This is a genomic window from Candidatus Palauibacter sp., from assembly GCF_965213655.1.
Classification (GTDB): domain Bacteria; phylum Gemmatimonadota; class Gemmatimonadetes; order Palauibacterales; family Palauibacteraceae; genus Palauibacter.
The window spans coordinates 3,258,484-3,372,566 of the sequence record NZ_CBDBZT010000003.1; the positions used below are offsets into that span (position 1 = coordinate 3,258,484).

Genomic DNA, 114,083 nt, shown 5'->3' on the forward strand with positions numbered 1-114,083 from the left:
TGTGCTCGGGGGCGTCCTTCTGGGCGTCACCTTCTGACGGGACCCTGCCGCGATTCTGTCTCGCCGCCAGCGGCCGGGGTAGCTTCCGCGCCATGAGCGAATCGAGTCCTGGCGGCCCCGAGCGGCGGGCCCGAGAACTGCGCAGGGCGCTGCGGCACCATTCGTATCTCTACTACGTCCGCAATCAGCCCGAGATCTCCGACGAGCGGTTCGACGAACTGTTCCGGGAACTGAAGGCCCTGGAAGAGTCGCACCCGGAACTCGTCACCCCTGACTCCCCGACGCAGCGCGTGGGGGCGGAGCCGCTCGACGCCTTTGAGACGATCGAGCACACCGCATCCATGCTCAGCCTGGATTCATCCGCAGATGTGGAGCCGCTCGAGCGGTTCGACGAACGGATGCGCAAGGCGCTGGGCGAAGACATCGCATACGTCGTCGAGCCGAAGCTCGACGGCGCCTCGATCGAACTCGTGTACGAAGACGGCCGTCTCTCGCGGGCCGTGACGCGCGGGGACGGGGTCCGCGGCGAGGGAGTGACCGAGAACGTCCGCACGATCCATTCGGTACCCCTCCGGCTGCGAGGCGCGGATCGCGAAGTGCCGGCGCTCCTGGCGCTGCGGGCCGAGGTCATCATGAGGGTGGGTGACTTCGAGGCGCTGAACGCCCGGCTACTCGAGCGCGACCGCGCCCCGTTTGCGAACCCCCGCAACGCGGCGGCCGGATCGCTGCGGCAGCTCGACCCGCGCATCACCGCCGCTCGGCCACTCGACATTTACGTATTCGACATCCTCGCCATCGACGGGCGGCCGCCGCCCACCCAGCGTGCGACGCTCGAGGCGCTGCGCGAATGGGGACTTCCGGTCAACGAGCGGTGTCGGCCAGCGGCCAGCGTCGAGGAGATCCTCGCCTTCCATGGGGAGATCGAGGCGGGCCGCGACGACCTCGAGTACGAGATCGATGGCATCGTGATCAAGCTCGACGACATCGCCGCCCGGGATGAAGTCGGCGAGACCTCGCACCACCCGCGCTGGGCGTTCGCCTTCAAGTTCCCGCCCCGCAAGGAAGTGACCCGCCTCCTCCACATCTTCCCCAGCGTGGGACGGACCGGCGTCGTGACGCCCATCGCCTTCATGCGCCCGGTGGAACTGGGCGGCGTGACGGTAAGCCGGGCGAATCTGCACAACCGGGAGGAGGTCGCGCGCAAGGACATCCGCGAGGGCGACCGGGTGCGGGTGCAGCGGGCGGGGGACGTGATCCCGCAGGTGCTGGAGCGCATCGAGGAGCCGGGCCGCGAGCGCGCGGAACCGTGGGTCATGCCCGGCGAATGCCCCTCGTGCGGGACCGCCCTGGAGCCGCGCGGCCCCTACACCTTCTGCCCCAACCTGTTCGCCTGTCCGGCTCAGCTGGCGGGTCGAATCCAGCATCTGGGCTCCCGCCACGCCCTCGACATCGAGGGACTGGGGGAGGAGACCGCGAACCTCCTCGTCCGGCGGAACGTCATCGCCCACGTTCCCGAGCTGTTCGAGCTCGAGCCAGCGACGCTGGTGGAGTTGGAGGGTTTCGCCGAAAAGTCCGCCAACAACCTTGTCGAGGCGATCGCGGCCGCCCGACGCACGGAACTCGCACGCTTCATCTACGGTCTCGGGATCCCGGAGGTCGGGACGACGGTGGCGAGGGAAATCGCAGCGCACTTCCTGTCCTTCGAGGCGTTCCGGTCCGCGGACGACGAGACGCTCCAGACCGTGGACGGGATCGGCCCAAGGATGGCGGAGCAGATCACCACCTTCCTGGCCCGGCCGGAGGTGTCGGCGGTCGTCGACGAACTGCGAGGGTTCATCGAGCCCGTGCCGCCGCCGCGGGCGGGAGACGCCCTGGCCGGACTTCGGATCGTACTCACCGGGGGCCTCGAATCGATGAGCCGCTCCGAAGCCGGAAAGAAGCTCGAAGCCCAGGGCGCGAAGGTCACATCATCCGTGAGCAAGCAAACGAGCTACGTCGTGGCAGGAGAGAACCCGGGTCGCAAGCTGGAACGGGCGCAGACGCTCGGCGTCGAGATTCTCGACGAAGCGGGTCTCCTCGCACTCCTGAGCGGCGGACCCGACGCGCTCCCCGCACCCGATGAGACGCCCGCTCCCGACGCGGCCGCCGACGCTCCCGAGGCCGAAGCGTCCGCCGATGCTTCCGAGAGCGACGCAATCTGATGGAGAACATCGAGATCGTCCGCGTCCTGGACGAGGTGGCCGATCTGCTGGAGATCCAGCAGGCGAACCCCTTCCGCGTCCGCGCCTACCGCAACGCGGTGCGCACGATCAACGCGCACGCGACACCATTACGGAAGCTGGTCGAACAGGGCGCCGACCTTACGGAGCTGCCGTCGATAGGGAAGGGGATGGCGGACAACATCCGGGAACTCGTCGAGAGCGGGCGCCTCGCGATGCTCGAGGAGATGGCGGCCGAGATTCCTCCCGGACTCGTCGAGTTGATGCGCCTTCCGGGCGTCGGCCCCAAGAAGGCGCGCAAGCTGTGGGACGAGTTGGGCGTCGAGTCGATCGAGGATCTGGAGGAGGTCGCGAGCGAAGGGCGCGTGGCCGAACTGCCCGGCTTCGGAATCAAGACGCAGGACCGGATCCTCCGCGGTATCCGCAACTACCGGACGAACACAGCCCGCTTCCGCCTCGGGGAGGTCGACGAGCTCCTGCCGCCGCTAATCGAGCACCTGCAGTTGACACCCGGCATCACCCGGCTGGAGGTCGCGGGGAGCTACCGCCGCCGTAAGGAGACGGTCGGCGACATCGATGTACTGGTCCTGGCCGATGACACGCGGGCCGCCTCCGACGCCCTCGTCGGGTTCTCCGGCGTCGATAGCGTAATAGGGGCCGGCGGGACGAAGACATCGGTGCGCCTCCGGAGTGGGTTGCAGGTCGACCTGCGGGTCGTACCGGCGGAGAGCTGGGGCGCCGCACTCGTCTATTTCACGGGCTCGAAGGAGCACAACATCCGGCTCCGCCGGCGTGCCCTCGAGCGGAAGCTGCGCGTGTCGGAGTACGGCGTGTTCCGGATTCCCGACGACTCGCTCGGCGACCGTCTCGGCGAGCGCGGCATCGCCTCGGAGGGCGCCATGGTCGCCGGCGCCAGCGAGGAGGAGGTCTACCGGGCCCTGGATCTGGCCTGGATTCCGCCGGAATTGCGCGCGGACCGCGGAGAGTTCTCCGCCTCTGATGCGGGCGCTCTCCCGGATCTCGTCGAGCGCTCGGACCTGCGCGGTGACGTCCACATGCACAGCACCTGGTCCGATGGCCGGGTCTCCCTGGAAGAGATGGTCGAGGCGTGCGCGTCGCGCGGCTACGAGTACATGGCGATCACCGATCACTCGAAGGCGCTCGCGATGGTCGAGGGGCTGGACGCGGCCAAGCTTCGACGGCAGTGGGCCGAGATCGTCGAAGTGCAGGCCGCGCACCCCGAGATCCGGATCCTGCGCGGGATGGAGGTCGATATCCTGCGAGACGGGACGCTGGACCTCGAGGACGAGATGCTGGATCAGCTCGATGTCGTGGTCATCTCGATCCACTCCTTCTTCGGCTTGGATCGGGCGCAGCAGACGGAGCGCGTCTTGAAGGCGCTGGCTCACCCCCGTTCCATGATCTTCGGTCACCCCACGGGAAGAATCATCAACCGGCGGGGCCCGATCGACGTGGACATCGACGACATTCTCCACGCCTGCGCAGAATTCGGCGTCGCGGTCGAGGTCAACTCCCACCCCAACCGCCTGGATCTGAAGGACAGCCACCTCCGACGCGCTCGCGAACTGGGCGTGCCCGTCGTGGTTACGACCGACGCGCACCGCCCCGACGATCTGGATCTGGCGCGCTACGGCATCGAGCAGGCGCGCCGTGCCTGGCTCACCCCGGACCAGATCCTCAATACGCGTGGCGCGGACGAGTTCCTCGCAGCCCTCGGGGGAAGCCGGTGACTTGAGCCTCCGTTGAGACCCGGTCCCGATATTGCCGTCGAAGAAGGCCGACAGGGGGGACCCCAGGGTACGGAGGATCGGACACATGACGGTTGAATGCGGACACCCGCCGCTCTCGCGGGATCACCACATACCGCTCCGGAGACAGCTTGCGGCCGATCTCGAGGCCGGGATTCGGGATGGACAAGTCCGCCCCGGGGCGCCTCTCCCATCGTCCAGGGACATGGCCCGCCGGCTCGGCGTCGATCGGGGGACGGTGGGGGCCGCGCTCGCCAGACTGCGCCGGAGGAACCTCATCGAACTCGGGAAGGGACAGCGCCCCCGCGTATCGATGCGCCCGCGCTCCCTCCTGGCAGCGCCCACTGCGGAGATGGTGCCGCGGGCCGCGGCGCTGGATCTGCTGAGGCGCGCGCATGCCGGGGGAATCTCTCGGTGGCAACTGCTCAACGAACTCGAGCGGATCGTCGACGGGGCGCGGCGCCCGGATCCGCGCACTGCGACCCTGTGCGAACCCCGCGTCGGGCTGCGGGCCGTGCTCGCCGCGGAACTTGCCGAAGCCTGCGGAATCGTCGTTCACGCCGTCGACTCCGCGCGCCACATCCCGGAGAACTTCCCGGTCGTCGTGCGGCGCGAGTTGCTGTCACGGATGCGCCGATCCGGGACGATCGAGTGCGTTCCGATATCGCTCGCCGGGGGAACGCGCGAACGGGAACTGGTCCGACAGCGAATGCGCCGCGGGTTCGTCGTACTTCTCTCCCGAAGCGAGACCGTGCGCGTCTTCGCCGCGGAACTCGCCGCCCGGGACTTCGCTCGCGGTATCAACTTCAAGGCCCTCGACCCGCGCCTCGACCCGCAGGCCACACGCAGAGCCGCGGCTGCCGCGACGATCATCTTTCATGACCGACTGGTCCCGATATCCCGGCACACCTCCGGAAGGGCTCCGGCCGTGCCGATTACACTGCTGCCGCCCAAGGAGATCGAACGGCTCCGTACCTATCTCCTGGAGACGGACCGGCACGCCTGCGCCCGCTCCGGATCCGCATCCTACCGGGTGCCACGCAGGGGGCGGCCGTAGCCCATGCAGGAATGCGCCCCTAGGTTACCGAAGATTCTGCTGGTTCCACCCCGCACGGAGTTGTCGGGATCGTGAACAACAAACGGATCTGGCTGATCGTTGGAGGACTGCTCGTAGTCGATGCTCTGACCGGGGTCCCTGGCTTTCCCGCCATAGTGACAAAGACGCGAACCCTCTATCCGCCGGACTATTCCGAGAGTGGGCCCTACGTGACGACGACGTTCTGTCGCGGTGTACCATTCACCTGGAAATCGTGCGAGGCACGAATCAGGATCTTGTCCGAAGCCTCCGACCCCGCGTAGCGACCGTGTCTCCGGCCAACTTCGATCCCGGCGTGATTCTGAGGGCGCTCCGCTTCCGGGCCCAACTCGCAGGGTATCGACTCGAGCGCGGCCACTACATGGATCGGCCCGACGATCGAGCAGATCGCTGGTACCTCGTCCCCGCGGCCGACGAGAACGCCCCCCGCTCCGGATCCGGCCACCCGACGATTGCGAAAGCAATGGAAGCGCTGGACCAGCTCCCCGACCTTAGCGGATCCCCCATCCCCGACGAATAGGCGGTTCCGCCGCCATCCTCACGGAACTCACCCCGTTTGCGGGCCGACGCTTGAAGCCGCGCCCCCCCTCAAGTATTTTCGACGGCCCATTCATTGGGACGTTGGCCCGTGGTGGAATTGGCAACACGTCTGGCTCTGGACCAGAAGATTCCAGGTTCGAGTCCTGGCGGGCCAATCAGCACAGCAGCACCTGCGGAGGGGTGGCCGAGTGGCTTAAGGCGGCGCCCTGCTAAGGCGTTGACTCGAAAGAGTCTCGTGGGTTCGAATCCCACCCCCTCCGCTTATCATTATCGTATAACATCATATATCACAACTGATTACGCATTAGGTTGCCGTTACGTGTCCCACAACACGTCCCCCTGCTTGGGCTAGAAGATCCGGGACGCCAATGTCGTGCGCGGGACCCGCAGGACGCGTCAAACGTTGCCGATCCGCGACACCGATGCGTGCAGGTGGCGAGCCGTGCTCGGTGGCGATCCACGCCCCCCTCGCGGGGGGCGACGCGGCACAGGGCGCGATGTCCGGCCCGGACAAGACGTTGCGATCCACGCCCCCCTCGCGGGGGGCGACCCGCAGTGGATTTACTCCACACCCGAGGTCATTGCGTTGCGATCCACGCCCCCCTCGCGGGGGGCGACCGAAGCACCGGGGCGTGTTCTTCGGGAGGGTTGTTGCGATCCACGCCCCCCTCGCGGGGGGCGACGCGACGGTCAGGCTGGATCGTTGCACGGGCATCGGAGTTGCGATCCACGCCCCCCTCGCGGGGGGCGACCGAGATGGTCGATATCCAGATCGCCCGCGTCGGTGTTGCGATCCACGCCCCCCTCGCGGGGGGCGACGCGACCACCGCCCGCAAGGGCCGGTTCCATCGTGTTGCGATCCACGCCCCCCTCGCGGGGGGCGACCACGACGATCACAAGGAGATCCTCATCCAGATGGTTGCGATCCACGCCCCCCTCGCGGGGGGCGACGCCGGGTGCGGGGCTGACCCCGCACACCCGGCAGCGTTGCGATCCACGCCCCCCTCGCGGGGGGCGACCCTGGTAGGTGTAACGTGTTGGAGTGACGCTCGATAGAGGGCGAAGTTCGCGAACCCCATAGTCGGCCCACTTGGCGAATCGGCCGATCAAGCCAGCCGGACCCACAAACCGCTACAGTCTGCCTTCAGCGGTGAGTGCGCGAAACTCCTAGGGCGAGCATGAGAGCTCCAAGTTCGCGTGGGCCAAACGGTCACGTGATGAGCGGGTCCTCGAAGTCGATGGTGGGGTTGACACCATGGTGCTCCACTCGACCACGCCAACGACTCCCGAGCATGTAGAAACGAAGACTGTCCTCCGAAGGGTCGATGAGATCGAGGAGATCGAGGCGGAGGCGCGTCCACTGCTCCCAGGTGACCTGACACTCAAAGACCGAGTTCTGGACGCGCTGGCCGAAGTCCAGACATTTCCTGGCCACCTGCCGGAGGCGACGCCGCCCCTTACGGCTGGTGGTGGACACGTCGTAGGTCACAAGAACCACCAAGGGTCATCTCGCCAGGAAGGGAGGGTATCCGTCCAGATCCCCGCGCAGGTGACGCGCCAGGAGCCGGGCTTGAAGATGGGGGAGGAGTCCAACCGTCGTCTGCTCCCTAAGGAAAGGATGGGTAAGGGTCTCTTGCTTCCTCTTCTGGTAGGTCACGATGAGCGCTTTCCGCGCGGCTTCCTTCATATGCACAGCTCCTCCTGGGCGCGCACGGAAGTCCCCGCCAGACACCTGTCTTCGATTGATGACCGTCAGCACCGCCCGGTCTGCGAGCGGTGCCCGGAACTCCTCCATGAGGTCGAGAGCCAAGCTCGCCCGTCCGGGTCGATCAGCGTGAAGGAAGCCAATCTGGGGATCAAGCCCCACGCCCTCGCAGGCCGAACGCAAGTCGTGACGTAGAATCCCATATGCGAACGAAAGCAGCGCGTTGGCCCGGTCCCGCGGCGGGCGCCGCGATCGACCTTGAAACTCGAACTCTCGGCCGCTCCGCGTGACTAGACGGTCGAATGCGCGAAAGTAAGCGCGCCCGGCCTCCCCCTCCATTCCCCGAAGTTCGTCCAAGTCTGTAGCATGCTCCACCTTCCGCAGGATGCGCCCCAGCACGTCGGCGGCTTCACCAAGTTGCCCTTGAGGATCCCCGTGGTCACGGGCTCCGCGACGGATGACCGTTCGGCTGTTTGCGACCTTGCCGACCACGAAGCGTGCGGCGATGGCGAGCCGGGCGGCCGGGTCCAGCGAGAGCCGGTGCTGATCCCGCCGTAGAAGCACGTTGCCGGTGGCGGGTCCCTCGAATCGCCCGATGATCCGGCCCGAGGGCGAAAATAGCGAGACCGTGAGCCCCTTCTCCCCGCAGAGACGAAGCAGCGGAGTGCTGACGTAGCTCCTCCCGATGCACACGAGCCCGTCTAGCGTTAAAGCAGGGACTTGGAGCACCTTCTTCCCCTGCCGTTTCACGACGATGCTCTCGCCCTCCTTCGACAGGTAGGAATCGTCCGTGGTGACGAACAGCGTGTTGAGATGGCGCTTCATGGCCGCCGAGGCGTGAGTCGACGGCTGCCGGGGCTCGACCGCGGACAGGGTGGAGAGTCACAAGGATGCGGGGCGAAGCGAGCAGCCGCAAACCGACTGTGCGGCAATCTGCCCTTGATCGAACGGGGTCGCGAGACCGGCCGCCTGCAGCGCCTGAATCGCCGACTCACGGCCCGATCAAGTAGCCGAACCTGACGTCCGAAGCCCCCCGCCTCATGATGAAATCGTTCCCCTTTCCGCGTTGCTGGACTCCTTCGCGATGGGGCTACGTCACTCCCGGAGCAATTCTCACGACGCTTCGTCCCGGCTCCTGCGCTTCCGCGCGGCCGGACGGCAGCTTCGCCAAGGATCGCCTCAAATAGGCCTTAGTGTCGGACGGCGCTCTCGGAAGACAGACCGAGATCAACGAGCATGCGTCGCACTTGCGGGGCTGATATTCGGCAGCAGGCGGAGCAGCTCTCGAGAGGAGAGAATGAAGTCTTGCCGAAGCCGTCTCGGTCGTGCGGCGGAGCTCGTCATTGAAGACCACCTCGCTCCGGCGTCTCTTCGCCCCATAGAAAAGACCGCCGCTGGACACGCACACTTCGAACATCTCCTCTAGACATAGTGCCTGCGCGCAGAGCTGTACCTCGTCTGCGCGATGCCGCTTCGGGCGGCCGCGCTTGTACTCGACCGGGGCTGGCGCCCAACGCCCTTCCCGCCCGTCAAGAGCAACACCCGATCCTCGCCCGACCCGCCGAAACTCAACCACATCGGCTCGTCCCGACAACCCCAGCCTCGTCGAGCGTACCGGAAGGCCTCGCACGAACACCAGATCCCGCCGCATCTCGTCCTGCCCCGAGTCAGCCCTCTGATGTAGGCGAGTTCCCTCCACGGTGAGCCGATTGTCCGCCCAGACCTGCTCCTGATGGATGAGGGCACACTGTCTCTCGCAGAACAAGAGGTGCTGGAGGGCGCTTAGTGGAATGAGCTCGTCGTCCGTGTACACGTCACCCCATAACCCGCCGCAACGTCACGCCCTGTGGCAGATCGTCCTCGTCCAAACGGACATCGAAGTCCGAGAAGCTCCTCGGCGCTTCGACTGCGCGCGCGACCCTCACCCGATCAAACAGAGTGTGGGCCGGCGCCGAACCGAGCTCGCTCTCGTGCTCGAATACGTAGAGGCCCCTCGTGCTCATCATCCCGCGCGCGGCCGATCGGTCGTGTTCGAACATCTCGGCGAGGGCGCGGAACAGGAGGCTCTGATCCTCACCGGAGAATCCGGTGTCCCGAGCCAGCGCCGCGGAGATGAAGCCGTGGGCCCGATAGAGCCCATACGGCACCGTGCTTTTCCGGCCCATGGTCCTCTCCTTAGCGAGATCGCGCTCGTTCGTCACTGCCATGCGAGTGATGGAGTGATCGAAGGAAACGATCGGACCGACGCTCCGGCCGAATGTGAGCTGAACGGGGCCTCGGACCTGACCGGCGTTCACACCGGTGCTCATGACGGCCCCGAACGTTCGAATGTCGAAGTAGTTGCCGCACATGTGGCGGCGAACCTTCTCCACATCGTCGCCGGAAGACTTCTCTGGATCCAGATTCAGCGCCTTGTAGGCCTCCTGATGCCTGCGATTGAGAACGGCCTTTTCCTTGATGTAGATGGCGTTCGGTGGCTCGCCCCCTTTCGCCAGCTCCACGAAGTTGCGGACCTTCCTCTTTAGGCATACGTCGGTGACAATCCCCTCGCCGGTCTCGGCATCGATCCGGGGAAGATTTCCGGCATCGGGGTCGCCATTGGGATTCCCGTCCATCACATCGAAGAGGAGGACGAAGTCGGAGCGCTTGGAAACGGAATCAGGCATGGGAAATCTCCTCGGCCTCGCTGGATTTGGTGAAGAAGGACTGGCGTTGATGGTAGTAGCCGAGCGCGAACCGGCCTTGGTCGGGCAACGACAGGACGGTCGGGAAGCTCTCGAAGCCATCGAGAATGGAGCCCAGAAGTCGCTCGAAGTTCACCACGGCCCCTCGGTTCTCGATCTTGGCCATGTGGTGGTTCTTGAGCTTCATGACCGTGGGGAAGATCGCTGTGGGCGTAGTGGACGCGGCGCTGTAATACCGCTCGCGGATCCCTGACTGGATCCCGGGATTGGCCCGGTCCTGAACGCGCTCCAGGACGGCGAACAGGCGTCCTAGGCGATAGCCGACGTTGTCGTTTCCTTCGTCGAGAGCCACGCTGACCTCCGGATCGTTGGCGGAATGGCGGGCCACCCGGATCAGGCAACCTTTGATGACGGCGGCGCGATCCGGGCTCACGTCCTGCTCGGCCCGGGCCCTTTGCACGGCGGAACTTAGTAGATGCCGCGGATATGGCTGCTCGGTGAGGATGGCATCAAGGACGGCCCCAGCCAAGTTCGCGGCGACGTTCTTCTCCTTGCCCAGAACCGCCGTGGCGCGGAGAAGCGCAGCCACCGAGGGGTATCGAGCAGCCCAGGGCGGCCGAATCACATCCACGTCCTGGAAGTGCTGGAGGACGGCTGCGGCGAAGCCCTCCACGGTGGTGGGCCGCCAGAAGCGGATGGCCAGACGCGCGGCGTTCGGAGCCAGGCCGAGGACGTAGAAACGCTCCCCACTGCCCGTGCCGGGCGGCGCTCCCTGTTTCGAGGCGGCGTACACAGCCTTCAGCCGATCCACACCCCGATCCGGATCGTCCAGGATCTCCTGATCGTCGCCGAAGAGGGCGCCCGCCAAGTTCCGGATCTTGTTTCCCTCCTCTGCCCAGAATACGACGGAGGTGCCACTGACGTGGGCGTTGGTGGGGCTGTCGCGATGAAGGAGCAGGTTGAGGGCGGTCGTATAGGCGAACGCCGCCGCCTCCGAGACGGGAGCGTTGGCGCCCTGTTCTCGGCCGTGGGTCTGGAACGCGCTGAGATTGAAGGAAACGATGTTGGCCCCCGACGACTGGGCTCCCCAGACGCCCTTGATCGCCGGATGGAGGGCGGCGATGGGCCCCTCGTCACCTGTGACCAAGCACTGGGCGAGCGCGGCGTCGTCCGAAGCGACTGACGCCCGGATACCATCCACCACCTCGGGCCGTTCGCAGATGAGGCGGGTGTCCACGGCGAGGCGGAAGCCAACATACGCTCCGGTGGTGGATTCCACTTCGGGCCATGTCGGGTGAGTCCAAACGACCTCTCGATCACCTGCGTGGAGGAAAACCAGCAGGGCCCGCAGCCCGATGTCTTCAGGGGCTGGACCGAAGACTTCCGCGATCTTCTCACGGAACGCCCGATGCTGTTTCTGCACGCGCTCCGCCTTCTTCCTCTCCGCGACGAATCCCAGCGCGTAGTCGGGCTTGTCCCAGAGAAGGTTGGCGCGGATCGCGCTCGTGCGTTTCTCCGCCTCGGGCACCAGGAATCTCCTCCCCCTCCTTTTCCCTGCCCCCGCGTCCCGCGTGTCCTCGATGTTAAGAAACTCGCCCTCCTTAGAGAGAACGATGACGAAAGGGATCTCCCGGTGCTCGAACCCCCACTCGGGGGTGCCGTCGGGGTCCGCCGCCCGCTTCCGCTCGTAGTAGTCGGCCAGCGCCTGGAGGATCAACGGCGCACCTCCGGCGAACCCGGGGGGGGAACCTCGACCCTGCCGTCCCGGAGCTCGGCCCTGAAGAACCGATCACCGGGCGGAGTGGTCGAATAATCGAAGTCGTAGAACATCCATCCCAGATCCCTCGCCTCTGAGATGCCCTCGCACTGCTCGGGTACCGGCCCGAAGTGAGCGGCGAACTCCCGCGTGCCAAGGTACGGACGACGGTAGCACTGACCCTTTGCTACACGCCGCCGGAACATGTCCAGGAATTTCCCCTCGTTGTCGGCCATTCCCGCCCGCTCGGTGATAAGGAACTGAGCGTGGATGACGTAGGCCACGTCGCGGAGCACCAGCGCCGCGCGCTGCTGGCGGTCGTCCTCCACGGTGATGCCGTCGGCTAGCGTCCCCTGCCTCATGGCTTGCTTCGCGAGCGTCCAAGAGCCCTGACTTCCCACCTCGTTTCGCCGGATCGTGGCCCATCGAATCGGTTTCAAGACCTCGATGGTGTGCACGCGCCACTCGATGGCGGGCTTCCACAGGATGGACTCCAGGATGCCCCGGGCCGCAGACGGCGTCGGCACATCGTAGGAAACCCGTTCGACCTTCATCTCCGGTCGAGTGAAACACGCGTACTCGCCCCACACGTGCACCGAGATTCCGTAGCCGCTCCCCCTGTCCAGGGCGTTCATCCTATCAGATCCTCCGGGTCTCGTGCCGTTTCCAAGTTGACGGTGAGGCCGAGCACGTCGTCGTACAACGACGTGTCGCGCTGAACGTAGAGTCGGTCGTGAATCTCCTCGACCGCGCCTGCCACCTCAAGAGGAAGGAGATGGCGGCGGCTTACGCCGACCACCGCTCGTTGCAGGCGTCGGAAGACGCCCCGCCCTCCTCCGCCGTGCTCCAGGTCGCGGAGCGCCGATTCCACCTGGGGATCTCCGTCAGGGCCCGGCCAGCGCACTACGATGCTGCCGCGATCCCGGTCGTCGATGAGGCGGAATCTTGACGCCGCCGTGCGGAAGGCGTAGTCCAGCCGTTCGCTTCGGCCGTCGTGATCCAGGAGCCGGCGGATTTCCTCCTTGTCGAGCCGGTCCCCGCGAAGCCAGTACAGGTGCCGAAAGAACCGATCGAAGGAGCTCGGCGCCAAGGGGTCCAGCTCACCTTCCGCGAACAGCGATCGTGTCACGTCGGCGGCCTGCCGCAGTATCCCTGGCGGCGGCGAGGTCGGAGGAACGAAGACGTACACCTCACCGCGATCTTTTCGCCCCTCCCGGTTACAGCGGCCGGCGGCCTGCGCGACGGAGTCGAGGCCGGCCAGCGCCCGGAAGACCACGGGAAAGTCAAGGTCCACGCCGGCCTCGACGAGTTGGGTGCTGACTACCCGAACGTCTTCGCCCCGACCGAGCCGCTCCTTGACGTCACGAATCACGCCAGAGCGATGAGCCCCGCACATCAGAGCCGAGAGGTGGACGGCTGTCGCATCCTCTCTCCGAACACGCAGGAAGAGCTCGCGGGCGTCTTCCCGACGGTTCACCACGCAGAGGGCGGACGGCTCCGCAAGCATGCGCTCGGCCACCTCATCCCATCCCTTCGGTTCGTCCAGCCTTCTCGGAATCCGGACGCGCACGCGCCGCAGGCACTCGTGGAGCGAGTCGGGGTCCGGGACGATCTCCCTTACGCCTCGCAGTTTCTTGCCGCCCGCGTCCGTTGCCGACCAGCTGGGCCGCGTCGCCGTCATCAAGAGCACCGTCACGCCGAAATCATCCACCAGGAACTGGAGGACATCCAAGATGGGATGGAGGAAGTCTGCATTGAGGAGCTGAACCTCGTCGAGCACCACGACACTGTCCACAAGGTTGTGGAGCTTACGGGCCCGACTCGTGCGGGCCGCGAACAGCGACTCGAAGAACTGTACGTTGGTGGTCACGATGATCGGCGCGTCCCAGTTCTCCGCAGCCAGTCGCCCCCGAACGGTCTCCCTGTCTGGATCGAGGTTCGAGTGGTGCTCGAGGACCACGGTCCAAGGCTCCCCCTCCCCGAGGGCCTCCCGGAAGACATCGACCGTCTGCTCTAGGATGCTCGTGTACGGAATCACGTAGATGATCCGGCTCTTCCCATGGTGGAGGGCGTGGCGGAGGGCGAATGCCATGGACGAGAGGGTCTTTCCGCCACCGGTGGGAACGGTCAGGGAGAACAACCCGGGCTCGCGACCCGCCGCATCGCGACACCACGTCAGTATCTTCCCTCTGAGCCGGTTCACCTCGGTGTCATCGCGCACCTTCGTCACCATGAAGCCCTCGAAGGCCTGAGCGATACGCCCGAGGTCCTTCCATCCAGAGCGCGCCCCCGCCCGCTCCGGGTCCATGAACGCCTCCGTGTCGAGGAAGTCGGCGTCTACGAGAGCCGAGAAGAGGAGGCGGACCCAGAGAGAGAGAGACTTGCGGCAGGGAGGCCCACCCCGCGGTGTATCCCCGGCGAGAAAGGCAAGGGCGGCAGGAACCGCGGTAGTCGCCTTGAGGAGTTCGCCACGCTCCCGTAGCCTCACCTCCAGGGCCCCGGCACCGCCATCCGCCTGGCTCCAGTCAGGGAGCCCCGCGTGGTGGCCCGCGATGACATAGGCGAGCAGCTGCCCGATGGCAGCGCCACGGTCACCATTCTTCCCCAAGTGCGACGCCGCGTGTAGCGCCCCTACCGAGGAGTGATCCACACGGCCCGGAACCGAGTCCTCTAAGTGGGCCTCTAAGTGGGCCTCGGCGTTGAAGCCGCTCTCGCGACGGATGTAAGACTGGAAGGTGGGCTGGAACTTCCCCAGATCGTGCCAAAGTCCGGCAAGCCGCCCCCAGTCCTGCGCGCCGAACTTGTCGGCAAAGTCCCCGGCACGCCTCTCGACGGAACGCAGGTGTTCATCGAGCCCGTGGAGTCGGAATCGTCCGTGGCCGATGTCCTGGACATGGGCCAACGGCGCGGAGGCCGGGCACCCCAGTGTTCCAGACTCCTCGAAGACATCCACTTGCCACCACCTCCCGTCGCACAAAGCCTAGCTTGAGTCCTACGGAACCGCCCATCCACCCACTTCGGGATTCCGCCCGTACACGCTATCCGCTCCACGCACCCGACGCGGCCCGACACGCTATCGGAGCTCCCAACCATCGAGGCCTCCACCACACGCCCGCCCGCCCGCACATATCGCCAAGCCCGCCACGAGATCGCCCGTAGCGACTCCGGCCCGGCCCTCGATTGCCTCCACGATCTGCTCACGCAAAGCGGAAGCTCGGCCCGCTGGGTGTTGTCGCCGCCACCTTCCACCGTTCGCGATTTCGCCCGCCGAGCCGCGGAGGCCCGCCGCCATTCGAAAGACTGAGCCTCGAGTATCCCATCCGGCGTTTACTCGACGCCCAAGTAGCGGCCGTTGCCATCCGTCCGGTCCTGCAAGACGCACGCCCACTCGGCGCACACGTAGTTGGCCGGCGGCGGCGAACGTTCCCGCGTCGTACCCGATGCCCATCCGCAGCGCCGGACGAACAAGCCCACCGGAACGTCCGCACTGGACGCGAGCGCCGATCCGGTGGGCCGATCCCGCCAGATCGGCGCAACGGTAGTTCTCCCCCATCCCGTAGAGCAACAACCAGCGCCGCGATCCGCCCGTTGATGCCGACCTAGCTTCGATCACGACCGACTGTCGCTCAGCGTCGGCGCCCGCGATCAATGCCGTCCGTGTCGAGCAGCTTGCGGTCCCGCTTCGACTCCGAGCGCAATTCCAATACCGCCGATCCCAGATCCCGTCCCCGGGGACTGAGCTTGTACAGAGTGGTTCTGCCCTGGCCTATTGGCCGGGCCAGTCCCGCGTCGACGAGACTCTGGATCGCTCGCCTCGCCCTCCTGACCCGGCATCCGAGCAACCGCCGAACGGCGACCGGACCGAACGGCGAGCCGTCAGCAAACTCGACCAGCATCCGCTTGGCGTCATTCGTCACGAGCGTCCACGCGAGCCCGGATTGGAGCGCCCGGGCGTCGGCCCCGCCTCTCCCCGGCGAGCCGCTCGGCCTCGTCCGCCGCCCCGGCGATCGTGCGGAAACCCGGTCCCGACCGGTCGGCGCCCGTCGAGACTTTCCGGGAAGCGAGCACCACGTACCACCGGTCCGCGCGATCGTCCTCTCCGTCCATGTAATGACCGCGCTCGAGCCGATACCCGGCCATCTCGGCGCGGAACCGGTGCGCCCGCAGAATGACGCCCTTATCGAACTCGCTCATCGAGCTATGCGCCCTTTCCCGGTCTGCCAGGAGTGCATGGCCACCAGCTTCATGAGCGGATACTGCGGTCCACCAGACTCAACCATCTCACGCTGTAACTCTTTCAGTGTCGACCGGTTTTCGGCGGAAAATTCTAGGACCCGCTGGACGAAGCTCTTATCAAGGCTGCCGTAGGTGTTCCCCTCGTGCTTGAACCCTTTCTCGAAATACCTGTCGCGCGCCGGGAGGCAGCCTACCGTTCCCAGCAGGACCTTCGTGACCACCAGGCCCATCTCTTTCTGCTGCTTCTTCACCATGAGTTCTCTGTAGGTGGCCTCAACCGTTCTTGACCAAGTCCATGATCATCCCCACGAGTTCGATGTCTTCCCTGCGGATGCCGAGATCAGGTTGCCAGAGGTCCGAGAACTGAGTCGACGTCAGGACGCGGATGACCGGCTTATGGACTTCATGCGTATGCTCCCGGAGAAAAGGGCCCCGATACATGCCCCAACTGGCGAGGTAACAGCCCAAGTGGAGGGCGGCGGCGTCTACCACCTCGGTGTCTTGTTGGTCTGCCAGGTCCTCGCGGTGCCGTCGGAAGAACCCGTAGCAATGGTCCCATGAGCGGCCTCGGGCAGTCGGAGGAACACACTGCTCGCGGTAGTACCGCCAGATGGTATCGTCCATTGTTGCCTGGCTCATTGACCGCCGCGCGATGGTGTCTTGGTTATCCGGCCGCCCGGCGCTCCAAGCGGGGGACGAGGTCCTGGGGCACCGCCTCCAATCTGGAATGGGGAGCACCAGACGGCCAGCCGGCTGCGGTGCTGATGGCGGCGAGGTCCATGGAGCGGTGTGGAGCAAGCTCGACCGCGCGAAGCGCGTCTGGAGGATTCCGGCGAGCCGGATGAAGACCGCGCGGCAGCTCGGAAACGGCGGCCCGCTCGTGTTCCTTCGTCTGCGCAGAAAAAGCCGGTCGGGAGCGCGGCGATCGTGGGCCTGCTCAGGGGGCTGAAGACCGGGCTGTGCTGCACAACTCTCGGTCGAGCTTCCGCGACAGGGTCGCCGACGAAACTGACCATCTCCGCGAGGCGGAGGACGCGGCGCCGGCACAGAGTTCCGCAACCGGATCGGGGCCGCGTACAGGCGCACCGACTTGGCTCGAGCGCCGGCGCCGGCTCAGGCGCGACTGCACCGTATGCGTCGTTAGCGAGCGTCGCGAGTTGGAGGCTGCACTAGGCCGCTGGGGCGCTGGCTCCTGACCGTTACTGGTCGTAAGCCAGCACACGCGGTGTTGAACACTGCGGCTGGCGAGGGGTGGCTCCGCCCCCCTTCGATCCCCCCAAGAAACGCGCTTCGCCGGCGTGGGCTTGGCGCTCGCGTGACCGCCCCGATGAGCGTATCCGCGCATCGTCAGGATCGCCGCGTGGGATGCGTCAACCCGTCGGCGGCTCCGGGAGGTTGTCTTGTCGCTCCAACCGCCGCAGCCGCTTCACCACCACCGATGACCCGTGGGCCCTGCTCCGTGACGCGCTCATCGACACGGGGCCGGGAGTCTACCGGACATCTTGCGGCAATCGCCTCACGGTGATGACCGGGACATCAAACTCGTCCGTGCCGAGGAAAGCTGCCAGACCGTCGGGACCAAAGGCGTCCGGCATTTCGCGCCTCCCGGCGGGGAAGGTTCCGACGTAGCGCCCGTCCGGTGCGAGCACGTCGATGGGACCCGGATCGCTTGCACCCGGCTCCGTGCTCCGCTCGATCCACAGGCTTCCGTCCCACGTGACGCGCACGGCGGCTATCACAGGCACGTCGGCGTGGAACTGCATGTTATCAAGAGCCTCCCGCCGTGTAGACTGAATGCGGCTGATCATCTCCGAGACCTGCGGCGGCGGATCGCCACCGCTCAGGGAGGTAAACGTCCGCTTGCTCTCCCTTTCGAGCCGCCGTTGCCGCTCCGCCCGCTTCAACTCCTCCGTCGCCGGCAGCGGTCGTATTGGTCGGCGTAGGATGCGCGAGACCGCCCCGGAGGCATCGGTGAGCTTGACTGCGTAAGCAGTAGAATCGGAAAACGCGATCCCGCCCGTTGGCAGCGCGTCGAACAGCACCTCCGGTTCAAATCCCCATTCCGCGTCGGCGAGCGCGGCGAGCACAGTCTCGAAACCCGCACCGTCCGGGAACTCGGTCGTAGCTCGTGGAGCCCAAGCTTCGAACAGCAACCGGTCCTCGACCTCCTCCGAGGACATGTCAATACGGAGGATCGAGCGTTCGTCCCGGCCCAACACCGTCCGAGACCCCGTCCGCTCCGATCGAAGACCCGCACGGATTCCGAAGCCGAATCCTGGACCCGACTCCCGCACCGTGCGTTCGTACCCGCCACCGGGACTGAAGATGTGGTATCCTCTCATCATGTCGCCAACCAACGCTCCTCCGTCCTCCCATACGACCAGCTGCGACGCCGTCTGAAACTCGCCCGGACCCTGGCCCGCGCGCCCGAAGTCTCCGACATGGCGTCCGGAAGCATCCACGACAACGACCCGCCCTCCGCCCCCCGCGCCCGCCCCGTCCAGCAAGTACAGGTTCCCCACACCGTCGAAGCCGACGCCTTGGATGGAGGAGAATTCCTCCCATCGGGCCACCGCGTCCGCAGAGCCGACGCGGTACACCGACTCGAACTCCGCCGGGAGCGGAATATCCTCGGCAGGCAGATCGACAACCTCTTGGGCACGGATGCCTGTAGCTCCCAAAACGGCGACGAGCGCTCCGACCGTTGCCATTCCACCGATAACCAATGGTCCGAGTCTCCGATGCATCTTGGCCACGCCTCCACATGGATCAGGTCCCGTCAAGCCCTACAGGGGCCACTGACTATGAAAGTCGTAGATGCATGGGCGCAAGCGATCCCGGCGGCCCGAATCCGGGGAGGGTGACCGTGCGCGGGGCGTCGGGGGTTCCAAGGGGGCCGAGCACCCCCTTGGCCAGAGCCGCGATGTTCAACGTCGCGTCGGCTGGCTTGCTTGCTTGCTTGCTTGACTACCTAACGGTGTTCGAGCCGGCGGGAACGCCGTCCCAAGGCCTACAACGCAGCGGCCTCGAAGGGCTTTGTCAGTTCCGGATGCGCCGCAACGTTGGTCCACTCGAATGCTGAGGCAACTCGAAGGCTCGAATGCCGACTCAACACGCGGCGAGACCTCGACCGGTTCGCCAGTTCTCGGATTGCCGCACGTTCCCCTGCGGTGTCGCACCTTGAAGGTGCCCGAAACCCCAGGTCCCGATGTGGTCGCCACACCAGCGTTTCGCTCACGGCGTCGAGGATATGTGACGCAGCAAGTCTCCAACGAGACTTGGTCGGCCTAACGGGGCCTCGCGCTTGGACCGGCGGGTGACCGCTATCGGCGCGGAAAGAGTGGTTTTGGGGTGATCCACGGCAACCCAGTACCAACTGTCAATGGCGGCCGAAAATGTGACACACCCGGCCGGAGTTGACGAGCCTCGGGGGGTGTATCGGCCCCATCTTGCGGCGTACGCGGTCGCATCTCGGGATTGACGTGAGTCAACGGCAATTCAGAGCGTTTTGAATTGGTCGGCAGGGCGCAAACGCTAACGAAACTTGTCCCTCGTCGCCGGAGGCGATGGCAAGACCGTCTTGACGGCGGGTTCGGTATGGTCGAATCTGGCTTCGGAAGTGAACTGCTCGGGTCTAGCGAGATGCCGACTCGCGATCGTTACGAGAGAGGCTTCTTCACCGTCGACTGTGGGCCAAGGAATTGGAGGGGAACGTGGGAAAGTACATGTTGCGGACAAGCTACACGCCGTCCGGCTTGAAAGGTCTGATTGCCGAGGGAGGCACTGGGAGGCGTGAGGCCTTGCGCCAAACCGTGGAGAGCATCGGTGGCACGCTGGAGGGGTTTTACTACGCTCTCGGCGACGACGACCTCTACTTGATCGCCGACCTTCCGGACGAGACAGCAGCCCTGTCATTATCGCTGAACATCGCGGCAGCCGGGGCCCTTACGGTCGCCGTGACTGTTCTGGTCGACCCGGAGACCGTTGACGAGGCGGTCGCGCGGGGCGTCGCGTATCGCCCACCGGGAGCTTGATGGGCTCATCCCCTCTTCTGGGGGTCTGGGCAGACCATATTTTGACTCAGTGAGGGTCCGGCTTCCGGGGCTGATCCAGGTTCCGGAAATGTGTGGAAAGAGCGTTGTGATCGAAGATTCGGCATCGAGGTTCCGTTGTAGCTGAGATAGGTTTCGCCGCGACCTGTGCGACTTGCATCCGCGACCGGGTTACCGGGTGATGGGTCATTTTGGAGTAGCTCTTGGGTTGCCTTGGTCGGGGCGTAGGCGGCCCTTTTCGCGTTATTTCGCTTCGGTGCCCGTCAGGACCGGTCGGGGACGGGGATGCCGTAGCGCTCCAGGGTCTGCCGCACCGTCGGGCGGCCGAGGCGGACGCGGTCATCGTCGAGCAGGTAGGAGAACAGGTAGCCCGCGCCCAGCATCAGGATCCCGATCAGGAAACAGTACATGACCGCCCGGTCGGGGTAGCTGTCCTTCAGGTATCCGACGTACAGCGGGCCGCAGATGCCGGCTGCCGCCCACGCAGTCAGGATCGCGCCGTAGACCTTCGACATGTTCCTGGGACCGTACACCTCGAGGATGAACGACGGCATGGTCGCGAACCCGCCGCCGAAGCAGAGCAGCACGTAGCACACGAGCGCCGAGAACACCCACGGGTTGGACTCGGTCATCAGGACGCCGAACACGACCATCTGGCTCGCGAGCAGCATCCGGAACACCGCCACGCGCCCCACGCGGTCGGAGAGCCACGCCCACAGGATCCGTCCCAGCCCGTTGCACACGGAACTTGCCGCGATGAGCGTCGCTCCGTACTCCGCAAGCACCGCTGGTTCGACGCTCGGATCGGCCAGCCCCCACACCTCCTGGAGGAGTTCGGACTGGAAGCTGATGACCGAGATGCCCGCGGCGATGTTGAAGAAGAAGACGATCCAGATGATGACGAACTGGCTGGATTTCAGGTACGGGGCCACCTGTGCGGGCTGCTTCCACGGCGCGACCTGGGCGGCGGGGGGGTCGTCGATGACCAGGCTGCTCGGGATCAGGATGCAGGCGAAGACGATCCCCAGCCACAGGAAGGTCTGCGCAAGGTCCCCCTCCGTCTGCACGACGAGCAGGGGCGCGAGACCCTTGCTCAGGAGGAGCGCGCCGATGCCGAAGCCCATCACGACGATGCCCGTGACCAGTCCCTTCCGGTCCGGGAACCACTTCGCGGCCGTGGTGACGGGCGTCACGTACCCCAGTCCGATGCCCATCCCGCCGATGAACCCGTAGCCGAGGTAGAAGAGCAGGATCGAATCCAGCCGCAACGCGACGCTCGCCACGACGTAGCCACCGGCGAACAGGGTGCTTCCGATGAGGGCGAGACGCCGGGGCCCCACCTTGGGCAGCAGCTGGCCGGCCCAGGCCGCGGCCGTTCCGAGGGAGAAGATCGCGATGCAGAAGGCCAGCGATCCCTCGGTGAACGTCCAGCCGGCCTGCCGGACAAGAATCGTCTGAAAGAAACTCCAGGCGTACACCGTGCCGAAGCAGACCTGCAGGACGGTGCAGAAGAAGGCGATCGCGACTCGGGGCGCCTTCCAGCCCTCTGTGGATGAGGCCACGTCAGTCCGCTCCCGGCGCCGTCTCGCCCTTCACGGCGTGCAGCATGAGGCGGGCCATCTCCCCGATCTCGTCATCGCGCGCCAGCACCTTCGCATCGGTCGCCGCGGCTTCGTCGCGGCGCGCCAGCGTCACCACGTAGGAGAGCAGATCCTCCAGCGGCGTGACGGCGAGCCTCACGAACCAGATCGAGCCCAGGATGCCGACGATGAGAATGATGCAGATGAGGTATATCTGCTGCCCGGTGGCCCGCTGGATCTTCAGCCGCACGAGGTCCAGGTCCATCCCCACATGCACCGTGCCGGCCTGGCCAGCCAGGATCGGGCTCCCGACCTCGACGAAATCGCCCATCCCCGGCAGGCTGCGCTCGATCGGCTCGGTGGCGTGCGGGTCGCCCTCGCGGATCACGTCCGGGACGCCCGGCACGAACGTGTGGGTCAGGATCTCGCCGGTGTCGCTCGTGATGTAGATGTACCGGATGCTCTGGATCTCGACGAACTGGTCGATGAGCGACTGCAGCGTCGCGAGGTTGCGGTTGAGGAGGATGTCGACGCTGGAGTCGGCGATGTTCTTGGCGATGTTCGCGCTGTTGCTCTCGTACTCCTCCGACAGCTGGCTGGAGACCGTGCGGATCGAAAGGGCGGAGGTGGAGAAGACGATCGCCCCGAAGAGGACGAAAATGCCGAAGCGCGTCCTCCGAAAGAGCTTCTTGATCCGGATCTCGTTTGATTCCGGCTGGTTCACGAGGCCCCGTCGCTCGTCGCGTTCAGGCCGAACTTGGCTTCCCAGTCGTTGAGGGTGACGAAGCGGCCGTCCTCCACGACGGTGTGGTAGACGCTCTGGAGGCCCTGTCGTCGATCGGGCCCGAACGAGACCATTTCGCCGATCCCCAGATCATAGTTCCGCACCGAGAACACCGCGTCGTTCAGCTTGCCGCGCTCCGGTGTGCCGTCAATCCGACGCAGGATTTCCGTCAGCAGCTTCGCATCCAGGTATCCCTCGAGGCTCGTGAAGCTGTACGGGAACGGGTCGTACGGTTCCACCACCAGCTCTTCCGGCACCTGTGGATCGTAGCGGTCCATCAGGTCCCGGTACTCGGGCACGGACGGAATCGTCGTGTCCTCGTAACTGGGCACGACCTGCGAGTTCACGAGCCACGGCGTGTAATGGGCCGGGTCGTCGCGGCTGGCCTCCACGAGAAGGGAGAGCAGGTTCTCGCTCCCCACGAAGGAGAGGTTCGCGATGGGCACGTGCAGACCCAGATCCATCGCGTCGCGGGCGAAGGCGGCGCAGGCGGCGTACGCGCCCACGCAGATGACCGCATCGGGCTCGGCCTCCTGCAGGATCTCGACCTGCGGCCGCATGATGCTCGTGAACTGCGTGCCTCGCCTGTAGGTGGCCTCGCCTGCAATCGTCTCCCCGTGCCGTGCCAGCGCCGCCCTCACGCCGGCCCAGCCGCTGCGCCCGTAGGCGTCGGCCTGGTAAAAGACGGCGATGCGCCGCCGCCCGATGCGGACGAAGTTGTCGACGAGACCGGCCGTCTCCTGGCCATAGGAGGCGCGCAGGTTGAACGCGAACTCCCCGTACGGCGCTTCCCGCTGCGGCTGGGCGCCCGTGAACGGAAAGAAGATGTACATCTGCTGGTCCTGGAACTTCTTCAGCAGCGGCAGGACGCGGGTGACGGTCGGCGTGCCGACGTAGCCGAACAGCAGAAAGACTTCGTCCTCCAGCATCAGCTTGAGCGTGTTCTCCACGCACGGATCGGGCTGATAACCGTCGTCGTAGAGCTTGAGGGTGATTCGCCGCCCGTTGACGCCGCCCTGTTCGTTCACTTGGCCGAAGCAGGCCATGGCGCCGCGGTAGAGTTCGGTGCCCAGTCCTCGCGAGGGCCCGGAGAAGGCCGCGGACACGCCAAGGAGGATCTCGTCGTCAGGCTGCGCGCGGCTCCTTCCGCTCCAGCGCAGGCCGGGAGCGAGCGGTCGGGAGGGGGCGCCGAGAGAGGCGTTGAGCGATGCCGCGAAGGGCGCGCCGAGCAGACCGGCGAGACCGGCGCGGATCGCGGAGCGGCGCGTCAGGAGCCCGCCGGACGGAGGGCCCTCAGAGTCCGGGGATCGAGAAGAAGACCGCACACCACGAACTCCCCCGGTTAGGTCGATTTGATTGAGGCTGTCGCTTACGCCCGACATGCCTAGACCTCCGTTTCGATCATCGACCGATCCGACCAATAGTCGAAGTCTATCACAAGCAGACATAGATTCAAAGCACGGCGGCACCGGTCTGCCGAACTTGACCGGCGATCAGAAGAAGGCGAACGCTTGGACTTTCAGGGACCAGTCGGAATGATCGCCGGACGTGTAGAAATCCACGTTGGTGGAGATCCCGTTCCGGCCCACGAAGTAGACCATCACGCCCGGGGTCACGACCGTACCCGTGACCTTGTCGGGATCTTCGGCACCCGAGTCGACCCAGCTAACCCGGACCATCGGCTCGACCGCCGCGAAGTGTGACTCGGGCGCCAAGGGGAAATACCAGAAAGCCATGAGCTGAAGGGCCGAGAACTTCGCGTCGTCGTCCAGCTTCCAATTGCGGCCCTGCAGGGCGTTGACCATGAGATGGGGACCGTCGAGCCAGGTCCCGATCTCCACCTCGGCCCCGTAGGCCGGCACGCCCATCGTCTCGCCATGCGAATCCAGCGTCTCGTCCAGGGCCAAGTAGGCCGACACTCGGCTGCCGGCGGCCGGGAACACCGAGAAGCGACCGGAGGCGGACTTGCCGCGGTTCACGTCCCTGTAGCCGATTCCCTCACCGTTGGTGAGTGTGAACCGGTATCCGAAACGCTCCCCGAAGCGACCCTGCGCGAGGATGCCCGGCTCGTAGTTGTCCAGCCCCAATGCGCCGGTCAGACGACCAAAGGAGCACACGCTGCCCACACCGGGGCAGTGATCGACGCCGGTGACCCGAGCGTCGCGCTCGATGATCGGGAGCCAAGCGTTCGGCACGAGCCAGAACTCCGAAATCCCCTTCTTGAACTGGCCCAGCTGTACCTGCAGCGCTTCGCTCGCCGTAAGTTCGAGGTAGGCCTCTAGCACCGTCGACCCGTCGATATCGTACTGCGCGCGTGCCGCCACCAGATCGTTCAGCCGCCCGTCCATCGTCACCCACGCACGGCGGATGAAGAACGATGAGGGCGTGTCGTCGACGCTCGATGCCTCGAACTGAGCTTGGATCCTGGCGCCGATGGTGACGCTGGACCCGCCGCGTGCCCCAATTTCCTGTGCGTTCAGGGGCCCGGCGATCACAAGTGCCAGTCCCAAGCCGACTACGGCTGCCACTCCGCTGAAAGGTATGCTCATGTGGATCTGCCCTCTCGAAGAAGGTCCCGGGCGGCCCGGTCACGGTCGAAGATAGCTGCCTCTGGCCAGACCGCCAGCGCCGTTCTCTTGCGCAGTACCAAAGGGGGATCCCGAAGACCGACAGTTTGGAGAGGCGAAGCCCGAACCTCCGAAGCGTGGGGACCACAAGCGCGAGCCGGTGCCTATCGCAGTCAGCTTCCCAGCCACAGAAAGGGTTGGGCCAGATGGGGACCGAATTGTGCTTCCTTATGCTCCATGTCGAGAGCAGGGTCCAACCAGATGTAGACCTCAATCGGGGGACGGAAGAGCCTGCACCTCTGTTCGATTTGAGCGTCGGTCTCGCGACGGGACGCCTTTGATCGTTGCCAAGAACGCTGTTTCGTACCCCCCTTGTCCGTACCTGTCCGGTTTGCGTTCAGGCAGGGTCCGCTCCTGCGGGCCTGGCAAGGTAGCGAGCCCACTGCTCCATCACCTCCCGCCGCCGCGCGAAAAGGGTTCCTCGGGCGTATGCGGCCTCCACCTTGTCACGTACGACGTGGGCCAAGGCCGCCTCGGCAACCTCCCTGGCCACGCCGGTGTCGCCGCACCAGACTCTGAACGACGTGCGGAACCCATGGGGCACGGCGGCAACGCCGTTCTCCCTGAGCAGCTTCGAGAGCGTGCTGGCCGAGAGTGCCCGATTGGTCGGAGAGGGGAAGACCAGTCCATCGCCGCCTGCGTGACGGCGAGCCTCGCAGAGGACCTCGATCGCCCTCGGAGTCAGCGGCACCCTGTGTGTACGCCCGGACTTCATGCGGTCGCCCGGGACCGTCCAAGTCTCCGTCCCGACGTCCATTTCCTGCCACATGGCGTGGCGGACCTCGCCCGACCGCGCCGCCGTCAGAACCAGAAACTCGAAGGCGAGCTTGGTCGCCGGCCATGCCCGCGAAGCGCGGATCGCCTCCAGCGCCGCGCCCACCTCCCCGTGGGGAAGTGCCCGGAAGTGCCGACGGCCCTTCCCGTGCCGGGGGAGGGCCGAACCGATGGCGTCACCGGCCGGGTTGCTCTCCCGGTAGCCTTGGGCCACCGCCCACTTCATGATCGCGCCGATTCGCTGGCGCACTCTCCGCGCGGTCTCCGGCTTGCTCGACCAGATCGGGAGCAGGATCTCCATCACGTCCGCCGTCGTGATCTCGTCGACCCCCTTCGCGCCCAGCCGCGGCATCGCGTAGTCGCGAAGACTCGCCCGCCACTGACCCTCGCTTCTCCCGCCGGGACGCCAAGACGCACGGTGGATGGCGATCACCGTCTCGGCTGCTTCCTTGAACTTCGGCGAGGCCTCTCTGGCCAGCCTCGGATCCTCGCCGGACCGGGCCGACTTGCGGTACTCGAAAGCCTTCTGGCGGGCCTCGGCGAGCGTCACATAAGGGTATCCGCCCAAGCCCATATCCACCCGCTTTCCGCCAACGGTGCCGCGCCAGATCCATTGCTTGCTCCCGGAGGGAAGCACCCGTAGGATGAGGCCGTGCTGGTCCCCGTATTTGTCTGGACCGGTCTTGCCGCTGTGACCGACGTTGCGGACGAACAGGCCGGTGAGTCCGGTCGCTGGTTTCGGTGTCTTCGAGGTCATTGCTCTTGGTTACCGTCTCATCTGTTGTCCCACGGTACGTCCCACAGCGTGTTCAAGAATACCCGGAACATCACGGGATGTCAAGGGACGGCATGGCGGATGTAACATTTTTGGGGAAAGGGATTTAGGACACGTTACGGGATCAGCATGGACTGCACGGGAATGGCGGGGAGGCGGACACCCCCTCCGCCTGGAAGTAGGAGAGTGTGGGGCGAAACTCCGGTTGAGGCGTGACTCGAAAGAGTCTCGTGGGTTCGAACCGAGCGACCGAAGGGAGCGAGCTCGGCGAGCTGCGGAGCGGTGAAGCCAACCGAGCGACCAACGGAAGCGAGCTCGGCGAACCCTGCGAAGCAGGGAGAGCCCATTCCCACCCCCTCCGCCTGCAGCAGAACCTCCGGCACACCCGGAGGCGTTTTTTTGGACGGGTGGCCGAGCGGACTAAGGCGCACGCCTGGAGAGCGTGTGGGCAGCAACCCTGCCTCGTGGGTTCGAATCCCACCCCGTCCGTCCAGGCAGTTCCACGAGGCAGGGCCGAAACGCCTGCCCTCGTGGGTTCGAACCGAGCGACCAGCGGGAGCGAGCTCGGGGAGCGTAGCGACCCAATCCCACCCCGTCCGTCGCTTTCAAAAGTTTGACATCAGGAACCCTCGCGGAGCACCTTCCCCGGCCCCGCATGCTGGGTGCTGAGCGTCTGCCGGACCCCTGTATGCGGCACCTGGAGAGGTGGCAGAACGGCAATGCACCGGTCTCGAAAACCGGCGCCCTCACGGGCTTGGGGGTTCGAATCCCCCCCTCTCCGCTTAGAAGGGGTTCGAACCGAGCGAGCGAAGCGAGCGAGCTCGGCGAGTCCCGCGCAGCGGGAGGAAGCCAATCCCCCCCTCTCCGCTTAGAAGGGGTTCGAACCGAGCGAGCGAAGCGAGCGAGCTCGGCGAGTCCCGCGCAGCGGGAGGAAGCCAATCCCCCCCCTCTCCGCTTGGAAGGGGTTCGAACCGAGCGAGCGAAGCGAGCGAGCTCGGCGAGTCCCGCGCAGCGGGAGGAAGCCAATCCCCCCCTCTCCGTTACGCAGGCTGGTACGGAGCCGGATCCCGTGCGTCCGCCGCAGCGAATCCTGCGAGTCTCAGGCGACAGGAGTCACACTCGGCACAGGCAGCGCCCGACTCATCGGGATCGTAGCAACTCCGTGTCAGCCCGTAATCGACGCCCAGCGCGAGTCCGCGCTGGATGATCTCCCCCTTGGTAAGATCGATCAGAGGTGCATGGATCCGGAACGGCCGACTCCCTTCCACTCCCGCCCTGGTACCGAGGCCGGCGAGTCTCTCGAAGGCAGCAAGAAACTCGGGTCGGCAGTCCGGATATCCGCTGTAATCGACTGCATTGACGCCGATGAAGATGTTGCGGGCGTCGAGAACTTCGGCCCAGGCGAGAGCCAGCGACAGGAAGATGGTGTTTCTTGCAGGGACGTACGTCACGGGAATCTCCTCCGGATCCCCAGCTGCGACTGCGCCCTTGGGTACCTCCAGGTCTCCCGTGAGCGCCGAGCCCCCGAACGTGCGCAGATCGATTTCGGTGATGACGTGCCGGGCCACTCCCATGGCTTCGGCCACGTGGCGGGCGGCCTCCACCTCGAGTTCATGTCTTAGTCCGTAGCGCAGGGTCAGCGCATGGACCTGATACCCCTGCTCAAGCGCGATCGCCAGGGTGGTCGCCGAGTCCAGTCCACCGCTCAACAGGACTACCGCTCTGCGGCCCATCGAATACCTCCAAACGGGGTGCACATAAGGCGTTTCCGGGGCACGTCGGCGGCCACTTGTAACATGATTTCGCACGCCACTGCAACGCATGGTAGCGCGGGGCCGTTTCCATCGAGGGGCCTGCGTCAAGAGTCGTCCTCGACGGAGGATAGGGATTCGTGCCAACAAAGAGTGCCGCTTCGAGTCGCGATCCGGGACAGAGCGCCCTGCTCACGGATCTCTATCAGCTCACCATGCTGAAGGCGTACTGGGAGCACGGAATGCACGAGACGGCCGTGTTCGAGTTCTTCGTCCGCCGGCTGCCCCCGAATCGCAGTTTCCTGCTGGCGGCCGGCCTGGCTCACGCCCTCGACTACCTGGAACGCCTGCGCTTCGAGCCCGAGGCACTCGCATGGCTCGGCGGCCAGTCCGCCTTCCCCCCCGCCTTCGTCGACTGGCTCGCCGACCTGCGCTTCACCGGGGATGTGGACGCCATGCCCGAGGGCAGCGTTTTTTTCCCCGATGAGCCCGTCCTGCGGGTTACCGCGCCGCTCCCGCAGGCGCAACTCGTCGAATCGCGCCTCATCTCGCTGCTCAATTTCTCGTCTCTCATCGCCTCGAGGGCGGTCCGCTTCACGCTCGCGGCCCCCAAAGCCCAACTCGTGGACTTCGGCCTGCGGCGAGCACACGGTTCCGAAGCGGGCCTGCTCGCCGCCCGAGCCGCATTTATCGCCGGCTTCGACGGCACCGCGACCGTCCTGGCGGGTCAGCGCTGGGGCATCCCCACCTTCGGGACCATGGCCCATTCGTTCATTCAGTCTCACGACAGCGAAGCCGATGCCTTCGTTCGCTTCGCCCGCGCCCATCCCGACAACGTGGTGCTGCTCATCGACACCTACGACACGGAGGCGGGAGCGGCGAAGGTCGTCGAGATCGCGCCCGGCCTCCGCGCCGAAGGCATCGAGATCACGGCGGTGCGGCTGGATTCCGGAGATCTCGCGACCCACGCACGGCGAGTACGCCGGATTCTGGATGAAGGCGGCTGCCCGGGCGTCCGCATCTTCGCCAGCAGTTCCCTCGACGAGTACGAAGTGGCTCGGCTGGCCGACGCGCCGATCGATGGGTTCGGCGTGGGGGCCGCTCTCACCGTCTCCTCGGACGCGCCGACGCTCGACAGTGTCTACAAGCTCCAGGAGTACGATGGCCGTCCGCGCCGCAAGCGCTCGGAGGGGAAAGCGACGTGGCCCGGCCGCAAGCAGGTCTTCCGGACATGCACCGATGGTCGGCTCGCGAGCGATGTCCTGGGACTCGAAGACGAAGGACTGACTGGAGAAGCTCTCCTGGAGCCGGTGATGCGTGTCGGAGCACGACTGCGGCCGGATCCTGCACTGGAGGAGATTCGGGACCGGGTCCGCAGCTCGTTGGCGATCCTCCCGGACGGATTGAGGGCGCTCGCGTCGGCCCGCGCTCCCTTCCGGGTCGAGCCATCGCCTGGCGTCCGGGCGCTGTCCCGACAGGTCGACGGGAAGTCCGCAGGATGCGGAGTCGACAGCGACTTCCGAACGTCCGGCGTTACGCGGTAGCTTTGGGCATGACTAACGAAACTCCTCTCAACCGTCATCGTCTGTCCCCCCTGTGGCGGCGTCTTGCGCTCGGCCTCTTCCTGATAGGCTGTGGCGGCACCGCGGCGGAACTGCTCCTGCTCGAGCATTTCGAGGACCCGTGGCAATGGACGCCGATTGCGCTCCTGGGAGTGGGTCTGGCGGGCGGTTTCGTCCTGGCGATCCATGCCACGCCTGGCGCCTGCCGGGTGTTCCGTTTCCTGATGTGGCTCTTCATGCTGGCAGGCGTTCTCGGCATGTACCTGCATCTGAAGTCGAATGTCGAGTTCGAGAGGGAGATGAACGCCGCGGTGGGCGGGTTCGATCTGGTCGCCAAGGTACTCATGGGTGCCATGCCGGCGCTGGCGCCCGGTCACATGGCCCTGCTCGGCCTGCTCGGCTTCCTCGTTCTCCTGCGCCATCCCGCTCTCGCGAGGGGCGAATCTTCGGAAAAGGAATGAATGGAATGGAATGGCGACTCAGAATCGGTGTCGTGGGCGGTCTCGCCGTCCTTTTGCTATCCGTGCCTCCCACTCGGGCTCAGGTGGGGGAGAACGTAGACGGCCTCGTGAACCCGAACCTCGCGACGGAGGAGCAACTTGCGGCGGTCCCGGGCCTGGACGCGGATGCGGTCGCGGCCCTCATGGAAGCGCGGCCCTTTCTGCGCATGGCCGACCTGCACGCCATGGTGGCCGAGCACGTCGACGCGGACGGCCACGAGGCCGTGTACCGCGCCATGTTCGTCCCCATCGATCTCAACGACGTAACGGACGAGGAGATCCTGCTCATCCCCGGCGTCGGGAATCGCATGCTGCACGAGTTCGAGGAATACCGACCTTACGTCGCCCTCGCGCAGTTCCAGCGGGAGATCGGAAAGTACGTGGACGATGACGAACTCGCGCGGCTCGCGCAGTACGTGTACGTGCGGATCGACCTCAATTCGGCGACCGAGGAGGCGATACTCAGCATCCCGGGCGTCGGGGCCCGCATGCAGCATGAGTTCGAAGAATACCGTCCTTATGCGTCGATGGCGCAGTTCCGGCGCGAGATCGGCAAATACGTGGACGAGGATGAGGTGGAGCGTCTCGCCCGCTACGTGGAGATCCGCTGACGAGACAGCGCGCCCGAAGGTCGCCCCCCCCCTTTTTGGGCGGGGATCTTCTTGCCCCCGAAGGGGTTCCAGCGCTTGAACGGGCGACCTTTCGGCGATAGGATTCCCCTGCATTAGTCTCTGAAGTCGTCGTCCGGCAGAGGTGATGCGGGGTCCCCCAACCGGCATGTACCGGGGTGGAGGGGTGGAAGCGCGACTGGCCATGGTGGCATGGTCGGCGCGCCATGGGGAAGCGGAAAACGGGCATGGCGGGTTCGGAAACTGGCCCCTCTCGGGGCGGGTTGACGGCGGGACATACCATTCTATCCGCGGATTGCGCGGACTACGCAGTCGAAGCCAGGCGCAGGACGGACACGTCGCCAGGCCGCGCGCTTCGCATCTCTTCTCAAGTCGCTGCAATTCTTCTGGCGTTCGCGAGTCTTGCCGCGGGCACTGCCCCCACTGCCGCGGCGCAGGAAGCGCCCCAGCGAGCGGATGCGAGCGGCTTCAATCCCGACGGCACCCCTTCGGTCCTCACCAACGCGAATCCCGAGACTGCCCGGCGCGCGGAACTGGCCCCCGCCGTGCGCGGCAACACGCTGGAACGGAATCCTCCCCCGACGGGGCATCTGATTGTCGGCGGCTATGGCACCAGATCCTGGACCGACTCCCTCCGCGTGAACGCGTCGCTCAACGTCAGCACCGACAGCATCCGGGACGCCGACGGACTCGATCACGTGGAGTGGGAATACCAGTGGATTCGGGTGACCACGGGCGGTGGCGAGACCAACATCGCCGAGGCGACTCGAAGCTGGTACTACGTATCGGAGAGCGATCTCGGCCACCGCCTGAAGGTACGGGTCACCTTCCAGGACGATGAGGGGAACTGGGAGCGGATCGATAGCGAACTCTCAGCGATCGTGGACGTGATGACGACGGAGGAGCACGCCCTCATCTCGCTGGAGGCCGACAAGGACACGGTGGAGGTTGGCCAGTGGGTCAACTTCACGATCCGGCGGCGCGGCGAGATGCAACAGCAGATCCGGGGCGACATCAACGTCCAGGGCCTCCGGTCGGACATCGAGGACTGGTATCTGTACGCCTACGTCTTCCGTGGGCAGGCGACCCGGAACTGGAATCTGCAGGTGGAAGCGGAACCCGGTGGCGTCCACACGCCGGGCCGGACGATCACGGCCCTGCTGCGTGGCGTATTCGAGGACTTCGCGCTCGTAGACACGACGGCCGTGACGGTCGTCGTGGTGCCGGCGGGCACCCGTAACCGCGGCGACGTGGGCCCGCCGGACGCGCAGAGCGCCACGGTCGATGCCTCGACCCTTGTCATCTGGTACGACGAGACGCTGGGCTCCGGCTCGAACCCTCCGGCGAGCGCCTACAGCGTCAGTATCAACAGCGGAAGCGGCATGAACCCGACCGCCGTCGAAGTAGCCGGACGCACGGTGACGCTGACGCTGGGCACACCCGCGGCGTACGGCGACCAGGTGACCGTGAGCTACACGGCGCCCAATACCGGCGCGGTGCAGGACGAGGCGCAGAACGATGCGGGCGACCTCACGAACTACCCGGTGACGAACAACACCGCGGCGCCGACCCCGACCATAGATGCGCCCGCGACGCTCAGTCTCAACGAGGATGTCGGCACATACAGCTTCAGCGTCTCGCTCTCCCGGTCGATCAACCAGAGCGTGACCGTCGGCGTCGCCGCTCAAGCAGGTACAGCGACTGCCAGCGACGACTTCCAGGTTTCTTCGGGTACGCTGACGATACCCGCCGGCCAGACTTCCTCCGATACGCACACGATCACGATCGACGACGACGACATCGACGAGGGGAGCGAGACCTTCAGCCTCGTCTTGAGCAGCCCATCGTCGGGCGCCACGCTCGGCAACAGCACGACGACGGTGACAATCACCGACGATGATACCCGAGGCCTCTTCCCCAGTCCGAGGTCGGTCACGGTCCCGGAGGACGGAACGGAGACCTACACGGTGGTGCTTGAGTCGGAGCCGACATCAACGGTGACGGTGACGGCATCACGGTCGGGGGATGCCGACATCACCGTGGCCCGCGGGGCATCGCTGGAGTTCACCACGGGCAACTGGTACGTCCCGCAAACAGTGGAACTGAGTGCGGCTGCGGACGCGGACAGCGTCGATGGGACCGCGACGATCACGCACACGGCCTCCGGCGGCGACTACGGTAGTAACAACGTCAGCGCGACCGTGGCGGCGACGGAGGGTGATACCAGCGACGACGGCGAGAACAACAACAACAACAACAACACGGGGCACTCGGTCTCGACAGGCGTGACCCTGAGCTTGGGCCCCTCCGGGGTCGGCGAATCGGAAGGCCAGCGGACAGTGACCGTAACAGGCCGACTCAACGGGGACGCCATGGAGTCGGCGAAAACGATCTCCGTGAGCGTGGGCGCCGGCGGCGACGGCGCCGTTTCGGGAACGGACTATACGACATCGGGCGGCTTCAGCTTCGAGATTCCGGGTGGACAGACGGAGGGAAGCGGGACGTTCACGATCACCGCGACCGACGATGATGTCGACGAGGGGAACGAGACCATCACCGTGTCGGGGGTGGTATCCGGGCTGGATGTCACCCCGGCCACGCTGAGGATCGTCGACGACGATACCCGCGGCCTCTTCCCGAGCCCCGGGTCGGTCACCGTGCCGGAGGAAGGAACGCAGTCGTACACGCTGGTGCTGGAGTCGGAGCCCACGGCCGCGGTCACGGTGAAGGTGTGATGTGATTCATAAACCGCTGTCGTACAAACACTTACAGAGTCAGCTATCAAGCGGTTACCTCATTTTGTCCCTCTTCTCGGACGGGAATCCAATCGACCCCATCGGAGGTCCGTGGACCCCGTGACGATGAGTCCCGCAGATCCCGCAGACCGCCGATTGTGGACCACGAGCCGGGACGGCCGACCCCGTTGGGCTACGTTCCTGGGCGTCCCCATGCGCCTTATCGTCGGGCGGGCTGCCGTTCGAGTCGCCACACGTCAACGTGGTCCAAGTCCATTTCGTCTGTGCGGATTGTCGCGAGATGATCTCCCCGGAAAACGGGGACGGTTCGCTCCTTGTACGGGACGGCGGGAACGCTGCCGAGCAGCCTGCCTTCGGGATCGAAGAACTCCCAGCGGTTGCCGGCGGTGCGGATGACCTCGACCCACAACTTGCCGTCGGGGGACACGAAGATCTCGTTGATGAACGACTTCCGGTCTGGTCGGCTGTAGTTCCGGGGGTTGCAGGAACCGTCCGGCCACCGCTCCATGGCTTCATCGAACTCTGCACTTCCGGCCGCCCATTCCTCGTCCGAGATGGGTTCCGGCGGCAGTGTACGCTCGATTACCCGCAGGGTGTCGCTCTCGCCCTGCGTGAGGGCAATCCGGTAGAAATAGCCCCAAGCCGAATACGCGAATCCACCGGAGGCCGGGTGCTGCAAGAGTTTTGCCGCAGTCGTGTTTGGATAGACGCCGATCCGCCCGTCCCAAGTGCAGAGAATCGGCTCGACCTGCCCAGGAAGAGCGCTTGGAACAGACAGGAAGGAAACGGTGTCGCCTGTGTCGCCGCTGCTGTCGAGGCCCACCCACTGCGCGCCGTCATCAGGATCGAACGCGAAGCGGAAGACCTCGTTCTCACCGACGGGGAAGAACCGAATGAATGCAGCCGAACCGGTCAGGCCTCCCGAGGTCCTTCTTTGCCCGAGCCACTCGCCGTCAACGGAAAACTCGCCGATGCGCCCCTGGCCGGGATCGAAGGTCACGAGCCGGTCCCCGGCCCACGCCAAGGAATAGAGGCTCCTGAACTCACCCGGCCCTTGGCCCTCCCGACCAAAGGTGCGCACATGCGCCCCGTCGAAACCGAAGACGCGGACTTCGAGGTTGGTGTTGTCGGCAACGAATACGGTCTGGCCGGGACCCAGGGCGACGGAGCTGACCGAACCGAACTCGTCGGGAGTCACCTGTTCCGTCAGCGATTTGGGTCCGATCGAGACGACCGGGGCAAGTCGCCATCCGGGTGGCGTGCCGGTGTTGGCGACGTGGACGACGCTGCCCAGAGTATCGAAGGTGGTGGAGAGATCGCTCCGGCCGGGAGTGGAGTTCCCCTGATCGCAGGCCGCTGCCAAGGTCAGCGCGAGTAGGAGCAGAACCTTGGAGGTGGAGATACGAAGCGGATGCGGGGGCATGACCATTCTTGGCACGATGATGGTGAAGGAAGGCACACCCAAAGGTTGGCTGGCGCCCCGGTCCCTGCAAGGACTGGTCGGCAACAAGAGGCGGATGTGGGCGACGTGGCGGCAAGCAGCCATCATGGCGCTATGGGCCGGGAAAGCTTCGTCGCCGCGACTTCGCGGCAACGATTTCAGGGGGGTTCGAAGGGGGGGCGGAGCCACCCCCTCGCCAGCCGCAGGTGTTCAACACGGGAGTGTGCTGATTTCTGTGTAAATGGCCATGGAGTAGACTCTGGAAGCGGGAGGAGACCATGGCGAGGAAGAAGGATGCGACGGAGCGGGAGGTAGACGAGCTTCTCGACAGCCTGCTGGAGGGCCGCAGCCCGGAAGAGATCATGGGCGGAGGCGGTCTTCTGGAGGCGCTGACGAAGCGGGTGGTGGAGCGGGCGCTGGAGGGAGAGCTCACCGACCACCTGGGCTACGAGAAGCACGCGAGAGAGGGCCGCAACGGCGGCAACTCGCGCAACGGCCGTACGCGGAAGCGAGTGAAGACGGACACGTCGGAGTTCGAGATCGAGGTGCCTCGGGACCGTGATTCGACGTTCGACCCGAAGTTCGTCAGGAAGGGCCAGCGTCGGCTGGGCGGGTTCGACGAGAAGGTGATCGCGCTGTACGCGCGGGGCATGACGACGCGGGAGATCCAGGGTCACCTGAAGGAGCTGTACAAGGTGGAGGTCTCACCGTCGCTGATCTCGGCGGTGACCGACGCGGTCCTGGAGGACGTGAAGGCGTGGCAGGGCCGGCCGTTGGATACGGTGTACCCGATCGTGTATCTGGACGCGATCCACGTGAAGGTGCGTTCCCGGGGCCACGTCCGGACGCACGCGGTCTACCTTGCCCTGGCCCTGACGCTCGAGGGCAACAAGGAGCTGTTGGGGCTGTGGGTGGGCGAAGCGGAGGGGGCGAAGTTCTGGCTCTCGGTCCTCACCGAACTCAAGAACCGGGGGGTCGAGGACATCCTGATCGCAGCGATCGACGGCCTCAAGGGCTTTCCCGAGGCGATCGAGTCGGTGTTCCCGAAGACGCAGGTCCAGCTCTGCATCGTGCATCTGGTGCGCGGCTCGCTCCGGTTCGTCGCCTGGAAGGAGCGCAAGGCGGTCGCCAGGGACTTGCGGGCCATCTACAGGGCTCCGAGCCTGGAGGCGGCCGAGACGGCGCTGGAGGCCTTTTCTCAGCGCTGGGACGAGCGCTTCCCCATGATCAGCCGGAAGTGGCGGGCGAACTGGGCGAACCTGACCCCGTTCTTCGATTATCCGCCCGAGATCCGCAAGGTCATGTACACGACGAACGCGATCGAGGCCCTGAACGCGCAGCTCACGAAGGTGACGAGGAAGCGCGGCGCGTTCCCAACCCCGGAGGCGGTCAGGAAAGTGCTGTACCTTGCGATCGAGAGGGCGTCACAGCGCTGGACCCGGCCCGTTCAGGACTGGACCGGCGCCCTGAACCACCTGTCGATCGTGTTCGAGGGCCGAGTGCCCGTATGAGTGCGAGGGCCATTTACACAGAAAATCTGACAGTCCCGTTCAACACTGCGTGTGCTGGCTGACGACCACTAAGGGTCGTGAGCCAGCCCCCTGCGGACGCCTTAGAAACGCCGCTCCGGGCATCGCCCGAAACAGCTTCGGCCGGGCCGTCGCGGGCCAGGCTGCCGGCCTCTTGGTCGAGCGCCTCACGGGCGATGAGGACGAGTCCGTTCCCCGTGGGGATGGCGGCACTCTCTGCCGCCCGCCGCGTTCTGCTCTACCGTATCCCCTCGGGGACCCGAGATCGTCGCCCTCAGGCGATGCCACGGCCCGTAGATTCCCCGAAATGCCCTCATCCACCCGGAACCTGCATCTGAGTCTGTCGCGGAGGTGTCTAGGTCGTCGTGCCCGCGCTCCCGTTCGCCAGATAGGCCGCCCAGTCGTCCATGAGCCGACGCCTCCGCTCGAACAGGTCGGTGCGACGGTATGCGGCTTCCACCTTGTTCTGGACCACGTGCGCCAGCGCGGCCTCGACCACCTCTCGGGGGTGATCCGTTTCCTCTGCCGCCCAGTCCCGGAACGACGACCGAAACCCGTGCGGCACCGCCGCGATCCGGTGCCTCTGGAGCAACTGGCGCAGCCGCTTCTCGATGAGCGGCTTTCCGTTCAATCGCGTGAACACCAACCAGCTGCCCTCTCCTCCCAGCGTCCGGGCCTCCCCGAGGATATCGACCGCGCGGCGGCACAGCGGCACCCGATGCTCCCGCTTCGCCTTCATGCGCGTCGCGGGCACCGTCCACACCGCCTCGGCCATGTCGATCTCCGACCACTCGGCCCAACGCACCTCACCCCACCTCGCCGCCGTCAGCACCAGAAACTCGAAGGCCAACCGGGCCACCGGCATCTCGTCCGTCGTCCTCGCCTTCCTGATCGCCGATCCAACCTCCCGATGCGGGAGCGCCTTCATGTGCTTCACGACCCGGTTCTGCGGCCCGAGCACCGACCGGACCCGGTCGCAGGGGTTGTCGGTCCGGTACTCCATCGCCACCGCCCACTCGAACACCGAGCGCATGCGCTGATGCACCGACTGGGCCGTGGATCCCTTCGTGTGCCAGATCGGTGTGAGGATCTCCAGGACATCGGCTGTGGCCACCTCCGAGACCGCGATCTGGCCGATGCGCGGGAAGGCATAACGTTTCAGAGTCGATAGCCAGTCCTTCCCGTGCTGCTTGCTGCGCCATCCGGCCTGCTTCTGCTTCAGGACGCGCCCGGTTGCCTCGGCGAAGCTCGGGATGCCCCGTGCCCGTCGCCGCTCGGCAAGCGGATCGCCGCCCTCGCGGGCGAGCTTGCGGTTGGCCCGCGCCTTCTCGCGGGCCTCGGCCAGCGACACGAGCGCGACGCTGCCGAGTCCGAAGTCGCGGCGGCGGCCGCGAATGACGAGTCGCTGCACCCAACTCCGGGCACCGCTCGGCTGAACGTAGAGGTAGAGTCCATTGCCGTCGCAATGCCTCCCGGGAGGTGCGGAACGCACGAAGGCAGCCGACAGCCGCTTGTGGGGGTGGCGGCCCTTCGGCTTGGTTCTCCGGGCCGTCGCGGGCGTGTGGGTTACGTCATTCATTACCTCATAATATGTGGGATCGGATCGGACGTCAAGGAACGTGGCGAGAGGACAACAAGCGAGTATGTGTGACATAAACGCTTGTAAAACAACGATATACTACACTTAGCCGAACGCCCTTGGACGTTACTGGATTTGACTAGACTACAGTCACGGTGACGGCGAGACGCACAGGGGACTCGGACATCACGGTGACGGAGGGTGCGTCGCTCACGTTCACGCCGAACGACTGGTACCGGCCACAAACGGTGACCTTGAGTGCCGCGGCGGACGTAGACGGTAGCGATGGCACGGCTACGATCACCCACAGCGCAGCTGGTGGTGACTACGGCGCCAACAACGTCAGCGCGACGGTCACCGCGACGGAAGACGACGACGGCAGCAGCGGAGGCGGAGGAGGAGGCGGCGGCGGGGGCGGCGGGTCGTCCTCGTCGATCGTATCACTCAGCGTGAACCCGTACCGCATAGGAGAGGGGGACGGCCCCACTTCGGTGACCGTGACGGGCAGCCTCGACGACGGGACGCAGGACTCGCCGACGACGGTGACCGTCAGCATCGGCGCGGCTGGCGACGGCGCGACACCGGGGTCCGACTACGAAGTCGTGAACGACTTCACGCTTGAAATCCCGGCAGGCCAGACGAGCGGCAGCACGACGTTCACGTTCACGCCGATCAACGACGGCATCATCGAACGGAGCGAGACGGTCCGCGTATCCGGAACGGGCTCCGGGGTGAGAGTCAACTTCGCCACGTTGGTCATCGTTGACGACGACGCGCGCGGACTCCTTCCGAGTCGCCGCGTTGTGGAGGTACCGGAAGGCGCAACGGCGACCTACACGCTCGTGCTGGAGTCGGAGCCCACGGCCCCGGTGACGGTGACCGCCGCGCGGAGCGGCGACGAGGACATCACGGTGAGCGAAGGCGCTATGCTGACGTTCACGGCCGACAACTGGGATCTGCCACAGACGGTGACGCTGAGCGCGGCGCACGACGAAGACGACGAAGACGGCACGGCGACGATCACGCACACGGCCTCCGGCGGCGACTACGACGGCATCACGGCATCCGTGCGGGCCATCGAGAAGGACAGGATGCAGGCCTCGACGAAGGTGACCCTGAGCCTGAGCCCGTCCGAAGTGGGCGAGGCCGACGGTCAGAAGACGGTGACGGTGACGGGCGCGCTCGATCGCGGGCCGCTGGAATCTGCGACAACCGTGTCGGTCGTCGTGGGCGCGGCCGGCGACGCCGCCGAAGAAGGGGTCGACTACGGCGAGGTGGCCGACTTCACGTTCGAGATCGCGGCCGGGATCACGAGCGGGAGCGGAACATTCAGCATCGAACCGACGGACGACGACTACGCGGAAGGCGACGAGTCGGTCACCGTGTCGGGTTCGGCGACGGGACTGACGGTCGACGGCGCCACGCTCACGATCGTGGACGACGACCGGCGTGGCCTCTTCCCCAGCCCGCGGACCGTGCTGGTACCGGAGGGTGAGACGGCGACGTACACCCTGGTCCTGGAATCGAAGCCGACGTCCACCGTGACGGTGACGGCCGCGCGGACCGGCGACGAGGACATCACGGTGAGCGGAGGCGAGACGCTGACGTTCACGGTCGACGACTGGTATGTCCCGCAAACCGTGACACTGAGCGCTGCCCACGACGATGACGACGAGGACGGTACGGCGACGATCACGCACACGGCCTCCGGTGGCGACTACGACGGCGTCACTGCGGCTGTCAATGCGATTGAGGTGGACGACGAGGGCGCCTGGACGCTGGAGTTCCGCTCGAACGGCTCCACCGTGAACTCCGTTGCGGAAGCCGTCGGGACGGTGGAGATCGTCGCGACGCGCGGCCAGGCCCCGTCCGAGCCGCTGGTCGTCACGCTTTCCGGTGAAGGCTCCGCCGAGAGCGGATCCGACTGGCAGCTCGAGACCACCACGATCACCCTCGCGGCGGGCGCCACCGAGACGACGGGCGAAATGACGATCCTCGACGACGCCCGCCTCGAGGACTCGGAGTCCGTGACGGTGCGCGCCAGCGTGGACAGGAGTGAGGTCGCCTCCGGAGCCCTTGAGATTCTCGACGACGATCGGGCCACGATCGCGCTCGTTACCGAGACCCCGACCGTCGAGGAAGGAAGCTCGGTGACGGTGTCCGTCCTCGTGGAGCCGACGGGTGCCGGGTGCGTCATCCCCTTCGACCTCATGCCGTCGATCCTGGTCGAAGACGGCGGCGGCGCGGTGTCGTCCACGGTTCCGACGGCCGTGATGATCCCGGCGTGCGAGTCGGTGGCCACCTTCAGCTTCGACACGGACGATGATGAGGAACCGGCGGGCGATCGCCTCGTGGTGTTCACCGCCGAGGTGAGTGAAGACGATCGAATCTCGGGTGGGACGCTGACCGTCAGGGTCACCGACAACGACAACTCGCCGGCGGAAGGGGCCCCGACGATCACGGGCATTCCGCAGGTCGACGAAACCCTCACGGCGCATACGGATGGGATCAGCGACGCCGACGGCCTGACGCAGGTCGCGTGGCGGTACCAGTGGCTCCTCGTCTCGGGCGATTCGGAGGCCGAGATCGCAGGCGCCACGGAGCGGACCTACGTCGTGCGAGAGGAGGACGTCGGGAGCCGGCTCAAGGTGCGGGTGGACTTCGAGGACGACGCCGGCAACGACGAGAGCCTCATGAGCGCGCCGACGGATGAGGTCCGGCCGGCACCAGTCACCCCGGTGGTGACGATCACGGCGCTCACGGCTACGGTCACCGAGGGCGAACCGGCGCGCTTCACCGTTCGAGCCGAGCCGAGCCCGGAGAGCGCGATCACCGCGATCGTCCATGTGGCCGGGACCAACGACATCCTCGCCGGCACGCCGAGTCCCTCCGTGACGATAGAGGCCGGGCAGGACAGCGCCGTCCTGGCCGTGGAGACCCGGGACGACGATGTGGACGAAGGTGTCGTGGCCGGGGCGGTCACCGCGGAGGTCCTTGCCGGACCGGGGTACGAAATCGGGACACCCTCTACCGCGGTCGTGACGGTACAGGACAACGATGAGGTCGTGTCGCTCGACCTGACCGGGTGGCTGGCGCGGGTCGGCCGCACGGCTTCGGACCAGGTCATGGAGACCGTGCGCGAGCGCATGACCCGAGGGCCGGGGGCAACCGGTATGGTGATCGGAGGCTGGGACGTCGTCGGCCTCGGCAACCATTGGACGGCCAAGCCCTCCGAACGACTGGCCATGTGGTCGGCCACCGATCCGTCGAACCGCAATTTCGGAAAGTCCGCGCGTGAGCTCTTCGGCCGGAGCTCGTTCAGCGCTTCCGGGCAGCTGGGCGGCGACGGCTACTGGTCCGCGTGGGGCCGTGGCGCCAGGACGGCGTTCCGCGGCGGCGAGGGCGATGCCGCCGTCGACGGCGAAATGAACGGCTTCATGGCCGGCTTCGACTTCGCCCGCGGGCGTTGGGTCGGCGGCGTCGTCATCTCGCATAACCGCGCCGACGGCGTACTCGGATCGGGCTCGCGAGAGCACGATGTCGGGACGATCCTGACCGGCGCGTACCCGTGGGCGCGGTATGCCGTGAGCGAGTATTTTTCGGTATGGGGAATGCTCGGTTACGCGGGCGGTTCCCTTTCGCTCGACGGTGGCTCCGAGTCCGATCCGAACGCCAACCTCGCCATGGCCGCCTTCGGCTGGCGGGGCGATGTGGTCGGCACCAGCGGCGAGGACGGCTTCTCGCTCGCCCTCACCTCGGACGCGATGGTTTCGCGGGCGAGCACCGGCGGCGACGCCCTCATCGGCGAGCAGGACGGCGGCGCCACCCGGGCGCGCTTCCTGGTCGAAGGGTCACACAGGTTCCGCGTCGGGAACGCGACGCTGCAGCCTCTCGCCGAGGTGGGTGTGCGGCGTGACGCGGGAGACGCGGAGACCGGCGCCGGGATGGAGATGGGCGGCGGCCTGAGCGTCACGATTCCGTCGCTCGGTCTGACGTTGCAGGGCCGTGCACGCGGGCTCCTCGCGCACGAGGACGGGACCTACGAGGAATGGGGCGGGTCCGCCGTGCTGCGCGTCCAGCCCGACGCCTCGGGCCGCGGTCTCTCGATGCGCGTGGCGCCCGCGTGGGGCCATGCGGACGGCAGCGCGGCCCGGCTGTTCGAGCGCCGCGACATGAGCAGTATCACCTCGGGCCGCGCCATGGGACTCGACGACCACGGGCGCATGAACGCCGAGGTCGGCTACGGCGTGCCGGTCGGCGGTCTCATCGCGATGCCTTACGGCGGCCTTCTGGGTGACGCGCGGCGGGTGGGCTTGTCGCTGCGGTCCGAGTCGCTCTTCGACCTGAGGTTCGAGGGCATGGACGGCTCCGGCCAGCGCGCCCTCCGCCTCGCCGCCGGCCTGGAGACGGGCAGCCTCAGGCTCACTCTCGAAGGGATGCACGGTCCTCGGAGCGCCGAGGCGCGGCTGAGCCTGTGGAGCAGGTTCTGGGAGGACTAGCTGCTAGCCGCGCTGCTAGCTGGACGAGAACTCGAGGGTAAGCGGAGCCGCCCCATCGGCGGTGACCGAGATGTGCCCCGCCACGGTCCCCAGCGTGGGATGCCACGCCTCGATCTCGTAGTCGCCCGGTGGAAGCGTCGGGAGCGTGAACGACCCGTCCTCGCCCGTGATGTCGAAGAAATCATGGCCCAGGACGTGGATCGAAGCGGTCATCCAGCCGTGGATGTCGCAGCGCACCTGAATCCCGATCTCCGGCGTCTCGAAAGAGCGTGTGCTCTGAATCCCGCGGATGGGCTGCCCGAGGTTGAATCCGGGATTGACGGCGGGCGCCACCCGGACATTGTGCAGGGTCGCGTCGCTGTTACGGATGACGAGCGGCTGTCCCACCCGAACGGCCACAGCGCCCGGAGTGTAGATGCACCCCGTCTGGTCGAGGACGACCTCGGCCTCGGACGGGACCGACGCCGCGGGCGCGTTGAGCACTTGCACCAGAACGCCGGCCACGCCACGGTCCGGCCCCACCCGGACGGACCGGTCCAGCAGAGCTTCGTCATGCTGGTCCCGACAATACGGGTCAGCCGACATGTCGATCGGGACGCCCTCCGGTGCCTCTCCGGCTAAGCGCACCTGCCCCTCCGCGAACACGATGCGCCCGGATATGCGTGTCCCGTCCACCGCGCCCGGTGGTCCCGCGTTCCAGCCCGCGCTCGCTGCGCAGACCACGAGCGAACAAACGACAAGCACGCGCTTCCCCCGTCTACCAGCCATCGAAAAGACCTCCATCGAACCAATCCCAGAGGATGTAAACCAGCAACTGCGTACTGCGGACATCGGAATCGGTGAGCGGCAGTCGCACGCCCACGTTGAGCATGACATGCTGGCGCGTGTTGAGCGTCACCTGCATCTGCGGCACCAGATCCCACTCCGCCCGCGATGTGTCCTCCAGATCCGCGCTCCCCAGGACCGCGATCATTGGCGACCACGCCCGCCCGAACTCGCCGCTCGTGAACGTGCGCCCGAACACGGCCCGCCAGAACGCCTCTCTCTCCGGTCCATCCACCGCCAGTTCCGTCCCGGCCTGGAGCTGGAGAAAGCCATCGCCGCCGACGATCTGCCCGAGGGCCAGGAAGGGCTCAACCTTGAGTTCGCCGTCTCCGAGCCCACGCGCTTCATCGCCGGTCGGGAGCTTCACCTCGGTTCCGAAGCTGAAGATCGTCTCCAGGTTGTGAACGAGCGCGCGCTTGTAGCCGATCTCGATGTCGCCGAGCCCGGCCCCCCAGTCCGCGGCGGAGGCGCCGTTCCCGGCCGCCCGCGGCTCGCGCGTCTGCGCGAAACCGAAGGGCAGCGCGATCTCGATCTGGTTGCGGGCCCCGAACCGCTTCTCGTAAAGGAGTTCGTTGATGACGGCGCCGGGCCCATCGGCGTTCACGCCCGTCGTCCACACCCACTCGTCCTCCGGGTACGCCTTCTCGGTGATGAGGGCGCGGGGCAGATTGAGTTCGCCGCGTGGCCACGAGCGGTCCGTGCAGAACGTCCGGATGTGGTCCATGATGGACTGCAGCTGGTCGTCGTCGAACGCTTCACCGAAGGCGGGCATCACGTCGCTGAACCCGCGCACGGGGCCTCCGGCCTTGGACACGATGATCCAGTCAGGGTCCGGCTCGCGCGAAGCGAAGCTGCAATCGGTGAGATCCGGCAGCGGGTCATCGAAGGCGATCCGATCCGGCGGGGCGCCTCGCCCGTCCGATCCGTGGCAACTTGCGCACCCGGCTTCGTAGAGCGCCCTTCCGTCCAGCGCGTCCTGCACGGCTTGCGCTCCCGCAAGCGATTGCGGAATCCACAACGCGGCCGCCACGATCAAGATGGCCCGAAGACGGATCCGCTTACGGTTGGTTGCGGGCAATCGGTGGCTCCTCTCGCGAGGGGTCCGGTCGAGCGGACGTTGTCGAAGTCGTGCGCCCGGTCGGTCAGGTTATGTCGATACCAATAACGGTTATCGCCGTCAAGAAGACACCTCGCGCTCCAGGAGGTTGCATGAAATCGCACAGGCTGTCCCTGGCGTTCGCCATCGCCGCGTGGGCCGCGGCCCCCTTCGCGGCCGCCTGCCAGCAGGGGGCGCAAGCGCGCGTCACCGCCTTCGTCGACGTGAACGTCATCCCCATGGATTCCGATCGGGTCCTTGCCGGCCAGACGGTCGTGGTGAGCGGCGACAGGATCGTCGCCGTGGGGCCGTCGTCCGCGGTCGACGTTCCGAACGGTGCCCAGCGCATCGACGGTGCCGGGAAGTACCTGATGCCGGGACTGTCGGAGATGCACGGACACACGCCGGGCGGCTTCGCGAGCGACACCTTCCGGGAGCAGGTGATGTTCCTCTACGCCGCGAACGGCGTGACGACCGTGCGCGGCATGCTGGGCCTCCCCGGCGACCTCGAGTTGAAGGCGAGGACGAACACCGGCGAAGTCTGGGGGCCGACGCTCTACCTGGCGGGTCCGAGCTTCAGCGGCGGCAGCATCAGTTCCGCGGACCAGGCCGTCGAGCGCGTGTGGACGCAGAAGCGGGAAGGCTGGGACCACCTGAAGATCCATCCCGGGCTCACTGTTCCCCAGTACGACGCCATGGCCGCCACAGCCGCACAGGCGGGCATCCGCTTCGCGGGGCACGTCCCCGCCGATGTCGGGATCCGGCACGCGATTCTCATGGGGCAGGAGACGTTCGACCACCTCGACGGCTACATGGAGGACGCCGGCGGCATCCGCGGCCCCATGGACGAGGCCCGGATGGAAGAACTGTTCGCCCTCACCATCGACGCCAGGGCCTGGGTCGTCCCCACCATGGTGCTGTGGGAAGTGGGCGTGATCGGCCTCGGCGACCCCGACGCCCTCGCGGCCTACCCGGAGATGCGCTACTGGCCCCCGCAGGACGTCGAGGGCTGGAAAAACCGTCTGCAGGCGATCCAGGGGAGGGCTGGGTGGGACGTGGAGCAGGCGCGCCTGCACGCGAGCAACCGGACGCGCCTCCTCGGCATGATGAACGAAGCGGGCGTGGGCATCCTCATGGGCACGGATTCACCGCAGATGTTCAGCGTCCCCGGCTTCTCCATCCACCGCGAACTCGCGGCCATGGACGAGGCCGGAATGTCGCCGTACGAGATCCTCGTCAGCGGCACCCGCGCCGTCGGCGACTACTTCCAGCGCTACGACTCCTTCGGGACGGTGGCGGCCGGCCGGCGCGCGGACCTCATCCTCACGAACTCGAACCCGCTCGACGACGTGGCGAACATCGCCGACCGCGCGGGCGTCATGGTACGCGGCGTGTGGAAGTCCGAGGCGGAGATCCAGCGGGGGCTGGCCGATATCGCCGCCAGCTTCGGAAATTGAGGAAACGAACAGGACGGAGACGTACAGGACGGAGACGATGATGACGGAGAATGGAAGCGTACCCGGCGTGGTCGAGCGCCACGCGGGAATCATCACGGTTCGGGGCGGCGGACGGCACCGGGCATGGAACGGGATCGAATACAAGACGGGAATGTGGGCGGAGAACGTGGGCTCCGGGGCGCTCTCCATGAACGTGGCGATGATCCCGCCCGGAGGCGTCGCCAGGGCGCACATCCACGTGGACTTCGAGGTGATGCTCTACATCCTGCAGGGACACGTGCGGCACGAGTTCGGGCCGCGGCTCGAGAAGGCGCTCGATAACGAGGCGGGCGATTTCATCTTCATCGAACCGGGCGTACCGCACGAGGTGTTCAACCTCAGCGACACCGAGCCCGTGGTGGCGGTTGTAGCGCGCTCGGACGCCCAGGAGTGGGAGAACATCGTCGACTTCGAGCGCCCCGCTCCAGAGTAGCGCCCCGCTCCAGAGTAAGGAGCCGGCTGACGCAGGAGACCGCTCGGTAACTCGCTGAATTACGGCGGGTCAGAATCCGAGTGACGCTGTCTCCCGCCTCACGTCACCGGCCGCCGTCATCACCCCGGTTTCCGGGTCGCGCCAGGTCACCGTGGGAGCGCCCGCGCGCCAGTTCCACAGGCCCCACGCCCGCACGTCGTGGCCCATAACGCGTAACGCTTCGACCGTCTCGGCCGGGATCCGGTCCTCCATGTAGAGGACGGCGGGATTGAGGTTCACTTCGCTCCCGGTGGCCGGGAAGTTGTAACTGCCGAAGCGGGGCTGGTCGACGGCCTGCTCAGGGGACATTCCCCACACCGCCACGTTCAGAAAGACTTGCAGGAGGGCCTGCATCTGCTGGTCGCCGCCGGGGGTGGAAAGTCCCATGAACGGCTGGCCATCCTTCATCACCAGAAGGGGCGAGTTGGTGTTGCGCGGGCGCTTGCCGGGCGCCATCACGTTGGCCAGGTCGGGATCCAGGTTGAACTGCCCCATGCGGTTGCCCAGCCCGAATCCCCAACCCGGGATCATGGGCGTGAAGGTGTGGCCGTCGCTCTCGGTGAGGGAAAACATGTTGCCCTCCCTGTCCATGACATTGAGGGAGAATGTGTCGATGGAGGGAGTTCCGCCAGAGGGCCGATCTCCCGCCCCCACGAAGCTCGTGGGGGCGCCTTCCGCCACCGCGGCCATCCGTTCCGGATCGCCCCACGGAGGCATGTCCTGAAACGCGCTCGTCTCGTCGATGAGCCCGATGCGCTCGCGCGCGTAGGCCTTCCCGTACAGTCCCTCCGGTGCCGGCGCGAAGTCCGGATCCCCGACGTACCGGTGGGCGTCCGCCATCGCGAGGTCGATCACCTGTGAGATGAGGTGGATGTACTCCGGCGTGTTGTAGCCGAGGGCCCGCAGGTCGTAGTTCTCCAGCATGTTGAGCATCAGGATGATGCGCGGCCCCTGGCTCCATCCGTCGCCCGTGAAGATGCCGTAGCCGTTGAAGCTGGTCCCCAGAGGCTCCTCCCAGCGACCCTCGTAGCCTGCCATGTCCTCGTACCGGACGATGCCGTCATGCTCCCGGAAGAAACGGTCCACGTCGCGCGCGGGGTCGCCCCGGTAGAAGGCGTCCCGAGCGGCGCGGATCCCTTCGGAACGGCTTCCTCCCGCCGACAGCGCCTCCCGCTCGGCCTCCATCATGTAGCGAATGAGCCGGCCCAAATCGGCGTTCACCATGAGGTCGCCCAGACGTTGTTCGCCGACCCCGCGGGGGAACCAGAAGTCGCGATTGTAGGGGAAGGCGAGGATCCCCTCCGTCTGATCCTCGATCATCCATTTCTGCATCTTGTAGAGGTGATAGCCCGCCTCCACGATGCGCAGCGTCGGCTGGGCAGCCTCACTGAAGCTGAGGGTGCCGAAACGGTCGAGGGCGGCGAGCCAGACGTCCACGTCCGCGGGAATGAGTGCGTTGTTGATAGGCGACTTGCCATGCTCGAGGAAGTAGTCGAGGGTGGCGAGCGCGGGTGAGGTTCCCGCCCCGACGCGGGTGATCACGCGCCCCTCGGCGGCGCTGTACACGATGAGCGGGGCAACGCCCGTCCATCCCGCGTAATCCATCTTGAGCGCCTTGAGCGCCATCCCGGCGGTCACGCCGGCGTCGAAGGCATTGCCTCCTGCCCTGAGCACCTCGTACCCGGCCTGCGTGGCCAGGTAGTGACCGGAGGAGATCACCCCGTGCGTGCCCATGACGCGGGGTCGCATGGCCTCGACGTTGTCGGCGTCGTGGACGGGACCGTGACTCCGGAACGGGGCGATGGTGGCGAAGACGCCTTCCTCCCCGGACGCGGATTGCTCCGGAGCATCCATGCCCGGATCGAAGGAGACGATGAGAGCCAGAGCCGCCACGGCGACCACACCTGACAGGGGCTTCATAGCATCATCCTCCCTGTTCTTCGACCGAGATGGAGGCGCAGCCAACTGCTCTCGCCTCCCACCGTCCTGAAGCTACTTGTGGGGATCGTCCCGGCAACGACGCAGCACGACGTGCCCGCGGAAACGTCAGGCCGCGGCCAGCGCCTCCAGCGCGGCCAGGGTATCGGCCCGGCCGCGTGCTTCAGGGAAGAGCTCTAGCGCGAGAGCGACCATGCCGGTCGCGTTCGCCACCGCGAAGCTGATCCCGTTCAGGTTGCGCGTCGGCGGGACGCCGGGGATGGGACGCGGGTAGCCGGACGCGTACAGGACGCGCCGCCCGATACGGATCTCGTGCCGCGAGAGGTCCCAGTCGAGGCAGACGCCGAGCGCGCCGGGAAGGCTGCCCGGGAGCTGAAGCTGTCCCTCGTGCGAATAGGCCGCGATGACGAGCGTTCCGCGCTCCACGGCCCGGTCGACCACGGGCTGCAGCACCTCGATGCGGCTCTGGCGGGGTGTCCCAAGGCTCAGATTGGCCACGCGGCAGCCGCGCTCCCCGGCCCAGTCGATCGCCTTCGCAAGCGTACGGGCGCTCGTCGCGAGCTCGTCGTGAAAGACGCGGGCGACGTGGACGCGCGCGCCCGGCGCCTTCTCCTGGATCGCCGCCGTGACGGCGGTCCCGTGGCCGAGCCGGTCGGTCAGGTCGTCGTGTGCGTTCCCGTCCGACGTGAGCGCGATTCCGCCCGCGAGAAGGCCGAGGTGGGGGTGTCCCGGATGCGCTCCGCTATCGATGACGGCGATCGAGACGCCCCGGCCGGTCCGGCCCCGGAGCGGCCCCGAGCGCAGCCGCACGAGCGAAGGCGCCACCGGGGGCGCCGTCACCCCGCGAACAGGGCGCGGAATGCGCCGGGCCGGCTGTCGAGCTCCGCGGGCCGGCCGTCCTGCACGACCCGTCCGTCGCGCAGCACGACCGCCCGCTCCGCCCGTCGTGCGAGTTCGGGCCGGTGCGTGATGAGCACCGTCGTCCGTCCGTGCATGAGGGCCGCGTAGCCCTCCAGCAGCTGCGCCTCCGAGGCCGGATCGAGGGCCCCGGTCGCCTCGTCGAGCACGAGCACGGCCGGGTCGGCGAGGAAGGCCCGCGCCACCGCCACGCGCTGCCGCTCCCCGGCGGAGAGCTGCCGGCCCCGCTCCCCCACGACCGTGTCCGCGCCCTCCGGCAGCGACGCCAGCAGCCCATCGAGCGCGGCGGCGGCGAGGGCTCCGGTGACCTCGAGGTCCGTGGCATCGGGCTTCGCGTAGCGCACGTTCTCCGCGATCGAGGCGTGGAAGATGAACGGATCCTGTTCGACCACGGCCACGTTCCGGCGCACGTCCGTCAGCGCCAGCGCCCGCACGTCCCGCCCGTCGAGCAGCACCCTCCCGCCATCGGGGTCGAGTTGGCGCGAGAGCAGATCCGCGATCGTCGACTTGCCGCTCCCGCTCGCGCCGACGAGCGCGACCACCTGCCCGGCGGGCACCTCCAGCGACACGCCCTCCAGCACCTCGCCTCCCCGCCCGAAGCCGAGCCGCACCTCCTCGAGGACCAGCGCCCCCGCGGCCCGCTCCAGCCGCTCCGCTCCCTCCGCCTCCACCACATCGAGCGGGGTGTCCCACAACTCGTGCACGCGCACCAGCGAGGCCCGCGCGCTCGCCAGGTTCGCGTACAGCCCCATCAGCGCCTGCACCGGGAAGAGGAGCCGCATCTGATACGCCATGAACGCGACGAACGTCCCCAGCGTCGTCGCCTCCGTGATGACGCGGTAGCCGCCGTACAGGAAGACGGCGGCCGTCCCCGTCTGCAGCAGCACCCCCGGCAGGCCTCCCGCCAGGTATGTAAACCAGCGCATGGACATGAGCGCGCGCACGAAGCGGTCGTTGTGGCGCCGGAAGCGCTCGGCCTCCCGCTCCTGGGCGTTGGACGCGACGACCGTGCGCACCCCCTGCAGCGTCTCGATCAGGAAGCTCCCGATGTCCGCGCTCCGCTCCCTCAGATGCGTCACGCGCCCCTCGAGCCGGTTCCGGTATCTCACCAGCGCCCACAGGCTCGGCGGCAGCGCGACGAGCCCCGCGAGGAAGAGCCGCGCGTCGAGATAGATCAGCATCCCCATTGTCCCGATCAGGAAGAGGACGTTGCCGAACAGGCCGAGCGCCGCGTCCGCGGTCACCCGCTGGATCTCGCCGATGTCGTTGTTGATCCGGGAGACGATGTCCCCCATCGGCGTCCGCGCGTAGAAGCGCGGCGAGAGTCGCTGCAGGTGCCGGTAGAGCGCGAGCCGCATGTCGAACAGGATGCCGGCCGATACCCGCGTGTACCGCATCCCGCTCGCCACGTTCGCACCGAAGCCGAGGATGGTGATCCCGATGAAGAGCCCGACGATCCTGAGCAGGAGGGGGAAGTCCCCTCCGAGGATCGCGTCGTCGATCATCGCCTTCGACAGGTAGGGGAGCGCGAGTCCCAGCGCGGTCCCGGCGGTGGAGAGGAGGACCACCGGAAGCAAAGCCCCCGCGTACGGTCGAACGTAGGCGAGGGCTCGGCGAAGGTGCGGGTCCCGGATCACCCGGACCTCATGACATCAAGTGCAGGATCGGCTGCCGGGATCAACCCGGATCGGGCACCACGACGACGCTCGTCATGTCGGCGTCCAGCGTGACCGTGCGCAGGAACTCGAACGTCTCTTCATCGTAGACGTCGATCGTGCTCCCGGCATTGTAGACGTACAGCTTCTCGCCGTCGGCGCTCGGCATCAGCAGCATCCGCGGCCGCCCCGCGAAGGTGACGCGTCCGGCCACGCGCCGGCCCTCGAGATCGAACTTCCACATCTCGTAGTGTCCGATTTCGGACTTGAGTCCGTACCCCTTGGTCCCATCCGGAGAAAGCACGAACGACACTCCCTCGTCGGGGCCGATGGGGTGGAAATCCACGTCCTGCGCCGCCAGGTCCACGGTCGCGATACCCATGAGACGACGGTTCTGGAGCGGGTCCGTCATGCGGAAGAGGCCCGTGTATACGCCGTCCACCTCCTGGTACGGGCTGCGCCCGAAGGGGAGCCTCATCTCGCCCAGTCCTGGTTCGAAGGGCTCGGAGATCTCCCAGCGGTCCACCTCCTCGAACGTCTCCGCGTCGAGCACGACGAGATCGTCCGCGAACATGTACAGGAGGTCTCCGTCCGGAGAGAAGCGGAAGTTGGTGTTTCGTCGCTCCTCCCCGTCCGGCCACGGGATCGTGTCGGTCACCTCGTAGGTCGTGAGGTCGAAGCGAAGCAGCGTCGGATCGTCGATCCGGTACCGGTCCGCGAGCTTGGTGCGGCTCTGCACATGCATCGCCATCCATTCCTGGTCCGGGTGGACCTGGAAGGAACGGATCCACGTACGCGTCGAGCCTTCGCTCAGCGTGAACTCGCCGACGGACTCCTTGGAGGGAAGCGCGACGATCTCGATCGTCTCGAAGAAGGGGTCCAGCACGTAGAGCCGCGACCGATCTTCGGAGACGTCGACACGGAGCGAGATCGCACGTTTGACCGGGATCCGGTCCACGACTTCCTCGCTGGCTTCGTCCCAGACGATCACTTCGTTGCTGTAGTTGCCCATGTACCAGTGGGCGTTGCGGCCATTCCCCTGCGCCTCCAGCGTCCGAACCCCTGTCAGGGCGCAGGCGATGGCGGCGGCGGCGATACCGACAGCCTTCGATGTCCGTCCCGGGCAGCTCCGAATCATGGTGAACACCGTGCGGATCACGGGAAGACGAGGTCCAGCTTCCGCCAGTCCTTCTGCGCCGACGCGCACTGCGACGTCCAGTCCGGCGAGTGGTTGAGCTGGTCGGGCACATGCGCGGGCCAGAAGCAGGCAAGGTGGCAGTCGAACAAGTCCCGCTCCACCGGCTGGCACAGCCCGGCGGTCCCGCCGCTCGAGTCCACCTCCCAGCCGGGCGAGAACACGAGCGAGCAGCCCAGCGGAATGTGCGGTCCCTCCGGCGGCCGGCTCTCGAGCCCCACCACGTCCAGCTCTTCTCGAGCGAGCTGCGCCTCGATGCGGCCGGCCTTCTGGTTGATCGGCTTCAGTTGTTTCACGACTCTCCCCCTCGCATGCGAAGGTCGGCCGGGCCCGCGCCCGGCCCCGTCAATGGTCGAAGCGGGCCAGGTACTCCGGGTTCCGCTCCGACAACTCTCCGTAGATCTCCAGACACGTGTGCGTCCACGTCCGCACCCAGTTGCAGAAGTGCAGGTTGGGCGCGTTCGTCTCTCCCGTCCGCGTGTACGCCTCGTGGTAGCAGCCGCCCGAGCAGATCGGGCGGGCCCAGCATGTATGGCAGTCCGTCTTGTTCTTGATGTGGTGGTCCTCGAGGAAGTCCTTCTGCCGCTCGCGGTCGATCCCCTCGGCGACGGTCCCGAAGCTGTGGTCGTTCGAGTAGGCGAAGCGGTGGCAGAGCGCCACGTCGCCCCCCGTCGTCACGCCCATCAGCCCGAGCCCGGCCCCGCACGGGTACGCCTTGCTCACGCCCTTGTGGATCTCCTCCAGCGTGTCCTTCACGTTCGAGAAACCGTGGTGCCGGTTCTGCACCGCGTGCTCCAGCCAGTCGCGCGCCAACTCGTCGAACTGGCGCAGCATGCGGTCGTATCCTTCGTCCTCGATCTCGTAGTCGCGCCCGGAGGAGGTCGTAACCGGCGCGAAGCCCACCTCCCAGAACCCCATCTCGTCGGTGAGGTGACGGTAGATGCGGTGGATGTCGAGGTTCTCGCGCGTGAGCGTCACGCGCGCGCCGATCGGACGGGACTTGTGCCGCTTGAGCAGTGCCTTGATCCGCGGCTTGACCGTCTCGTAGGAGCCCTTCCCGCTGTGGAAGACGCGCATGCGATCCTGCATCTCCTTCGGCCCGTCGATGGAGACGGTGACGCCGATCTCGTTGTCCGCCAGCCACTCGATGATGTCGGGGCGAAGGAGCGTCGCGTTCGTCGTGAGGCTGAATTCGAGCCGCTTCCCCTCCTCCTCGGCGCGGCGCCGGGCGTAGGCCACCGTGTCCTGGAGCACGGGGAAGTTGAGCAGCGTCTCGCCGCCGAAGAAGGTGAGGTGCGCGACTTCGATCGGTCCCGATTCCTTGAGGAGGAACTCGACGCTCTCCCGCGCGGTCTCATCTCCCATGAACTTCGGGTCGTCCGTGCAGGTCGTGTCGACGATTTTGTCTTCGCCGTACTCGTAGCAGTAGGTGCAGGCGAGGTTGCACTTGTTGGTGACGTTGAGGACCATCGTCGTGAGCGGGAAGCCGTCCGGCGGCAGGTCGTTCACGACCTGGTCGACGGGAGCCCCGGCCTCGCCGATGGCGCGGATCTGCTGGAGTTCGAGCAACCCGTCGTGCACGCGGTCGACGGGGTATCGGTCCGAGAGGGAGTTCACGACCTCGCCCGGCGAACGGGGTCCGTAGCTGAGCAGATCGAGGATGGCGGAGGACGCGGCATCGACCCGGAAGATGCCGGCCGAGGGGACGAGGTAGAGGAACCGCTCGCCCGACGCCTCGAAGGCATGAAACTCTCGCAACGCCAGTTGGCCGACCGGCTTGATCATGGCACCAGCCTCCCCGTCGGGACCCCCTGCCACGGGTCGAACTTGAGGTAGAGCGGCACCGTCACGATGAGGTGCGCCCGTGCGCGCAGACTCCGGGTTGCTCCGGGAGCCGCGTCGGCACCCGCATAGGTCGCCACGACCCACACGTCGCCCACGTTGTTTCGGTCGCCCACCCGGCTCTCGTTCGGACCATCGATGGCGGGGGTGAAGATCCCGTCCGATCCCAGCGCGCCGACGTACTGGATGTCGTCGTCGTCGAAGGTCGCGGCGTATTCCTCCATGCTCCAGGTCACCGGCACCCGCCCGAGCCGGAGGTCGTCCGCCGTGTTGGGCTCGCCATCCGGGCCGTCGTCCCACCCGATCGCGTCGTAGGGCTGATAGCCCTTCGGGAAGGCCGCGCCGCCGATCCGCGCCATGCCCGCGCGCGGCGTCACCTCGAGTCGGTCCACTCCGTCATGGACGCGGATCGCGCCCGGCAGGCCCACGCCGCCAAGGAAGAGATCGCGCCCGCCGACCGCCGCGTCATCATCGACCGAGAGGCGGACGGTGACCCGGCTCCCATCGCCACCGGCCACGGACTCGACGCGGACCCCCGGCCCGAAGTCGAAGTCCGCCGCGTCGGCATTCGCCGGGAGGTTGACGCCGTGTACGCGGAGTTCGGTGGACGAGGCGCCGGTGCGGATCGCCCGGGGGTGTACGCCGGACACGACGGGGCCGCCGCTCACGCGCGTCAGCTTCACGTCGGGGCCAAACTCGTCGTAGGCGCCCGCGAACCAGCGGCCCGTCATCGCCTGCCATCCGCGGTCCACCGTCATCACTTCCCGCAACTCGTCCGCGCCACCGGGATTCGATCGTCCGCGCCACTGATAGCCGGTATAGACGATGGACTGTCCGCTGCGGCTCACCTCCTGCCCCGACTCTGCGTACGTGTACGACGCTCGCGAGCGGAACTCATCGGGCGCGTCGCCGGCGGAGATCTCCACCGTACCGAAGATCTGACCCTTCCCGGGCTCGAACCCCGCCAGCGCCCAGGTGCCGGCGAGTCGCGGTGTCCGCATCGATGCCGACCAGGCGGACCATTCGGGCGTCTCGAGGGGAAAGGCCTCGGAGAGGTGGTCGATCGCCACGTCTACCGGCTGGGGTGCGTCGCCGTCCCCGCCCCTGAGGAAGCCCTGAAAATCGACGAGCGGGTAGAGGCCGCGGTGCGTCGCCATGAGGAGTTCCCACTCCTCGCGCGTGCGCCGCTGCGTGATGACGCGGCCCATGCTGTGACACTGGATGCAGGTGTTCTCGACGTCGCGATCCGCCTCGTACACGTGTTCGATGAGGCGGCGCTCGACCTCGAAACGGCCGGGCTCGAGTTCCTCCGGCGCGAGACCCTGCCGGTTGGAGAGGTAGCGAACGACCTCGCGCGCCTCGTCGGGGCCCAGGGAGACGTCGTTGAGCGCCATCATGCGGCGGACCGACGTCTGCCACCCCTCCGGCGTCTTCCGCTCGTAGGAGATCCGCGTCATCCGCCCCTGCTCGTCGCGCTCGTGGCAGCGCTGGCAGCGGACAATGATGATCTCGTTGTCGATCGGGTAGCCGTCATCGTCGGCCCGGATGGGGTCTCCGGCGGCGCCGGCGACCGGAGCGGCGGCGGGCTCGATGAGCGGTGCCTCGGGCATCCCGGGCACCTGGGGGAGGGTGCGGGCGCCCAGGAATACGAGCACACCGACGGCCATCCCGGCCGCCAGCACCCCGTGAATTGTCCCTCGCGCGGTCGCTTCGCGTCTCATCCATCCTCCGTTCGGAACCGGCTCAATTGTGCGCCCGCCGACCCGGGCGCGCCAGTCCGAAAGGCGTCTCCGGCACGTCCTCAACACGTCCTGCGATCGTCTGCCGGCCCTCCGTCAATCGTCGGCCAACTCGAGGAAACCGGCACCCACCGCGAAGGCGAGTGCGGCGAGAAAGTCCGGGAGCGGCGCCTCCATTCCGGGCCGGTTGTAGGCCTCGAACAGGTTGGGGACCTGGTCGGAGGTGGGTGCGAGATCGACGAGCCGCCGCAGATCGACGTTGCGCACGTAGCGCGCGCCGTCCGGGAGCCGGTCGGAGACCAGGTGAGCCTCGAGGGTGATCCGGTCGTCGACCACGGCGGGGCGGTGCACGGTCGAGAGCCCCGGGGCCGGGCGGAGATGCACGGCCGGCAGCGAGCGGATCGTCTCCCACGCCGTCCGCACCTCCGGGCGCGCCAGGTAGGCATCTGCCCGGCGCTCCGCGAGCGAGCGGTCTCCAGGTTCCGACACCGCGGGCGCTCCGGGTGCGGGGGTGGGTTCCAGGATGTCCGCGCCCGCTTCCCGGGCCGCGGCCAGACGAACCTCCCAGAACGCGTGGCCGCTCGCCTCGGCGGCCTGTTCGAGGAAAGGAACGGATAGCGCCCGGTAGGTGCGGTACACTTCGCGTTCACGATCGTCGTAGAAGTCGGAGGCCGGTTCGGCCATCGTCTCGTCTTCAAGTCCCGTGTGGGCGACGATCGCGGCGAGCCAGGCCGAGGCGAGTGCCTTCTTGACGCCGTACGAGGAGAGAGGGTCGATGAACGAGCCGGCGTCGCCGACGAGGAGCTGGCCCGGCCGGCCGTGCGAGGTCGCGCCGTAGAGCGACGCGGGACATGCCCGCACGGGCCCGTCCAGCCGTCCTTCGGCGAGGTGCTCGCCGAGCCGCGCCGCCTTGGCCAGTTCGGCGCGCCACATGCCGTCGAGGCCCCGTTCGCGCGCCAGGTGCGTGCGGCGCGGGTCGACCATCGCCGTCACGCAGCGGGTACGCGGCGAGGTGGGTACCGACCAGGCCCAGCCGTCGCGGTAGCTCTCGATGAGCGTACAGCCGGGGTCCGGCGGGGCGTGGCCGCGGGTCGAGGTCCAGCGGCCGACGAGCGCGAGCGTGGCGATCCCGCGTTCGCGGATTCGCAGCCCGTGGCGGGCGAGCACCCCGGCCCGGCCGGAGGCGTCGAGCACCCAACGGGCCCGGTAGCGCGCGGTCGAGGTGGCCACGCGCCAGCCATCGGGCCCCTCGGCCGTCTCGATGACTGGCCCGTCCGTCACGAGCCGCGCCCCCGCGTCGCGGGCCACGCCGTGGAAGGCGGCTTCCAGCGCCGCCCGGTCCGCATGGAAGCCGCGCTCGGGCGCCCCGAACCGTTCTTCCCGGCGGGGCAGCCCGGCCCACCACACGGTGTTGCCCTCGTTCGGCACGAGGCCCGCCGCGTCCAGGGCGTCGAGCGCCCCGACGCGTTCCAGCAGCTTGCGCGCCGAGCCGGGGATCGACTCGGCGAGCCATTTCGCCGGCGGGGCCGGCCGTGTGATCAGCGCGACATCATGCCCGCGCCGCGCCAGCGACGCCGCGACGGCGCAGCCGGCCGGCCCCCCACCGACGACCAGTACATCGGATGTCTCTGTTGCCAGGTCGGCTCTATCGCTCTCGCTGGCGCAGCACGTCGCCACCGCTCGGCCCGTCCGTGGCGAAGCAGTAGAAGCGGCCGTCGCCGCCCGTCCCGCGCAGGTTCTCGAGGCTGCAGCCCCGCGAACCGTGCGCCTCGTTCCACGACGTCGGGTTCTGGCCGCCACCCGTCCGGTCGTGGTGCCCGACGAGCGCGCTCCCCTCGCCGCCAGACGTCCAGTTGCTGCACGTCGTGTCCCCGTCCGCGTCCGAAGCCATGCCATTCATGAGCGAGCCGGTGAGGATGTCGTGCTGGTTCGGCTGGTCGCCCCGGCCGTTCACCTCATCGCCGTTCTCGGTGAGGATCGTGGCTTTGGTCAGGTTCGGGCCGTTGCTGTGCAGATGCTCGACGTCCCGGGCGATCATCGTGCCCGCGTGGTTGTACCACGGCCCGTCGCCGATCCGGTCGCGCGCGCTCACGCCGCCCGCGCCCGTCGTGCTGAGGTAGGCCCGCCACATGCGGTCCGGCAGCCCCGCCGCCGCGGCCAACGTCTCGCAGTACGCGTCCGCGCCCTCGATACCGCCGAGATCCGCGCCGTCCCCCGGATTCGAACTGGTGATGAAGAAGCTGATGTTCTCGTCCTGTGCCGCCGCCCCGCTCGCGCCGAACGCGAGGAGGAGGGCCAGAAGGCTCACTGTGCGCTTCATGTCAGAACTCCTGTCCTGGTTTACCACGTGCCGCTCGACCGGCACCCGTCCGCACGCCAGCAGCGCGCTAACGCCGGATGTACTTCCGCATCTGCCGCGGTCCGACCTCCGCCCCGTACAGGTTCCCGTGCGCGTCGATCGCGATCCCCTCGGCGCCGCTCGTTCCCGACCCGTCCTGATTCGGCTCCGGATCCGGGATGAAGGCCGTCACCCAGCCCGTCGCCGCGTCGCCGACGTAGATCCCGCGCAGCCATCCCTTGTTGCGGCGCGCGTTCGACTCCGAGTCCGTCGAGTACAGCACGTCGTTCTCGTCGATGAAGAGGCCGCTGGGACGCCCGAACTGATGCCACGTCTCGAGGTGGTTCCCCTCCTGGTCGAAGACCTGGACGCGGCTGTTGCCGCGGTCGCCGACGAAGAGACGTCCCTGCGAGTCCATGGCGAGCGCATGGGGATCCCGGAACTGGCCGTTCGCCGTCCCCGCGCTCCCCCACTCCATGAGGTATGTGCCGTCCGCCGAGAACTTGACGATCCGGTTGTTGCCTCCCGCGTCGTGCCCGTCCGCCACGAAGATCGTGCCGTCCGAGGTGACGAGGATGTCCGAGGGCTTGTTGAAGTGCCCCGGCCCGTCGCCCGCGACGCCCTTCTCCCCCAGCACCATCAGGACTTCGCCCTCGGGGCTGAACTTGTAGATCACATGCCCCCAGCCCTCCGGCACCGGCGCGTAACCCACGGCGTCGGCCACCCAAACGCTGCCGTCCGGCTCGACGAACATCCCGTGCGGCCACGCGATGAGGCCCGAGCCGAAGCTCCGTACGAGGTTCCCCTCGGTGTCGAAAAGCAGGATCGGGTCGACGTCGCTCTCGACGCACAGGTTCGCCCCGCAGCGCTCGCCCACCCAGATGTGCTCGCCGTCCGGCGCCGGATACACGGCGCTCGTCGCGCCCCACTGCCGGCCATCGGGCAACTGTCCCCAGCCATCAATCGCCATGTACGGGTTCGGCGCCGTCAACTGCGCCGCCAGCGCGCCTGCTCCCGCTGTGCCCGCCGCCAGCACGACTACCGCGGCAAGCATGATTCTCCCTGTGCCTCTCATCCGGCCTCCTTCCGTGTTGGGTCCGGGACGATGGGACGTGATCGCCCGGGCGGGCAAGCGCAAGCGGCGCCGTCGAAACGGGCTAATCCGCCAAGGCGGCCCGGCCACCCCCCTTCGCTTTCGCCGCCAGCTTGCCGAAGGGTCCGCTGATCACCCACGCCGCCCCCACGACGATCAGAGCCAGCGCCCCCCAGCGCATTAGCGCGGCGGCCAGCGCTCCGTCGAAGGCGGGCCAGGTGAAGCGGTATGCCAGCAGATCGGAGCCGCGGTCCGTCATCCAGTGCCAACCGGTGTGCGCCAGGAGCGCCGAGCCGATGATCGTCCCCACCCGCTCCGCGACCACCTTGCGGAACAGCAGTTCGACCACCGGAACGGCGATGGCGACCACGACGAGCTGCCCCAGTTCCACGCCCACGTTGAAGGCGAGCAGGGAAGCGAGCAGGTGCCCGCCGGCGAACTGGAGCGACTCACTGAGCGCGAAGGAAAACCCGAACCCGTGCACGAGCCCGAACCCGAACGCGAGCAGCCACCGCTTCCGCGGTCTCGCTCCGACGATGTTCTCGAGCGCCATGTAGACGATGGAGAGCGCGATCAGGGTCTCGATCAGCGGCGGGAACCAGAGCGCCCGCGGCGCGATCCCGAAGGCGGAGGCGATGAGCGTGATCGAGTGCGCGATCGTGAACGAGGTGATGACGGGCACGAGACCCCACAGCGTGCGCAGCGGGATGACGAGGCAGAGGAGGAAAAGCAGGTGGTCGATTCCGTCGAGGATGTGCGTGAAGCCAAGTGAAACGAAGCGCAGCGCCGCCTGGTGCCAGCGGGGGTCGAGCCGCACGAGTCCCGGATCGCCGACGTACTGGAAGACGCGCTCCGGCCGATCCGGCGGCCGCAGGCGCAGCACGGTGACCGTCCGCAGGCCGAGGTGCGCGAACGCCGGATCGATCGAGAAGCGGGACTCATCCGACTCGATATCGTACTCCAGCAGGACATCGAGCAGGGCCTGCCGCCACGGAAGCTGGAGCCCGGGGTCGAGCGGCGGGTCGTCGAAGTGCGCCAGGGCCGTCTCGTAACTGGTAAAGGAACGGTCCGACGGGATCGAGACCCGCGTCGCCACGATTCGGGGCTGGGCCAGCTGCCGGTCCTCCTCGAAGAAAGTCACGTAATCGGCGAGCCAGAGCTGTGCCGCGTCGACGAGGAAGGGGCCGGCCGCCTCGAGGTCGAGGTAGCCCAGGCCGTAGCGCGGAAACTCGATGTCCCGCATGGCTTCGAGCGGGGCCCTGACGAGAAAGCGGAGCCGCCCCCCCTCCGGCGAGACAAAGGCCTGCACGGTGACGTCCACCGGAATCTCGTGCGGCACGGCGGGGATCGCCTCGGCCGCGCGATCCGGCGCCGCCCGCGCCGCACCGGCCAGACTCGTCAGACCGTATAGAGCGAGGACGCACCCCATCAACAGCGCTGTGCGCCGGGTCGGACGGCGTGTGTTACCTCGCTTCATCCGCGATCCCCGAACTTCGTGAGCTTGGGAGAGCAACCTGGATCCGCCCGCAACGATGGCGCGGCCGGCTCGCGCCGTCGACCCCGGCAGCCCGCGGCCAGCGGATCTCTGGACGCGAGAGGACGGCATCTGTAGCGTGAATCGATCGGGAAAGGTCGGGGCCGGGCAACGCGGTAGCGATTCAGGATCCGCAAGGAGAAACAGTTATGAACGGGAAGCGGCAAACCCTCATCTTCGGTGCGGTCGCGGGCATCGCCATCGCGCTCGCGTGCGGCCAGGCGGCCATGGACGACGGGGCCCAGGCCAGCGAGGGGCAGGGCGTCAAGGCGCCGATGTTCGAGGTGGACCCGTTCTGGCCCAAGCCGTTGCCGGATCACTGGGTGCTGGGATCGGCCATCGGCGTCGGCGTGGACTCGCGCGACCACGTCTTCATCGTGCACCGCGGCAACCTCACGGAGCGCACCGAGGGCGGGGCCGACGCGGATCCGCCGATCGGCGAATGCTGCCGCGCCGCCCCCCCTGTGCTCGAGTTCGATCCCGATGGCAATCTCGTGAACGCGTGGGGAGGTCCCTCCGACGACTACGTGTGGCCCGGCTCGAACCACGGCATCACCGTCGACCACATGGACAACCTGTGGATCGGCGGTAACGGGCCGAACGACACGCACGTCCTCAAGTTCTCCCGCGATGGCGAGTTCCTGGCCTCCTACGGTGAGCCGGAGGCGGGCCCGGAGCCCGACAGCCACAGCGAGACGCGCTTCAACCGCGTGGCCAAGCTCTCCTTCGATGCCGCGGCCAACGAGGCCTATCTCGCCGACGGCTACGGCGGTCGCCGCGTCGCCGTCCTCGATGCCTCGACCGGGGCCTTCAAGCGTTACTGGGGCGCCTACGGCAACGCGCCCGATGATACCCGCACGCCCCCCTACGACCCGGATGCGCCGCTCATCCAGCAGTTCCGGACCCCGGTGCACTGTGCCGAGCCCTCGCTCGACGGCCTCGTGTACGTGTGCGACCGCCCCAACGACCGTATCCAGGTCTTCCAGACGGACGGGACGTATGTGGACGAGGTGCGGATCGCGCCTCGCACGCTGGGCGACGGTTCGACCTGGGACATCGCCTTCTCGCGCGACGCGGACCAGCAGTACATGTACGTCGCCGACGGGAAGAACATGCGCGTCTACGTCATGGACCGCGCCTCGCTCGAGGTCCTGACCAGCTTCGGGGACGGCGGCCGGCAGCCCGGCCAGTTCTTCGCGGTCCACAGCATCGCGACGGACTCGAACGGCAACATTTACACGACCGAGACCTACGAGGGGAAGCGCGTCCAGAAGTTCGTGTACATGGGCATGGGTCCGGTATCCGCCGAACACCAGGGCCCGCCCTGGCCGCGCGGCGACCAGTAAGAGGGAGAATCATGGACACGAAGCGTCGAACACTCATTTGTGGTGCCTTCGCGGCGGGCATCATCGCCCTCGCCTGCGGTCAGGCGGCGATGGACGACGCGGGTTCGGCCGACGCGGGAGACGGAGCCGGTGTCGAGGCGCCGATGTTCGAGGTGGATCCCTTCTGGCCCCGGCCGCTGCCGGAACACTGGCTGCTCGGTTCCACGATCGGGGTCGGCGTGGACTCCCGCGACCACGTGTTCATCATCCATCGCCGGGCTTCGATCAACCCGGGCACCGAGCTCGGAGCGGAAGCCGATCCGCCGACGAGCGAGTGCTGCCGCGCCGCCCCCGAGGTGCTCGAGTTCGACCCGGAGGGGAATCTCGTGAACTCATGGGGCGGCCCGTCCGACGACTACGTGTGGCCCGAGTCGAACCATGGGGTCACGCTGGACCACATGGACAACGTGTGGATCGGCGGCAACGGGGCGAGCGATTCGCACATCCTCAAGTTCACGCGCGATGGCGAGTTCCTCGCTTCGTACGGCCAACCGCAACTGGGGCTCGATCCGGACAGCCACAGTGAAACGCGCTTCAACCGGGTGGCGAAGGTCGCCTTCGATGCGGAGGCCAACGAAGCCTACGTCGCGGATGGCTATGGCGGCCGCCGCGTGGCGGTGCTCGACGCGTCGACGGGCGCGTTCAAGCGGTACTGGGGCGCCTACGGCAACGCGCCGGACGACACGCCCCCGCCGCCCTACGATCCGGATGCGCCACCTCTCCAGCAGTTCCGCACGCCCGTACACTGCGCCGACCCCTCGCTGGACGGTCTGATCTACGTCTGCGACCGTGCCGGCGACCGGATCCAGGTCTTCCAAAGGGACGGGACGTACGTGGACGAGATGATGATCGCGCCGCGCACGCTGGGCGCCGGCTCGACCTGGGATATCGCATTCTCCCGCGATCCCGAGCAGCGGTACATGTACGTCGCCGATGGGTCGAACCACAGAGTCTACGTCGTGGACCGGGCCTCGCTCGAGGTTCTGACCAGCTTCGGCGACGGGGGCCGGCAGCCGGGCCAGTTCATCGGCGTCCACAGCATCGCCACCGACTCGAAGGGCAACGTCTACACGACCGAGACGTACGATGGGAAGCGGATCCAGAAGTTCGTCTACATGGGCATGGGCCGTGTGCCGGCCGAACAGGGCCCCCTCTGGCCCGACGGCTAGGACCTCTGACCCGGCCTGTCCCTAGGAGACCTGCAGGCGCGCGTACAGGTAGCGGCCGTTGAATCCCATCGCCGAGAACGAGCGGTAGGGGAAGATCCCTCCGAACGCGTCCACCCGCGTCGGGAAGGCATCGAACAAGTTCTCGGCGCCGACTGTGAGTCGCCACGCACCGGTCAGGTCGACGTGGACTCCCGCATCGAAGAGGACCCTCGGTTCGAGGCGTCGGATTCTGTGGGGGTGTTCGCCGACGCCGAGCGCGCGCAGTTCCTCCTGCGCCCCGTAGTAGTTCGCTCCGAGGCCGAACTCGAACGCTCCGGTCGAGAACCCGGTCCTGAACACGCCCCGCCAGTCCGGGCGCCCCTCCTCGAGGAAGAAAACGTCGAACCCGTTGTAGATCCTGTACGATTCGTCTCGCAGCGCCTCGTTCTCCTTCACGCAGGCGGCGATGTCGCCCTCCGGGCAGCGACCGCGGACCTGCCCCCAGTTCGCCGATGCACTGAACTCGAGGCGTGAGGCCTCCGCGAGACGCCGCCCCCACGTGACCCGCGCATCGACACCGTACGACCGCAGGTCGATCGCGTTGGAGAAGAAACGGATGGATTCCACCGGAAGATCCGCCAGCAGGTGATCGACGAGGCCGCTGACCCCGCTGACCAGTCGGTCGGAGAGGAGGATGGCGTCGTCCACCTCCGTCGCATAACCGTCGATCGTCAGGTGCAGGTCGTCGGCCGGCGTGAGCGCGAACCCCGCGCTGACGGAGCGCGACCTCTCCCCCCGGAGGGGTGAGGCGCCGACGGCCCGCGCTTCCGGAGCGCCCACCGGGAATGTGCCCGCCTCGAACCGCGAGGGGACGCCCGGGTCGTCGGGGTCCTCGCGGCGTCGCGCCGTGACGTGTCCGTAGTGGGACTGGCTCAGCGCCGGAGGCCGGAAACCCGTGGACACGCTCGCCCGGAAGACGGCGTCCGCTGAGAGGGCGACGCGCAGCGCGAACTTCCCGTTCAGCGTGCCGCCGATGCCGCTGAAGCGCTCGTAGCGTCCCGTCGCGGAAGCCAGGAGATACCGCGTCAGGGGCGCATCGACCTCACCGTGGACGCTGAAGCTCGACCGGTTCCAGCTCCCGGCCTCCTCCGGCCGGAAACCGGTGAAGAGTTGGGAGCCTGCGGCCGCGACGCCGCCGCTCTGGGTCGGGTGGAAGCCGTCGACTCTGGATGCGTGTTCTCCCGCAAGAATCCGGTAGTTGTCCAACCGGAGCGTCGCGCCGAGGCGGAGGCGCAGCGGACCCGCGCCGAGGCCCGTGTCGATCCTGCGCCACACGTCCGCATTCGCGAGGAACTGCCGGCTCTCGAGCCCGCCGGTGGAGAACCGGGTCCGGTTCGGGATCCCCGGGTCGTCCGCCGTCCCCGGGATTCCGTCCGCGCCGGGCGCGCACGCCGACTCGAGGCAGGGCCCGAGCGAGGGGTTGAGCGTGTCGAAGAGGTCGTTGTCGGCCCGGTTCGAGCCGTACTGGGCGTTCAGATCCCAGCCCCGGCTCTCCTCGTCTCCGCCCCCCCGAAAACCCGTGACGAGGGAAAGGTCCCGCGTGTCGGAGTCGAAGCCGGGGAGGAAGCCGAGTGGATGGATCGCCGGCCAGTTGCGATCGTCCATCGAACGCACGAAGAAACCCGAGTGAAGGTCCCGGCGCCGGCTGTAGCCGCCGAACGCGTACAGTTCAGGGTCCCCGCGCGCGTCGCCGAAGGGGCGCTCGAAGTTTGCGAACAGCATGAAGTTCGACGACTCACCGTCCCCCCACAGGTGGTTCGGCTGCTCCACGTCGTTGTGCTTGCGGATGACGAGACCCCGGTCGACGAAGTCCGCGTCCCCGGGGAGGAGTTGATCGCGCCCGTCGGCGCCCGCGCGGTTCGTGGGTTCCCGCTGGCTGAACGCGCCCGTGAGGTTCAGGACGCCTCTGCGGCCGATGCCCAGTCCCCAGTTGCCCGACAGGCCGTAGCGCAGCCCGTCGTCATCCCATTCGTCGGGAAGGTGGTGGCCTACGGAGACGATGAACTCGGGCGCCGAGACCGTGTTCCGGAGACGCAGGTCGATGAGGCCGGCGATCGCGTCGGAGCCGTGCCGCGTCGCGCCCCCGTCGCGTGCGACTTCCACGCGCTCGATCGCCTGGAGCGGGAACGCGTTGATGTCCACGCCGCTCGCGCCCGGGAAGGGACCCCCGCCCAGCGCGTGCACGACCGCCGTGGGATGGCGGCGTTTCCCGTTCAGCAACACGAGCGTGTGGTCCGGCGAGAGGCCGCGGAGCTGGAAGGGCCGGACGCCCGACGTGAGGTCCACGACCTGCCGGCGCGGGAAGTAGGCGGCAGGCAGGAGTTCGTTCAGGGCGGAAGCGAGTTCGGATTGTCCGGTTTCGAGAATCTCCGTACGCGAGAAGACCCGGACGGCCGGGTCCATCCGCTGACGGACCTCTTGCTCGAGCGTGTCTGCGCGCGCGCCACCCTCCACGCCCGACTGCGCTTCGGCGGCGCGAGGGATGGCAGCGGAGTAGGTCGCGGTACCGGCGAGGAGGAGCGTCCGGAGCGCCGACCGCGCGCAGTCCAAACGGAGCCGCGTCACGAGACGCTATCCGGGGTCGACGAAGGGGTCATCCCGCATGTTCACACACGCTCGCGCCGAGCGCCAACATGCCGGCGCCGCGTCACAAGCAGGCGCCGGCGGACGCCGCCATCCACCCGCGCGGCTGTTCGGCACGCGGGCAGATCGCGAGATTCGGGGCTCGGCTCCGCTTGACGACCTTCGAAGGAGACGGCAACCCGTGGCAGAATCCCGCATCGCCCGACCGATGACCCGAATCGCACGGTCCCTGCTCGCGCTGGCGCTTGTCGGCACTTCGACGCCCGCGGCCACATCCGCCCAGCCCGTCGACGACGGATTGCTCGATCTCCTCGAGTGGCGCTCGATCGGCCCCACGCGCGGCGGCCGCGTGCTCGGCGTGGCCGGCCACCCATCGGATGATCTCGTCTTCTATCAGGGCGCCGCCGGCGGCGGCGTCTGGAAGACGGACGACGGCGGGGCGAACTGGCGCAACGTCTCCGATGGTTATTTCGGCACCGGTTCCGTGGGGGCCGTCGAAGTCAGCGGCTCCCACCCGGACATCGTGTACGTCGGCATGGGCGAGACGTGCATCCGCGGCAACGCCTCTCACGGCGATGGCGTCTACCGCTCCGACGACGGCGGGACGAGCTGGCGGCACCTCGGACTCGCGGAGACGCTCCAGATTGCCCGGGTGCGCGTGCATCCGGAGAACCCGGACGTCGCCTGGGTGGCCGCGCTCGGCGACGCGTGGGGCGCAAGCGAGGCGCGCGGCGTCTACCGCACGCGCGATGGCGGCACCACCTGGGAGAAGGTCCTGTACCGGGACGAGAACTCGGGCGCGATCGACCTCGTCCTCGATCCCTCGAACCCCGACATCCTCTACGCCTCGCTCCTGGAGTTGCGCCGGTTCCCCTGGGGCTTCCGCAGCGCGGGGCCCGGCACCGGACTCTTCAAGAGCACGGACGGCGGCGACACCTGGACCGAACTGACCGACAGCCCCGGCCTCCCGTCCGGCCTCAAGGGACGCATCGGGATCACCGTCTCGCCGCGGAACTCCGACCGCCTGTGGGCGATCATCGACGCGGCGCGCGGCGTGAAGGGGATCTTCCGCTCCGATGATGCGGGAGAGACGTGGATGCGGGTGAACGAGGACGCCAACCTCCTCCAGCGCCCTTGGTACTACCACCACATCGTGGCGGACCCCGGCGACGAGAACACCGTCTTCGTCCTCAACGTCTTTCTCTGGAAGTCGACCGACGGAGGCGAGAACTTCTCGCGCGTCTTCACGCCGCACCCGGATCACCACGATCTGTGGATCGACCCCGCCAATCCGCGCCGGATGGTCAACGGGAGCGACGGAGGCGCTGCGGTGAGCTTCGACGGGGGCCTCTCCTGGTCGAGCCTCCTGAATCAGGCGACGGCGCAGATGTACCATGTGACCGCCGACAACCAGACGCCGTACCGCCTCTACGCCTCCCAGCAGGACAACACCTCGATCTCCGTCCCCAGCCGCTCCGATTTCGGGCGCATCTCGATCGAGGACTGGTACACGGTCGGCGGAGGCGAGGACGGCTACATCGCGGTGAACACCGAGGATCCCGACATCGTCTACGCGGGGGACCACCACTGGGTGTACCGTTACGATCACCGCAACCGGCAGGTGCGCGACATTTCCCCGAACCCGGAGACGCATTATGGCTGGGGCTCGGCTGACATCAACTACCGCTTCTGGTGGACGTACCCGGTGATGACGTCGCCGCACGACCCGGACGTCCTCTACGTGACGTCGCAACATGTGCACCGCACGACGGACGAAGGCCACAGCTGGGAGGTCATCAGCCCGGACCTCACGCGCGCCGACCCGAGGACGCTGGAGCCGACCCCCGCCTACGAGGCCGAGGACACCGGAGAGTACTGGGGACCGATCACGCGCGAGGCCTACGGCCCCGAGTGGTACGCGACGATCTTCGCGTTCGCCGAGTCGCCGCTCGAGCCGGGGCTCCTGTGGGCGGGATCGGATGACGGGTACATCCACGTGTCGCGCGATGGCGGCGCGAACTGGGAGGACGTGACCATCCCGGACCTGCCCGAGTTCGCGCTCATCTCCATCCTCGAGCCTTCGCAGCACGACCCCGCCACGGCGTACGTCGCCGCGACGCGCTACAAGCTCTCCGATCATGCCCCCTACCTGTACCGGACGACGGACTACGGGGAGACGTGGACGCGGATCACGACGGGGATCCCCGACAACGATTTCACGCGTGTAATCCGTGAGGACCCGGGCAGGGCGGGGCTCCTGTACGCCGGTACCGAGCGCACGGTCCATGTCTCGTTCGACGCGGGGGACTCGTGGCAGCCCTTGAGCCTCAACCTCCCGGTCGTCCCGATCCACGACCTCGTGCTCCGCGACGGTGACATCGCGGCGGCCACGCACGGACGCTCGTTCTGGGTACTGGACAACGTGCAGTTGCTCCACCAGGTGGGGGCCGGGGAGATGGCGAGCGAGCCGAGACTCTTCCGTCCGCGGACCACGACGCGCTTCAACCCGGGCGCCTCCCCCGCCGCCCTGTTTTCGGCGATGGGACGGCCCGGGGCGGGAGATCCGGCCGGGGCGAACCCGCCGGATGGCGTCGTCATTTCCTACTACCTGCCCGAGGCGGCGGCGGGCGGGGTCTCACTCCGCATCCTCGAGGGCCGCGCGCTGATCCGCGAGTTCTCGAGCGAAACCGAAGCGGCGGCGGCCGGCATGGACTTCTTCGGGGCCGGCGGGGGCGTCTCGACGCTGTCCGCCGGAGCCGGCGCGCACACCTTCGTGTGGGATCTGCGCGTGGAGTCGGCGCGTGTGCTCGACGACGCCGTCTTCCAGGGAAGCGCGCAGGGTCCCCGCGTGCCGCCCGGCGACTACACCGTCGAACTCGATCTCGGCGACCGCACGCTCTCACAGCCTTTCGAGGTCGTCAGGGATCCGAGGGTGGACGTGACGGACGAGCAACTGCGCGCCCAGTTCGAGTTCCTGCTCGAAGCGAGAGACCGCCTGACCGAGACCATGGAGCTTGTGGCGAGAATCCGCGACCTGCGCGAGCGTGCCGAGCAGGCCGTGGAGCGCGGCGGAGGAGGGGACCGTCTGCAGGCCGCGCTCGAGGAGTTGAACGGCGAACTCTATCCGGTTGAGGAGCGCCTCGTGCAGTACCGGGCGCGCGCCGGGCAGGACCTGATCGCGAACCCGACTGCCATCGACAGCAAGCTGGCGCGGCTCATGGGCTTCGCGTCAATGGGAGACGGCCCGCCCACGCAGGGGCAGCTCGACCTGCTGGCCCGGCTCGCCGCCGGCATCGAGACGCGCACGGCGGCGGTGGACGAGATCGAACGGACGACATGGACGAATCTCGTGCGGCTCGTGCCGTAGCGGGCTCGCGGACTGGCGTGCGGAGGCCGCTCCCTGCGGCTAGCGGTTCCGCAGCGTGATGTTGATCCCACCCACGAAGCCGTCGCCTCCGTAGCGCGCGGACGCCTCGGTCCGCGTCAGAATCTCGATGCGGCTCACTTCATCGATCGACAGGTCGCGGATCGCCCCGATCGTGTCGGGCTCCCGCCGTTCGTTGATTCTCAACTGGACCGACTGCATCCCGCCGGCGCGGGAGCTCGATGTCGCGGAGATGAGGAGGATCACCTCCCCCGCCCCGCTCATGCGCTCGAACCTGAGGAGCTGGTGTCGGCGCAGCAGGTCGTACACGCTCATTTCGGGCAGGTTGAGGAGGTCGTCGGCGCGAATGATCTCCGAGCTGAACGCCCGGCCGGATCCTCCGCTCCCGCCTCCGGAAAGCGATCCGATCTCCTCCCTCACGTCGGGCTCGCCCGTGAGCGAGATGAACAGATCCTGCTGGGCGAGCGCCGCCGCCGTCGTGTACGGGACGGGCTCACCGCGCCGGTCTCCGAGGAGGGCCCGCAGCGAGACCTCCATGTCCTTGGGCAGCCCGCACATGATGAAGAGGCCTTCCAGGTTGGTCTGGACTTCGATGCGCTGCCTGGCGTTGTCCTGCACCCAGCTGGCGGCGACGGTCGCGCCGGGAACGATGGTCTCCCCCTCGGGATCCGTCAGGTAGCCCACGACGGCCGCTTCCGCGGTCTCGTCCCCCGTAGGACAGAAGTCGATGTACGACTGAGCCGCCGCGGTGTTCGCGACGACCAGAAACAGGACAGGCGCCAAGAGGCGCACGAACGAGTGCCGCATTTTCGACCTCTCTCTGCTCGGCGGTTTTCTTGCGTAGCGCGCGTATGCGGGCACAACGCCAGCGGATGTCGCGGTGCGAGCGATCCACCAACCATTTAGGATACTCCCGGTCCGATTCGCGTTTAGTCCGGGGGTCCGGCCAGGAGCCGGTCGCCCCATAAACATGCCCGTACCCCGCAAGATGCTGCAGGTGCCGCCGGGGGCGCTACGGAGGAATCAACTGAGCAAGATCGCCAGACGCGAGTTCGTGCGCCGGGCCGGACGCTGGGCGGGGACCGCGGCGCTCGCGCCTTCGCTCCCCGGCCTTGCGGCCTGCACCGGCCGCGCGGTCGCCTCGGGCGCGGCTGCCGCGGGCACCGGATACGGGCCCCTGCGCCCCGCGGGCCCCGAACTCGCTCTCCCCGACGGGTTCTCCTACGCGGTCCTCGGCGTGGAGGGCCAGCCGATGTCGGACGGACGGCCGACGCCGCGTGCCCACGACGGGATGGGACTGTTCCCCGTGAGCGATGACGTGGTCCGGCTCGTGCGGAATCACGAAGATCAGGATCCTCCGGGCGTCGCGGTGCCCCTGGTCTCGCCGGAGTTGGCGTATGATCCGTTGGCGGGCGGAGGCACGACGACGCTGGAGGTCCGGATCGAGGCCGACGGGAGTCCGACCCTCCTGCGCGATTTCGTGAGTGCGGGCGGGACGTTGATCAACTGCGCGGGCGGCACGACGCCGTGGCGCAGCTGGTTGACGTGCGAGGAGACGACGTTCGGTCGAGGCCGCGGCTGGTCCGTCCCCCACGGCTATGTGTTCGAGGTCCCGGCCGACGCCGACGAGCCGGTGGCGGCCGAACCGATCCGCGAGATGGGGCGGTTCGTGCATGAGGCCATCGCCGTCGATCCCGCGACGGGATTTGTCTACGAGACGGAAGACTACAACCGACGCGCCGGCTTCTACCGCTTCAGGCCTCACGTCCCCGGTTCTCTGAGGGACGGGGGCGCTCTCGAGATGCTGGCCGTGCGGGACGCACCTCAGGTGGATCTCCGGACCGACCAGCGTCCGGGCGAGTGGCGCGGCGTCGAGTGGGTGCCGATCGAGAACCCGGATCCTCCGGATGCGGAGCGCCGCGCGACGACGGTCTGGGAGGAGGGATATGAGGCGGGAGGCGCACGCTTTTCTCGCCTCGAGGGCTGCTGGCACGCGGACCGGAGCATCTACTTCCACGCGACGAACGGGGGCGATGCCCAGCTGGGACAGGTGTGGCGCTACGTGCCGGAGGAAGAGGCGCTCGCGCTCGTCTTCGAGTCGCCGTCGGAGGATGTACTCGCCGGGCCGGACAACCTGACGGTCAGTCCCCGCGGGGGGATCCTGATCTGCGAAGACAATTCGGGTGCGACGCACCTACGGGGGCTGTCGCCCGCGGGGGAGATCTTCTCCTTCGCCCGGAATCTCCTGAACTCGCGGGAATTCGCGGGCGCCTGCTTCAGCCCCGATGGCCGCACGCTCTTCATCAACATTCAGGGGGACACGATCTCGATGGGACCGGGGAACCTCGGCCTCACACTCGCGATCTGGGGACCGTGGGAACGAGGCCCCCTCTAACCGGCCGCCACGGACTGCCAGGCGCGGCGCTCGCGGTTGCGCTCTCGGGGCAGGCATGCGTGTGGGCCGTACCGCTGGAGACCACGCCCTCCACCGATCCCTCGATCTACGTCGTCGGCTGGAGCCAGACCGGTATCGCCTCGTGGTATGGCGAGCCGTTCCACGGACAGCCAACCGCGTCCGGCACCATCTACGACATGGATGGGATGACGGCCGCCCACCAGACGATCCCGTTCGGGACCCGCATCCGCGTGGACAACCTCGAAAACGGCCGCTCCATCGATCTGGTCGTGAACGATCGGGGCCCGTTCGTGCGGGGACGGATCCTCGACGTAACCCGGACCGCCGCGCTCGACCTCGGCATGATGGGTCCCGGCACGGCCCGCGTGCGGATCACCGTCACCGAGGCGGCCAACACGGTTTCCGCGCGCGGCGGCTGCGTCGTCGTCCAGGTGGCTTCGTACCGCGAGCGGGAGAGCGCCGAGGCGAAGCTGCAGGAGGTTGTACGCGCGGGGTTCGACGCCTCGATCGAGACGTACGGAGACGTCCACCGCGTCGTGGCCGGTCCGTTCGCGGAGGAACCCGCGGCTCGCCGCGCGCACGAGGCGCTGGGCGGATTCCAGCGCCGCTGCTGACGGCCGGGGGGGCTCCGGCGCACGCCGGGAAGGTGACCCGGTTCGCGCTCGGGTCGTGATAGTGTTGTGTCGCGGAAGCCCGGGAGCTGCAAACAGCCGGGATGCGATACGACGCTGAAGCGGAATAGCGAAGGCTCAGAGCCTCAGGTAGCTTTCGACACTCCCTGACTGCTCGCCGTCCGCGAGGCGGCACGCCCGCCCCGGGGCCCCAGGAACCCGGGCAGGTCGATGGCAGTAGTCTCCTGGAGGAGGTTGTATGCTTCGGAGAACCCACGCGCTCGTCGCGCTCGCCGCTCTCGCGGTCTTCTCGGCCCCCGCCGCTTCCGTTCTGGAGGGGCAGGCCGGCCGGTATTTCGGCCGGAACAAGGTGGTCTACGAGTCGTTCGATTTCGAGGTGCTCAAGACGCAGCACTTCGACATCTACTACTACGAAGAGAGCGCGGTCGGCGCGCAGATGGTCGGCCGTCTGGCCGAGCGCTGGTACGCCCGCCTCTCCCGGGTGCTCAACCATGAGTTCCGCGAGCGCCAGCCGATCATCCTCTACGCCGACCACCCGGATTTCGAGCAGACGAACACCTCCGGTCAGTTCATCGACGAAGGCACGCAGGGCTTCACCGAGATCCTGAAGCGGCGGCTCGTCATGCCGATGATGGTGTCGATCCACGAGACCGATCACCTGCTCGGCCACGAACTCGTGCACGCGTTCCAGTTCGACATGACGGGGCAGGGGACGGGAGGCCCGGGGCTGGACGTGCCGGGCGCGATCCGGCTCCCGCTCTGGTTCATCGAAGGCATGGCCGAATACCTCTCCATCGGACCCATCGACCCGTTCACGACGATGTGGATGCGGGACGCTCTGGATCTGGAGGACGGGTTCCCGACCATTCCGGAACTCGCCGACCCGCGGTTCTTCCCGTACCGCTACGGCCACGCCTTCTGGTCCTACATCGGCGGCGCGTTCGGGGACGACCGGATCGGCCGGATCCTCAACCTCGCCGCGCGCACGGGGAATGCGCTGGCGGCGATCGAAGCCGTCCTCGAGGTGCCGATCGGCGAGCTTTCCGACCGCTGGAAGAGCGAACTCGAGACCTATTTCGCGGATGCGCGCCAGGAGACCAGCTCCCCCGACGACTACGGGCGCCGCGTCATCTACGAGCCTCCTGCGGAGGGGAAGCTCCACCTCGGCCCGGCGCTGAGTCCCAACGGCCTGGACATGGTCTACGTGTCACAGAGCGACCTCTTCTCGATCGAAATGTTCGGGGCCGACGCGCACACCGGAGAGGTGAAGCGTCGCCTCACGAACAACGCGGTCGACCCGCACTTCGAGAGCCTCCAGTTCATCCACTCGGCGGGGGACTGGCACCCGAACGGCCGGCTGTTCGCGGTCGCCGGCATCAAGACGGGGAACCCGCTGCTCACGATCATGGAGGCGGAGAGCGGTAATATCGTCAGGGAGCTCCCGGTCGAGGGGTTTCAGCTGGGCGCCATCTTCACGCCGAGCTGGTCGCCCGACGGGTCGCACATCGCGTTCAGCGGCCACTCGGCCGGGTTCACCGATCTGTATGTGATGAACGTCGAGACGGAGCAGCTGACGCGGCTCACCGCGGACCCGTTCGCCGACCTCCAGCCCGCGTGGTCGCCCGATGGGCGGTCGCTGGCGTTCACGACGGACCGCTTCACGACCGACCTTGAGTTGCTCGTCCCGGGACCCTACCAGATCGCGCTCGTGGATGTGGAGAGCGGGGAGATCGAGCCGCTGCCGGGGTTCGACGACCAGTTCCGGAACTACAATCCGCAGTGGGCGCCGGACGGCCGGAACCTGTACTTCGTGTCGGACCACGACGGGATCGCCAACCTCTACCGGCTCGACGTCGAAACGCGGGAACGGTATCTGATCACCGACCTGTGGACCGGCGTGAGCGGGCTGACGGCCATCAGCCCGGCCGTATCCGTGGCCCGCGGCACGGGCGATGTCGCCTTCAGCGTGAACAAGGGCGGCCCGTTCAGCTATGAAATCTATGTGATCGACGACCCGGAGATCCTGGCCGGGGAGCCGGCACCAGAGATGCTCGTCGGCGTCGACGCCTCGATCATCCCGCCCCGCGAGCGGTTGTCGACCTCGCACGCGGAACTACTCGACAACGCCCGTCTGGGGCTGGCCGATCCGATCACCTTCGAGGAGGGCGAATTCCGGTCCCCGTTGTCCCTCGACTTCGTCTCGCAGCCCACGATCGCCTTCGGGGCGAGCGACTTCGGCGTCTTCTTCGCGGGCGGCGCGGCACTGTTTTTCTCGGACCTGCTCGGCAACCGCACGCTCCAGACCATCCTCCAGGTCAACACGAGCTTCGGGGATCTGGTTCAGGGGACGGCGGCCCTCGCGGGCTACGAGAACCGGTCCAGCCGCTGGAACTGGGCCTTCATTGGGGGGCAGGTGCCGTACGTCTCGCGCCAGATCAGCTACCAGCAGGTACTGCTGGGGGAGCGGTACGTGAACGTCTTCCGGGATTTTCGCTGGTTCGAGATCAACCGGGAGATGACCGGGATCGTCGCCTATCCGTTCAACCGCAACTCGCGCATCGAGTTCTCCGCTTCCGCCCGCCAGGTCGACTTCTCGGGTGAGATCGAGGAGTTCGGTTTCGACGCCTTCACCGGTCAGCTGCTGGCCGACGAGGTGACGGATCTGAGGGACTGTGAGGGAGGAGAAACGGTGTCGTTCAGCGGTCAGCCCTGCGCGCCGGAGTCGCTGTACACGGCAAGCGGAAGCGCCGCCCTCGTATACGACAGCTCGATCTTCGGCGGTACGAGCCCGATCGCCGGACAGCGCTACCGGCTGGAGGTGGAGCCGGCCGTGGGGACGCTCAACTTCCTCACGGTCACGGGCGACGTCCGCCGATATGTCCGCGCCGGGCCGTTCACGGTGGCCGGCCGGGGCCTTCACTTCGGCCGGTGGGGGGGCGGTTCGGACGACTGGCGCCTGGGCCGACTCTATCTCGGGGTGCCGTCCCTCGTACGCGGGTACGATAACAGATCCATCGATGTCGTTGAGTGCACGACCGCCGGCGGGCAGGTCGGGTTCTTCAATTGTCCTCTCATCGGGAACCTCATCGGCAGCCGCGTGGCGGTAGGCAACCTGGAGCTGAGGCTTCCGCTCCTGGGCGGGATCGGCGTGGTCCAGGCCCCGGGCGTGCCGCCGGTCGAGGTCGGCCTCTTCTATGACGTGGGCAAGGCGTGGTCGGGCGAGACGCCCGCGAACTGCCCGGAGATGAACTGCGGGTTCGAGGATCGGAACTGGGTGTCGAGCGCCGGCTTCCTGACGAGGGTCAACCTCTTCGGCCTCATGATCGCGGAGGTCAATCTCGTCCGACCCTTCGACCGCCCCGAAAAGGGCTGGATCTGGCAGTTCAACCTCACCCCGGGATTCTGAACCTGATCAGGAGCTGGTTGGTCAACGCGGTGGCGCTCTACGCGACCGCGCGGCTCCTGGCGGGGGTCCGGGTCGAGAACCCGGAGGCGCTCATGGGCGGGGCGCTCGCGATCGGCCTCATCAACGCGATCGTCCGGCCGATCCTGCGCTTCGTGACCTTCCCGATCACCGTGCTGACGCTGGGACTGTTCTACTTCGTCCTCAACGGCCTGATGTTCCAGCTGGCCGCCTCACTGATTCCGGGGTTCGAACTCGATGGCCTGGTGGCGGCCATCGGCGGGGCACTCGTGATGTCCGTCGTCGCGACGGTGCTCCACCTCTTCCTGAAGCCGAAAAAGAAGAAGTAGCCGGCAGTCGTCGGAAGCCGCTAGGCGTAGTAGGGGTTGCTGCCGGCGGCGTGGTCGGTCACGTCCTGCACGTCGACGATCTCGGGCGCCGCATCGCGGATCATCTGTTTGATCCCCTGCGTGAGCGTCACGGAGGCCATGCCGCAGCCCTGGCACCCGCCACCCATCGTCACGTAGACGACGTTGTCGCGGATGTCGACGAGGCGCACGGTGCCGCCGTGCGAGGCCACGCCCGGGTTGATCTGCTCGTCGATGACGCGGCGCACGCGGTCGACGAGCGGCCCGTCGAGCGGCCCGGCGCCGAGCGGCTGGATGTTGGGATTGTTGAAGTGGAAGCCGGAGCCCTGAAGCGATTCCACCCAGTCGATGCGGGTTCCCGCCAGGATGTCGGCGCTCTTCGAATCCACGACGACCTCGAAGCCGGAGGCGTCGAACGACTGGTCCTCCGCTTCCCGCTCGAAGGGCTCGATGAGGGCCATCTCGTATTCCGGCGCGATGGGGCTCGCGTTCTGGACGCTCACGCGTACCGCGAGGCCTTCCGCGGGGTCCTCGGCGATGAACGATCGGATCCGCTCGCAGGCGGCATCCGTGAATTTCAGAAAATCCTGTTCGGACACGTCTACTCTCCCGCGGCCACCGCCGCCCTCAGATCGCTTGCCGTATAAAGTACCATCGTTTGCAGGCCCGCCTGCTCCAGCGTGGCTCGCCCCCCCTCCTCGCGGTCCACGAGGCCGAGCACTCCGAGCACTTCGCCGCGGGCCTGATTCACCGCCTCCACCGCCTGGAAGGCGGATCCGCCGGTCGTGATCACGTCCTCGACGACGACGACCCGGGCGCCGGGCTCGAAGCAGCCTTCGATCCGTTGTCCCTTGCCGTGCCGCTTGGCGCGCTTGCGGACCGAGAACGCGTGGATCGGGTCCCCGGCCCGCCAACTGGCGGCGGCGATGGCGTATGCCAGCGGATCCGCGCCCATCGTGAGGCCGCCGACCGCATCCGGTCGGAGTCCGGCGTCACGGATGGCCGCGAGACCGACCTCGCCCATCAGCACCTGTCCGTGCGCGTGCATGGTCGAGGTGCGGCAGTCGATGTAGTAGTCACTCCGGGCGCCGGAAGCGAGAACGAAGTCCCCGAGCCGGAACGAGCGCTCGGCGAGCAGATCCAGAAGTCTTGTGTGGGCGGAACTCAGTAGACCCTCCTGGCTGACCTGGCTAGATGACCTGGCGCATCGCCTGGCCGGATTCGGCGTCGCAGCGAGCGCAGAGCCCGAACAGCTTGAGTTGACGCCTGAGTACATGGAAACCGAGTTGCCCGGCGACTTCCGCCTGCAGCCGGTTGAGTTCGTCGCGCTGGAAGCGGACCACGTCTCCGCATGCGGTGCAGATCAGGTGGTCCTGCTGCGCCTGTCCGACCTTCGCTTCGTATCGCTTGAAACCCTCGTCGAAGTCGTGTTCGGTGGCGAGGCCGACGCGCACGAGCAGGCTCAGCGTCCGGTAGACCGTCGCCTTCCCCGCGCGCTCACCCTCGTCCCGCAGCCGCGCCACGACATCGTCCGCCGAGAGGCGCTGCCCCGACTCGAACAGCGCTCGGGCAATCGCTTCCCGCTGATGCGTGACGGGGAGATGATGCTCCTGCAGCGCGGCCCGAAAGAGGCCAAGCATCACGGCGGCACAGCCGAGAGGCGGTCGGGGGGTAAGGGTGTCCGTGGTCATGGTGTTCTCAACGCGCTGAGAAAGATACGCACGCTCGTCACGCCTGCAACCAGCCGGACTCGAAGTCGTCCACGACCTGCCGCAGCAGACGGTCGACGGGAGACGCCGGACGCGGTGTCAGGAACCGATCCGAGAAGCGGTTCAGCGCGACGCGGAGGCCGCTGAAGGTCTTGGCGGCGTCACGGTAGCAACCGTCCAGTTGCTGGCGGCGGGCGAAGGGCGCATCGGCGGCGAGCGAGAAGCCGGCCTGTCCCATCGCCTCGTAGTAACCGAGGTCGGGTCCGCCTCGCCGATGCTCCCTGGTACAGATCCAGTCCGGAAAAAGGCCCGACAGCCAGAGCGCGAAGTTGCCGAGGTGGGCGCTGAGCAGGAAGCCGCGACGCCCATCCGATTCACCGATCTCCGCCACCAGGTCCACGAGATAGTCGTACTCGGAATCATCGTAGGCGGCGATCCGCTGCGCCCGCGCTTCGGTGGCGAAGTGGAGAAAGATCGAGGTTACGTAGTCGGCCATGAGCCGGGATTCGACGCCGCTCTCGAGCAGGCTGTGCCGCAGCGCGACGTAGGAGAAGAGCGCGAGGGGGAGCGCGGACACCCCCGGCTCGGCGGCGAGCGCGCCGGATGCCTTCGGGTGATCGAGCAGCGCGTCGATCCCCCGTTCCGACACCAGCGTCTCGAGGTGGGTCCGCTGCTCGCCTTCGCGGGCAAGCAGGTAAACGAGTCGGGCCGCGTCGTCCCGGCCGAAGGAAGCTCTGACGTCCGGAAGAATCATGCCGCTCCCCCTTCCCATGGTCCGCCCCCTCCGGCCCCTCCACCACATTCCGTACCCCAAGGTCGTCTGCTAGTTTTGTCTTCTGCTAGTTTTCCTCGCGAGAGCGGACGCCGCAACGGAGTCGACCCCAATGGCGACGATTTGACATGCTGAGAGAACGTTTGAGAGAGTCCGGATTCTGGCTGACGGTGGCCCTTGCAGCCCTGTCCACGGCGTGCGGTTCCGCCGACGCGGGCGTGCGCGACGCCGGCGCCGAAGGGAGTGGCGGGCAGGCCGCCGAAGCGGGCGCGGGCGCCGCCGTCGAGGCGTCGGAGCTGGTCCCGCTCCGGGTGGGCGGGATCGAGATCCAGGTAGAGCTCGCCGACGACGTCGACGAACGCCAGCAGGGACTCATGTACCGGGAGTCGCTCGAGGAGAATCAGGGGATGCTGTTCGTCTACCCGGAGCAGCGCACCCTCGGGTTCTGGATGAAGAACACGCTCATACCCCTCGACATCGCGTATATCGACCGCGAAGGCCGGATCGTCGATATCCAGCAGATGGAACCGCAGACCACGGAAACCCACGATTCGGCCGCCCCGGCGATGTACGCGCTGGAGATGAACCAGGGGTGGTTCGAGGCCAACGGCATCCGCATCGGAGACCTCATCGAATTCTAGCCCGGGTCCTCGACGCCCGCCTGCACGGACCCGCGGAGCCCACGGAAACCCACCGGAACCCACGGACAACCCACGTATGGATCATCGCATAGAGAAGGATTCCATGGGGGAGATGGCGATCCCCGCCGACCGGCTCTACGGAGCGCAGACGGAGCGGGCCCGCCAGAACTTCCCCATCTCCGATCTCCGCTTCGGACGCCGCTTCATCGAGGCGCTCGGCGCGATCAAGCTGGCGGCTTCCCGCGTGAACCGGGAACTGGGGCTCCTCGACCCCGAACTCGGCGCGGCGATCGAGCGGGCGGCCGGCGAGGCCATGAGCGGAGAGCTGGATTCCCACTTCGTGCTGGACATCTTCCAGACCGGCTCCGGCACGTCGACGAACATGAACGCGAACGAGGTCATCGCGAACCGCGCCATCCAGCTTCTGGGCGGCGTCGTGGGTTCGCGAAGCCCCGTCCATCCCAACGACCACGTCAATCTGGGACAGTCGTCGAACGACGTGATCCCCACCGCCACCCACGTCTCGGGACTGGTCGCGATCGAACGTGAGCTTCTCCCCGCGCTGGAGCGGCTTCGCGCGGCGCTCGCGGACAAGGCGGAGGAATTCGATCACATCGCGAAAGCCGGACGCACGCACCTGCAGGACGCGACCCCCGTCCGCCTGGGACAGGAGTTCGGCGGCTACGCCAGCCAGCTGAGGCACGGGATCCGCCGGGTCGAGGCGGTGCGCCCGGCGCTGGCGGAACTTGCCATCGGAGGGACGGCGGTGGGGACCGGCATCAACACGCCGGCCGACTTCGGTGCGCGGATGTCGGCGGCGCTGAGCGAGATCCTCGGAGTCGAGTTCGTCGAGGCGTCGGACCACTTCGAGGCGCAGTCGGCGCGCGACGCGGTCGTCGAGGCGAGCGGGGCACTGCGCACGGTCGCCGTGAGCCTGACGAAGATTGCGAACGACCTGCGCTGGCTGTCATCCGGGCCGCGAACGGGACTCGGCGAGATCAACCTCCCCGCCGTACAGCCCGGCTCATCCATCATGCCGGGCAAGGTCAACCCGGTGATGGCGGAATCCGTCCTTCAGGTCTGCGCGCAGGTCATCGGCAACGACGCGGCGATCGTCGTAGGCGGGCAGTCCGGGAACCTCGAACTCAACGTCATGATCCCCGTGATGGCCCACAACCTGATTCAGAGCGTCCGGATTCTCTCCACCGCCAGCGTGGAATTCGCCGAGCGCTGCGTGCGGGGCATCACGGCCAACGAGGAGCGCTGCCTCCGGAACGCCGAATCCACCGCGGCGCTTGCCACCGCGCTCGCGCCCGTCATCGGCTACGACAAGGCGGCCGAACTCGCCAAGCGCAGCCTGGCGGAAGACCGCACGCTGAAGGAACTGGTGCTGGAGCGGGGGCTGGTCGACCCGGCGGAACTCGACCGCATCCTCGACTTCCGCGCGATGACCGAACCCGGCTGACCCGGCCCCGCTGACCGCGCCCTGTTGACCCAGCCGCGTTGACCCGGGGCTACTCGGGGACCGGGACCAGCGCCTCCGGGAGCAGGCGATTCACCGTCAGGTCGGAGAGTCGAAAAGCCTCCGTGCCGTCCGCGAGGCGGGCGACCCAGTCTCCGCGCTCCTCGTCCTCCAGCAGGAGGATCGAGAGTTCGAGTTGCCGGCCGGTTACGTCGGCGGATCCGGCCGAGAACACCTCGAACGAGGCGTCCGCGAGCGTGAAATCGGCGGCCGCCTCTTCCTCCTCCGTCGGGAAACCCGATGCGGAGACCGAGGGCAGCATGGCGAGAAGCCTCTCCACGAGGGCCGAATCCGCCGGCGCGTCACCCGCGAGCCACCCGTCTTCGCCGCGGCGCAGCACAGCTTCCCGCTCCCCGCGGCGCATGAGGATTTCCCGCACCCCCGCCGTGTCGACGGCAGCGATCAGACGCGGGCGCCAGCCATCGCGCTCGCGGTTGAGATAGCCCCCGGCCGGACCGTCGAGCCGGTATACGACATCATCCCCCGGAAGGCGCACGAAATAGCCCCCCGAGCGCGTGTCGCGCTCCCCGAGATGGAACCCCCGCACATCGCCGCCGCCCGTCCGCACCTCCACGCGCCGACCGCCCTCCCCGACGCCCAGTCCCGTGTGATTCGAGGGGTTTCGGGCCACGAGTTCGGCGGAGGAGAGGTTCCCGATCACGTCCAGGAGGTCGCGGATCTTCGGTTCGTCCGCCACGTACCCGTCCACCGTCCACCCCGCGTCCGTCCGCTCGAGCCGCACGACTCCGGCACCCTCCGCGAGCACGATGTCCACGCCCGCGACGGAGTCCGCCACCACGAAGGAGAAGCCGTCACCCACATCCAGCGTCCCCCCCTCGCCGCTGTCCCTGAACAGCCGGGGCAGGAAGAGGAGCACCGCCACGCCGAGCACGACCGCGATGACCTTCAGTTGCCTGGCGTTCATACGAGCGCGCCTCCCTCCGTGAAGGAGCGCTGCTGCACCTTGCGCCGCCGCGCGAGCCGCAGCACGCCGATGAGGACGAAGAGCAGCGGAACGCCGGCCAGGTTCCCGTACCGGGTCAGGTCCGGGAGCCATTCGTTCGGGAAGAGGAGCGTCGGCGGCGCGCGGTCCTTGGACCGGATCGAGATCAGCGCCTCGTCCTGGGCGAGCCAGTCGATCGCGTTCTGGAAAAAGATCATCCCCGCCAGCCCGGACATCGATTGCGAAAGCGTCTCGTCGTGGATCAGCGACGAGGAACCCGCGAGGACGATGCGGCCTCCGCCCGGCTGCGTGTAGGCCACCGCGAGCGTCTCCGTCGTCACGTCTTCCTCCGAAATCTCTCCATCCGGCGCGATGATCGCGGCCCAATCCTGCATCGCGTCGATCGAAAGCGGCGTCTGCAGTCGCCCGCCTCCCTCCGAAGTCGTGAGAAGTGGCGTCACCAGAGTGCTGTCCTCCACTTCGACCAGAAGCGGGCTACCGAAGCGGATCGGCACGTTCGTCACGCCGTCGACGATCACGTGTCCGGAGGCCGGCTGCGTGAGCGTCCACAGCGGATAGGGCACGATGTAGGAGCCGCCCTGGGACGGCATCTCCACCTGTTCGTGGAGCAGTAAGTCGAAGGCCAGCGACGGAACGATGCCGAGTCCCCGCGCCTGCAGCAGCGAATCGAGCGCCGGGTCGAAGGTGGGGCCCGCGTAGCGCGCCTGCATGTCCGCCGTCACGCCCGACTTGAGGACAAAGAGACTCCCGCCGCCGTCGACGAACCGGCTTATGATTTGGCCGGCCGCGGGCTCCAGCGGCATGCGGCCGCCGGCGATCACGAGTACGTCGATCGAATCCGGCACCGCCGCGGTCGTCGAGTCGATGCCGAACTCCACCACATCGTATTCCAGCTGGAGGCGACCGCGTGCGAGCCGGAGCCCCGCGTTCAGACTCAGTTCGCCATGTCCGGTCAGGATCCCGATGGCGGGGCGTTCCGCCCGCGTCAGGGCGCGGATCATCGAGGCCAGGCGGTATTCGAGATCGGCCGTCTGCCGGACGAGCGGGATGACCTGGCTCTCCCCCGCGTACTGGACCGCCAGCCCGAAGTACCGCTCCTGAATCGACAGTTCGTCGTCGTCGACGATCTGGAAGGGCACCGGACGGATGCCGAGCAGTCCCGCCTCCTGCTGGGCGTCGGGGTCCTCGTCGGGGTCCGCGCGGACGAGGTTCACGTTGGCGCCGCCGGTTGCGTCGAGATCCCGGAGGAGATCGTCCAGGTCCCGGCTCACGGGCGTGAGTTGCGGCGGCAGTTCCGCGGACTGAAAGAGCTTCAGCGTGACGAGGTCGTCGAGGTTTTGCAGCAGGTCGGCCGTCGGAGGGGACAGTGTGTAGACCTTGCCGGGCGTGAGGTCGAGCCGGCCTCGCAACTGCGCGCCCGCCAGCGCGGCGAAGATCGCGATCCCGACCATCCCCAGGACGCCCACGCGCAGCCGTCTGTATGCAGGGCCCTCGCGGCTCAGGCGTTCGCGCATGACGGAGAAATACGTGAGCGAGAGGAAGGCCGTCGCGAGCGCCGCGAAGTACAGGACATCCCTCAGGTCGATGACGCCTCGCGCCACGTTCGAGAAGTGCCCGAGGACGCCCAGACGCGCCGCCACCGCCGCCAGCGGGCCGGCGAGCGAGAGCGTGACCGTGGGGAGTCCGATGAGGTAGAGGGCGAAGCCGACCGTGACCCCGATGATGAACGCCGTCACCTGGTTTCTCGTGAGGGACGAGGCCCACAGGCCGACGGCGGCGAGGGCCGACATCAGGAACATCGATCCCAGGTACTGGGAGAAGACGACGCCCCACTGGAGGTCCGCGCCCAGGGTGAGACCGAGCGGGATTCCGAGCGTCCCCGCCATGGCGACTGACATGAAGAGGAGCACGCCGACGAACTTCCCGAGCAGGAACTCCACGACCTGGATCGGCTGCGCGAGCACGAGTTCGAGCGTCCCGGCGTTCCGCTCCTCCGCGAACGACCGCATGCAGACGGCCGGGATGAAGAAGAGCAGCAGCCAGGGAAGGAGCGACAGCATCGGCCGCAGCGACGCCTCGCCCAGGAGGTAGGCCTCCTGGAAGTAGAAGTAGAAGTTGATCCCGAGGAAGATGACCAGGAGGATGTAGGCGGTCGCGTGGTCGAAGTAGCTCGCGAACTCCCGCTTCGCGACGGTGAGGATGCGGCCGATCATCCGTCCACCTCCTCGCTGCCCTGCAGCGCCTCGTCGGTTGCAGGCGCCTCGTCGGCCGGCCCCGTGCTTTCGGCGGTGAGCTTGTGGAAGAGATCCTCCAGGCTCGCCTGCGCCAGGTGCAGCTCCCAGAGCGGCCAGTCGCGCGCGGCGGCGAGTCGCGAGATGTCGGGTCGCGGATCCTGGCCGGAAGTGCCCTCGACCGCGAACCGGATGCGCCCGCCGGCGTCCGCTTCCAGGGCGTCGGCGCGGGCCACGGAGGGAAGCTCGCCCAGCGCGTCGCCCGCCGCGTCCCCCGGAGCCTCGAGTTCGACCATCACGCGGGCGCCGCCCTGGCCGGCGACCAGTTCATCGACCGATCCATCGGCGACGATGCGCCCTTCGTTGATGATGACGACGCGCGAACACGTCTTCCGGACTTCCTGCATCACGTGCGTGCTGAGGAGTACGGTGCGGTCGGACCCGACGTCCCGGATAAGGCTTCGGATCTCCACGCGCTGGTTCGGGTCGAGCCCCTCGGTCGGCTCGTCGAGGATGAGGATCTCGGGTTGCGAGAGGATGGCCTGCGCGAGACCGACGCGCTGTCGGTATCCCTTCGAGAGCTGGTTGATGGGCCGGTAGTAGACGGCTTCGATACCGGTCTGCGCGACGACATCGTCGGTCCGCGCGCGGATCTCGCCGGGGCTCATCCCGCGCAGCCGGCCCATGAAGGTGATGTATTCGCCCGCCAGCATGTCGCGGTACAGCGGGTTCGTCTCGGGCAGGTAACCGATGCGGCGCCGCAGTTCGATAGGATGGTCCTCAATGGAGAGGCCATCGATCGAGATCGTGCCGCCATCGGGTTCGAGATACTGCGTGAGGAGCCGCATCGTCGTCGTCTTGCCCGCGCCGTTCGGCCCGAGGAAGCCCACGACTTCGCCGCGGTCGATCGAGAAGGTCGCGGAATCCACCGCGACGGTCTCGCCGAAGGTCTTCACAACATCCGTAAGCGATACGAGTGACATGCGAGTGACGCCGAATCCGGGTTGGAGTGCACGAACCGCCCGTGGTCGACGGCACATCGCCGGACGGACCCGCCGATGGACAGCCGAGTGGGGTCGAACAGTTGCCCGCGCGGCGGCGGCACTCGGGCCGTCCCCCCGACGGGGGCGGCAAAGGTAGATCGGGCGTGGCGCGAGTCAAGCGCCGCGTGGCGTCCGACCGCTCGTCCGACCCGACCGGTGGCCGGGGATCGCAGACAGGCCCGCCGCGCGGGTGTACGTTCCGCAGCATGAACTTGTTCCTCGATGCCGGTCGGCGTGTGCTGGGGCTCTGCCTGGTGGTGCTCGTCGCCGTCCCCGTGTTCCTGATCCTCGATCCCGGCGGATCCACGACCCCTCTCGACGTCCCCATGCGCCGCGCGGGGATCGAGCACTGGTCGTACATGTGGGGCGGCACGACCGGCTTGTGGGCCCTGCTTGCGGTGGCTGTGGCCGCCCTCGCGGGCTGGCTCGCCAAAGGGCGGTTGTCGGGTGCGCTCGCGCGAAGCGGCCGGATGATCGAACGGCCACCTGCGTGGTCGGTGGCCGCGCTCATGGGGCTGCTGGGCGCCGGGCTGGCGACCGTGGTCGCGCTGGCGGTATTCGAGGGGCGCACCCTGCTCAACGACGCGAGCGTACAGTTGGTGCAGGCCCGTTATTTTGCCGGCGGTGAGCTTGCCGGACCTCCGCTCGCCATGCCCGAGTTCTGGACGATCCAGTTCATGGTGCAGACGGCTGCGGGCTGGGTGTCCCAGTATCCGCCGGGCAACGCGCTCTGGCTCGCGGCCGGGATCAAGCTGGGTGGTCCGTGGATCGCAATGGCGGCGGCCATGGGGATACTCGGCGTCTTCTCCGTCCTCTCTTTCGAGCGCCTGCTGCCCGGTCGGATTGCGGCGGCGCGGCTCGCCGCCCTGCTCGCCGTCACGAGTCCCATGCTGCTGGCCCTCGCCGGGGCCTACATGAACCACGCGACGGTCGCGGCCTTTGCCGCGCTCGCCCTCTGGTTCTCGCTCCGGGCCGAGACGGGCCGGGCCGTGTGGGCGCTGGCGGCGGGCGGCGCGATGGGCTTCATGGTTACGACGCGCCCCGTCTCCGGACTGCTCATCGGCGCCGCCGTGACGGCGGGCGTGTGGCTCACCGCGCCGCGCCGGGAGCCGGGCCTGCACCGGCCTTGGCTCCTGCGCCGCTTCGCCTGGTGGGTGCTGGGCGGCCTCCCGTTCGCGGTCGGCTTCGGCTGGATAAACGCCCGCTTCTTCGGCGGCCCGCTCACCCTCGGCTATACGGCCGCGGCCGGCCCGAGCCACGGCCTCGGCTTCCACGTCGACCCCTGGGGCCGCGTATACGGCTTCACGCAGGCGCTGGGCTACACGTCGACCGAACTGATTTCGCTCGGCCGCGAGCTCTTCGGGACCGTACTCCCCGTTGGCCTGCTGGTCGGTCTCTTCCTGCTCCTCGCGCGGCGCCTGGATCGCGGCGAGCGCATCCTGGCCGCCTGGGCGCTGCTGCCCATCCTGGCGAGCGCGCTGTACTGGCATCACGATCTCGTCTTCGGCCCTCGGATGCTCGGCGAAGCCGTGCCCGCGTGGTGCGCGCTCGTCGTGCTGTCGACGATTGGTCTTGCACGCGTGGCGCGCCGCGGCTGGCTCTCGGACGCGGTCGCCGTTGTCGTTCTCATCGCCATTGGCTACGGGCTGGCTGCGGGAGGGCGTGAGCGCGTCGTGCGACTCGGAGGCCGCGCCGCACCCGTCCCCGAGGTTACGGAGCCCGGCCCGTCGCTCGTCTTCGTGCACGAGTCCTGGCAGGATCGGATCGGTGCCCGCCTCGCCGCGCGGCCAATGCGACTCGACAGCGTCCGGGCCCTTCTGAATCAGTATTCGCCCTGTCGTCTGGAGGGCGCGCTCGTCGGCGCACAGCGACCGGAAGAGGTGGAGGATCGGTGCAGGCGGGAAGCCGCCTCCGATCGGCTCGCCTGGCTCGGTCTCACCGACTACCTGTGGCGCGGGGACCTGCCGGGGCTCGGGGGCTCGGGCGTGCTCTGGGCGCGGGATCTCGGCCCGGAAGCGAATGCGCGGCTCATCGAGGCATACCCCGATCGAACACCCCTCTTTGCGCTGCCGGATGGTGAGGGCGACGGCCAGGTCGTCCCGTACGAGATCGGCATCAACGCCTTATGGGGCCCCGCTCCGCCGTAGCGGTCTCGAGCACGGGCTCGAAGAGTCGTCGGGCCGGAGCGCGTCGAGCCCGACGTCAGTCTGCGGAGAACGCGGCGTCGAAGGCGGTCGCGGACGGTGGGAAGGTCAGCGCGCGGAGCCGCTCGCAGGCCTCTTGGGCGCCGTGCTCGCGGTCCATGCCGCTGTCCTCCCACTCGATGGAGAGAGGACCGCCGTAACCGACTCGGTCGAGGGCGCGCAGGATTTCTTGGAAGTCGACCCGTCCGCGCCCGATCGAGCGGAAGTCCCAGCCGCGGTCCGCGTGCCCGAAGTCGAGATGGCCGCCGAAGACGCCGGATCGGCGCGGCGTGTCGGACCACCAGACGTCCTTCATGTGCGCGTGATGGATGCGGTCGCCGAACTCGAGGATGAAGCCGATGTAGTCCACGCCCTGATAGGCGAGGTGGCTGGGGTCGTAGTTGAAGCCGAACGCGCCGCGGCTGTCCACGGCTTCGATGGCGCGCGCGGCGCTGCTCGCGTCGAAGGCGATCTCGGTGGGGTGGACCTCGAGGGCGAACTTCACGCCCGCCACGTCGAAGGCGTCGAGGATCGGGTTCCAGCGGTCCGCGAAGTCGGCGAATCCGGCGTCCACGAGGTGCGGCGGGTGCGGGGGGAAGGCGTAGGCGGCGGCCCAGATGGAACTGCCGGTGAAGCCGTTCACGACCGGAACGCCGAGCGCAGCCGCCGCACCGGCCGACCGGCTCATTTCCGCTGCGGCCCGCCGCCGCACACCCTCCGGGTCGCCGTCGCCCCACACGCGCTCCGGCAGAATGAGCTGGTGGCGGGCGTCGATCGGATCGCACACGGCCTGCCCGACGAGATGGTTGGAGATCGCCTGCACCTCGAGGCCGTGGGACGCCAGCAGATCGCGCTGCCCGGCGGCGTAGCCGTCCTCCTCCGTCGCGCGCACGACGTCGAAGTGGTCGCCCCAGCAGGCGAGCTCGAGTCCGTCATAACCCCAGACGGCCGCCTTTTCCGCGAGCGTCGCGAGCGGCATGTCCGCCCACTGGCCGGTGAACAGCGTGATCGGTCGTCCACTCATTGCGCTGACTCCCCCGGCGCCCCGGACCGTCCCGGTTCGGCGGCTCCGCGTCCTCCCGGCTCTCCCGGCGGCTCGTAGCGCGCGTCCACCCATGCGCCACGGCGCCCGCTCTCCACTGCGCATTCGAGGAAATGAACCCCGCGCGCCCCGTCCCAAACCGTGGGGAAGTCGAGGTCCGCCTCGTCCGGCGTCCGTCCTTCGTCGAGGGCTTCGATCGTCCGGATCACATTCCGGTACAGGTTTCCGAACCCCTCGATGAACCCCTCGGGGTGGCCCGGCGGCACCCGGGAAGCCCGGGCCGCCGCGGACGATACCCACCCGTGGCCGCGCCGCCGCGTCCGCGCCCGCCCGTCCGGCGTCCGCCACCAGAGCGTCTCCGGATCCTCGTGCCGCCAGGCGAGCGAGCCCTCGCTCCCGAACACGCGCAGCGCAAGCCCGTTCTCCTCGCCCGCCGCCACCTGCGACACGGTGAGCGTCCCGCGGACCCCGTCGCTCCAGCGCATGAGCAGGCTCGCGTCGTCCTCGAGCCGCCGCCCGGGAACGAACGTCGTCAGCTCACCGCACAGCGCCTCCACCTCCAGCCCGGTCACATAACGTGCCAGGTGGTGCGCGTGCGTCCCGATGTCACCGAGCGCGCCGGCCACGCCGGCCCGCGCCGGATCGGTCCGCCACACCGCCTGCGGGTGTCCCGTCTCCTCCAGCGGCGTCGCCAGCCACCCCTGGAAGTACTCGAGTTGAACACGCCGGATCTCCCCCAGCCTCCCTTCGAGGACGAGGTGGCGCGCATCCTTGATCATCGGATAGCCGCCGTAGTTGTGCGTGAGCGCGAACACTCGATTGCCCCCGGCGACGAGCCGGCAGAGCGCCTCCGCGTCCCCGAGTTCCGTCGTCAGCGGCTTATCGCACACGACGTGGAATCCCGCCTCGAGGAACGTCTTCGCCACGTCGAAGTGGAGGTGGTTCGGCGTGACGATGATCACGAAGTCCAGCCGCTCACCCTCGGGTCGCGCGGCCTCGGCCTCCGCCATCTCCGCGTAGCTGCCGTAGACGCGGTCCGGGTCGAGGCCGATCTCGGCCCCCTTCGCCGCCGATCGCCCGGCGTCCGACGAGAACGCACCCGCCGCGATGCGCGCGAGGCCGTCCAGTTCGGCGGCCATGCGGTGCACGTCCCCGATGAAGGCGCCCGGTCCGCCCCCGACCATTCCGTAGGTGAGACGACGAGTCATCCGAGCGTCATCCGTCGCCCGACTCCGTGCCGATCCGGACGGCCCGGTATCCGCCCGCCCGCCGGTCGCGCATGCGGATGAGTCCGAAGATGAGGATGAGTACGGCCGTAATCGGAACGAGACGCCGGAACGAGACCTGCCCCCCGTAGTTGTCCGCCGGCCCGAGGATCGCGTTCGCCCGCTCCACCAGCGCCTCATCGCCTCCGGAGTCGATGATCGCCCGCAGCGCGTTCGCCGTGACCGACTCCGGAAGCGCGCCGTCCGGCCCCACGCCGTCGAGCGCCTCGCCCACCGTCTCGCCCGCCGCCGCCATGTCCGGGGCGGTGCTCTCGTCGGCCCCCGCGAACGCCATCGACGCGTCCGTCAGGAGCGCCGTCGTCTCGACCACGGGAATCCGCTCGTGCCCCACTTCGTCGGCGATCTTCCCCATCCACGGCGTCGTCCACAGCCCGACCACCGCCATCCCCGTCGCTCCCATCATCCCCAGTCCGAGCGCGCCGGATCGCGGCACCCGCTCCGACACGAAACCGAGCATCGTCGGCCAGAAGTAGCAGACGCCGACCGCAAACACGGTGGCCGAGGCGAAGGCCATCACGGTCGTCTCCGCGTAGCTCAGCCACAGCAGTCCCAGGACGGAGACCGCCGCACTCGTCGACAGCACCCCCGTCGGCGAAAGCGTCTCGACCACGGGTCCGGCCTTGTAGCGCAGGATCGCCATGAGGCCGTTGATCCACGCCAGCACGAGGATCCCGGGAATCCCGCCCGCTTCGAGCACCGCCGGCACCCACCGGTTCGGCCCCAGTTCGGTCGACGCCGTGATCGCCATGCAGAACAGCATCACGATCATCAGGGGCGTCGTGAACGTTGCCTTGAACATCTCACCCATGCCGACCCCGGCGCGGACGCCCTCCGTCGGCGGGAACTCCTCCCGCCACATCAGGTGGCCGTAGATGAGGGTGGGGATGAGGATGAGAGCGATCTTCAGTTGCCACGCCGTGAGCCCCGCGGAGTCGAGCCCGAAGGCGAGCACGGAGCCGATCACGATCCCGCCCGGGAACCACACGTGGAACTGGTTCAGCTTGACCGTCTTACGGTCGGGGTAGAGCGCGGCCACCAGCGGGTTGCACGCGGCCTCGACGAGCCCGTTCCCCAGCGCCAGCGTCAGTGCCCCGGCGAACGCCTGCCACAGGCCGCCGGCCGAGATGAGTACGATCGCCCCCACCAGGTGACACGCGAAGGCGAGCCGGAGTAGGAAGCGCATGCCGAGCGTGTCGCAGAAGGGCGCGAAAAGGACCTGCGACACCGCGAACCCCCAGATCGCCGCCCCGCCGATCAGGCCCACTTCGTAGTTGGTGAGGGTGAACTCGCTCTTGAGCGTGAACATGACGATGCCCACCACCGCGAAGGTGACGGAGGTCGCGATCAGCGACACGCAACTGGCCAGGAAGAGCCGCCTCGGGCGTACGGTGGACGAGGTCGTGTGCACGGAAAACTCCTCGGATGGGGTCGGCGGGCACGCTAGCCCCGCTTCGTCCGAATCCGCAACGCCGCCGGGACGCTACCGGACGGGGAATGCGACGATCTATGTTCAGGCGAGACCAAGGCCGCTCCAGACCCGGGAGGATCCCGTGAAACGTCTGTTCATCTTCCGCTCGCCAACGGAGTTGGCATCCCTCGCTCCGGCCGCCCTCGTCGCGGTGCTCACCTTCGCAGCCGCGGCGCCCGACGCCGTCGCCCAGTCACGGCCCCACGCGCCGGAATCCGTGAGTGCGAGCGAGTATGCGCGCGCGGAGCAGTTCCTGTTCTGGAACGCGGAGAAGCTCACCTCCGGCGCGACCGTCGCTCCCCGGTGGGTCGACGCGAACCGCTTCTGGTACCGGAACCAGGTGTTCGGCGGCCACGAGTTCATCATGGTCGACGCCGCGGCCCGCACCCGGGCGCCCGCCTTCGATCACGACCGGCTCTCCGCTGCGCTCTCCGAGGCCTCCGACGAGAGCCACGAGGCGACGGACCTCCCCTTCGACGAGTTCGAGTTCAACGACTCCGGCGGGATCCGCTTCTGGACGGACACGCACGAGCGCTGGGACTGCGACCTCGGCGCCTATCGCTGCACCGGTCCGGATTCGGTCGCGCAGGCGACGCACGAAATCGGGTACTCCGGCGGCGGCCGCGCCGTCTTCTCGCGAGACGAGAACCTGTGGGTGCGCGACACCGACACCGACGAGGAACGCCAGCTCTCGACCGACGGCGAGCCGCACTGGGGCTACGGCGTCGCGCCGGAGGGCTGCTGCTCGGAGATCTCGAACCGCCGCAGCGGGTTCAAGCCCCCGCCCGTGGCGGAGTGGTCCCCGGACGGACGCCGCATCGCCACGCACCGCTACAACGAGCAGGATGTCGAGTCGCTGCACCTCCTCGAGACGGCGACCGGGCGCCCTATCCTCCACAGCTACAGGTACGCGCTACCGGGCGACTCCATCGTCCCCACGTGGGAGCTGTACGTGTTCGACGCCGAGACCGGGTCCTCGGTGAAGGCCGACTACGACCCCGTGCCCGGCTACTTCGGCAGCGCGGACACGACTTGGCACGCCACGCAGTGGGCCCCCGCCGGCGACCGCCTCTGGTTCTCGCACCACTCACGCGACTTCAAGAACCAGACGCTCGTCGAGGTCGACGCGGAGACGGGCGCGGCCCGCAAGGTGATCGTCGAGAGCGGTGACACCTGGGTGGAGCTGAACCAACTCCGCACGCCCTACAACTGGCGCGTGCTCGACAACGGGAGCGAGTTCGTCTGGTTCTCGGAGCGCGAGGGCTGGGGACACCTCTACCTGCACGACCTCGCCACCGGGGAGATGAAGAACCGGATCACGCAGGGGTCCTGGCTCGTCGTCCAGTTGCTGGCCGTCGACGAGGGCGCGCGGCAGGTCTACTTCACCGCCGTGGGCCGCGAGCCCGGACGCGACCCGTACTACCACCACCTCTACCGGGCCTCCCTGGACGGCGGCGGGGTGACGCTGCTCTCTCCGGAGGACATGCATCACCAGGTCACGGCCTCTCCGGACGGCCGCCATTTCGTGGACACCTACTCCACGCGCGCCACGGCCCCGGTCACCGTCCTCCGGGACCGGACCGGGCGCGCCGTGATGATGATCGAGCAGGCCGACATCGGGCCGCTCCTCGAGGCCGGGTGGGAGCCCCCGGTGCGGTTCTCCGCCAAGGCCCGGGACGGGGTGACGGATGTGTACGGCTACCTGTGGCTGCCGCCCAGGATGGAGGAGGGGACGGTCTATCCCGTCATCGACTATGTCTATCCGGGACCCCAGATCGGCCCTATCCGGACGCCCGGCTTCACGACGGGGCCGCGTGGGCAGGGCCACGCGTTCGCCCAACTCGGGTTCATCACCTTCGCGGTCGACGCCATGGGCACGCCCTACCGCTCGAAGGCGTTCCACGAGAGCTACTACGGTGACATGCGGGACAACGGGATCCCCGATCACGTGTCGGCGCTCAAGGCGCTCGCCCTCCGCTATCCCATCGACATCGACCGGGTGGGGATCTTCGGCCACTCCGGCGGCGGCTTCTCCTCGATGGACGCGATGCTGACCTTCCCGGACTTCTTCAAGGTCGCGGTGTCGGGGGCCGGGAATCACGACCAGCGCGGCTACCACTTCCCGTGGGGGGAGAAGTACCACGGACTGCTGGAGCGGAACCCGGACGGGACGGACAGCTTCGACTCGCAGGCGAACCAGAACATCGCATCGAACCTGAAGGGGAAGCTGCTGCTCCATTACGGGTCGCTGGATGACAACGTGCACCCGAACATGACGCTGCTCGTAGCGGACGCCCTCATGGAGGCGAACAAGACGTTCGACATGCTCGTGTTCCCGAACCGGAACCACGGCTACGCACGCGAGCCGTACCTGATCCGGCGCACGTGGGACTACTTCATCGAGCACCTGATGGGCGCCGAGCCGCCGGTCGACTACCAGATCGTCCAGCCGTAACGGCCTCGGGCGCCCCGGCTCACGTTCCCGCGGGAACGCCCGGCCTCCGCCGCGGGGCCGGGCGAACCGCTTGTCAGCCTCCCTCATCCGGCGCACGTTCAGCCGGAACGAGGCCCGACCCCTATCCGGAGGACCCCATGCGCCGCGCCCTTGATCAAACGTTCGTAACGCACCTCTGCTGTGTGCTTTCGCTCTCTCTCGTCGGTGTTCTGGCCTGCGCGCCGGAGGACGGCGGCGAGGCCGGCGGGGACGAAGCCTCCGGCGAATCCGTTATGGACCGGGTAATCGCGCGCGGGGAGTCGCTCGAGTTGCCGACCGAGTGGGACCCGCCTCCGGGCGAGCCGATCGTGCATCACACGGCGGGGTTCGCGAAGACGCTCTGTTCCGGGACGTTCATCACCGGACTCGACTGGCGTGACGCGGCGGCCAACGTGGGCGGCTTCACCGCGCCCTTCCAGCACCGCGGCGCCGTCGTCGACACGGTCGTCGACATGGAGGCGAAGACCGTGAGCCTGACGCTCGGCTCGGGGATCACGCGCACGGCCAAGCTGTACGGCAGCCAGGGCTGCATCACGCACCCGCTGGGCCAGGACTCGATCTACTTCACCCCGTCCATGGTCGAGCCGAACACCCCGGACCCGGCCACCACGCCGTGGCCCATGGGAGACGTACTCCCGGACGAGCCGTATCCGCCCGAGATCGACATGGACAAGGTCGGGCAGGCGGTCGAGATCGCGATGGACCAGGAGGGGAAGACGCTGGGCTTCGTCGTCACCTACAAGGGTCGGATCATCGGCGAGGGCTACGGCCCGGATGTCGACATGCACTCGCCGCTGGAGAGTTGGTCGAAGGGGAAGTCGCTCACCGGCACGCTCATGGCCGTCCTCATCCAGCAGGGCGTGTACGGACTGTGGCAGCGCGCCCCGATCCCGGAATGGCAGGGCGATGACCGAAAGAACATCCGCATCGCCGATATCATGCGCATGTCGAGCGGCATCCGGATCGTCGCGCCGCAGGACCCGGGCTACACGGAAGAGATGGGGTATCCCGACCACCTCTATCTCTATACGGGCGAGAACGCCTTCGAGTGGGCGGCCACCCGCCCGCAGCAGTGGGAGCCGAACACGGTGGGACGGTACCGGAACACCGATCCGGCGCTCACGAACTACCTGACCCGGCTCGGCGTGGAGGGGCGCGGCGACGACTATCACGCCTTCCCGCAGCGGCACCTGTTCGACAAGCTCGGGATCCGGAACTTCGTCATGGAGACGGACCCGCACGGGAACTTCCTCACCCAGGGCTACGAGTTCGGCTCCGCCCGCGACTGGGCCAGGCTGGGCAACCTCTACCTGCAGGACGGCGTGTGGGAGGGCGAGCGCATCCTCCCCGAGGGCTACGTCGACTACACGATGGAAGTCGCGCCGGCCTGGATCGCGGACGGACGGCCCGTCTACGGCGGCGGCTTCGTGTGGAAGGACCTCGGCTTCCCGATCGAGGACGACTACGGCGCCTTCGGGGGAGCCGGCGGACAGTACACCGTCTTCATCCCGGCGCGCGGTCTCGTCATCACGCGCCTCGGCAAGTACACGGGCGCCGGTCCGGGTGGAGACAACCTGGACGCTGCGATCGCGCTCCTGATGGAGGCCGTGCCCCGGATCGGCGACTAGACCGGCGGTTCGCGCTCGGCGGCCAGGCGGTGGGCGCGGCGGGCGAGGTCCGGGGCGTCGAGTACCGTGGCGACGAGGTCGAAGTCGTCGCGCGGGCCTGACCACTCGAGGTCGTCGACGCTCGCTGAGACCGGAGCTTCGCGGACGAGCGTGGCGAGGCGGCGGAAGAGGAGCGCGTCGTCGAGGCCGCTGCGCAGCGTCTGGGCGAGACGTTCGGGCCCGCGCACGGAGACGTCCCAGTCTCGTCCGTCCGAGGGGATGTCCTCGATGCGGCCGTAGCGGGTGAGCACCGCTGCGGCGGTCTTGGCGCCGAAGCCGCGGATGCCGGGGAATCCGTCCGCCGAGTCTCCCACCAGGGCCAGCCAGTCGGGGATCGCGGTCGGGGGCACGCCGAACCTCTCGATGACTCCGGCCTCGTCCCGAAGTATCCGCTGCCGGCGGTCGAACTGCACGATGCGGTCGCCCTCCACGCACTGGGCGAGGTCCTTGTCCGGCGTGCAGAGGAAGACGCGCTCCACGCGCGGATCGGCGGCGGCCATCGCGGCGCCGGAGGCCATCCCGTCGTCCGCCTCGTGCTCCACCATCGGCCACACGACGAACCCCGCCGAGGCCAGCACCTCCTCCACGAGAGGGAACTGCGAGTAGAGCGCCGGGTCGATGCCGGAGCCGTCCTTGTAACCGGGCCAGAGATTGTTGCGGAAGGACTCGATGACGCGGTCGGTGGCGATCGCGATGTGGGTGGCGCCACCCTCGAGGAGGCCGAGCATCGAACTCACGACTCCGCGCGTCGCTCCGATCTCGTGGCCGCCCGCGTTCTTCGCCGAGGGCGCTCCGTAGAAGTGCCGGAACAACTCGTAGGTGCCGTCGATGAGGTGGACCTGCACGCGAATTCCGCCTTCCGCTGACGCCCCCGCCGCGACTCGCCGCCCCGCCCCGGTCCCGCCCCCGAAGCGTCGTGCGTCGGAGCGTGGCATGCAACGGCCCGTTCTCGGGACTGGTGCCGGGGGGGCGCCCGTGTACCTTTGGTTGCCTTCCGCCGGCCCCGTGGCCGGCAGCGGTCCCGCTCGCTGTGAGGCGTTCGACGTGAGCCAGCTCCAACCAGTCTCGACACCCCCGGACCAAACCGGATCGCCGACCGTTACGCGCGAGGCGATTGTGAATGCCCGGCGGATCGTCCTCAAGGTGGGGACGGGCGTCGTCACCCATGCCGATGGGACGATCGCTCTCTCGCACCTCTTCCGGGTCGTGGAGAGCGCCAGCCGCCTGCGGAGGGAGGGTCGCGAGGTCCTCATCGTGACCTCCGGAGCCGTGGGACTCGGTCGCGTCGCCCTGCAACTGCCCGAACCGCCCGAGACGGCCGAGTTGAAGCAGACGTGCGCCGCGATCGGCCAGAGCCGGCTCATGGAACTCTACCAGCAGGGGTTCGCCCGGCTCGGCGTCACCTGCGCGCAGATCCTCATCACGTGGACGGACTTCGATGACCGGGTCCGCTACCTCAACCTGCACGAGACGCTGCAGAGCCTCTTCCGGCTCGGCGTGGTCCCCGTCGTGAACGAGAACGACGCCATCTCGCTGAACGATCGCGTGTACCGGGGGACCGGCAAGCGGCCGATCTTCGACGATAACGACCGGCTGGGCGCGCTGGTCGCGAGCGAACTGGCGGCGGACCTGATCGTGCTCCTCACCGACGTGCCGGGGGTCATGACGGCGGACCCCAGACGCGACCCGGAAGCGCGACTCATCGATCGGATCGACCGGCCGGACAACCACGGACTCGACGTGGACGGCCACTCCGGGCTCGGCCGGGGCGGGATGGCGAGCAAGCTGGAGGCGGCCTGGGTGGCTTCGCGCGGGGGCTGCCACACCGTCATCGCGTCGGGCGTCGATCCAGGTGCGCTCGACCGCGTTCTGTCCGGCGAAGAGGAGGGGACATGGGTCCCGCCTCGGGCCGCCCTCTCCTCGCGCAGCCGCTGGATCGCCTACTGTTCACACCCGCGCGGGACGCTGGTCATGGCGGACGGTGGCGCCGAACGTCTCCGGGGCGGCGAGCCGCTGCGAGCCGGGGACGTCGCGCGGGCCGAAGGCGCGTTCCGGCGGGGCGATGTGGTCGAGGTTCGGGCGCTCGACGGATCCCTCGTCGGGCGGGGCGTCGTCGCGCTCGACTCCAGACTCGTCCTCCAGGCGGTCTCGCACGAGGCGGGCGCCGGCATCGAACTCGTGGGGCGGGAGCACCTCATTCTCAAGGAAGTCGAGAATTGAAGCGGGAACTGACTGAGACGCTGCGGGCGCGGGCGGTCGGCGTGCGGAAGGCGCAACGCACCATCGGCAGCGCCCCGGCGGAGCGCCGGACGGCGGCGCTGCGTGCGCTGAAAACGGTGCTGGTCCGCTCGCGGGGCGAGATCTCGCGGGCGAATGAAGAGGATCTCGCGCGCGCTTCGGAGGAAGGGCTTTCCGGGCCGCTCCTCCACCGGCTGGGGCTGCCCGATGCCAAGTTCGAAAGCCTGCTCGAGGGGATCGATGCGCTGATCGAGGGCGAGGATCCGATCGACCGCGTGCTGACCCGCACGGAACTTGACGAGGGTCTCGTCCTCGAGTTGGTACGGAGTCCGCTGGGCGTCCTTCTCATCATCTTCGAGAGTCGCCCCGACGCGGTGATCCAGATCGGGTCGCTCGCCATCCGCTCCGGAAACGGGGTCATCATGAAGGGCGGCCGCGAGGCGGCGCGCTCCAACGAGGTGCTCGTCGGCTGCCTGCAACGGGCGCTGGACGAAGCCGGCCTCGATCCCCGGGCCGTGCTGGGCGTTCCGGACCGGCGCGATGTCGACGAACTGCTCGCCCTGGACGACCTCATCGACCTCGTGATCCCCAGGGGGTCGGGGGCGCTCGTGCGCTCGATCCAGGAGCGGAGCCGGATCCCGGTGCTGGGGCACGCGGAAGGCGTGTGCCACCTCTACGTGGACGCGTCGGCGGATCCGGAGATGGCCGTGCGGCTCGCGGTGGACGGGAAGTGCGACTATCCGGCGGCCTGCAACGCGACCGAGACGCTCCTCGTGCACGAGTCGTTCCTGCCGCGGCTGGGGCCGATCGGAGAGGCGCTGCGCGAGCGCGGGGTCGAACTCCGCTGTGACGAGCCCTCCCGCCGGGTCCTGCCGTGGGCCGAGGCCGCCTCGGAGGAGGACTGGGGACTCGAGTTCGGCGATCTCACGCTGGCGGTGCGGACCGTGGCGGGCCTGGAGGAGGCGGTCGACTTCATTCACACGCACGGGAGCAGCCACACGGACGCGATCGTGGCCGAGGACGGGGAGGTCGCCGAGCGGTTCCTGAAGGCGGTCGACGCCGCGAGTGTGTTCCACAACGCGAGCACCCGCTTCGCGGACGGGTTCCGCTACGGGCTCGGAGCCGAGGTGGGGATCAGCACGGCCCGCATCCACGCCCGCGGGCCGGTCGGCGTCGAGGGACTTCTGACGACGCGTTGGCTCCTACGAGGCGAAGGGCAGGGCGCGGCGGACTACGGTCCGGGCAAGCGGAGCTTCACCCACCGCGATTTGGACGGCTGACGCCCCGCATTCGCCTACAGCCGAAGACCGTCAGCGGCCTCCGGCCTCGAACGTTTAACCTACCGGCAAGATGGTACGGGCCTCGACGCGGTGAAGGAGGCGCATGATAGGTAGGATCGCGCTGCTCGGTTGCGTTCTGCTCATCGCCGTTCCCGCGGTTGCGCAGACACAACTGGGGATTCGGACTGGGATTGGCGTGAATTCCGTCTCTCCCGAATACGACAGATCCATTACCAGGATCATAGCCGCTGCTGACGTGACGCTCCCGCTGTACGGCCTCCTCGGCATACGCTTGGGAGCGGCATATGCGCCCCGCGGCGGTGATCGGTCGAATCCCAATATGCCCGATACGGGCTTCGGCGACGGTACGCCTCGTGGGACGAGGTATGCCAATGCAGCACACCCGCACAACGTGCTGGTGATGAGCTATGCACAATTGTCCGTCTTGCTCCAGGCCTCGCTGGAGACGCAGGCTGGGCTTGTCGAATTCGGAATAGTCGGCGGGCCGTGGTTCGGATTAATCACGTGGTGCAGTTACCGGAATGATCCTTGTGCAGATCATGGCAGAGAGTTCGACAGTTACGACTATGGGTTGGCGGTCGGCGGGGGTGTGGAACTGGCGGTCAGCGATGATGTCGATCTGGCGCTCGAGCTGATTCACTTCTTCGGGATGGCGGACATCAGGAACGAACGCGGCTCAGCGACCACATCACACCTCGCCGGTCAGATCGGATTCGTGTTCGAGATCGGATAGCCCCCCGGTTGCGTCAGGCACGCAGAGAGAGCCGCCGGACCCGCAGGTTGCGGTACCAGACGGGGTCGCCGTGGTCCTGGAGACCGAGATGGCCGTCGTGGTGGCGGCCGTAGTCGGGCCACTGGATGAACTTGCTGCCCGCCACCAGCGCCTCCCATTCGGGCGAGGCGATCTCGTACTCGACGATCTGCACGCCGTTGAGCCAGTGCACGACCTGGTTGCCGTGGCGGACGATTCGGACCTCGTTCCACTCGCCGACCGGACGCGTCACATCCTCCGGCGGCGCGTGGAGACCGTAGTTCGAGCCCGCCGACGTGAGCGGATTCCCGCCGTCGTAGTGGCCGGCGTTGTCGAGCACCTGCATCTCCGGCCCCGACTGAAAGGCGCTCTCGGTGCTCTCCACGATCCCGAAGAAAATCCCGCTGTTGCCGGCCTCGCCGACCTTCCACTCGAGGCGGAGATCGAAGTCCGTGTAGCTATCGCGCGTGATGAGCGTCCCGCCCCCCACACCGGGCGTGAAGGCGAGCGCGCCGTCCTTTGCGCTCCAACCGGCGGGGACGTCCTCCATCTGGAACCCGCGCCACGCGTCTAGCGATTCCCCGTCGAACAGGAGTTCGAAACCCTCTGAGGCTTCCTCGGCTGAAAGCTGGTTGGCGGCTGCCTGGGGCGCGGTCGCACCGTTGGAAGTGCCTTCTTCGGCCGATTGCGATCCAGCTTCTGCCTGTCCGCATGCCGTTGACACACTGATGACCAAGGCGAGTAACGTGCACATACGCGGGGACCACGGTACGAACGGATCGGCGTGTCGTGTCACAGAGGAACTCCCGGGTCCGAACCAGGTTGCGTGGACTCGTCTCACGGTAGACCCGGGGCTCGACCGACACAACCGCTCGAGGGGCCAAAACAGTTAGCTTGTCCGTCCAGGATCCCGTACGCTGCTCTACGGCTAGAAGGGGGTGCCATGCTGTCCATCCAACTTCCAAGAGAGATTGAAGCGCGGTTGGACCGCCTCGCAAGGAAAACGGGGCGCACCAAGAGCGATTATGCGTGCGAAGCCATCCTCGAGAAGATCGAGGATATGGAAGACGTTTATCTGGCTGAGCAGGTTCTCGACCGCATCGAGAAGGGGGAGGAAGAGGTGATGAGCGCCGAAGAGATGTGGCGTGAGCTGGAAGATTGAGTATGCGGCAAGCGTCCGGAAATCCGTCCGCAAACTGGATCCACGAGTTCAGCAGCGTCTTCGTGTCTTCCTGGAGGATCGACTGGCCGCTCTGGACAACCCGCGCCAGCTCGGTACGGCCATGCAAGGGGCAAGATACGGCAATCTTTGGCGATATCGGGTTGGCGATTACCGCATCCTGACTCGGATAGACGATGAACGCATTCGCATCCTGGTGATCCGAGTCGCTCATCGTCGAGACGCATATCGATAGCGCCCACGCACGCGATCCCTAGCGGCGGCCGCCGGCGATGCGGACGGCCTCCGGGCGGCGTCGCAGCGCGAGCATGCTCCAGGTGCCGAGGGCCGGACCGATGGCGAGGGGCGCGAAGGCCCATTCCCAGCCCAGCGACGCCTCCCACACCGGGATGAGGCGGATCGTGGCGATCGTAAGCAGGAACCCGACGGCCGTCTGCAGGGTGAGTGCCGTCCCCACGTATTCCGGTTCTGCGAGTTCGCTCACGCAGGCGGAGAACTGCGCGGAGTCGGCGACGATCGCGAACCCCCACAACAGACAGACGGCCGCGATCGGCCAGACGGGACCGCCGAACAGCGGTCCGATCGCGAGGCAACAGGCGCCGCTGACGACCATGCTCCAACTCGTCACGACCGTCCGCCCGAAGCGGTCCGCGAGAACCCCTGCCACGGCGGCGCCCACTCCCCCGGCCGCGATCGCCCCGAACGCCAGGTAAGAGGCGAGGGAAGGGGTCGTTCCCGCGCTTGCGTCCGCGGCGAAGCTCGCTGCAAGGAAGGCGGGGATCCACGTCCACATGGCGTAGAGTTCCCACATGTGCCCGAAATAGCCGCCGTTGGCGAGCATCGTGGCGCGGTCGCCGAGGATGCGGCGCACGGCCCGCGGATCGAAGGGCGCGGCCGGCGCCTGGTAGGGCCCGGTCCGCAGCCCGGTCGCGGCGACGATGGCGGCCGCGACCGCGAGGCCCGAAGCGAGCAGGAGCACGGGCTGCCAGGCGCCGATCCCGCCGAGGGGCCGCAGGAGATGCGGCGACGCGCTCCCGATCGAGAGGGCGCCGATGAGGACCCCGATCGCCATCCCGCGGCCGGCGCGGAACCAGCCGGCGACGATCTTCATCCCCGGCGGATAGACTCCCGCGAGCGCGACTCCCGTCACGAAACGAAGGACGACCGCGAGGACGAGACCTTCGGCGAAGGCCGCGATCGCAGCCGTGGCGGCCGCCGCGAGGAGGGCCGACCCCGCGATGAGCCGGCGCGGGTCCCACACGTCGGAGAGCGTGAGCAGCGCCGAGAGGACCGCGCCCGTGGCGAACCCGAACTGGACCGAGGTCGTGAGCCACGCCGCGCCCGCGTCGCCCAGGTCCCACGCCTCGCGAAGTTCCGGCACGACCGCGCTGGCCGAGAACCAGAGTCCCATCGCGAGCAACTCGACGAGTGCGAGCAGGGCGAGTTGACGTGTTCGAAGCGCCCCGAACCCTGGGTCGCTCTGGGTCACGGCCGACCGCCGGCTGACGTGGCGGCTAGCCCTCGCTGTCGGCGAACTGTTGCTGCAGGCTGCGCACGACGGCGGGATCGGCGAGCGTCGTCGTGTCGCCCAGCGCCCGTCCCTCCGCCACGTCGCGAAGGAGGCGCCGCATGATCTTCCCGCTACGCGTCTTCGGCAGTTCGGCGGCGAAGATGAGGTCGGCCGGGCGCGCGATCGCGCCGATCTGGCCCGCCACATGCCCCCGCAGTTCCTGCCGCAGCGCCTCCGAGGTCTCCGTCCCCTCCACCACGCTCACGAACGCGGCCACGGCCTGTCCCTTGATCTCGTCCGAGCGCCCGACGACCGCGGCCTCCGCCACCGCCTCGTGGTCGACCAGCGCCGACTCCACCTCCATCGTCCCGATCCGGTGGCCGGCCACGTTCAGGACGTCGTCGACGCGCCCCATGATCCAGTAGTAGCCGTCCTCGTCCACCCGCGCCCCGTCGCCGGGGAAGTAGATGTCGGGCCACTTCGACCAGTACGTCTCGCGGTAGCGTTCCTCGTCTCCCCACACGCCGCGCAACATGCCCGGCCAGGGCGAGGTGATGGCGAGATAGCCGGACTCGGCCGGGTTCCCCTCCTCGTCGAGGATCGCCGCCTCGATGCCGGGGAAGGGGACCGTCGCCGTGCCCGGTTTCGTGGTGATCGCACCGGGTAGCGGCGTGATCATGATTCCGCCCGTCTCCGTCTGCCACCACGTATCGACGATCGGGCAGCGGCCACCGCCGATGTGGCGGTCGTACCAGACCCAGGCCTCCGGATTGATGGGCTCTCCGACCGTCCCCAGCAGCCGGAGCTTCGAGAGGTCGTAGCCCGCGGGCCAGTCGTCCCCCCACCGCATGAAGGCGCGGATCGCCGTCGGCGCCGTGTAGAACACCGTCACCGCGTAGCTCTCGCACAGCTCCCAGAAGCGGCCCCGGTCGGGCCAGTCGGGCGATCCCTCGTACATCACCACCGTCGCCCCGTTCGAGAGCGGGCCGTAAACGATGTAGGAGTGGCCCGTCACCCACCCCACGTCCGCCGTGCACCAGTAGATGTCGTCTTCCCTGAGGTCGAACACCCACTTCGCGGTCGCGTTCACCTGCGTCATGTAGCCGCCGGTCGTGTGCATGACGCCCTTCGGCTTCCCCGTCGTCCCGGAGGTGTAGAGGATGTAGAGCAGGTCTTCAGAATCCATCGGCTCGGCGGGACAATCCGCGTCCGCCGCGGCGATCAGGTCGTGGTACCAGTGGTCCCGGCCCCCGGTCATGTCGCACGAGGGCGTGTCGACCTGGTCTCCGTGGGGCGCGGCCACCGGGTCGGTGACGGCGGAGCGCTGGACGACGACGACGCTCTTCACATAGTCGAGGCCCTCGATCGCCGTGTCCGTGCTCGCCTTGAGAGGGATGATCCCGCCGCGGCGATAACCTCCGTCGGCCGTGATCACGCAGGTTGCGTGCGCGTCCTCGATCCGGTCGCGCAGGGACTGCGGTGAGAAGCCGCCGAAGACGACGGAATGCGGGGCGCCGATGCGCGCGCAGGCGAGCATGGCGACGGCGGCTTCCGGGACCATCGGCAGATAGATCGCGACCCGGTCGCGCTTCCCGATGCCGAGGCCCTTGAGCGCGTTCGCGAAGCGGCACACTTCCTCGTGCAACTCGCGGTACGTGTAGCGCCGCACGTCGCCCGGCTCGCCCTCCCAGACCAGCGCCTCCTTCGAGCCGCGCGCCTCCAGGTGGCGATCGAGGCAGTTGTATGCAGCGTTGAGCGTCCCGCCCGTGAACCACTTCGAGAAGGGCGGATCCCACTCCAGCACGCGGTCCCACGGCGTGAACCAGTCGAGTTGGCGAGCCCACTCCTCCCAGTACGCCTCTCGGTCCCGGGCGGCTTCCTCGTACGGCCCGCGATCGCGCACGTGGGCGGCCGCGACGAAGTCCGGCGACGGTTCGAAGGTCCTCTGTTCGTCCAGCAGGACGTCGATTTCCCGGTGCTGTTCGGTCATGGAATCGCTCGAATCGGAGGGGAGAAACGGACGGGCGCGCTTGTCACGGAGCCCACGCGGGCACCATTTAGCGGGCCGGCCTGAGGCCGCACGGCGTGACAGTAGACGACGCCCGGCGGCGCAGGCAAGAACCCTTGGCAACCGGCGCGACGAAGCACGTGGCGCGATTGCAGCACGGAGTTCCATGGCCGACGACACGCTGACCTCGATCCTGATCATCGCGGGCTCCCTGGGCGGACTGCTTGCCCTTGCCTTCGGCGTATGGGTCGGGCTCGGCTCTCCGGGACTCTACGACCGCTACCAGCCGACCGGCCGGGCGCCGCGCGAATCTCCCTGGCGCTGGTTGCTGGGGGGGCGGCAGCGTGCTCGCTCGAGCCGCTTCGACGCGGTGATGCGCGATGCGGAGGGCGAGGAGGTGGAAGGCGAAAGGGAAGAGCCCCAGCCGTACTCGACGAAGCCGGATTTCAGCCGGGGGCGTCGCTTCAGGCGATGAGACCGGCCGTGAAATCGGCGATGGGTCGCCACGAGCAGGTGCGCCGCATTCTCCGGTGGGTGCTGGCCGCCAATCTGGCGGTGATCGTGGCGAAGTTGATCGTCGGGCTGCGCACGGGGTCGATCGCGGTGCTGGGCGACGCGGCCCACTCGGGCGTGGATGCGATCAACAACGTCGTGGGTCTTGCCGCGATGCGCTTCGCCGCCGCCCCCCCGGACGCCGAACATCCCTACGGACACGGCAAGTTCGAAACGCTTGCGGCGCTGGCCGTGGCGGCCTTCCTCTCGGTCACCTGCTTCGAACTCGTTCAGAGTGCCATCGAGCGCCTCATCCGCGGCGGCGCCCCGCCGGATCTCGAGCCGGCGATGGTGATCCTGCTGGCCGCGGCCCTGGTCGTGAACACGGTTGTCGCGCTGAGCGAAGCGCGGGCGAGCCAGAAGCTGTCGAGCGAGATTCTCGCGGCGGACGCGCGGCACACGGCGTCCGACGTCTTCGTCACCGCGGGCGTCCTGATCGGGCTCGCGATCACCACCTGGACCGGTTGGGCTCCTGCCGACGCGTGGCTCGCCCTCGCCGTGGCAGCCGTCGTGGCCCACTCGGGCTACAAGATCTTCCGGGAGACGATCCCCGTCCTCGTCGATGAGCGGGCGATGGACCCCGTGGAGATCGATGAGGTGGCGAGCGAGGTCCCCGGGGTGCGTGCCGTGAGCCGGATTCGCTCTCGCGGGAAGTCGGTGGGGCGCTTCGCGGAACTCACGATCCGTGTCGCCCCCGGCGAGACGGTGGTCAGCGCCCACGAAATCGCCGACGAGGTGGAACACCAGGTCGCCATCCAGCTCGGATTCACCGACGTGACCGTGCACGTCGAACCGCACGTGAACTGATTCAGCTTGCCGCCGCGCCGCCGCTCCCCCGCGTAGCTTCTTCCGCCTCGAAGATCCACAGGCAGTGATCCCCTCCGGACGCCTCACAGCGCGAGTGCGAGATATCGCCTTCGCCGCCCCGATAGGTCAGCAACATCTCGGCGATGAGCCCGGTCACAATCTCGCAGCCGCCCCCGCCCTTGCCGTTCGTCGCCAGCACGGGGAGACCCCGCTCGACGACCAGTCCTCCCATGCCCTTCGCGATCCGGACCTTCGAGGAGGGGCTGAGGCGGCGGGCGATCTTCTTCACGCGCCCCCAGGCGAGCGCCCGACGGAGACGGATGGGAATGAGCCGCCAACCGAAGCGCAGGGTGATGAGCGTGTTGGCGCTGAGTGCCTCGCGCGCGATCCGGCGCCCCGTCGAGGCGAAGATCTCCGGTGCATCCACCCGTTTGGCGATGAGCTCGAACAGGCTCGCGACCTCGGTGGCGCTCACGTCCCTGCCGTCCTGCTCGTAGCGGCGAATCTGCTTGAGCACGACCGTCGACAGCCCGAGCCGTCGCCGCAGATTCAGGGAGAGGTCCATTTCCTCGAGTTCCCGCGGATCTTCGGGCGTGTCGAGGTCTCTCAGGGTCAGCAGGAGGGTGAGCGGAATGCGAACTGGTATTGCGCCCTCGAACTCCCCGTCTTGTGTATCCGGAGAATCAACTGGCATCATGGTGCGCAAGGCTACGGCGGCACTTCCGGGCCTGCAAGCGGTGCCGGGCGCCGGAGCCCAGCGCATCGGAGGCGCCATGAATGCACCCGTCTCGAAGGAAACCACCCACGCTCTGCTCCGGGTTACTGCCGGCCTCATGCTATGGCAGCACGGCGCCCAGAAGCTCCTCGGCATGTTCGGAAGGGACGCCGTCGGTAGCTGGTTCGACTGGCCGGCGGGCATCGCGGGACTCATCGAGTTCTTCCTGCCGATCCTCATCATCCTGGGGATCCGGACGCGTTGGGTCGCCTTCATCCTCACGGGGCATTTCGCGGTGGTCTACTGGTGGCGCCACTTCTTCGCCCGCGAGATGGAGTTCTGGCCGATCGTGAACGGTGGCGAACTGGCCATCCTTTATTGCGCCATCTTCCTTTACCTGTGGACGACGGGCAGCGGAAAGTTCAGCCTGGACCACATGGTCCCCGGCCCCGGCGGGGACAACTAGCCGCAAGTTGTTCGGCCGCCGTTCCGGCCCCATCTTGTGCGGCCGGACGGCGGCCTCCGCGTGGTGCCGCCGTCTCGTGCATCTCCCCGGCTGATCCCCTGGACGGAGCACCCGCGACCCATGTACGACCCGAACGCCATCGAGTCACGGTGGCAGGCCTGGTGGGAGGAGAACGGGACGAACGAGCCCGACCTTGACGCGGCGGAGCGTCCGTTCTTCAACCTCATGATGTACCCGTACCCCTCCGCCGAGGGACTCCACGTCGGGAACCTGTACGCCTTCACCGGAGCCGACATCTACGGGCGTTTCCGACGCCTGCGGGGTGACGATGTGTTCGAGCCCATCGGGTACGACGCGTTCGGGATCCACTCGGAGAACCACGCGCTGAAGGTCGACACGCACCCGATGGAGTTGATCCCCTCCAACATCCGCAACTTCGAGCGCATGCTGCGTGCCTCGGGGCTCATGACGGACTGGTCGCGCACCGTCGATACGACGGATCCGCGCTACTACAAGTGGACCCAGTGGATCTTCGTTCAGTTGTTCAAGGCGGGACTGGCGGAGAAGAAGGAAGCGGCGGTCAACTGGTGCCCGAAGGACCAGACCGTCCTCGCGAACGAACAGGTGATCGCCGGGCTGTGCGAACGGTGCGACGCCGCGGTCGAGCAGCGGATGCTGAGCCAGTGGTTCTTCCGGATCACGGACTACTCGCAGCGGCTGCTGGACAACCTGGACTGGATCGACTGGTCAGAGACCACGAAGACGGCCCAGCGCAACTGGATCGGCCGCTCGGAGGGCGCGCGCCTCCACTTCCCGCTCTCGGGCGCCACGGGCGCCGGGGACGCCGCGGAACGGGCAGACGGTGACCCGGATCGGATCGAGGTGTTCACGACGCGTCCCGACACGCTCTTCGGGGCGACCTTCATGGTGCTGGCGCCGGAACACCCGCTCGTCGAGCGCCTGACGACGGACGAGCAGCGCGCCGAAGTGGAGGCCTACGCGCGGGCGGCTGCGGCGGTCGACCTCGTGGAGCGGCAGAAGACGGACGAGCGCGAGAAGACCGGCGTCTTCACCGGCGGGTACGCTCGAAACCCGGCCACCGGCGAGGACATCCCCGTGTGGGTCGCCGATTACGTCCTCATGGACTACGGCACCGGCGCGATCATGGCGGTGCCCGGACACGACCAGCGGGACTTCGATTTCGCGCGCCAATTCGGGTTGTCCGTCGTACAGGTCGTGTGCTCCCGCGCGGCGCTCCCGGAGGGTGCGGACCCCGCGGACGTCGGGGGAGACGACGCGGAGGCCGCCTTCGTCGAGCACACGGCCGACGAGATCCTCGTCAATTCCGGACGTTTCAGCGGGATGGAGGCGGACGCGGGCGGGCGGGCGATCACCGAGTGGCTGGCGGAGCGCGGGCTGGGGGCGGCCGAGGTCAACTACCGGCTGCACGACTGGTGCATCTCCCGGCAGCGGTACTGGGGGCCGCCGATCCCCATCATCTACTGCGATGCGTGCGGCCCGCAGGCCGTGCCGGAGGAGGATCTGCCCGTCGTCCTCCCGTTCGTGGAGGATTTCCGCCCCACGGCGACGGGCGTGAGCCCGCTCGCGCGCGACCCGTCGTTCCACGCCGCGGCGTGTCCGGCCTGCGGCGCCGACGCGCGGCGGGAGACCGACGTCTCTGACACCTTCCTCGACTCGGGCTGGTACTTCCTGCGCTACCCCTCGACCGAGTTCGACGATCGCCCGTTCGACCCCGACCGGACGCGGAGATGGCTCCCCGTGAGCAGCTACATCGGAGGCGAGGAGCACTCCGTCCTCCACCTCCTCTATTCCCGCTTCCTCACGATGGTGCTGCACGACCTGGGGCACCTCGAGTTCGAAGAACCCTACGACTGCTTCCGCAAGCACGGCCTGCTCATCAAGGACGGCGCCAAGATCTCGAAGTCGCGCGGCAACGTGATCCTTCCGGACGAATACATCACTCGGTTCGGCGCGGACGCGTTTCGCATGTACCTGATGTTCCTCGGCCCCTTCCAGCGGGGTGGAGACTTCCGCGACAGCGGTCTTGCCGGGCCCGCCCGCTTCCTGAAGAAGGTGTGGGACAGCGTGATGGGTGCGGTCGAGGCGGGGCGCACGGGATTCGACGATCCCGGCGTGGAGCGGGCGCTGCACGCCACGATCAGGCAGATCTCGGAGGAGCTCGAGGCGCTCAGTTACAACACGGCGATCGCCGCGGCGATGGACTACCTGAACACGCTACGCTTCGGCGGGCGTACGGCCTCGATCGACGAGGTGCGGCCGCTCGTGATCATGATCGCGCCGGTGGCGCCCCACATCGCCGAGGAGTTGTGGGCCCGGCTCGGGGGTGAGTCGAGCATCTTCGATCACGCCGAATGGCCGGTCTGGGACGAGAGCAAGCTCGTGGTCGACGAGGTCGAGCTTCCGGTGCAGGTGAACGGCCGGCTGCGGGCGACGATCCGCGTGGCCCGCGGCGCGCCGGAGGAGGTCGTGCGCGAGGCGGCGCTGGCCGAGGCGAACGTGATCCGGCGCCTCGACGGGGTCGCGATCCGCAAGGTCATCCACATCCCGGACCGCATGCTCAACCTCGTCGTCTCCTAGGGAAAGGCGTCAGGCTCGAGCCGACGCGCCGGGTCCTGCCAGCTCCCCGGCTACCAGTCGACGGACCCCTCGGCGCTCGTGTCGATGGGGGCCGCGGTCCCCTCCTCGTTGAAGAGGTAGATCCGCAGATTCGTGTAGAGGAATTCGCGCGACCGCGCTTCATGGAGCTTGAGTCCGTAGTGGTTGATGAGGAGCATCTGCCGCTCCTTCCACTCCTCCCAGCAGGCGGCGCAGATTTCGGCCACGATCCGCTCGCCGAGCGCGCTGGGGAAGGGGATGCGGTCGATCCTGCCCCGATCGCCGCGGTCGCAGCGGGTACACGTAAACGATTCCGTCATGTCGAGCCTTCCGTCAGCCGGGTGAGGGCCTCCCAGGGGTCGCCCGCCGCGGCCTCCCCCATCAGCGCTTTGACGGCCGGGACGAGCGCGCCGTGTGACTGGTACACGCGCTCGAAGTCGTCCAGTCTCGTGTAGTAGAGCAGGCGCGAGATGACCCAGGCGTTGTCGAGTCCGTCCGGGTCGATCGATCCGTAGCGTGCGTGAAGCCGCGGAATGTACTCGGTCTCGAAGCGCCGGGCCGCGTCTTCGAACACCTCGCGTTTGGCCGCCCGTTTCGCCTCGTCCGGCATGGTGGACGCGTACACCTCCTCGAGCGGCGCGAGAATGGAATGGAAGAAGTCGCCGAATACGCGCGTGTCCTCCCAGCGCCACCGCGCCCGCTGACAGGCGCTCTCGTCCCGCACCGCCTCGCAGAAGAACTCGATCGCGCCGCGGTGTCCGACGAAGTTGGCGAAGCTCTCGTTGAAGTCCGCCTGGCCCGTGGGGAAGTAGGTGCTGTGCGTGATCTCGTGGATGACCGTCTCGACGAGCCCCAGGCTGTCCAGCCGCAGCGTCGTCGACATGATGGGGTCGGGAAACCAGCCCAGCGTCGAGAAGGCGGAGACCGGCCGGACCGAGACGTCATAGCCTTCTTCGGCGAGGCTGGCCGCCTCCGCGCGGGCGTCGTCGAAGTCGAAGTACCCCTTGTAGGGAAGGTGGCCGACGATGGGGAACCACCACGTCTTCCAGCTCAGCGCGAACTCCGGCGCCGCGAGCACGTTCAGGACCAGCGTGTCGCGATGGAGCTGCGTGAAGGTTTCGTAGCTCGCGCCCGCGCGCAGTCCGAGGTCGCGTTCGGCGAAATCCCGGGCGTCGAGCACGAGTCGCAACTTGTCGCGGGTCTCGCGGGCCACGGTCGTGTCGTGGATGACGGCCCGGATGGGGCGGCGCGCCGACAGAATGCGGGCTTCCTCCCAGCCGGCGCGCAGGACGTACGCCGGAGAGCACCCGCCCGCGCACAGCAGGAGCAGCACCAGCGTGGCGCGCGCGACAGAGGCGGGGCGGGGGGCGTGCTCCGGGCGCATGGTGTTCACGCGCATCTCACGTAGTGGAGGTGTTCGCGCACGTCGTCGCGCGCGTAGCTCCGCCGCGGGCCGTCGGCGTCGCTCCGGTAGCGGCGGTAGGGCCGGTCGTGGAACGCGTAGCTGTCCGGCAGGCCGCGTTCGCGGAGCGCCGCCTCGATGGTGTCGCGGCCGAGAAGCCCCTCGTCGTTGTAGCTGAACAGGATGTGGCGTCCGTCGGCGGCCTCCAGTACCTCCCGCAGCGCGCCCGGGGCCCCGCGCTTCCGGCACCAGTCCGAGCGCTGCGCCTCGTCGGGTATGAGTCCCGTCTTTCCGCGAATCTCCGGCGGCGTGGACCAACCGAGCGCGAGGAGTTCGGGGATGTGATAATACGCGGGATATTGCCGGCCGTTGTAAGGGGGGTCGAGATAGACGAGATCGACGGGACCGACGGAGGCCAGGAGGCGGGCGGCGGATCCGCGGAATGCGCTGCACGCGCCGGCTCCCGGTTTGCGCGGGATCGGCTCGAGCGGGCGCAGTTGGAGCGGGCGCAGGGCGTTGGGCTGCATCGTCTTCACGAAGGAGGCGTACACGCCGGTCGTGTTCGCGACGCGGTCGGCGGCCTCGATGAGCGTCGCGATCAGAAACTGGGCCGCGGCCTCGCTGTGGGAGGCCTCGCGCGTCCAGACGTCGATCCTGGTCCGGATCGCGTCGATCTTCCGTCCGTTCTCGGGGGAGAAGTACATGCGCCCGTGCTCCCGACCGGCAGCGCCGTAGCTCGTGTAGTGCTCGGAGATGAACCCGTGGCCGGCGGACGCCTCCCCGTCGGAGAGGTCGTCGGGATGGCCGGGATCATCGAGGTCGGCCAGCCCCTCGAGCAGGGCGCGGTAGCCGATCTCCCGCTTCCCGTTGCGAGCCGCCGGCGGGAGGAGCGAGGCGGGGTAGCGCGGGGGTGCGTCAAGTTGGACTCGTGCGACCTGGAGGGCGTAGGAGGAGGCCATCAGGTCGCCCGCATGGACCTGCCAACCCCGCTCCTTGAGGGCCGCCGACACGCTGGCGGTGCCGGCGAACGGGTCGCACGCGACGCCGGGCGTCTCCTGGAACCGGTCCACGGTCTCCAGCAGGAAGGGGACGAGCTTCGTTTTGTTCCCGAGATAGCGCACGCGGGAGAATATGGAGACGCGATGCGGGCGAAAAGCTCCGGGGCGTGGTCGTGAGCGCCGGGACGCGCTTCACGGCGGCGGCCACCGGCGTGGCGCTTGCCGCGGCGCCCCTTCTGCGCCGCGTCCGGCCGGACATCGCGCAGGCCTTGGCGGCCCGGCGGCGAACAGCGGCGGAACTGGCCGCTTGGGGGCGGGGTCGGGAGCCCGGGCCGCTCGTGTGGCTTCACGGCGCTTCCGCCGGTGAGCTGCTCGGCGCGGTGCCGGTCGTCCGGGCGCTGCGGGTCGCGGAGGCGGGATCGCGCGAGGCCCGTCGCGCGCAGCTTCTCATCACGCACGGATCGCCGTCGGGCCGGGCGGCGCTCCCGTGGCTGGATCCGGATCATTCGGGCCCGCCGCCGCTCGACCGCGCACGCGACTGCGATGCGGTGTTCTCCGCGGTGCGACCCGGGCTGCTCGTGTTCGCGAAGCTGGACGTGTGGCCCGGACTCGTGGCCGCGGCCGGACGGGCCGGGGTGCCCACCGCGCTCATAAACGGCACGGTCCGCGACGGCAGCCGGCGCTCCGGGGTCCTCGCGCGGCGCCTCTTCCGCGCGTCGTATGCGGAGTTGGACGCGGTCGGCGCGGCGAGCCCGGGGGACGCGGCGCGCCTCGAAGCGCTCGGCGTCCGGCCGGACGTGCTGACCGTAACCGGGGACGCGGCGTTCGACCTCGCGCTCGAACGGGCGGACCGCGCGCGGGCGGACGGTTCGGCTGCGGAATTCCGGGCCGCGCTCGGCGCGGCGGACGGGGCGACCCTGTGGCTCGTCGCCGGCTCGACGTGGCCCGCGGACGAGCGCGCCCTGCTCGATGCCGTGGCGGCCGTGCGGCGGGGTGGCGGCCCGGGCTGGCAGCTCGTGATCGCGCCGCACGAGCCCACCGCCGCGCACGTCGACGCCCTCGTCGCGTCGTGCATGGCCCGCGGGGAACGCGTCATCCGCTGGAGCGAGGTCGGCGCTGCCGCCGCAGGGCCCGACGCATGGGTCGTCGTCTTCGACGAGGTGGGCCGGCTCGCAGAGCTGTACGCGGCGGGCGATGCGGCCTATGTGGGCGGCGGCCTCGGGGGCACCGGGCTCCACAACGTGCTCGAGCCCGCCGCGGCCGGGTTGCCCGTCGTCTTCGGCCCGCGCCACGACCGGGCCGACGCCCGCGCGCTCGCGTCAGCCGGCGGCGGGCTCGTCACCCCCGCCGGCGCGCTCGCGGACACCCTGGCCGGGCTGGCCCACCCGCCTCGCCGACGGCGTCACGGCCGGGCCGCACGAGCGTTCGTCGAGGCGGGCGCCGGCGCCGCCGCCCGCACCGCGGAACTCCTCCGCCCGCTCTGGCCGTCCTGACTGCTAGCGTTTCTCCGCCCAGAGCTTCGGGCCGAACACGAACCAGAACGTGCTGCCGATGATCGGGCAGAGGAAAATCACCGCGACCCACAGCGTCTTCTCTCGCCTCGGCGCATCGGAGAGCACGGTGTGGCCGGCGGCCCAGAGGTTCAGAACCCCGATGAGGGAGATGAGCACGAGGCGCAGGTCCACCGCCGCCGCCCACTCCAGCCCGGCGTTCATGCGGCCGCCGTCGGCTTCTGGAACTGGAGGCGGTGGAGCTGTGCATAGAGGCCGCCCCGCTCGAGGAGCGTGTCGTGGGTGCCCGATTCGCTGATCAGTCCGTGGTGGAGCACCAGGATGCGATCGGCCCCCTGGATGGTGGAGAGACGGTGCGCGATGACGAGGCTCGTCCGTCCTTCCATCAGGAGTTCCAGCGCCGCCTGGATCTCGGCCTCTATCTCGGAGTCCACCGAACTCGTGGCCTCATCCAGGAGCAGGATGGGCGGATCCCCGCCAGGGCGCGGGCGAACGACACCAACTGGCGCTCGCCGACCGACAGGTTCCCGCCCCGCTCGCTCAGCGGCTCGTCGTATTTCTTCGGCAGCCGCGCAAGGTGCCGGTCGACCCCGACCTGACGGGCCGCCTCCCGGATCTCGT

Annotated in this window: 89 protein-coding genes, 4 tRNA genes, 1 pseudogene and 1 CRISPR repeat array (1 of these 95 running past the window's edge); of the genes and pseudogenes, 40 read left to right on the forward strand and 54 right to left on the reverse strand. The window is 67.9% G+C overall.

The window, feature by feature from the left end:
- The 7 genes from ACOOGH_RS16545 to ACOOGH_RS16575 all read left to right on the forward strand — a co-directional run.
- Positions 1-37: the end of a hypothetical protein gene (locus ACOOGH_RS16545; RefSeq protein WP_420449961.1), read on the forward strand. The gene continues 632 nt to the left of window position 1, outside the view; only the last 37 of its 669 coding nucleotides appear in the window; its start codon lies beyond the left edge, outside the window; its stop codon occupies positions 35-37.
- Between the two features lie 55 nt (positions 38-92).
- Positions 93-2,201: an NAD-dependent DNA ligase LigA gene (ligA, locus tag ACOOGH_RS16550; protein ID WP_420449962.1), complete on the forward strand. Its 2,109-nt coding sequence runs from the start codon at positions 93-95 to the stop codon at positions 2,199-2,201.
- Positions 2,201-3,970, forward strand: a complete 1,770-nt coding sequence (polX, locus tag ACOOGH_RS16555) for a DNA polymerase/3'-5' exonuclease PolX (RefSeq protein WP_420449963.1) — start codon at positions 2,201-2,203, stop codon at positions 3,968-3,970. Before ligA ends, polX begins: the two co-directional genes overlap by 1 nt.
- Positions 3,971-4,055: 85 nt before the next feature.
- Complete coding sequence (locus ACOOGH_RS16560; RefSeq protein WP_420449964.1) at positions 4,056-5,045, forward strand: GntR family transcriptional regulator; 990 nt, start codon at positions 4,056-4,058, stop codon at positions 5,043-5,045.
- A 253-nt stretch (positions 5,046-5,298) separates the two neighbouring features.
- Positions 5,299-5,604 (forward strand): hypothetical protein, encoded by a 306-nt coding sequence (locus ACOOGH_RS16565; RefSeq protein ID WP_420449965.1) that lies wholly within the window; start codon positions 5,299-5,301, stop codon positions 5,602-5,604.
- 102 nt (positions 5,605-5,706) lie between these two features.
- A tRNA-Gln gene (locus tag ACOOGH_RS16570) sits at positions 5,707-5,779 on the forward strand.
- Positions 5,780-5,798: 19 nt separating this feature from the next.
- Positions 5,799-5,884: transfer RNA gene (locus tag ACOOGH_RS16575), tRNA-Ser, on the forward strand.
- 189 nt (positions 5,885-6,073) lie between these two features.
- Positions 6,074-6,643: direct repeats of the CRISPR family, unit length 33 nt; unit sequence GTTGCGATCCACGCCCCCCTCGCGGGGGGCGAC.
- A gap of 191 nt (positions 6,644-6,834) precedes the next feature.
- Here the strand turns inward: ACOOGH_RS16575 and cas2 are convergent.
- The 11 genes from cas2 to ACOOGH_RS16630 all read right to left on the reverse strand — a co-directional run bounded on the left by cas2 (position 6,835) and on the right by ACOOGH_RS16630 (position 19,226).
- On the reverse strand, positions 6,835-7,125 hold the full coding sequence (cas2, locus tag ACOOGH_RS16580) for a CRISPR-associated endonuclease Cas2 (RefSeq protein ID WP_420449966.1): 291 nt from the start codon (positions 7,123-7,125) through the stop codon (positions 6,835-6,837).
- Between the two features lie 3 nt (positions 7,126-7,128).
- Positions 7,129-8,154 (reverse strand): type I-C CRISPR-associated endonuclease Cas1c, encoded by a 1,026-nt coding sequence (gene cas1c / locus ACOOGH_RS16585; RefSeq protein ID WP_420449967.1) that lies wholly within the window; start codon positions 8,152-8,154, stop codon positions 7,129-7,131.
- A 265-nt stretch (positions 8,155-8,419) separates the two neighbouring features.
- On the reverse strand, positions 8,420-9,142 hold the full coding sequence (gene cas4, locus ACOOGH_RS16590) for a CRISPR-associated protein Cas4 (RefSeq protein WP_420449968.1): 723 nt from the start codon (positions 9,140-9,142) through the stop codon (positions 8,420-8,422).
- Position 9,143: 1 nt separating this feature from the next.
- The gene (gene cas7c, locus ACOOGH_RS16595; protein WP_420449969.1) at positions 9,144-9,995 is read right to left on the reverse strand and encodes a type I-C CRISPR-associated protein Cas7/Csd2; all 852 of its coding nucleotides are present in this window, start codon (positions 9,993-9,995) and stop codon (positions 9,144-9,146) included.
- A complete protein-coding gene (gene cas8c, locus ACOOGH_RS16600) occupies positions 9,988-11,730 on the reverse strand; it encodes a type I-C CRISPR-associated protein Cas8c/Csd1 (protein WP_420449970.1) in 1,743 nt (580 codons plus the stop codon). The genes cas7c and cas8c overlap by 8 nt, the downstream gene beginning before the upstream one ends.
- Complete coding sequence (gene cas5c, locus ACOOGH_RS16605; RefSeq protein ID WP_420449971.1) at positions 11,727-12,404, reverse strand: type I-C CRISPR-associated protein Cas5c; 678 nt, start codon at positions 12,402-12,404, stop codon at positions 11,727-11,729. Before cas5c ends, cas8c begins: the two co-directional genes overlap by 4 nt.
- Positions 12,401-14,722 (reverse strand): CRISPR-associated helicase Cas3', encoded by a 2,322-nt coding sequence (cas3, locus tag ACOOGH_RS16610; RefSeq protein ID WP_420449972.1) that lies wholly within the window; start codon positions 14,720-14,722, stop codon positions 12,401-12,403. Before cas3 ends, cas5c begins: the two co-directional genes overlap by 4 nt.
- A 953-nt stretch (positions 14,723-15,675) precedes the next feature.
- Positions 15,676-15,963, reverse strand: coding sequence for a hypothetical protein (locus ACOOGH_RS16615; protein ID WP_420449973.1), 288 nt, complete (start codon positions 15,961-15,963; stop codon positions 15,676-15,678).
- Positions 15,960-16,259, reverse strand: a complete 300-nt coding sequence (locus tag ACOOGH_RS16620; protein ID WP_420449974.1) for a hypothetical protein — start codon at positions 16,257-16,259, stop codon at positions 15,960-15,962. Before ACOOGH_RS16620 ends, ACOOGH_RS16615 begins: the two co-directional genes overlap by 4 nt.
- A 1,236-nt stretch (positions 16,260-17,495) precedes the next feature.
- Positions 17,496-18,716 (reverse strand): hypothetical protein, encoded by a 1,221-nt coding sequence (locus tag ACOOGH_RS16625; protein ID WP_420449975.1) that lies wholly within the window; start codon positions 18,714-18,716, stop codon positions 17,496-17,498.
- Between the two features lie 216 nt (positions 18,717-18,932).
- Positions 18,933-19,226, reverse strand: a complete 294-nt coding sequence (locus tag ACOOGH_RS16630) for an HU family DNA-binding protein (protein ID WP_420449976.1) — start codon at positions 19,224-19,226, stop codon at positions 18,933-18,935.
- A 492-nt stretch (positions 19,227-19,718) separates the two neighbouring features.
- Here ACOOGH_RS16630 and ACOOGH_RS16635 point away from each other — a divergent pair, with 492 nt between their 5' ends.
- On the forward strand, positions 19,719-20,039 hold the full coding sequence (locus ACOOGH_RS16635; protein ID WP_420449256.1) for a GYD domain-containing protein: 321 nt from the start codon (positions 19,719-19,721) through the stop codon (positions 20,037-20,039).
- A gap of 281 nt (positions 20,040-20,320) precedes the next feature.
- Here the strand turns inward: ACOOGH_RS16635 and ACOOGH_RS16640 are convergent, their stop codons facing one another.
- The 5 genes from ACOOGH_RS16640 to ACOOGH_RS16660 all read right to left on the reverse strand — a co-directional run bounded on the left by ACOOGH_RS16640 (position 20,321) and on the right by ACOOGH_RS16660 (position 26,579).
- Positions 20,321-21,619 (reverse strand): OFA family MFS transporter, encoded by a 1,299-nt coding sequence (locus ACOOGH_RS16640; RefSeq protein ID WP_420449905.1) that lies wholly within the window; start codon positions 21,617-21,619, stop codon positions 20,321-20,323.
- Between the two features lies 1 nt (position 21,620).
- The gene (locus ACOOGH_RS16645; protein ID WP_420449906.1) at positions 21,621-22,361 is read right to left on the reverse strand and encodes a hypothetical protein; all 741 of its coding nucleotides are present in this window, start codon (positions 22,359-22,361) and stop codon (positions 21,621-21,623) included.
- A complete protein-coding gene (locus ACOOGH_RS16650) occupies positions 22,358-23,803 on the reverse strand; it encodes an ABC transporter substrate-binding protein (RefSeq protein ID WP_420449907.1) in 1,446 nt (481 codons plus the stop codon). Before ACOOGH_RS16650 ends, ACOOGH_RS16645 begins: the two co-directional genes overlap by 4 nt.
- A gap of 111 nt (positions 23,804-23,914) precedes the next feature.
- Positions 23,915-24,970 (reverse strand): porin, encoded by a 1,056-nt coding sequence (locus ACOOGH_RS16655; RefSeq protein ID WP_420449908.1) that lies wholly within the window; start codon positions 24,968-24,970, stop codon positions 23,915-23,917.
- 415 nt (positions 24,971-25,385) lie between these two features.
- Entirely contained in the window at positions 25,386-26,579 is a 1,194-nt protein-coding gene (locus ACOOGH_RS16660) for a tyrosine-type recombinase/integrase (RefSeq protein ID WP_420449977.1), read from the reverse strand.
- Between the two features lie 419 nt (positions 26,580-26,998).
- Here ACOOGH_RS16660 and ACOOGH_RS16665 point away from each other — a divergent pair.
- Positions 26,999-27,086: transfer RNA gene (locus ACOOGH_RS16665), tRNA-Ser, on the forward strand.
- A 210-nt stretch (positions 27,087-27,296) separates the two neighbouring features.
- A tRNA-Ser gene (locus ACOOGH_RS16670) sits at positions 27,297-27,378 on the forward strand.
- A gap of 259 nt (positions 27,379-27,637) precedes the next feature.
- Here the strand turns inward: ACOOGH_RS16670 and queC are convergent.
- On the reverse strand, positions 27,638-28,330 hold the full coding sequence (gene queC, locus ACOOGH_RS16675) for a 7-cyano-7-deazaguanine synthase QueC (protein ID WP_420449978.1): 693 nt from the start codon (positions 28,328-28,330) through the stop codon (positions 27,638-27,640).
- 158 nt (positions 28,331-28,488) lie between these two features.
- On the opposite strand from queC, the gene ACOOGH_RS16680 reads away from it, so the two are divergent.
- The 4 genes from ACOOGH_RS16680 to ACOOGH_RS16695 all read left to right on the forward strand — a co-directional run bounded on the left by ACOOGH_RS16680 (position 28,489) and on the right by ACOOGH_RS16695 (position 33,774).
- Positions 28,489-29,892 carry a nicotinate phosphoribosyltransferase gene (locus ACOOGH_RS16680; RefSeq protein WP_420449979.1) on the forward strand — a complete coding sequence of 468 codons (1,404 nt, stop codon included), beginning with the start codon at positions 28,489-28,491 and terminating at the stop codon, positions 29,890-29,892.
- A gap of 8 nt (positions 29,893-29,900) precedes the next feature.
- On the forward strand, positions 29,901-30,371 hold the full coding sequence (locus ACOOGH_RS16685; RefSeq protein ID WP_420449980.1) for a hypothetical protein: 471 nt from the start codon (positions 29,901-29,903) through the stop codon (positions 30,369-30,371).
- Between the two features lie 5 nt (positions 30,372-30,376).
- A complete protein-coding gene (locus ACOOGH_RS16690; protein WP_420449981.1) occupies positions 30,377-31,021 on the forward strand; it encodes a hypothetical protein in 645 nt (214 codons plus the stop codon).
- A 245-nt stretch (positions 31,022-31,266) separates the two neighbouring features.
- On the forward strand, positions 31,267-33,774 hold the full coding sequence (locus ACOOGH_RS16695; protein ID WP_420449982.1) for a Calx-beta domain-containing protein: 2,508 nt from the start codon (positions 31,267-31,269) through the stop codon (positions 33,772-33,774).
- A 220-nt stretch (positions 33,775-33,994) separates the two neighbouring features.
- Here the strand turns inward: ACOOGH_RS16695 and ACOOGH_RS16700 are convergent, their stop codons facing one another.
- Positions 33,995-35,218, reverse strand: a complete 1,224-nt coding sequence (locus ACOOGH_RS16700; protein ID WP_420449983.1) for a 6-bladed beta-propeller — start codon at positions 35,216-35,218, stop codon at positions 33,995-33,997.
- Between the two features lie 296 nt (positions 35,219-35,514).
- Between ACOOGH_RS16700 and ACOOGH_RS16705 the strand changes: the two genes are divergently transcribed.
- Positions 35,515-36,747, forward strand: coding sequence for an IS256 family transposase (locus ACOOGH_RS16705; RefSeq protein WP_420438216.1), 1,233 nt, complete (start codon positions 35,515-35,517; stop codon positions 36,745-36,747).
- 373 nt (positions 36,748-37,120) lie between these two features.
- Here ACOOGH_RS16705 and ACOOGH_RS16710 read toward each other — a convergent pair whose 3' ends face one another.
- The gene (locus ACOOGH_RS16710) at positions 37,121-38,344 is read right to left on the reverse strand and encodes a tyrosine-type recombinase/integrase (RefSeq protein WP_420449984.1); all 1,224 of its coding nucleotides are present in this window, start codon (positions 38,342-38,344) and stop codon (positions 37,121-37,123) included.
- Positions 38,345-38,499: 155 nt separating this feature from the next.
- Between ACOOGH_RS16710 and ACOOGH_RS16715 the strand changes: the two genes are divergently transcribed.
- On the forward strand, positions 38,500-42,843 hold the full coding sequence (locus tag ACOOGH_RS16715; protein ID WP_420449985.1) for a Calx-beta domain-containing protein: 4,344 nt from the start codon (positions 38,500-38,502) through the stop codon (positions 42,841-42,843).
- A gap of 15 nt (positions 42,844-42,858) precedes the next feature.
- Here ACOOGH_RS16715 and ACOOGH_RS16720 read toward each other — a convergent pair whose 3' ends face one another.
- Positions 42,859-43,611, reverse strand: a complete 753-nt coding sequence (locus tag ACOOGH_RS16720) for a hypothetical protein (RefSeq protein WP_420449986.1) — start codon at positions 43,609-43,611, stop codon at positions 42,859-42,861.
- Positions 43,601-44,650 (reverse strand): c-type cytochrome, encoded by a 1,050-nt coding sequence (locus tag ACOOGH_RS16725; protein WP_420449987.1) that lies wholly within the window; start codon positions 44,648-44,650, stop codon positions 43,601-43,603. The genes ACOOGH_RS16720 and ACOOGH_RS16725 overlap by 11 nt, the downstream gene beginning before the upstream one ends.
- Positions 44,651-44,877: 227 nt before the next feature.
- On the opposite strand from ACOOGH_RS16725, the gene ACOOGH_RS16730 reads away from it, so the two are divergent.
- Both ACOOGH_RS16730 and ACOOGH_RS16735 read left to right on the forward strand, forming a co-directional pair.
- Positions 44,878-46,221 (forward strand): amidohydrolase family protein, encoded by a 1,344-nt coding sequence (locus ACOOGH_RS16730; RefSeq protein WP_420449988.1) that lies wholly within the window; start codon positions 44,878-44,880, stop codon positions 46,219-46,221.
- Positions 46,222-46,258: 37 nt separating this feature from the next.
- The gene (locus ACOOGH_RS16735) at positions 46,259-46,693 is read left to right on the forward strand and encodes a cupin domain-containing protein (protein ID WP_420449989.1); all 435 of its coding nucleotides are present in this window, start codon (positions 46,259-46,261) and stop codon (positions 46,691-46,693) included.
- A gap of 69 nt (positions 46,694-46,762) precedes the next feature.
- Here ACOOGH_RS16735 and ACOOGH_RS16740 read toward each other — a convergent pair whose 3' ends face one another.
- From ACOOGH_RS16740 to ACOOGH_RS16790, 11 genes are all read right to left on the reverse strand, one after another.
- Positions 46,763-48,652: a gamma-glutamyltransferase family protein gene (locus tag ACOOGH_RS16740; protein ID WP_420449990.1), complete on the reverse strand. Its 1,890-nt coding sequence runs from the start codon at positions 48,650-48,652 to the stop codon at positions 46,763-46,765.
- A 126-nt stretch (positions 48,653-48,778) separates the two neighbouring features.
- Positions 48,779-49,495, reverse strand: a complete 717-nt coding sequence (locus tag ACOOGH_RS16745; RefSeq protein ID WP_420449991.1) for a S8 family serine peptidase — start codon at positions 49,493-49,495, stop codon at positions 48,779-48,781.
- 11 nt (positions 49,496-49,506) lie between these two features.
- Positions 49,507-51,225 carry an ABC transporter ATP-binding protein gene (locus ACOOGH_RS16750; protein WP_420449992.1) on the reverse strand — a complete coding sequence of 573 codons (1,719 nt, stop codon included), beginning with the start codon at positions 51,223-51,225 and terminating at the stop codon, positions 49,507-49,509.
- Between the two features lie 40 nt (positions 51,226-51,265).
- Positions 51,266-52,381, reverse strand: a complete 1,116-nt coding sequence (locus ACOOGH_RS16755) for a hypothetical protein (protein WP_420449993.1) — start codon at positions 52,379-52,381, stop codon at positions 51,266-51,268.
- A 17-nt stretch (positions 52,382-52,398) separates the two neighbouring features.
- Entirely contained in the window at positions 52,399-52,734 is a 336-nt protein-coding gene (gene qhpC, locus ACOOGH_RS16760; RefSeq protein ID WP_420449994.1) for a quinohemoprotein amine dehydrogenase subunit gamma, read from the reverse strand.
- A 49-nt stretch (positions 52,735-52,783) separates the two neighbouring features.
- Positions 52,784-54,223, reverse strand: a complete 1,440-nt coding sequence (gene peaB, locus ACOOGH_RS16765) for a quinohemoprotein amine dehydrogenase maturation protein (RefSeq protein ID WP_420449995.1) — start codon at positions 54,221-54,223, stop codon at positions 52,784-52,786.
- Entirely contained in the window at positions 54,220-56,001 is a 1,782-nt protein-coding gene (gene peaA, locus ACOOGH_RS16770; protein ID WP_420449996.1) for a quinohemoprotein amine dehydrogenase subunit alpha, read from the reverse strand. The genes peaB and peaA overlap by 4 nt, the downstream gene beginning before the upstream one ends.
- A 114-nt stretch (positions 56,002-56,115) precedes the next feature.
- Positions 56,116-57,696 (reverse strand): NAD(P)/FAD-dependent oxidoreductase, encoded by a 1,581-nt coding sequence (locus ACOOGH_RS16775; RefSeq protein WP_420449997.1) that lies wholly within the window; start codon positions 57,694-57,696, stop codon positions 56,116-56,118.
- Positions 57,665-58,339 carry a hypothetical protein gene (locus ACOOGH_RS16780; protein ID WP_420449998.1) on the reverse strand — a complete coding sequence of 225 codons (675 nt, stop codon included), beginning with the start codon at positions 58,337-58,339 and terminating at the stop codon, positions 57,665-57,667. The genes ACOOGH_RS16775 and ACOOGH_RS16780 overlap by 32 nt, the downstream gene beginning before the upstream one ends.
- Before the next feature lie 67 nt (positions 58,340-58,406).
- Entirely contained in the window at positions 58,407-59,432 is a 1,026-nt protein-coding gene (locus ACOOGH_RS16785) for a peptidyl-alpha-hydroxyglycine alpha-amidating lyase family protein (protein WP_420449999.1), read from the reverse strand.
- Between the two features lie 82 nt (positions 59,433-59,514).
- Entirely contained in the window at positions 59,515-60,927 is a 1,413-nt protein-coding gene (locus tag ACOOGH_RS16790; RefSeq protein WP_420450000.1) for a HupE/UreJ family protein, read from the reverse strand.
- A 206-nt stretch (positions 60,928-61,133) separates the two neighbouring features.
- Here ACOOGH_RS16790 and ACOOGH_RS16795 point away from each other — a divergent pair, with 206 nt between their 5' ends.
- Together ACOOGH_RS16795 and ACOOGH_RS16800 are read left to right on the forward strand one after the other, a co-directional pair.
- Complete coding sequence (locus tag ACOOGH_RS16795; RefSeq protein ID WP_420450001.1) at positions 61,134-62,330, forward strand: hypothetical protein; 1,197 nt, start codon at positions 61,134-61,136, stop codon at positions 62,328-62,330.
- An 11-nt stretch (positions 62,331-62,341) separates the two neighbouring features.
- Complete coding sequence (locus ACOOGH_RS16800) at positions 62,342-63,538, forward strand: hypothetical protein (RefSeq protein ID WP_420450002.1); 1,197 nt, start codon at positions 62,342-62,344, stop codon at positions 63,536-63,538.
- A 21-nt stretch (positions 63,539-63,559) separates the two neighbouring features.
- Here the strand turns inward: ACOOGH_RS16800 and ACOOGH_RS16805 are convergent, their stop codons facing one another.
- Positions 63,560-66,142 carry a TonB-dependent receptor plug domain-containing protein gene (locus tag ACOOGH_RS16805; protein ID WP_420450003.1) on the reverse strand — a complete coding sequence of 861 codons (2,583 nt, stop codon included), beginning with the start codon at positions 66,140-66,142 and terminating at the stop codon, positions 63,560-63,562.
- Between the two features lie 199 nt (positions 66,143-66,341).
- Between ACOOGH_RS16805 and ACOOGH_RS16810 the strand changes: the two genes are divergently transcribed.
- Positions 66,342-69,527, forward strand: coding sequence for a WD40/YVTN/BNR-like repeat-containing protein (locus ACOOGH_RS16810; RefSeq protein WP_420450004.1), 3,186 nt, complete (start codon positions 66,342-66,344; stop codon positions 69,525-69,527).
- A 39-nt stretch (positions 69,528-69,566) separates the two neighbouring features.
- Here ACOOGH_RS16810 and ACOOGH_RS16815 read toward each other — a convergent pair whose 3' ends face one another.
- Complete coding sequence (locus tag ACOOGH_RS16815) at positions 69,567-70,352, reverse strand: hypothetical protein (protein ID WP_420450005.1); 786 nt, start codon at positions 70,350-70,352, stop codon at positions 69,567-69,569.
- A gap of 163 nt (positions 70,353-70,515) precedes the next feature.
- On the opposite strand from ACOOGH_RS16815, the gene ACOOGH_RS16820 reads away from it, so the two are divergent.
- The 4 genes from ACOOGH_RS16820 to ACOOGH_RS16835 all read left to right on the forward strand — a co-directional run bounded on the left by ACOOGH_RS16820 (position 70,516) and on the right by ACOOGH_RS16835 (position 76,346).
- Positions 70,516-71,940, forward strand: a complete 1,425-nt coding sequence (locus ACOOGH_RS16820; RefSeq protein ID WP_420450006.1) for an alkaline phosphatase PhoX — start codon at positions 70,516-70,518, stop codon at positions 71,938-71,940.
- A 59-nt stretch (positions 71,941-71,999) separates the two neighbouring features.
- Positions 72,000-72,575: a septal ring lytic transglycosylase RlpA family protein gene (locus ACOOGH_RS16825; protein ID WP_420450007.1), complete on the forward strand. Its 576-nt coding sequence runs from the start codon at positions 72,000-72,002 to the stop codon at positions 72,573-72,575.
- A gap of 256 nt (positions 72,576-72,831) precedes the next feature.
- Entirely contained in the window at positions 72,832-75,999 is a 3,168-nt protein-coding gene (locus tag ACOOGH_RS16830; RefSeq protein ID WP_420450008.1) for a peptidase S9, read from the forward strand.
- A 5-nt stretch (positions 76,000-76,004) separates the two neighbouring features.
- Positions 76,005-76,346, forward strand: coding sequence for a phage holin family protein (locus tag ACOOGH_RS16835; RefSeq protein WP_420450156.1), 342 nt, complete (start codon positions 76,005-76,007; stop codon positions 76,344-76,346).
- 20 nt (positions 76,347-76,366) lie between these two features.
- Here the strand turns inward: ACOOGH_RS16835 and ACOOGH_RS16840 are convergent, their stop codons facing one another.
- From ACOOGH_RS16840 to ACOOGH_RS16855, 4 genes are read right to left on the reverse strand one after another with little or no spacing between them, the layout of a single operon-like run.
- Positions 76,367-76,963: an iron-sulfur cluster assembly accessory protein gene (locus ACOOGH_RS16840; protein WP_420450009.1), complete on the reverse strand. Its 597-nt coding sequence runs from the start codon at positions 76,961-76,963 to the stop codon at positions 76,367-76,369.
- 2 nt (positions 76,964-76,965) lie between these two features.
- A complete protein-coding gene (gene pyrE / locus ACOOGH_RS16845; RefSeq protein WP_420450010.1) occupies positions 76,966-77,640 on the reverse strand; it encodes an orotate phosphoribosyltransferase in 675 nt (224 codons plus the stop codon).
- Complete coding sequence (locus ACOOGH_RS16850) at positions 77,555-78,055, reverse strand: Fur family transcriptional regulator (protein ID WP_420450011.1); 501 nt, start codon at positions 78,053-78,055, stop codon at positions 77,555-77,557. The genes pyrE and ACOOGH_RS16850 overlap by 86 nt, the downstream gene beginning before the upstream one ends.
- A 37-nt stretch (positions 78,056-78,092) precedes the next feature.
- Entirely contained in the window at positions 78,093-78,827 is a 735-nt protein-coding gene (locus ACOOGH_RS16855) for a hypothetical protein (protein WP_420450012.1), read from the reverse strand.
- Positions 78,828-78,973: 146 nt separating this feature from the next.
- Between ACOOGH_RS16855 and ACOOGH_RS16860 the strand changes: the two genes are divergently transcribed.
- Positions 78,974-79,486 (forward strand): DUF192 domain-containing protein, encoded by a 513-nt coding sequence (locus ACOOGH_RS16860; protein ID WP_420450013.1) that lies wholly within the window; start codon positions 78,974-78,976, stop codon positions 79,484-79,486.
- Between the two features lie 76 nt (positions 79,487-79,562).
- Entirely contained in the window at positions 79,563-80,951 is a 1,389-nt protein-coding gene (locus ACOOGH_RS16865; RefSeq protein ID WP_420450014.1) for a class II fumarate hydratase, read from the forward strand.
- 49 nt (positions 80,952-81,000) lie between these two features.
- Here ACOOGH_RS16865 and ACOOGH_RS16870 read toward each other — a convergent pair whose 3' ends face one another.
- From ACOOGH_RS16870 to ACOOGH_RS16880, 3 genes are read right to left on the reverse strand one after another with little or no spacing between them, the layout of a single operon-like run.
- The gene (locus tag ACOOGH_RS16870) at positions 81,001-81,933 is read right to left on the reverse strand and encodes a DUF4340 domain-containing protein (RefSeq protein ID WP_420450015.1); all 933 of its coding nucleotides are present in this window, start codon (positions 81,931-81,933) and stop codon (positions 81,001-81,003) included.
- Positions 81,930-84,185: a Gldg family protein gene (locus tag ACOOGH_RS16875; RefSeq protein WP_420450016.1), complete on the reverse strand. Its 2,256-nt coding sequence runs from the start codon at positions 84,183-84,185 to the stop codon at positions 81,930-81,932. The genes ACOOGH_RS16870 and ACOOGH_RS16875 overlap by 4 nt, the downstream gene beginning before the upstream one ends.
- Positions 84,182-85,186: an ATP-binding cassette domain-containing protein gene (locus ACOOGH_RS16880; protein ID WP_420450017.1), complete on the reverse strand. Its 1,005-nt coding sequence runs from the start codon at positions 85,184-85,186 to the stop codon at positions 84,182-84,184. The genes ACOOGH_RS16875 and ACOOGH_RS16880 overlap by 4 nt, the downstream gene beginning before the upstream one ends.
- Before the next feature lie 266 nt (positions 85,187-85,452).
- Between ACOOGH_RS16880 and ACOOGH_RS16885 the strand changes: the two genes are divergently transcribed.
- On the forward strand, positions 85,453-87,393 hold the full coding sequence (locus ACOOGH_RS16885) for a hypothetical protein (protein ID WP_420450018.1): 1,941 nt from the start codon (positions 85,453-85,455) through the stop codon (positions 87,391-87,393).
- 55 nt (positions 87,394-87,448) lie between these two features.
- Here the strand turns inward: ACOOGH_RS16885 and ACOOGH_RS16890 are convergent, their stop codons facing one another.
- The 3 genes from ACOOGH_RS16890 to ACOOGH_RS16900 are packed head-to-tail and all read right to left on the reverse strand — an operon-like array spanning position 87,449 to position 91,165.
- Positions 87,449-88,453 carry a sugar phosphate isomerase/epimerase family protein gene (locus ACOOGH_RS16890; protein WP_420450019.1) on the reverse strand — a complete coding sequence of 335 codons (1,005 nt, stop codon included), beginning with the start codon at positions 88,451-88,453 and terminating at the stop codon, positions 87,449-87,451.
- The gene (locus ACOOGH_RS16895) at positions 88,450-89,679 is read right to left on the reverse strand and encodes a Gfo/Idh/MocA family protein (protein WP_420450020.1); all 1,230 of its coding nucleotides are present in this window, start codon (positions 89,677-89,679) and stop codon (positions 88,450-88,452) included. Before ACOOGH_RS16895 ends, ACOOGH_RS16890 begins: the two co-directional genes overlap by 4 nt.
- Before the next feature lie 7 nt (positions 89,680-89,686).
- Positions 89,687-91,165: an MFS transporter gene (locus ACOOGH_RS16900; protein ID WP_420450021.1), complete on the reverse strand. Its 1,479-nt coding sequence runs from the start codon at positions 91,163-91,165 to the stop codon at positions 89,687-89,689.
- 142 nt (positions 91,166-91,307) lie between these two features.
- Between ACOOGH_RS16900 and ACOOGH_RS16905 the strand changes: the two genes are divergently transcribed.
- A complete protein-coding gene (locus tag ACOOGH_RS16905; RefSeq protein ID WP_420450022.1) occupies positions 91,308-93,680 on the forward strand; it encodes a DPP IV N-terminal domain-containing protein in 2,373 nt (790 codons plus the stop codon).
- 137 nt (positions 93,681-93,817) lie between these two features.
- A complete protein-coding gene (locus ACOOGH_RS16910) occupies positions 93,818-95,347 on the forward strand; it encodes a serine hydrolase domain-containing protein (RefSeq protein WP_420450023.1) in 1,530 nt (509 codons plus the stop codon).
- On the opposite strand, the gene ACOOGH_RS16915 is transcribed toward ACOOGH_RS16910, so the two are convergent.
- Positions 95,344-96,321: a 5'-3' exonuclease gene (locus tag ACOOGH_RS16915; RefSeq protein WP_420450024.1), complete on the reverse strand. Its 978-nt coding sequence runs from the start codon at positions 96,319-96,321 to the stop codon at positions 95,344-95,346. The genes ACOOGH_RS16910 and ACOOGH_RS16915 overlap by 4 nt on opposite strands.
- A 181-nt stretch (positions 96,322-96,502) precedes the next feature.
- On the opposite strand from ACOOGH_RS16915, the gene proB reads away from it, so the two are divergent.
- The 3 genes from proB to ACOOGH_RS16930 all read left to right on the forward strand — a co-directional run bounded on the left by proB (position 96,503) and on the right by ACOOGH_RS16930 (position 99,658).
- Positions 96,503-97,606, forward strand: coding sequence for a glutamate 5-kinase (gene proB, locus ACOOGH_RS16920; RefSeq protein WP_420450025.1), 1,104 nt, complete (start codon positions 96,503-96,505; stop codon positions 97,604-97,606).
- Positions 97,603-98,904: a glutamate-5-semialdehyde dehydrogenase gene (locus ACOOGH_RS16925; RefSeq protein ID WP_420450026.1), complete on the forward strand. Its 1,302-nt coding sequence runs from the start codon at positions 97,603-97,605 to the stop codon at positions 98,902-98,904. Before proB ends, ACOOGH_RS16925 begins: the two co-directional genes overlap by 4 nt.
- 103 nt (positions 98,905-99,007) lie before the next feature.
- Entirely contained in the window at positions 99,008-99,658 is a 651-nt protein-coding gene (locus ACOOGH_RS16930; protein WP_420450027.1) for a hypothetical protein, read from the forward strand.
- Positions 99,659-99,671: 13 nt separating this feature from the next.
- On the opposite strand, the gene ACOOGH_RS16935 is transcribed toward ACOOGH_RS16930, so the two are convergent.
- Positions 99,672-100,430 (reverse strand): 3-keto-disaccharide hydrolase, encoded by a 759-nt coding sequence (locus ACOOGH_RS16935; RefSeq protein WP_420450028.1) that lies wholly within the window; start codon positions 100,428-100,430, stop codon positions 99,672-99,674.
- A 189-nt stretch (positions 100,431-100,619) separates the two neighbouring features.
- On the opposite strand from ACOOGH_RS16935, the gene relB reads away from it, so the two are divergent.
- Positions 100,620-100,838 (forward strand): type II toxin-antitoxin system RelB family antitoxin, encoded by a 219-nt coding sequence (gene relB / locus ACOOGH_RS16940; protein ID WP_420450029.1) that lies wholly within the window; start codon positions 100,620-100,622, stop codon positions 100,836-100,838.
- A complete protein-coding gene (locus ACOOGH_RS16945; protein ID WP_420450030.1) occupies positions 100,822-101,091 on the forward strand; it encodes a type II toxin-antitoxin system RelE family toxin in 270 nt (89 codons plus the stop codon). The genes relB and ACOOGH_RS16945 overlap by 17 nt, the downstream gene beginning before the upstream one ends.
- An 18-nt stretch (positions 101,092-101,109) precedes the next feature.
- On the opposite strand, the gene ACOOGH_RS16950 is transcribed toward ACOOGH_RS16945, so the two are convergent.
- Entirely contained in the window at positions 101,110-102,345 is a 1,236-nt protein-coding gene (locus ACOOGH_RS16950) for an MFS transporter (protein ID WP_420450031.1), read from the reverse strand.
- Between the two features lie 25 nt (positions 102,346-102,370).
- Positions 102,371-104,356, reverse strand: a complete 1,986-nt coding sequence (gene acs / locus ACOOGH_RS16955; RefSeq protein WP_420450032.1) for an acetate--CoA ligase — start codon at positions 104,354-104,356, stop codon at positions 102,371-102,373.
- A gap of 184 nt (positions 104,357-104,540) precedes the next feature.
- Here acs and ACOOGH_RS16960 point away from each other — a divergent pair, with 184 nt between their 5' ends.
- Both ACOOGH_RS16960 and ACOOGH_RS16965 read left to right on the forward strand, forming a co-directional pair.
- The gene (locus tag ACOOGH_RS16960) at positions 104,541-104,849 is read left to right on the forward strand and encodes a hypothetical protein (protein ID WP_420450033.1); all 309 of its coding nucleotides are present in this window, start codon (positions 104,541-104,543) and stop codon (positions 104,847-104,849) included.
- Positions 104,850-104,857: 8 nt separating this feature from the next.
- Positions 104,858-105,733 (forward strand): cation diffusion facilitator family transporter, encoded by an 876-nt coding sequence (locus ACOOGH_RS16965; RefSeq protein WP_420450034.1) that lies wholly within the window; start codon positions 104,858-104,860, stop codon positions 105,731-105,733.
- Between the two features lies 1 nt (position 105,734).
- Here ACOOGH_RS16965 and ACOOGH_RS16970 read toward each other — a convergent pair whose 3' ends face one another.
- On the reverse strand, positions 105,735-106,430 hold the full coding sequence (locus ACOOGH_RS16970) for a hypothetical protein (RefSeq protein ID WP_420450035.1): 696 nt from the start codon (positions 106,428-106,430) through the stop codon (positions 105,735-105,737).
- On the opposite strand from ACOOGH_RS16970, the gene ACOOGH_RS16975 reads away from it, so the two are divergent.
- The gene (locus ACOOGH_RS16975; RefSeq protein WP_420450036.1) at positions 106,429-106,914 is read left to right on the forward strand and encodes a DoxX family protein; all 486 of its coding nucleotides are present in this window, start codon (positions 106,429-106,431) and stop codon (positions 106,912-106,914) included. The genes ACOOGH_RS16970 and ACOOGH_RS16975 overlap by 2 nt on opposite strands.
- A gap of 120 nt (positions 106,915-107,034) precedes the next feature.
- The gene (gene leuS / locus ACOOGH_RS16980) at positions 107,035-109,533 is read left to right on the forward strand and encodes a leucine--tRNA ligase (RefSeq protein ID WP_420450037.1); all 2,499 of its coding nucleotides are present in this window, start codon (positions 107,035-107,037) and stop codon (positions 109,531-109,533) included.
- A 50-nt stretch (positions 109,534-109,583) separates the two neighbouring features.
- Here the strand turns inward: leuS and ACOOGH_RS16985 are convergent, their stop codons facing one another.
- Genes ACOOGH_RS16985 through ACOOGH_RS16995 form a run of 3 tightly spaced genes read right to left on the reverse strand, consistent with a single transcriptional unit; the run spans position 109,584 to position 112,074 of the window.
- Complete coding sequence (locus ACOOGH_RS16985) at positions 109,584-109,871, reverse strand: Fe(2+)-trafficking protein (protein ID WP_420450038.1); 288 nt, start codon at positions 109,869-109,871, stop codon at positions 109,584-109,586.
- A complete protein-coding gene (locus tag ACOOGH_RS16990) occupies positions 109,868-110,935 on the reverse strand; it encodes an aminopeptidase (RefSeq protein WP_420450157.1) in 1,068 nt (355 codons plus the stop codon). Before ACOOGH_RS16990 ends, ACOOGH_RS16985 begins: the two co-directional genes overlap by 4 nt.
- Before the next feature lie 5 nt (positions 110,936-110,940).
- Positions 110,941-112,074, reverse strand: a complete 1,134-nt coding sequence (locus ACOOGH_RS16995; RefSeq protein ID WP_420450039.1) for a DNA adenine methylase — start codon at positions 112,072-112,074, stop codon at positions 110,941-110,943.
- Positions 112,075-112,124: 50 nt separating this feature from the next.
- Here ACOOGH_RS16995 and ACOOGH_RS17000 point away from each other — a divergent pair, with 50 nt between their 5' ends.
- Entirely contained in the window at positions 112,125-113,444 is a 1,320-nt protein-coding gene (locus ACOOGH_RS17000) for a 3-deoxy-D-manno-octulosonic acid transferase (RefSeq protein ID WP_420450040.1), read from the forward strand.
- A 3-nt stretch (positions 113,445-113,447) separates the two neighbouring features.
- Here the strand turns inward: ACOOGH_RS17000 and ACOOGH_RS17005 are convergent, their stop codons facing one another.
- Positions 113,448-113,666 (reverse strand): PLD nuclease N-terminal domain-containing protein, encoded by a 219-nt coding sequence (locus tag ACOOGH_RS17005; RefSeq protein WP_420450041.1) that lies wholly within the window; start codon positions 113,664-113,666, stop codon positions 113,448-113,450.
- A pseudogene (locus tag ACOOGH_RS17010) lies at positions 113,663-114,083 on the reverse strand (ATP-binding cassette domain-containing protein); the annotation flags it as partial. The pseudogene ACOOGH_RS17010 and the gene ACOOGH_RS17005, both read right to left, overlap by 4 nt.

Excerpts from the sequence above, each read along its gene's own strand:
- ACOOGH_RS16705 (WP_420438216.1), top strand. The coding sequence starts at position 35,515 with ATGGCGAGGAAGAAGGATGCGACGGAGCGGGAGGTAGACGAGCTTCTC.
- ACOOGH_RS16690 (WP_420449981.1), top strand. The coding sequence starts at position 30,377 with ATGGAATGGCGACTCAGAATCGGTGTCGTGGGCGGTCTCGCCGTCCTT.
- ACOOGH_RS16935 (WP_420450028.1), bottom strand. The coding sequence starts at position 100,430 with ATGTGCACGTTACTCGCCTTGGTCATCAGTGTGTCAACGGCATGCGGA.
- cas5c (WP_420449971.1), bottom strand. The coding sequence starts at position 12,404 with ATGAACGCCCTGGACAGGGGGAGCGGCTACGGAATCTCGGTGCACGTG.
- ACOOGH_RS16615 (WP_420449973.1), bottom strand. The coding sequence starts at position 15,963 with ATGAGCGAGTTCGATAAGGGCGTCATTCTGCGGGCGCACCGGTTCCGC.
- ACOOGH_RS16650 (WP_420449907.1), bottom strand. The coding sequence starts at position 23,803 with ATGTCGGGCGTAAGCGACAGCCTCAATCAAATCGACCTAACCGGGGGA.
- ACOOGH_RS16735 (WP_420449989.1), top strand. The coding sequence starts at position 46,259 with ATGATGACGGAGAATGGAAGCGTACCCGGCGTGGTCGAGCGCCACGCG.
- cas1c (WP_420449967.1), bottom strand. The coding sequence starts at position 8,154 with ATGAAGCGCCATCTCAACACGCTGTTCGTCACCACGGACGATTCCTAC.
- ACOOGH_RS16620 (WP_420449974.1), bottom strand. The coding sequence starts at position 16,259 with ATGGTGAAGAAGCAGCAGAAAGAGATGGGCCTGGTGGTCACGAAGGTC.
- ACOOGH_RS16815 (WP_420450005.1), bottom strand. The coding sequence starts at position 70,352 with ATGCGGCACTCGTTCGTGCGCCTCTTGGCGCCTGTCCTGTTTCTGGTC.
- ACOOGH_RS16560 (WP_420449964.1), top strand. The coding sequence starts at position 4,056 with ATGACGGTTGAATGCGGACACCCGCCGCTCTCGCGGGATCACCACATA.
- ACOOGH_RS16990 (WP_420450157.1), bottom strand. The coding sequence starts at position 110,935 with ATGCGCCCGGAGCACGCCCCCCGCCCCGCCTCTGTCGCGCGCGCCACG.
- ACOOGH_RS16720 (WP_420449986.1), bottom strand. The coding sequence starts at position 43,611 with ATGGCTGGTAGACGGGGGAAGCGCGTGCTTGTCGTTTGTTCGCTCGTG.
- ACOOGH_RS16850 (WP_420450011.1), bottom strand. The coding sequence starts at position 78,055 with ATGACCACGGACACCCTTACCCCCCGACCGCCTCTCGGCTGTGCCGCC.
- ACOOGH_RS16655 (WP_420449908.1), bottom strand. The coding sequence starts at position 24,970 with ATGAGCATACCTTTCAGCGGAGTGGCAGCCGTAGTCGGCTTGGGACTG.
- acs (WP_420450032.1), bottom strand. The coding sequence starts at position 104,356 with ATGACCGAACAGCACCGGGAAATCGACGTCCTGCTGGACGAACAGAGG.
- ACOOGH_RS16875 (WP_420450016.1), bottom strand. The coding sequence starts at position 84,185 with ATGATCGGCCGCATCCTCACCGTCGCGAAGCGGGAGTTCGCGAGCTAC.
- ACOOGH_RS16960 (WP_420450033.1), top strand. The coding sequence starts at position 104,541 with ATGGCCGACGACACGCTGACCTCGATCCTGATCATCGCGGGCTCCCTG.
- ACOOGH_RS16685 (WP_420449980.1), top strand. The coding sequence starts at position 29,901 with ATGACTAACGAAACTCCTCTCAACCGTCATCGTCTGTCCCCCCTGTGG.
- ACOOGH_RS16695 (WP_420449982.1), top strand. The coding sequence starts at position 31,267 with ATGGCGGGTTCGGAAACTGGCCCCTCTCGGGGCGGGTTGACGGCGGGA.
- ligA (WP_420449962.1), top strand. The coding sequence starts at position 93 with ATGAGCGAATCGAGTCCTGGCGGCCCCGAGCGGCGGGCCCGAGAACTG.
- leuS (WP_420450037.1), top strand. The coding sequence starts at position 107,035 with ATGTACGACCCGAACGCCATCGAGTCACGGTGGCAGGCCTGGTGGGAG.
- ACOOGH_RS16660 (WP_420449977.1), bottom strand. The coding sequence starts at position 26,579 with ATGACCTCGAAGACACCGAAACCAGCGACCGGACTCACCGGCCTGTTC.
- ACOOGH_RS16985 (WP_420450038.1), bottom strand. The coding sequence starts at position 109,871 with ATGACGGAATCGTTTACGTGTACCCGCTGCGACCGCGGCGATCGGGGC.
- ACOOGH_RS16880 (WP_420450017.1), bottom strand. The coding sequence starts at position 85,186 with ATGTCACTCGTATCGCTTACGGATGTTGTGAAGACCTTCGGCGAGACC.
- ACOOGH_RS16855 (WP_420450012.1), bottom strand. The coding sequence starts at position 78,827 with ATGATTCTTCCGGACGTCAGAGCTTCCTTCGGCCGGGACGACGCGGCC.
- ACOOGH_RS16975 (WP_420450036.1), top strand. The coding sequence starts at position 106,429 with ATGGTGCGCAAGGCTACGGCGGCACTTCCGGGCCTGCAAGCGGTGCCG.
- ACOOGH_RS16700 (WP_420449983.1), bottom strand. The coding sequence starts at position 35,218 with ATGCCCCCGCATCCGCTTCGTATCTCCACCTCCAAGGTTCTGCTCCTA.
- ACOOGH_RS16930 (WP_420450027.1), top strand. The coding sequence starts at position 99,008 with ATGATAGGTAGGATCGCGCTGCTCGGTTGCGTTCTGCTCATCGCCGTT.
- ACOOGH_RS17005 (WP_420450041.1), bottom strand. The coding sequence starts at position 113,666 with ATGAACGCCGGGCTGGAGTGGGCGGCGGCGGTGGACCTGCGCCTCGTG.
- ACOOGH_RS16625 (WP_420449975.1), bottom strand. The coding sequence starts at position 18,716 with ATGGCAACGGTCGGAGCGCTCGTCGCCGTTTTGGGAGCTACAGGCATC.
- ACOOGH_RS16895 (WP_420450020.1), bottom strand. The coding sequence starts at position 89,679 with ATGACTCGTCGTCTCACCTACGGAATGGTCGGGGGCGGACCGGGCGCC.
- ACOOGH_RS16865 (WP_420450014.1), top strand. The coding sequence starts at position 79,563 with ATGGATCATCGCATAGAGAAGGATTCCATGGGGGAGATGGCGATCCCC.
- peaB (WP_420449995.1), bottom strand. The coding sequence starts at position 54,223 with ATGATCAAGCCGGTCGGCCAACTGGCGTTGCGAGAGTTTCATGCCTTC.
- peaA (WP_420449996.1), bottom strand. The coding sequence starts at position 56,001 with ATGAGACGCGAAGCGACCGCGCGAGGGACAATTCACGGGGTGCTGGCG.
- ACOOGH_RS16830 (WP_420450008.1), top strand. The coding sequence starts at position 72,832 with ATGCTTCGGAGAACCCACGCGCTCGTCGCGCTCGCCGCTCTCGCGGTC.
- relB (WP_420450029.1), top strand. The coding sequence starts at position 100,620 with ATGCTGTCCATCCAACTTCCAAGAGAGATTGAAGCGCGGTTGGACCGC.
- ACOOGH_RS16795 (WP_420450001.1), top strand. The coding sequence starts at position 61,134 with ATGAACGGGAAGCGGCAAACCCTCATCTTCGGTGCGGTCGCGGGCATC.
- ACOOGH_RS16710 (WP_420449984.1), bottom strand. The coding sequence starts at position 38,344 with ATGAATGACGTAACCCACACGCCCGCGACGGCCCGGAGAACCAAGCCG.
- ACOOGH_RS16910 (WP_420450023.1), top strand. The coding sequence starts at position 93,818 with ATGCGCCGCGCCCTTGATCAAACGTTCGTAACGCACCTCTGCTGTGTG.
- ACOOGH_RS16785 (WP_420449999.1), bottom strand. The coding sequence starts at position 59,432 with ATGAGAGGCACAGGGAGAATCATGCTTGCCGCGGTAGTCGTGCTGGCG.
- ACOOGH_RS16885 (WP_420450018.1), top strand. The coding sequence starts at position 85,453 with ATGAACTTGTTCCTCGATGCCGGTCGGCGTGTGCTGGGGCTCTGCCTG.
- ACOOGH_RS16860 (WP_420450013.1), top strand. The coding sequence starts at position 78,974 with ATGCTGAGAGAACGTTTGAGAGAGTCCGGATTCTGGCTGACGGTGGCC.
- polX (WP_420449963.1), top strand. The coding sequence starts at position 2,201 with ATGGAGAACATCGAGATCGTCCGCGTCCTGGACGAGGTGGCCGATCTG.
- ACOOGH_RS16915 (WP_420450024.1), bottom strand. The coding sequence starts at position 96,321 with ATGCCACGCTCCGACGCACGACGCTTCGGGGGCGGGACCGGGGCGGGG.
- ACOOGH_RS16970 (WP_420450035.1), bottom strand. The coding sequence starts at position 106,430 with ATGATGCCAGTTGATTCTCCGGATACACAAGACGGGGAGTTCGAGGGC.
- ACOOGH_RS16870 (WP_420450015.1), bottom strand. The coding sequence starts at position 81,933 with ATGAACGCCAGGCAACTGAAGGTCATCGCGGTCGTGCTCGGCGTGGCG.
- cas7c (WP_420449969.1), bottom strand. The coding sequence starts at position 9,995 with ATGCCTGATTCCGTTTCCAAGCGCTCCGACTTCGTCCTCCTCTTCGAT.
- ACOOGH_RS16740 (WP_420449990.1), bottom strand. The coding sequence starts at position 48,652 with ATGAAGCCCCTGTCAGGTGTGGTCGCCGTGGCGGCTCTGGCTCTCATC.
- ACOOGH_RS16820 (WP_420450006.1), top strand. The coding sequence starts at position 70,516 with ATGCCCGTACCCCGCAAGATGCTGCAGGTGCCGCCGGGGGCGCTACGG.
- ACOOGH_RS16800 (WP_420450002.1), top strand. The coding sequence starts at position 62,342 with ATGGACACGAAGCGTCGAACACTCATTTGTGGTGCCTTCGCGGCGGGC.
- ACOOGH_RS16890 (WP_420450019.1), bottom strand. The coding sequence starts at position 88,453 with ATGAGTGGACGACCGATCACGCTGTTCACCGGCCAGTGGGCGGACATG.
- pyrE (WP_420450010.1), bottom strand. The coding sequence starts at position 77,640 with ATGTACTCAGGCGTCAACTCAAGCTGTTCGGGCTCTGCGCTCGCTGCG.
- ACOOGH_RS16780 (WP_420449998.1), bottom strand. The coding sequence starts at position 58,339 with ATGAAGCGCACAGTGAGCCTTCTGGCCCTCCTCCTCGCGTTCGGCGCG.
- ACOOGH_RS16730 (WP_420449988.1), top strand. The coding sequence starts at position 44,878 with ATGAAATCGCACAGGCTGTCCCTGGCGTTCGCCATCGCCGCGTGGGCC.
- ACOOGH_RS16790 (WP_420450000.1), bottom strand. The coding sequence starts at position 60,927 with ATGAAGCGAGGTAACACACGCCGTCCGACCCGGCGCACAGCGCTGTTG.
- queC (WP_420449978.1), bottom strand. The coding sequence starts at position 28,330 with ATGGGCCGCAGAGCGGTAGTCCTGTTGAGCGGTGGACTGGACTCGGCG.
- ACOOGH_RS16755 (WP_420449993.1), bottom strand. The coding sequence starts at position 52,381 with ATGATTCGGAGCTGCCCGGGACGGACATCGAAGGCTGTCGGTATCGCC.